Raw genomic sequence first — 115,343 nt, 5'->3', positions numbered from 1 at the left:
GCCTCGCCTCAACCGTCTGGAAAGGGTCAGCGCTTCGGCGGCCGGGGCTCGGTCGAGAGCCCGCGCCAGTGGGGTAACCGCCGAAGCGGCTGACCGGTGGGCGGAGCCTTGGTCGGCACATGGCTCCGTTGCCCGTGGCGACGCCCGGTGCGGCCGTCCGGCGGAACCGGACGGCCCCGCCGAGCGCGGTGGCCGTTACGGGGTGGCGCAGATGGCGTGCGACGTGTTGTCCCAGTCGCCAGCGAATGTGCTACGGTAGCCCAGTTGCAGTTTTGATTTCCGTAGACGTTTCTGGCGCCTGATGGGTATCTGAAACCCGTCCAGGCGCTTTTCGTTTTTCGTGTCGTTTCGACGCTGGTGATCAACGCGGCGGCGTAGGGGTCCGCACTGTGCGGTCTCTGACAGCCTGCGAAGGAGTAGACATGACTACAGGTACCGTGAAGTGGTTCAACGCCGACAAGGGCTTCGGCTTCATCAGCCCGGACGACGGCGGCGCCGACGTGTTCGCCCACTTCTCCGCGATCTCGGCGAGCGGCTTCCGCAGCCTCGACGAGAACCAGAAGGTGGAGTTCGACATCACCCAGGGCCAGAAGGGCCCGCAGGCGGAGAACATCCGCCCGCTCTGATGCACACTCGCCGAACGGCGGCCCGACTGGTTCAGCGGGCCGCCGTTCGGCGTTCCACGCGCTCGCGCCACAGCATCGCGAAAACGTCTGATCGGTTCGACCCGTATGCTGACGAGCCGGATTCCTCATCGCCGTCGCAGAAGCTTCCCGACGACGTCTTACACCCTGAAGGGTTGATGACTATGACGCCGGCCTACTCGGGTCCTGCGAGGCTGATCCTGGCCGACGGAGTATGCATATCCGGTATGGCGTCTCTCGCTACCAACCAGCGCGGAGGACTCAACGGCTGGGGCGGCACCTTCCGTCCGGACGAGATCACGACGGACCTTCGCAACGCAGTCGAAGGGCTGCAACTGGAACTGCCCTACGATCGGATAGGGGCAGTCGCCGTCACCGGCATACGCAAGCTCCTCGCCACGCAGGTGCTGGTGTCGTTGGCAGGCCGCGGACCCGCACCATTTTGATAGTGCGCCGCACGGCCGCCGCGACCCGATCTCTTGTAGCCTCGCAGCAGGACGGCAGTATCGGGACGGCCCGTCGGTCGATGAGCGTTTCCCTCGCCGGGTGAACCCGTTGGTGGGATCCGCATTTCCGACACAGCCCTGACGGGCTACCGACAGAGCCGTGCCGCGCTCGTCGAGGCGGGCCCACCATGAGGCATGGCCATCACGCCGTCCGAGGTCTTCACGTTCGTCGCCGTGCGCCCGATCCAGCTCGCGACCGAGCAGGAGGGCCGGGTCGTGGTGATCCGCGACCCGCGGGCGGCCGACGCCGCCGACCGCAAGAAGCTCGTCGCCTTCGCCAAGCAGTACTCGTCCCGCGACCTGGCGGTGCGGGGCTGGTCCCAGCTCGACCTGACGCCGTTCGCCGGGCTCGTCGACGGACGCCGTCGCCTCGTCCAGGCGTACACGTCGCTCCGGCCGGCCGAGCCGGTGCCGCCGGCGGCGCAGCTCGTCGGCGACGCCGGGCTCGCCGACGTCGACCCGAACGACCGGCGGCGGTCCGACCAGCTCTGGGACGCCCTCTACGTGGCACACGCCACCGGCCCGGGGGCCGGCGTCCGGCTGGACGCACCGACCGCGGCCCTGCGCGCGCTGCACTTCCTGCGACTCCTGGCCGACACCCCCAACCCCAGCCGGCGGCTGGCGTTGCGGGCGCTCGGAGCCACCCCGGCGATCGCGCCGGAGATCGACGAGATCCTGCGTCCGCCGAGGGCCAGCGGCCGGGTCGCGACGGCGACTCCGGAGACCCCGGCGAGCGGGGCCGACCGGTCCGCCGCGGAGGCCGCCGGTCGGATCGTGGACGAGGTACGGATGACCCGCGACCTGCTCGACCGGCTCGGCGGGGCGACGGCGGCCCACCCGCGGACGGCCAGCGGTCCGGTCACCTCGTTCGGGGAGCTGTCCCGGCAGAACCTGTCGATGAGCACCACCGTGTCGGCCGGGGAGGTCCTCGGCGCCGACCTGGCGCCCCGGGTCGCGACCTTCCTCGACCGGGTGGAGATCGGCACGGACACACCGGTCGTGGAGGCGCGCCACACCCTCGACCGCCACCTCGCGGGCCTGGGGGAGCGGGCGCTCAGCCGGGCCGGGGACCCGGCGTTCCAGGACGCGCTGGCCGACCTCGTCGAATCGGGGGAGCTCGTCTTCCCGTTCCCGCTGCCGACGCCGCCCGCTCCCACGCCGGCCCCAGTCGACCCGGGCACCGCCGCCGACGTGGACGTGCACGGGCGCATCCGTCCGCTGGGCATCGGCGACCTCAAGGTGGTCAAGCAGACGCTGCTGGCGTACCAGCCGGGCGAGGTGGCGTACATCGAGAACGTGCTGGCCCGGGAGTCGAAGTCGCGGGTGCACCGGACGCTGCACCGCACCCAGGTCACGCTGGTCTCCTCGGAGGAGGAGACCCGGGTGTCCGAGCGGGACACCCAGTCGACCGACCGGTACGAGTTGAAGCGGGAAGCCGGCAACACCATCAAGGAGGACATGAGCGTCCGCGCGGGGCTCCAGGTGACCGCCTCGTACGGGCCGGTGGTCGCCACCGCCTCCGGCGACTTCGCGTACTCCACCTCCAAGGAGGAGAGCCAGAAGGCGTCGAGCACCTTCGCGCGGGAGGTGATCGAGCGGTCGGTCACGAAGGTCCAGGTCAAGACGCTCCGGTCGCGGACGGCCACCACGACCGACGAGACGGAGGAGACGAGCACCCACGGCGTCGACAACACCGGCGGCGCCGAGCACGTCGTCGGGGTCTACCGCTGGGTGGACAAGCGGTACCGGGCCCAGGTCCACAACTACGGCTCCCGCCTGCTGCTGGAGTTCGTCGTTCCGGAGCCGGCCGCCTTCTACCGGGCGGCGCGGTCCGGCACCCCCGTCGAGGTGGACGCGCAGCCGCCGGCGCCGTTCCTCAACGACCTGACCCCCTTCCTGCCTCGGCGGTACTGGAGCCGGCTGGCCGCCGACGACCTGAGCGAGGACAACTACCGGCGGTACGCGGCCCGGTACGGTGCCACCGGACTGACGCCGCCGCCCCCGGCGACGACCTACATCAGCACCTCGCTGATGAAGGACGGCCTCGACGAGGGCAAGTCGATCGCCATGACGAGCAAGGACTTCGTGGTGCCCGAGGGCTATCGGCTGGAGTCGCACGAGATCGCCGTCTCGGTGCTCTGGACGAACTACCCGAAGCTCACGGTGCAGGTGGGCGGGCGGATCTACACCGTCGTCAACGACGGGAGCGGGGGCCACGCCCGACTCGTCACCCGCCCGGCGGTGGCCGCGGGTGGAGCCGGAGGCACGCTGCCCGGCACGGCCACCGGGTCGGTCGCGGTCGGCGTGGCCGCGTACGACGTGCGGGCGTTCGCGTTGAACGTGCAGGGCGTGTGCCGCCGGGACGACGCCGCGTACGCCAGGTGGCAGCACCAGACGTACGACAAGATCCAGGCCGCGTACCAGGCGCTCCAGACGGCGTACGACCAGAAGTTGGCCACGGCGAACCAGGCGGCGCGGGACGCGGCCGTGGTGGGTCAGAACCCGGCGCTCAACCGGCAGATCGAGCAGACGGAACTGAAGAAGCTCTGCATCACGATGATGACCGGCCAGCACTTCGGGCAGTTCGGGGCGGTCACCGATCCACCCGACGCACCGACCCACCACCCCGAGGTCGACGTGCTGGAGGCGCTGCGTGAGGGACCGGTCGTGCAGTTCTTCGAGCAGGCCTTCGAGTGGGAGCAGATGACCTACCTGTTCTACCCGTACTTCTGGGGCAGCAAGCGGAAGTGGGTGCAGCTCACCGGTGTCGCGGACCCGGACCCGCTGTTCCAGCGGTTCCTCACCGCCGGTTCCTGCCGCGTCGTGGTGCCGGTGCCGATCGCGTACGTCGACGCGGTGCTCTACCTGTTGCAGTCCCGGGCCACCGACCTCGCCGACAAGGTGTGGGGCGGCGGCGACCCGCCCACCCTCGACTCCGACCTCTACGTCTCGCTCGCCGAGGAGTTCCGCAACCAGACCGACGACCTGAACGGTGCCGTCCCGGAGGGCGAGCCCTGGGAGTTCACCCTGCCGACCACCCTCGTCTGGCTCCAGCCGGACGGCACCCTGCCCAGCTTCGTCTGAGCGGCTCGCCATGGTGCGCTCCGCCCACGTCCCGCCGGGCGACGACGACTACCTCGACGAGGAGGAACGCCACCGGCGCTCCCGCGAGAAGCAGGACGAGGCCCGCCGGCGAGGGCTGACGCCGGACTGGTTCCTCGAAGCCCGGGGACGGCTGTGCCTGCCCGACCGGGGCGTGCGGGTGGCGGTCGTCGGGGCCGGCTTCGCCGGGCTGATGGCGGCCTGGTACCTCGACCGGTGTGGGGTGCAGGTCACCGTCTTCGAGGCGTCGAACCGGGTCGGCGGCCGGGTGATCACCGACCGTGCGTTCGTCCGCCCCCACTACGTGGAGGCCGGAGCCGAGCTGATCGGGGAGAACCATCCGCTCTGGGTGCTGCTGGCCGACCGCTTCCGTCTGCCGCTGCAGAAGATCCGTGAGTACCCGGGCGCCCGGCTCCGGTTCCAGGGCCGGGACGTCACCCCCTCCCAGCGGCGGCGGATGGACACCGAGGTCGCCCTGCTCCAACGCCGACTCGGCGCGCTCGCCGTCACCGTCAGCGAGACCGAACCGTGGCTGGATCCATCCGCGCCCGCCTGGGACCGGCTCTCGGTCGACCAGGGGCTCGCGCTGGCGCTGGGCGGCCGGCAGCCCGGCCCGCTCGCCCGGCAGTGGTTCGCCTTCACCCTCGGCAACGACAACTGCGCCCCGACGGTCCAGCAGAGCTTCCTCGGGCTGATCGGCTCGATCAGCGCGGCCCGGATGGGCAGCGACCCGCCCGGCATGCTCGGGTACTGGCTCTCCACCGAGACGCACCGCTGCGTCGGCGGCAACGACCTTCTCGGGGCCGCCCTCGCCGCCGACCTGCACCGGCGCGGGTTGATCCGCCTCGACACGGCGGTCACCGCCGTCCACATCGAGCCGGCTCTCGTGCCACCGGTCGCCGTCACCTTCCGGCAACGCCGGCCGGGCGGGCAGGTGACGACCGGCGCCTCCCGGTACGACTACGTCGTGCTCACCGCGCCGCCCACGGTCTGGAACGGCCTGACCGTCACCCCACCGTTGCAGGCCGCCGGCCGGACGTTGACCCACGGACCGGCGGTCAAGTTCATCACCCGCTACCCGACCCGGTTCTGGGAGCAGCAGCAGGCTCCGGAGCGGTACCCGGGAGCGCGGTGGGACGAGATGGGATCGTTGTGGGAGGGCACCGACAACCAGGGACTGGTGTACACCGCGGCGCGGCCGGATCCGGCGCAGGGGCCGTACGCCCTGTCCGTCTTCTCCGGCGGGCAGTTCGTGCAGCGTCAGGCCGACTACCCGGGCAGGGTCGCCACGATGTTCCCGCACGGACAGCCCACCGGGACGCTCTTCGTCAACTGGCCGGCCGTTCCCCACATCATGACCGGTTACGCCGTCCCCACCGTCGGCCAGGCCGCCCGGATCTTCCCGGCGCAGCTCCAGCCGCACCACGGGCACCTCTACTTCGCCGGTGAGCAGACGTCGTCGGGCTTCTTCGGCTACATGGAGGGTGCGTTGCAGTCGGGCGGACGGGCCGCCCGGGACATCCTGCGCCGGGTCGCGGTGCCGTGCCCCACGCGCCTCGCGCGCGGCTCGGACTACCGCGGTGGCGGCGGCGCGTCCGGTGGAGGCGGCGCCACCGGGACGTGGTGAATGGCACGGCTACCAGCCCCGCACACCGACCGCCTGATCGGTCAGTCCTCGCCGGTCGAGGCGATCCCGCCGTCACCGGCGGCCACGGGGTGCGGCAGCGGCCGGATCCGATCGAGCATGGACTGCAGGGATGCGGCTGCCCGGCTCGCCCGGTCCGCTGCCACGTGGTGGCCGGTCCGGGCATGCACCTCGGCGAGCCGGCGCCAGGTGTCGGCACTGAGTTGCCGCTCGCCGAGGCTGCGGAACAGCTCGACCGCCTCCGCGTAGCGTGTCGTGGCCGTCGCGTACTCCCCGATGCCCACGTGGATGTAGCCCATGGTGTCCAGCACTTCTGCCTCCGCGTGCCGGTCGCCCAGTCTCCGCGACACGGTGAGGGCCGCTTCCGCGACCGGTAGCGCCGAGCGATGTCGCCCGAGTTCGGCCAGGCTCCAGGCGATGCTGTTCATGGTCACCGCCCGACCGGGCTCGTGCGCCGCCCGGGTGAACAGGCGTAGCGCCCTCCGGTGGTTCCACAGGGCCGACACATGGTTTCCCCGTTCTTGCGCCAGGTAGCCGAGGCTGTGCCGGGTACGCGCCTGGCCGACCACGTCGCCGTGTCGACCGGCCAGCTTCAGAGAGCGATCGAGGTGGGCCTCCGCTCGGTCCCGTTGCCCCAGCCGCAGCAGAGCACGGGCGAGCCCACGGTGGCAGAGCGCCTGTCCCGGCTCGTCGGCCAGTCGTATGGTTGCCGCGAGCGCCAGCCGCTGCGCGGCGACCTGGTCGTGCCAGTGGCCCTGCCGTTGCAGGAAGGTGGTGAACGCGGTCGCGAGCCGCCAGGCGTGCTGGTCGAAGCCGTTCTCGGTGGCGGACCGTATCAGGGCCAGGAGTCCACGTCGCTCCTCCCCGAACCAATCAGCCGCCCGAGCGCTGTCGGCCGGTGCCCGGCTGGAGCCGTCGCCGACCTGCTCCGGCGCCCCCGGCGCGGATCCGGGCGGAGGTTCCCGGTGCGGTTCGAGGTGTCCGGCGGCGACCGAGGCGCGGTGCAGGAGCGAGTCGAACATCCGCTGCCGCGCGGCACGTCGCAGCGCTGGCGGATCCGTCTGCTCCGCCAACTCGGTCGCGTAGGCACGGATGAGGTCGTGCTGGGCGTACCGGTTGGGCCCGCGGTGCTCCACCAGATGCCGGCGCGTCAGATCGGTCAGGAGGCGGTGCGCTTCGCGGGACGGGACGGCGTTCAGGCTGGCCGCCGTCTCGACGCTCAGGTCGGGACCCGGGTGCAGGGCGAGCAGCCGGAACATCCGCGCCGCCGGCACTGGCAGGGAACGGTAGGACCACGACAGGACGGTCCGTACGTCGATGAGCGGATCGTCGTCGGCGTACGCGTCCAGCGGGCCGAGTCTGCTGACGTCCTCGGCGATCGCTGCCAACCGGAGGGCCGGTCGGGTGGCCAGCCGGGCGGAGACGATGGCGAGGGCGAGCGGCAACTGGTGACAGTGTGCGAGCACGGTCGCCACCGCGGCCGGCTCCGCCCGTACCCGGTCCGCGCCGATCCGACTGGCGAGGATCAGCCGAGCGTCGGCCGGGCCGACCAGGTCGAGCGGCACGGGACAAGCGCCCTCACTCACCACCAGGCCGGTCAACAGATCACGGGACGTGACCACGACTCGGCAGTGCGACGAACCCGGCAGCAGCGGGCGCACCTGCGACTCGTCACGGGCGTTGTCGAGCAGGATCAGGACCCGGCGGGTGGCGAGCAGGCTGCGGTAGAGCGCTATCTGCTCGGTCAGATTCACCGGATGAAGCGGCGGCGGAACTCCCAGGGCGGTGAGGAAACCACGAAGCGCGTCAGCCGGCGCGACGGCGGTCTGTGCAGGTCCGAAACCGCCGAGGTTGGCATAGAGCTGCCCGTCCGCGAACTCCGCCGCGACCGACTGCGACCAGTGCGTGGCGAGCGTGGTCTTCCCGACCCCGGCCGGGCCGGTGACGACGCAGATGAGCGTGGCCGAAGGCCCCGACAGTGCGGCGTCGAGTTGCGCGAGGTGTTCGCTGCGCCCGGCGAAGCTCGGCAGAGCTGGCGGGAGCTGGGCGGGCACCGGACGCGCTGCCGCCGCAGACGACACCGGATCGTCCGGACCCGGGTCGGGGCCCGAGAAAGCGCAGGAAACCAGATGGTCGCGGCCCTGGGCGTCGAGCGGGAGGGCCGCCGCCAACCGGCGTACGGTGCTCGGGCGGGGTCCGAGTACTCGACCTGCTTCGATGTCACGGATGTTGCGGACACTCACCCCGGAGCGGTGCGCCAGCTCCTCCTGGGTGATGCCCGACCGCTGCCGATGAGAACGGATCAACTCACCGAACATTCCATTCGCCCTTCCGGCGCGCTCGACGACACCGACGACACCGACGACTGTGGCACACCGGCAGGTCGGACGACCATCGCCGCATCGGTCGAAATCGATGAGGTGCGGTGTCGAGGGGCACGCGCGGAAACGTCGCGTCGCACGCCGACCGACTGCCGGTCAACTGCCGGTCGACCGCCTGGCTCGGCGCCGCACCGCCTTCGAAGATGGTGATGTCGGGAGTGAGCAGGCACGTCTCCCAGACCTCTGTTCGAGATCACCCGAAGACCATCCGGAGGGAACCAGGTGCGAAAGACGGCTAGGTCTGTGATGAGGCTCGGCGCCGTGAGCGGCCTACTGGCGATGCTGACGGTGACGTTCGCTGCTCCCGTGCAGGCTGACACTCGGAACGGCTGCAACTACCCACGTGTCTGCTTCTACAAGACACTCGCCGACGCGAACGCGGAGCGGCCAACCGCCACCTTCCAGGACAAGGGCTCCTGGCAGCGGTTGGGATCGCGCAGCTATGGCGCCTACTCCGTCTACAACAGCCGGAACGACGACGGCGCCCTGATCCACTTCACCAACGGCACGACCTACTGCGTGTTCCCAGGCGAGTACGCCCATCTGGCCGGCAACATCGGGACCGCCGACATGATCATGATCATGGATGCGTACAACTGCGCTGCGCCGCGATGAATTGCGATGGAGAGGAGTGTGCGACGTGACATCGAAAAGACGCCTCGTCGGGAGGATCGCCGCGACGCTGACGTTACTCACCGCCTCGGTGGTCGTCGTCAGTAGCCCGGCCAGCGCGAAGACCTGCTCCGTCACACCCAGGTCGGGGACGGTGGCGGTACGGGGTGAGAAGTCCGTCGACGGCCCACCCGACTTCTACCTCTACCCCGGCGAGTGGCTCTCGTCGGCGTGTTCGAGCGAGAGCGGGGGTTACTACTCGGCCTGCGGCGGAAGTGATCGCTGGTTCTGGGTCAACGCCGGCTTGTTCCCGAGGTACGTGGCTGCCGCATGTGTGCGTCTTGTGGTGGACCGGGGGTGACCGTACCTGTGACGGCACGCCTCCGACGCTACGGCGGACGCTGCCGTTGCCCGGACCGTTGCCCCACCCGCTGACGCCGCGGCAGGATGCGGCGGTGGACCAGCGCCCCGGGTGGCGACAGGAAATCTCTGCTGAACGGACTAGACATCCTCGGCGGCATGGAATACTCTTGCTCAAGTCGAGAGCAAAGATCCGTCAAGACGCAGACGGACCGCCCGGCCGTGAGGTCACGACGGGCGGCGGAAGGCGAAAACGATCCTCATCGTTTTCGGATAGGCAGTGGAAGCACGTCGATCCCGACGGGATACGCGCCGGGACCGCAGGTGGGGCCAAGGCTCTTTCGGGGCTTCACCTGATGTTCGCCGTACGTGCAGGGGCCATGAAGTCGCGTGGGCTCCGGCACCGGCGGACCGTACGACAGCACAGGAAGAGGAAGCAGAGGAAAGGGAGGGCCGCAACACCGTTGGATCGCCCGCCGTCCGGCATTCGAGGCTCGGCGGACACCGCAGTTTCCATCGAACGAGAGGTGGTCTCCGGTCACGCTTATGCGATCCTCGCACCCGAAGCCGTCAATGGCGGCTGGTGCGGATATGACAAACCGACGTTCCTGTCGGCAGATGGTGTTCTGACCCGTAACCCTGGGCCCCGGCGCGAAAGCGCCGGGGCCCTCGACGTGGAGGTGACATGGGGCAAAACCCGGATGACATGTTCGGCGACGAAAACTACCCGGCCTACACCATCGGCCAGGCCGCGGAGATGCTCGGCACCACGCAGGACTTCCTGCGCCGCCTGGACGAGGCGAAACTGATCAACCCGCACCGCTCTGCCGGAGGGCACCGCCGCTACTCCCGCTACCAACTGCGCCTGGCCGCCCGGGCCCGCGAGATGGTCGACGAGGGCCTCGCCCTGGAGGCCGCCTGCCGGATCATCATCCTCGAAGACCAACTCGAGGAAGCCCTGCGACAGAACCAGAACCAGCAGCAGGAACGCGGAGACAAGACTGACCGGACCACGTCCGATTGAGGCGCACGCGGCGGCGCGGCAGGCCACACGTTGTTTGTCGGGATGGCACAACGGGCTCCACCGTCAGCGGCTGCTGTCGGCGGGTTCTCCGACAGGAGCCGCCATGCGGACCAGAACGATCATCTCGACCGTCACCGCGTTCGTCCTGACTCTCACGGTCATGCTTCTACCCGCCGGCCCGGCGGCGGCCGACACCGCTTTGGACAGCTGCTACGACTCGACCACGCCGCAGCACCAGGACCCGGCCGCCTGGCCCGCGCCGGGCAGCCAGCAGACGACGTGGTCGTCGCCCATCAGCGTCATCCACGGTGACGCCTTCCGGGTGCGGGCCCAGGGGAGCGTCCAGATCGACCGCTGGGGCACCACCAAGAGCATCGCCGGCGAGCTACCTGCCGCTCCCACCGCCGGCGGATGGCCGGCACCCGGTGCCCCCCGGTACGCCCTCATCGCCCGCGTCACCGGGGGCTCGATGTGGGTGGAGAAGACCAGCCGGATCTACGGATCCAGCTCGTGGTTCCCGGTCGGCACCGACAGCGGCTGCATGTTGTTCTCCAGCAACGGCGACCCGGCGCCGCACCTGGTCTTCACCTTCAACGACACCAACCTGGGCGACAACGGCGGCGGCGCGGGAGTCGTCGTACGGCAGTGGTTCTGAACAGACGGCGGCCCCTCGCCGCCGCCGACTGAGCGCCCGGGCCCCGGGCTCAACCGGCCCAACCCGGTACGCCAGCGTGCCCTCGTGCGAGCCCAACCGGTTCCTGGTTCCGTCGCCGGTCGGGCCCGCACTGGGGGTCGCGTTACGGAGTGGTGGGAACGTTGGTCAGCCCGTTCACCGCATTGGTGACGGTGTTGGACGAGTGCACGACGTTGGGGTTCGAGGAGCATCTCGACGTCGAGGTGATGTAGATGGCGTACCTGCCCACGCCGCCGAGATCCGACGTGTTGTTGCGCCAGATGTTGCCGCAGCCGTAGCCGTCGATCAGATTGTGCGTCTCGTAGCCGTTGGCGAACGTGCCGGGCGACCGGAAGGTGCCGGTGTTGCCTTCGATGAGGTAGCCGTTGCCCTTGGCGTCGACCCACGAGTCGGCGGAGTTGGATCCCGACATGCCCTGGCCGTTGAACCGGTTGCCCCGGATCACGCCGCCCACGGTGCCCTCCTTGGCGTCCACGTGCTCGGCGGCGACGTTGGGGCCGATGGTGTTGTTCAGCACCTGCACCCGGTCCGAGCGGTCCATCCCGCCGGAGTTGCCGTGGCAGCCGAAGTTGGACTGCGATGAGCCGATGTAGACGGCCTCGCCGTAGCCGGCCTGCACGAGGCCGGTGTCGGTGATCGTGGAGTTGCGGATGATGCCGTCCGCGGAGGAACGGCGGAAATGCACCGCTTCCTCGTCGGTGTGGTGCACGTACAACCCGTCGATGGTGACGTGGTGGGAGTTGTCCAGCACGATGCCCTTCTTCGACTGGGCCACCGTGAATCCGGTCAGGTTCCAGTACGGCGCGTTGGACAACCAGAGGCCGTAGCCGGAGTCCCAACCGGCGGTCGGTGCCGGGCAGGACGGGGCGGTGCCGGAAGGGCCGTCGTTGACGAGGATCGCGGTCCGGGGGCCGGTCAGTGTGATCTTGGCAGAGGCGGTGCCGGCCCGCTGGGTGAGGAACGCCCCCCGGTAGGTGCCGGCCGCGAGCCGGATGGTCTGGCCAGGCCGGGCGTTGGCCAGGGCGGACTGTAGCTGGGCCGCGGTGGCGACGTCGACGACCGACCCGCTGGGCGGCGGTGTAGTCGGTGGCGGTGTCGTGGGCGGCGGGGTGGTGGGCGGTGCGGAGGTGGGCGGCGGTGTCGTCGGGGCCGTACCGCCGCCGCAGGGCCTTCCGTTGACGGTGCAGTTGAGGGGGGTGCCGGTGCCGGAGACGTTGAAGCCGAAGTCCTCGGTGGCGCCGGGTGCGATGTCGCCGTTGTGGCTGGCGTTGGTGAAGCGGTAGTGCTGTCCGCTCTGGGTGCGTACGGAGCTCCACGAGTTGGTGATCGTGGTGCCGCTGGGCAGGTCGAACTCGACGGTCCAACTGGTGCTGGCGGCGTCACCGCGGTTGGTGATGAGGTAGTCCGCGCCGTAGCCGCCGTTCCAGGTGGAGGTCTTGACGAAGCGGGCGGTCAGGTCGGGCGCGGCGGCGTTCGCCGCGGGCGCGAACACCAGGGCCGCAGCGCCGAGGGCGGCGACGAGGCCGACCGCGGCAACTGCTCTGCCGGTACGTGGGCGGGGCATCAGCAGGGCCTTCCGTTGACGGTGCAGTTGAGGGGGGTGCCGGTGCCGGAGACGTTGAAGCCGAAGTCCTCGGTGGCGCCGGGTGCGATGTCGCCGTTGTGGCTGGCGTTGGTGAAGCGGTAGCGCTGTCCGTTCTGGGTGCGTACGGAGCTCCACGAGTTGGTGATCGTGGTGCCGCTGGGCAGGTCGAACTCGACGACCCAGCTGGTGGTCGCGGTGCTGCCGTTGTTGGTGATGAGGTAGTCCGCGCCGTAGCCGCCGTTCCAGGTGGAGGTCTTGACGAAGCGGGCGGTCAGGCCGTTGGACGGAGGCGCCGTGGTGGGTGGTGGCGTCGTGGGCGGTGCGGTGGTGGGCGGTGCGGTGGTCGGCGGTGCGGTGGTGGGCGGCGGGGTGGTGGGCGGCGGGGTGGCGCCGCCGACCCGGGTGAGGAACAGCGACGGCCCGGTGTCGGTGCGGGTGGCGTCGACGCCGTGCCCGCCGGTGTAGTCGCGCTGCTCGTTCTGCGCCCAGTCGGCGATCGGCGTACCACCGACGTCGAGGTGGCGGTAGCCGGTGCCGCTCCAGCCGAACTGGTAGATCCGGGTCCGGTCCGGGTAGTAGGCGGTGTAGGGCGCGGTGTTCGAGCCGAGCTGCTTGCTCATGGCGTTGTTGAAGAAGACGTTGCGGGGTCCGGTTGCGCCGGACCACTTGACGGCCTTCTTGCCGGCGCCCCACCAGATCGGGAACCAGTTCGAGGTGTCCGGTCCGCCGCCGCCCTCCTCGCCGCAGTTGGCCGAGCAGTTGGCCGAGCGGTGGGCGTACGGGACGGTCACCGTGTTCAGCTCGAAGAGGTTGTGGCGCTCCCAACCGCCGTGCAGGTTGAGATCGGAGTCGAAGTCGTTGCCGATGACCACGTTGCCGGACGCCGACCACTGGAACGTGAAGTGGCGCAGGTTGCGGGAGACGTTGCCGGCGTAGAGCGAGTCCCAGACCCGGGAGCCGCGGAAGTAGCCGTTGCCGCCCTTGCCCTTGTTCCACGCGCCGTCGAGGTGGTTGTCGACGATCTGGAGGTTCTTGGCCTCCTCGGTGACGATGGGATGTGAGCCGGTCATCTGGGTCCGGATGCCGCGCACCCAGGAGTCGGCGGCCCACTTGAAGACGATGCCGTGCATCTGCGCGGCCGGGTCCAGGTTGCCGTAGTTGTGCGTGGCGGCCGCCGGGGAGAGCCCGGGTATCTCCTGGGTGAGGGAGAGCGACTCGATGCCGACCCCCAGCACCGGGTCGACCAGCGGCGCCGCCTTCGACGCGTACACCGTGCCGTCGATCGGGGTCGATCCGTCGGAGGTGGAGTTGACGGGTACGTCGTACTCCAGCGGCTTTTCCAGCGTGATCGTGCGGTTGGCCGTGTCGGCGGCGGTGATCCTGAAGATCTGCTGGCGCATGTGGAGGTTGAGCAGTGGATGCGGGGTGGGCAGCGCCTGCTGCTGGGCGTAGAAGTTGACCGAGTTCGCGGCCCGGATGTTGACCAGGGCGCCGGGGGTCAGGTGGGTCATGGTGGCGTTGCTGGCCAGGTGGACGACGGTGTCGCCGGTGCGCGCGGCGTACGCGGTGTCACCGGTCTTGCCGCGCAGCGCGACACCGGCCTTCCAGTGCACGTTCACCGTGCCCTCGAAGATGTCCTTGCGGTTGGCCGGCGCGGCGGCGTGGTCGCTGGCGTAGCTGGTGTGCACACCGCGGGACTGCACCCGGAACAGGCCGCGACCCGGCCAGAGCCAGCCGCCCTTGCCCTGCCCGAAGGTCATGGCGTCCTCGTCCCAGTCCGATCCGTCCGGGGTGAGGGTGTCGTAGCGGGTGTTGGCGTCCGGCCGGTAAACGATCCGGGTGCCGGTGGCGGGGTCCGCGCCTGCGCCGCGGATCACCAGGTAGTCGGCGTCGACGTGCAGTTCCCGACTGACGTTGAGCACACCGGCGGGCAGGCTGATCAGGCTGAGTCGGGTGTGGCTGGCACTGCCCGAGCAGGTCGACCGGACCGCGTCGATGGCCGCCTGCAGGCCGGCGGAGTCGTCGGTCCCGTCACCGGGGCGTACCCCGAAGGTGCCGGCCAGTTCGGCGGGGGTCACCTGGCAGGCGGCGTCGGGGTTGATCTGGCCGCTGCCGGGCAGGGCGGCGCCGCCACGGTATCCGGCGCGGCGCCAGTCGTAGAGGCCGCTCAGGGGAGCCCGGCGGTTGCCGGAGGAGAGATCAAGCGCGAGCGCTGCGCTGGCCGACGCAGCGCTCGTCGAGAAGGACCGCTGGCCGGGCGCGGCGAGCGCGACCGGCATGGCGGCGAGGACCACGGCTGTGCCCGCCAGGGGCGCGAGCCAGGGTACGCGGAAACGGGGCACCAGGACCTCCGGGTGTCTGTCGCCGTCGGAGAATCGGCGGGCGGGGCGAAGGGTGGGTGGCATCGTCGGATATCGACGAAGGTTGCTAGCCAGTTAACTGAACAGCGACCAACGGGTCAATGGTTGTCCTGCCGGTAACATAACTTCCACATACGTGGACATGCCGGGGACGACGTCCACGTATGTGGAAGCCGTGCTTCTTCTAAGACGGAGTCCTCGTATCAGGACGGCCGGGGTTATGCTGTGGCACCCATTCCGCAACAGACCAACGGAAGGCAGTGGCATGGCGGAGGAACGCATCCTGATCACCGGAGGGGCCGGAAAGGTGGCGACCCTGCTCCGGCCTCGCCTGGCTCGCCCCGGCCGTACGCTTCGGCTGCTCGACGTCGTCGAACCCGACCAGGGCAGGGAGCCCATCGCCGGCAGCGAAGAGGTCGTGATCGCCTCGGTGGACGACCTCGACGCGATGGTGGAGGCCTGCCGCGACGTCGACGCGATCGTCCACCTCGGAGGGCAGAGCCGCGAGGCCGGCGTCGAGGAGGTGCTGCGGCTCAACGCGTACGGCACGTACTGCGTACTGGAGGCGGCTCGGCGCACCGGCGTACGCCGCGTGGTGCTCGCATCGTCGAACCACGCGGCCGGCTTCCACCGCCGGCACGGTGCGCCGGCGGGGGGCCTGCCGGCGGACGTCCCCGGGCGCCCCGACACGCTGTACGGGTGGAGCAAGGTCGCGGCCGAGGCGGCCGGGCAGCTCTACGCCGACCGCTTCGGCATGGACGTGATCTGCCTGCGGATCGGACTGTGGTTCCCCAGGCCGCCCGGGCTGCGCGGACTGGCCCTGTGGCTGTCCCCTGACGACGGGGCGCGACTGGTGGAGGCGTGCCTGACCGCCGACTCACCCGGCTACCGGATCGTCTGGGGGGTCAGCCGCAACACCCGCCGTTGGTGGTCCCTGGCCGAGGGCGAGGCGATCGGCTACCACCCGAAGGACGACGCCGAGACGTACGCCGAGGAGCTCATCGCCGCCCACGGGGAGCCCGACTTCGACGCCGACCCGGTGCTCGACCGGGCCGGCGGCCAGTGGTGCGACGTGCCTCTCGGCGAGCGCTACTAGCGGATCCCCTCCCGGCGGAGGGTGGCGGCGAGTCGCTGGGTGTGTGTCACCACCGCCTTGACCACCCGGTCCAGCTCCTCGCCGTCGGCCAGTCGGGCGGGCATCGAGCAGGAGATGGCGTCCGTGGCCGGAATCCGGTAGCCGACCGGCGCGGCCACGCACGCCACCTCCTCGGTGCCCTGCTCCCGTTCGAACGCCCAGCCGCGCTGCCGTACCGCGTCGAGTTCTGCGTACAGCGCCGCCCGGTCGGTCAGGGTGTGCGCGGTGGCCTTCTCCAGGTCGGCCGGCAGGATCTGCGCCACCTCGTCGGTGGTGAGTTCGGCGAGCAGCGCCTGGCCGAGGGCGGTCAGGTGGGCCGGCAGGCGCCGCCCGACCCGGGAGACGACGCGGACGGAGTCGCGTGACTCCCGGCTCGCCAGGTAGAGCACGTGCGCGTCGTCGCGCCGGGCGTAGTGAATCGTGTACCCGACCTCGGCGCGCAGATCCTCCAGCGTCTCGTGGGCGTACGGCAGGGCGCGGTCGCGGTCGAGGTAGGCGGTGCCGGAGAGCAGCGCGTGCGGCCCGACCCCGAACGCCATCCCGGTGTCGTCGGCCTCCACCCACTTCAGCTCCCGCAGCGTGCGGACCAGCGCGTGCAGGCTGGAGCGCGGGTAACCCATCCGCTCCTGCAGTTCGGACAGGGTCAGGCGGGTGGGCGACGCGGCCAGCGTCTCGAGGATCCGCACGGTGCGCTCGGCGGACTTGACGGGGGAGGACTCGGCCGCGGCGCCGGCAGAGCCGAGCCGTCCGTTTCCCTGGGCGCCGTCCGTGCGGTCAGCGTGGTCATTGCTGTCGGATCGTTCGATGCGCGAGCGAGTGCGGGGCATGGGCTCCACCCTGACGGTCATTTGTTTCCGGCCTGTTGACCGTCATGGTAGCGGAAGCTAACTTGTTGATGCCCGAGTGCCACAAACCAAGAAAGCTTCCACATATGTAGACAGGAGGCAGTCTCGTGGCTGTCCGTCCAGGTCCAACCAAACTTGTCAGCCTGTTCGTCGTCGCCGTCACCGCCTTGGGGGTGACCGCCTGCGGAAGTGGCGACTCCGACGTGGGGCAGGACGCCAAGGCGCCGTTGGAGATCTGGGTCCGCAAGCCCCAGGGACCGACCGAACAGACCGCCAAGGCGTTGGCCGCCAAGTTCACCGAGACCAGCGGCATCCCCACCAACGTCACCGCCCTCTTCGAGGACTTCGAGACGAAGCTGCAGCAGGCCGCCGCGCAGAAGCAGCTTCCCGACATCGTCATCAACGACACCGGCCAGCTCGGCACGCTGGTCAAGCAGGGCCTGGTCCGCGAGGTCGACCGCGCCGACGTCGCCGGTGAGCGGGATCTGACGCCGGTGGCCTGGGACGCCGCCAAGGCGGCGGACGGCAAGCACTACGCCGTGCCCTTCTCCGCCCAGTCGTTCGCCCTGTTCATTCGCAAGGACTGGCGGGAGAAGCTCGGCCTGCCCGTGCCCAAGAGCTGGGCCGACCTCGACACCCTCGCCGCCGCGTTCACCACCCGGGACCCGGACGGCAACGGCAAGGCCGACACGTACGGCTACGCCGTACCCGCCTCCACGAAGCGCGGCTACACCGCGTGGTACTTCTCCAGCTTCCTCTGGGCCGGCGGCGGAGATTTCCTCACCGGCAGCCCGGGCGCCTTCACGCCGGGTATCGCCAGCCCCGAGTCGGTCGCGGCGGTCGACTGGTTCAAGGCCCAGTTCTGCACCGCCAAGACCGTCGCGCCGGGCGCGGTCACCATGGAGACCACCCAGGCGCACCCGGTGTTCGAGACCGGCAAGGCCGGCCTCTACTTCACCGGGCCCTACAACATGGCCCGCTTCGACAAGAACCTCGGCAAGGACAAGTACGAGGTGGTCCCCGCGCCGCCCGGCCCGAGCGGCAAGACCGCCTCGCTCGCCGAGGGCGAGAACGTCTACCTGATGGCCGGCTCCGACAACCAGGCCGGTCAGAAGAAGTTCGCCGAGTTCGCCATCTCCGTGGAGGGGCAGACCATCGGGATGGCCGGTGACACCGCCGGCAACTTCGTCCGCCTGCCGGTGAACGCGACGGTCAAGCTCGCCGACGTCCGTACCGACACTCGGTGGCAGACCTTCGACGAGATCTACCGGACGGTCGGCCGGTACGTCCCGGCGGTGCCGGAGTGGACGCCGTTCCAGCAGAAGGCGGCCGAGACGCTCAACGCGCTCGTCGCCAACTGCGGTTCCGACACCAAGGGCGAACTCGAGAAGCTGGCCGGGACGTTCGACGAGGAGCTGACCAAGCAGGGAGTGAAGGCGTGAGTGCGACCCGGGCGGCGCCGGCCCGGCGGGGCGCGCTGGCGTCCGCCGTGGCCGGCCGCCCGGGCCGCTCGCCGGGTACGCCGGCCGGCCCGGTGCCCCCGGGTCGCCGTGGCGGGTTCCCGGTGCGGATGGTCGGCCCGGTCAGGCGGCACCTGGTGCCCTGGCTCTTCCTCGCCCCCGCGTTGCTCATCTTCGCGGCCTTCAAGTTCGTGCCGATGGCCCGGGCCGTGCAGATGAGCTTCCACGAGGTGCGCCCCTACCTCGGTGACCAGTGGGTCGGTCTGGACAACTACCGACAGGTGTTCACCGACGACGCCTTCCTCACCGCGATCTGGCACACGGTCGTGCTCGCCCTGGGCCAGACCGGCGGCTCGATCCTGCTCGGGCTGGCGCTGGCGCTGGTGCTGGAGGGCGCCACCCGAAACCTGTGGCTCGTGCGGACCGCGGTCTTCCTGCCCACGATCGCGGCGATGGCCGTGGTCGCCGAGGTCTGGCGCATCCTCTACTACCCCGCCCCGGACGGCATGGTCAACGGGTTGCTCGGCTGGGTCGGGCTGGGCCCGTCACAGTTCCTCAACGCCGAGGACACGTCCCTCTGGTCAGTCATGGCGGTCGGCATCTGGCGGGGCGCACCGTACGACATGATGATCTTCCTCGCTGGCCTCGCGGGCGTCGACCGTGCCCTGTACGAGGCCGCGGCCGCCGACGGCGCCGGGCCGTGGCGACGGCTCTGGCACGTCGCCTTCCCGGCGCTGCGCCCCGTCTTCGCGATCCTGATCACGCTGGCGGCCATCCGCGGATTGCGGGTGTTCACCGAGATCTTCCTGCTGACCAACGGCGGGCCCAACGGCTCCACGGAGGTCCTGATGACCCTGATCTACAAACTCGGCCTGGAACGCAACGAACTCGGCGTGGCCGCGGCCGGATCGATGGTGCTGCTCGCGGCGACCGTCGTGCTCACCCTCGCGGTCCAGGCGGCGCGGCGTGGCGACCGGGGAGCAGCCCGGTGACCGCCGGCACCGCCGCCCGGCGGGCCGCGTCCCGGATCGGTGCGCCACGTCGCCCCGGTACCAGGGCGAATCGACTCGACACGGCACTCGGGTTCGCCGCGATGCCCGGACCGGTCGCGCGGATCGTGCGCATCCTGCTCTACGCCGTACTCGTCGCCGTCTTCGCCGGCCCGCTGCTGGCTCTGCTGGTCAGCGCGTTCGCACCGGTGCCCGACCCGACCCGGTTGACGCTGCTGCCGACCAGCCTCACCCTGGACAACTTCACCGCCGCGATCGAACGCGACGTGCTGCTCTACCTGCTCAACTCGTTCATCGTGGTCGGCGCCGGGCTGCTGCTGCAGGTGATGGTGAGCATCTCGGCGGCGTACGCCTTGGCCCGCAAGCGTTTCCCCGGCATGCGGCTGGTCTTCCTGCTGATCCTCGCCACGATGATGCTGCCCGAGGAGATCCTGGCCATCCCGCTCTCCCTGGTGCTGGCCGACGTGCCGGTGATCCACGTGAACCTCGTCGGCAGCCTGCTCGGGATGATCGTGCCGGTCGCCGCCTGGGGCTTCTCCATCCTGGTCATGACCGAGTTCATGCGGGAGATCCCCGTGGAGTTGGAGGAGGCCGCCCGCATCGACGGCGCCGGCGATCTGCGGATCTTCTGGTCGGTGGTCCTGCCGCTGTGCCGACCGGCCCTCGGTGTCATCGGCATCTTCGGCTTCACCATGATCTGGGACCAGTACATGCTGCCCCTGCTGGTCGCCCAGGACGCCAGCCAGTTCACCCTGCCACTGGCGCTGCGCACCCTCCGCAACGACGAACAGGTCGGGGTCGGCGTCCTGCTCGCCGCGTCGCTGCTCGCCCTGCTGCCCTCGGTCCTCGTGTTCCTCGCCATGCAGCGGCAGTTCATGCGTGGCCTCACCTCCGGCGCGATCAAGGGCTGACCCCGAACGCCAGCCGGGCCGCCGGCATGACCGCCATCCCGCGTTACCCGTCGAGACCGCACAGACAAGGAATTCCCATGCGCCTGCACGGCCTGCTCTCCTTCCCGCTGACCCCGTTCACCTCCGACGACACCGTCGACCTCGCCGTGTTCGCGGAGCACGTCGCACAGCAGGTCGCCGCCGGCCCATCGGCGCTCTTCGTGGCCTGCGGCACCGGAGAGTTCACCGCCCTGCACCGCGACGAGTACCGCGAGGTCGTCCGCACGGCGGTGCGAGTGGCCGCGGGTCGGCTGCCGATCTTCGCCGGCACCGGTGGCGGACCGCGGTGCGCTCGAGAGTTCGCCGTGATCGCCGAGGAGTGCGGCGCGGACGGGTTGTTGCTGCTGCCGCCGTATCTGGTCACCTCCACGCCCACCGGCCTGGTGCGGCACGTCGCGTACGTCGCCGGCGGCACCCCGCTGCCGATCATGGTCTACCAACGGGCCAACGCGGTACTCGACCCGGCCGCCGCCGTCGCGCTGCTCGACATCCCCACCGTGACCGGGATCAAGGACGGCCGCGGGGACGTCGACGCGATGCTCCGGCTGGTCACCGCGGTACGGACCAGCGGGCATCCCCGCGCCGCCGAGTTCGGTTTCCTCAACGGGCTGCCCACCGCCGAGATGTCCGTGCAGGCGTACGGGGCGATCGGGGTGGAGAGCTACTCCTCGGCGGTGCTGTGCTTCGCGCCCGACATCGCCACCGCTTTCTACCGGGCGGTGCGGGCCGGCGAGGACGAGACGGTGACCGCCCTGCTGGCCGAGTTCTACCTGCCACTGGTGGCCCTTCGCGATCAGGTGCCCGGGTACGCGGTCGCCCTGGTCAAGGCCGGCGCCCGCCTCAACGGCCTGCCGATGGGCCCGGTGCGTCCACCGCTGGTCGACCCCAGCCCCGCGCACGTGGAGCAGCTGGCGGGGATCCTCGACCGTGGTCGTGCGGTGCTCGCCCGGCTCGGCCCGGTGGGTGCCCCGGAGGTCGTCCACGCCGCCCCGGGGCCGGTGGCGGCGTGACCGGGCCGCACGCGGGTGAGCCGGGGAGGCTGCCGTGTCCGACTCGGTGACGGTCACCGGCGTCACGGTCACCCCCGTGGCCTTCCCCGACCCGCCCCTGCTCAACTCGGCCGGCGTGCACCAACCGTGGGCGCTGCGCGCGATCGTCGAGGTGCGGGGCACCGACGGCCTGGTCGGTCTCGGTGAGACGTACGGCGACGCGCCGCACCTGGCCCTGCTGCACCGGGTCGCGGCCGGACTGTCCGGTCTGGACGTGTTCGACGTCGCCGCGCTGACCCGGCACGTCGAGGCTGCGGTGGGGGTGACCGACACCCCCGACCGACACGGCCTCACCGGTGGCTCCAGCACCGCCAAGACCCTGGCCCGGGTGCTGTCCCCGTTCGAGGTGGCCTTCCTGGACCTTCAGGCGCGGGCGATCGGCCGGCCGGTGTACGCGCTGCTCGGCGGCAAGGCCCGGGACGAGGTGCCGTTCGCCGCGTACCTGTTCTACAAGTGGGCGACCCATCCCGGGGCGGAACCGGACGAGTGGGGCGAGGCCGTCGACCCGGACGGCATCGTGGCCCAGGCTCGGAAGATGATCGACAGGTACGGTTTCCGGTCGATCAAGCTGAAGGGCGGGGTGCTGCCGCCGGAGGAGGAGATCGCGGCGATCCAGGCGCTGCGGGCCGCTTTTCCGGAGCATCCGTTGCGGCTGGACCCGAACTGCGCGTGGACCGTGGACACGTCCCTGCGGGTCGCCGAGCAGACCGCCGGCCTGTTGGAGTACCTCGAGGACCCGACCGCGGGCATTCCCGGGATGGCGCAGGTCGCCGCCCGCGCGCCGATGCCGCTGGCCACCAACATGTGCGTGGTGTGCTTCGCCGACCTGCCGCCGGCGGTGGCCGAGGGCGCAGTGGGAGTGGTCCTCGCCGACCACCACTACTGGGGTGGCCTCGCCGCCTCTGCGCGACTCGCCAGCATCTGCCAGACCTGGGGCATCGGCCTGTCGATGCACTCCAACAGCCACCTCGGCATCAGCCTGGCCGCGATGACACACCTCGCCGCGGCGACCTCGAACCTGGCGTACGCGGTCGACACCCACAGCCCGTGGCAGTGCGGCGCGGACGTGGTCGAAGCCCCCCTGTCCATCGTCGACGGAGCTGTCACGGTGCCGGACACCCCCGGCCTCGGGGTCACACTCGACCGCGACGCCCTCGCCCGGATGCACGAGGACTACCGGCGCTGCGGCATCCGGGAACGCGACGACACCGCGTACCTGCGACGGTTCCAGCCCGGTTACGAGAAGCGGAGGCCCCGATGGTGACCGTCGCCGGACACGCCTACCCCTGGGACGTCGTCGGCGACCCGGCCTTCGCCGACCGGGTGCACGGGCTCGGCCTGGCCGGCGTGACGCTCGCCGCCAGCTACCACTCCACCCGGGCGGCGACGCCGCTGCATCCACGGCACCAGCTCGTCGACGCCCGTTGGGCCGCGCTGTACCGGCCGGTCCGGGACAGCGCCTGGGCCCCGCACCGGCTACGCCCCGGAGCGGCCGAGTGGATGGCCGAGCCGGATCCGTTCGGCGCGGCGGCCGATGTGCTGCACCGGGCCGGGATACCGGTCACCGCCTGGGTCGTGCTCACCCACAGCACGCGGCTGGGCAGCGCGCATCCGGACCTCGCGGTCCGCAACTGCTTCGGAGAGCACTACCCGTACGCGCTGTGCCCGGCCAACCCCCAGGTGCGCGACTACGCGGCGACGCTCGCCGCCGAGGCGGTGCGCGACGCCCCGGTGGACGCGGTGTCCCTCGAGGCGTGCGGTCAACTCGGCCTGGCCCACCTCGGGCACCACGAGAAGACCGACGACGCGTGGACGCCGGAGGCCGCGCGGCTGCTCTCCGTCTGCTGCTGCCCGGCCTGCATGTCGGCCTGGCGGGAGCGCGGACTCGACCCGGGGGAGGTGGTGAACCGGCTGCGTGCGGGCGTACGGGCCGAAGCCGGGCGTGGCGCGGGCGGCCCCCCTCCGACCTCGTCCGAACCGTCGGGCCAGGCGCTCACCGAGCAGGTGGCGAACCTGCTCCTGGCCACCCGGCACGCGGCCACCGACGCGCTGCGGGCGCAGGTGCTCGCCGGGCTGCGGGAGGTGCTGCCGGAGGCGCCGGTGACCCTGCACGCCCACCCCGACCCGTGGACCACCGGCCCCTCACCCGGGCTCACCCCGAGTGCCGCCGCGGACGTCGACGCGCTTCTCGTGCCGGCCTGGCCCACCGTGCCGGCGACCGCCGAGACGGTGGCCCGTGCCGCCTCGATCGGCCGTCCGGTCGACGCGTACGTGACCGTGCTCCCGCCGGCCGCCCCGGACGCGATCGCCGACCACGTACGACGGCTGCGCGACGCCGGGGTTACCCGATTCAGCCTCTACCACCTGGGCCTCGCGCCGGCCTGGCGACAGCGGCACTTCCTCGAGATCATGAAGGTGGCCCGTGATGACTGACCCGCAGACGATCCACGAGTACACGACCCGCGCCGCCGACGCCGCCCGCGTACTCGCCACCTGGACCGGCGTCGAACGCCGCGACGTGCTGCACCGGTGCGCGGATACGCTCGCCGCCGCCGAGGACACGATCGTCGCGGTCGCCGCCGCGGAGACCGGACTGGCCCCGGCGCGTCTCGCCGGTGAGCTCGCGCGCACCACCGGCCAACTCCGGCTGCTCGGCGACTTCGTGGCCGCCGGCCGGCACCGGGAGGCACTCGCCTCGCGGGGTGCCGCGCCGGGTGGAGCCGACGTGGTCACGGTGCCGGTCCCGCTGGGGCCGGTAGCCGTCTTCGCGGCCTCCAACTTCCCGCTCGCCTTCGGGGTGCCCGGCGGGGACACCGCCTCCGCGCTCGCCGCCGGCTGCCCGGTGGTGGTCAAGGCGCACCCGGCCCAACCGCAGACCTCACGGCTGCTCGCCGAGCTGCTGACCGCCGCCCTCGACCCCGCCCCACCGGGCACCTTCGCCCTCGTCGAGGGCGGACCCGAGGTTTCCCTCGCGCTGGTCACCAGTCCACCGATCCGGGCGGTCGGGTTCACCGGATCGCTGCGCGGTGGCCGGGCGTTGATGGACGCGGCGGCCGGCCGCCCCGATCCCATTCCCGTCTACGCCGAGATGGGCTCACTCAATCCGGTGTTCGTGCTGCCCGGCGCGGCCTGCGACGAGACCTGGGCGGCGACCCTGGCGACGGCGGTCACCGCCTCGGCCGGACAACTCTGCACCAAACCCGGCCTGGTCCTGCTCCCGGCCGACCCGGCCGGCAAGGCACTGGCGACCGCGCTCGCCGCCGCGGTGGCCGCGGCGCCGTCGCACCCGATGCTCACCGCGGAGATGGCCGCCGCCCACGCCGGGTGGCGGGATCGGGCCACCGCCCTGCCCAACGTGCAGCTCACCAGCGCCTCGCCGCCGTCCGCCGCGGACCCGGACGAGGCACGGGTGCCGCGCCCGTTCGTCGTCCAGGTCGATCCCGACCAGCTCGTTGGGGAACTTCTGGAGGAGCACTTCGGGCCGGCGGTCGTCGTCTGCGCGGCGCCCGTCGAGGCGTACCCCGAGATCGTCGCGCGGCTGGCGGGCAGTCTCACCGCGACGCTGGTCGTCGACTACACCGACCCGGCCGACAACGACCTGGCCGTCGCCCTGCTGCCGGCACTCGCCGAACGCGCCGGGCGGATCGTCGTCAACGGCGTACCGACCGGAGTGGCGGTATGCGACGCGATGCATCACGGCGGGCCCTGGCCGGCCACCTCGGCGTCCTGGTCGACAAGTGTCGGCACCGCCGCCGTGCGCCGGTTCCTGCGTCCGGTGGCGCTGCAGGGCGTACCCGCCGACCTCGCCGCCGTGGTGTTCCCCGGGTGACCCTCCAGCCGGGGCTGGTGTCGGTGACCTTCCGCCACCTCGCGCCCACCCAGGTGGTGGCGCTCGCCCGGACGGCGGGCCTGGGCGGGATCGAGTGGGGCGGCGACGTCCACGTGCCGCACGGAAACGACGAGGCCGCCCGGCGGGTCGCCGACCTCACCGCCACCGCCGGGCTGGCGACCGTCGGATACGGGTCGTACTACCGGCTGGGCCACTCGGCAGCCGAGGGTCTGGCACCGGAGACGGTCGTGCGGACGGCCGAACTGCTCGGCGCACCCGTCGTCCGGGTCTGGGCCGGGCGCCGGCCCAGCAGCGAGGCCGACGCCCACTACCGCGCCGGTGTGGTCGACGACGCGCGGCGCATCGCCGACCTGGCCGGCGCCGTCGGGCTCACGATCGCCTTCGAGTACCACCGGAACACGCTGACCGACACCCGTGAGTCGGCGACATGGCTGCTGGAGACGTTGGCCGGCCTGCCGGTCCGGACGCTGTGGCAGCCAGAGCCGGAGCGTGACCGGGCCGAGAACCTCGCCGACCTGCACGCCGTCCTGCCGTACCTGGCCAACTTGCACGTCTTCGCCTGGACACCGGAACGTCGGCGGCTGCCGCTCCGCTGCCACTACTCCGACTGGGCGGCATACGTCGCGGTGGCGAGGACCGCGCCCGGACAGCGGTACGCCCTACTGGAGTTCGTCGCCGACGACGACCCCAGCCTGCTGGCCGCCGAGGCGGCCACGCTTCGACACGTGCTGGCCGGGGCCTGATCGCCAGCGGGTGCCGGCCGGCCAGTTCGAGGTTGGCGTCCGCGGCGCCGGGGGACGGCGCTGCACTGGACGGCCACGGCTGGCGTCTGTCGGTGCGTGGGCCGGCGACGGTGGTCACCACGAACGCGGGTGTAGTTTCGGCCCGTGCGGAATGTCTGCGTGGTCGGGGCCGGCGCGGTCGGCGGTGTGATCGGCGCCCGTCTGGCCCTGGCCGGGCTTGCCGTGTCGGCCCTGGCCCGGAACGACACGCTGGCGTCGCTGCGTACGCACGGCTGGTTGGTGAGCTCGGGCGACGGCGGGCCGCGGGCCGCTCCGGTGGCCGTGGCCACCGAGGACGCGGCGGCACTGGGCCCGCAGGACGTGGTGATCCTCGCGGTGAAGGCGCACCACCTGCCGGCGCTCGCCCCCGTGCTGGCGCCGCTGCTCACGCCGGAGACGGTGCTGGTCCCCGCGCTGAACGGGGTGCCGTGGTGGTTCTTCCACGACTTCGGCGGCCCGCTGGCCGGCACCGGCCTGGCCTCGGTGGATCCCGACGGTGTCGTGTCGAAGGCGCTGCCACCCGAGCAGGTGATCGGGTGCGTGGTCTACCTCGCCGCCCGTACCCTTCGCCCCGGGCACGCCGTGCACACCGGGGGTGACGAGCTGATCGTCGGCGAGCCGTCGGGCGCGGTGTCCCCGCGGGCGGCGGCGGTGGCCGCGCTGCTGCGTCGCGGCGGGTTCACCGTGACGGTCTCGGAGGCGATCCAGCGGGACGTCTGGTTCAAGCTCTGGGGCAACGTGACCATGAACCCGATCTCCGCGCTGACCGGCGCCACTGCTGACCGCATCCTCGACGACGCGCTGGTCGCCACGTTCGTCCAGCGGGTGATGACCGAGGCTGCCGAGATCGGTGTGCGGATGGGCTGCCCGATCACGCAGACCATCGCCGAGCGCACCGCGGCCACCCGCCGGCTCGGGGCCTTCAAGACCTCCATGCTCCAGGACGCCGAGGCCGGTCGCGCCATCGAGCTGGACGCCGTGGTCACCGCCGTCCGCGAGATCGGCGTGCTGACCGGCGTGCCCACCCCGCACCTGGACGCGCTACTCGGTCTGACCCGCCTCGCCGCCCGGGAGCGCGGTCTGTACTGATCGGGCCGGCAGCGCCGCGACCACTCGGTGCCGGGCGGCGTCGGTTGGTCGAGCAGCACCGTGATCGTCAGTAACGCGACGATGCTCATCGTCGCCGGTGTCGTGCGATGTCGCCAGCTGTGGCGATCGATTACGCAATGACCGCCTTCAACGCCTTATGGCCATTATGGGATGTGCGAATAGTTGAGCGGCATGCCCCTCCGTCGATGCTGTCGGTGCAGAACTGATAGCTTTCCGTCACTGGCATTTCGTATCCTCGAAGGATCCGATCGCCAGCAGCGAAAGGGGCGGCATGCCGCGCCGTTCGAACCTCAGCTATCGAGATGCGCTACGACTGCTGGCACCGGGCAGCGCGCGTATCACCGAGACGGACAAGGTCGTCAACGCGGCGATCCTGGGTGCCGGCGCGCTCTCCCACGGTGCGGCGCTCGCCCTGCTCGGTCCGAAGACCACGCTCGTGCAGCTCGTTCGCGAGGCCACCGGAAACCAGGCCGGCCGCATCCGGTCCTCCGGCGGGAGGTCGTACTACGAGCTGCTGGAGGCCAGCCACACGGTGCTCGCCCTCTCCGCGTTCTTCGACGGCTTCCGGGACGAGGTGGGGCCGGGCTTCGACCGGTTGGAACTGACCGATGCGGAGAAGACCGCCATGGTGCCGGTCGACCGGCGGCAGCGCACTTTGCCACAGGAGATCGACGGCGGCTACTTCCCCCTTCCGTCCTCGGTCCACGGCATGGACGACACCCGCCGTGACGTCGAGGCCGCCTACGTCACCCTCTACGACGCCACCATCGCCTTCTGCGAGGGCCTCGCCGCCTGGCCGGCGGTGCGGCGCGGACTCGACCTCACGTCGCTGCGGTCCCGCGTGGTCGCCCGCAGCCTGTGGCACTACGAGGACCGCTTCGATCGGCTCGCCACGGACCTTCCGGAGTTCGGCTTCCGGATGGTGCGGCAGGCCATCGAGCACAACCTGATCGACAACCGGAAGCTGACCATCGAGGTCACGGAACGGTTGGACGCGCTGGCGGAGCTGTCCCACAACCTGGCGGGGTTGGCCGGGACAGCCTCGGCCGACCGCCCCGACCTGCTCCGCGAGTCCCTCGACCGGCTTGCCGGGTCGCTCGCCGCGGTGTTCCGGCAGCCGCTGCTGAGGATCAAGGACATCGACTTCCATCTGCGGCTGCCGACCGTGGAACGTGGCTTCATCAGCCCCGATTTTCGGGTCGCCGAGTACGACAAGCACGCCGCGCCGGAGCGGGAGCGCTGGTGGGAGGACCAGCCACGTAGCGGCGACCTCGTCGGTTTTCTCTCCGACTACCTGACCGACCCGGCGAGCCTGCACCGTCCGCTGTTGGTCCTCGGGCAGCCGGGCGCCGGCAAGACACTGCTGACCAGGGTGATTGCGGCCCGGCTGCCGGCGAACCGGTTCACCGCGATCGTCGTGCCGCTGCGCCGGATGTCCGGTGACGCGTCACCGTCGGAACAGATCGAGTCCGCGATCGAGCAGTTGACGGACGAGCGCATCCGGTGGGCGGACCTACGCCGGGCCACGAACACCACCACCGTGGTGGTGATCTTCGATGGCTTCGACGAACTGGTCCAGGTCACCGGTACGGCCCACTCCCAGTACATCGACCGGGTGGCCGAGTTCCAGGAGACCCAGTGGGATCTCGGCTACTCGGTCATCCCGATCATCACCTCGCGGATGCTGGTGATGGACCGCGCCAGCGTTCCGCACGGCACGGTGCTGGTCCGCCTCGAGGACCTGACCGACGCCCAGGTGACCACCTGGGCGGCGGCCGTCAACAGCGCCAACGAGGACCGCTCCGGCTACCGCCGACTGTCGGCCCGGGACCTGCTGTCGCACGGCGAGCTGGCCCGCCAGCCGTTGCTGCTCACCCTGTTGGCGATCTACTACAACGAACACCGTGTCGACCGGCGACGCGACCTCGGCATCTCCCGGTCCGACCTGTTCACCGGCCTGCTCACCGCCTTCATCCGTCGGCAGATCGGCGAGAAGGCCCCCAACGCCCTCCCACAGCACGAGCGGGAGGCCCGCGAACACCGGCTGCGGCGTGACCTGGCCATCACCGCGTTCGCCATGTTCAACCGCAACCGGGAGCTGGTGAACCGGGCTGCGCTCCGCGCCGACATCGAGTGCTTCGGCTCCGGTGTCGGCGACGGCTCCCGGTTCGAGCTCGCCGACGTGCTCGGGCCCGAGCAGCTGGTCACCGCCGCCTTCTTCGTGGTGTACGGCCCGGACGATGTCCAGGGCGAGGACGCCCGCCGCACGTACGAGTTCCTGCACGCCACGATCGGCGACTTCCTGATCGCCGAGTACGTCATCGGGTCCCTCCGGCAGCTGGCCGACCTGCGCCGGCGTACGCGCACCCCCGCCGGCTTCGGCTACCAACTCGACACCGGCCATTTTCGCGCGCTGCTCTCCCATCAGCCCCTGGTCAAGCGGGAGGCGGTGGTCGGCTTCGCCAAGGAACTCAGCTCCCGGCATCCGGAGGAGCGCGGCGCCATCGTCGACACCATCGCCGACCTGCTGGCCGAGGCGCGGCAGCGGAGCAACCTCGCGGGGGTGGACGGCTACCGACCGTCCCCGTACGACCCGGTGCGGCTGCTCGCCGCCTACACCGCCAACCTGGTCGCGTTGGCCGCGCTCGTGTCCGCCGACGGCGTGCCGCACACCGACCTGATGGACGAGGAGACCTGGGTTTCCACCGTACGTCTGTGGCGGGCCGGTCTGGACGAGAAGGGGCAGCTGGCGATGATCAGCTGGCTGGGGCGGGACGCCGACGGCCGTATCACCGCCGAGCGGCGGCGCGAACGCCGGGGGGAGGCGGTGAGCGTGGCCGCCGAGGAGGCCCGGCTGCTCGGCGACATCGCCACGTACGGCCAGTTGCAGGCCGGTGCGAGGACGTGGCGCGGCCGGCAGCCGCACAGCTTCGAGGCCGGCCGGTTCCACGCCGACCTGGTGTCACTGGCCACCCGGCGCTGGCCGGTGCCGTCACTGCACCAGCTCATCCTGTACGACGAGCGGAGCTATCGACGGCTGTGGGAGCGTGCCGTCGAAAGTCCGGATGCGGTGTCCAGTACGAGTGCCACGGTGCTGCTGGAATGCCTCGCCGAGGACGGCGCGCAGTTGCCCCGCGAGGTGGTCGGCGGGCTCACCCGGGTGGCGCTGACCCGGCTGCCCAGGTCCGTGACCGCGCCGCCCGAACTGATCATCTCGTGCCCGTACCTGATGGACGAGTTCCCCGAGCTGCTGGACTCGATCGGCACGCCGGAGGACCATGCCGTACTGCACGCGCTCATCCTCCGGCACGGGCTCGGCCGGCTGCCGGAGCGGTACGTCCCCCGGGTGCGGGCGGTGCTCGCCACCATCGAGGAACGCCTCGCGGAGCTGCCCCTGGAGGACGGCGTGGTCTCGGCCGAGATGGCCGAGCAGTTCGCCGCCGCGCGGGTCGACAACCGCACCGCGCTGTGGCTGCTGATGGCGTTGAGCGAGTACGCCGACCTCGCCTGGCGGAAGATCCCGCCCAGGACGATGGCCGACCTGCTCGCACACCGACTGCCGGACGAGTTCCTCGACGAGACGAACCTCTGCCGACTGCTCCTCGACTATCTGCGGGCGCACGGCCCGGTGCCGGCGAAGGCCACGTTGACGGCCGCCCTCGACACGCTGCGCGTCCTCGCGGCGACCGGCCAGGACCCGGTCGCCGATGCGGTCTGACCGTGCGCTCCGCTGTGGGCGCCACCCGAGCCGTCACCACCCGTTCGGAGGCCCCGATTGTCACATCCGCCCACGCGCCGCGAGCACATCGTCCGAGCCGGAAGGAGGAGCCTGGCCGTCGACATCGCCGGCGCGGAGCGCGGCTGGCCGGTGTTCCTGATGCACGGCACGCCCGGCAGCCGGAACGGGCCGCGACCGCGGTCGAGTGTGCTCTACCGCCTCGGCGTCCGGCTGATCTCCTACGACCGGCCGGGCTACGGCGGTTCCAGCCGGCTGCAGGGTCGTCGGGTCGCCGACGCCGCCGCTGACGTCGCGGCCATCGCCGACGACCTGGGCATCGACGAGTTCTCGGTGGTCGGCCGCTCCGGTGGTGGCCCGCACACCCTGGCCTGCGCGGCCCTGCTACCGCAACGGGTACGACGCACCGCGGTCCTGGTCGGTCTCGCTCCGGCCGGCGCGGCCGGACTGGACTGGTTCGGCGGAATGACGGCGGCCAACGTCCGCGACTACGGCACCGCCGAGCACGAGCCGGTTCTCGCCGAACAGTTGCGCCTGCGGGCCGAGCGGACGATCGACGATCCCGGCTCGCTGCTTGCGTTGCTGGTCGAGCAGATGACCGAGGCCGACCGCCGGGTGGTGGCCGGTGTGCCGATCCGCCGGCAGTTGACCGACGCCTACGCCGAGGCGCTACGCCGAGGGCCGGACGGCTGGATCGACGACGTCCTCGCACTGCGCGCCGACTGGGGTATCACGCTGACGGGGATCCAGATGCCGGTACGGCTCTGGCACGGCGCCGACGACAACTTCGCCCCGGCCAGCCACACCCGGTGGCTGGCGGAGCAGATTCCCGGCGCACAGCTGCACGTGCAGCGACGCAGCGCGCACTTCGGCGCGGTCGAGGTGCTGCCGGAGATGCTCGCCTGGCTGACCCGCCCCTCGGAGCGGGCCGCGGTCAGATCGGATGCGGGTCGATGATGCGCCGTTGCAACCGGTTCTGGCGTACGGCCTCGACCGCGGGGTGGTTCTCGCCCAGCCGGTCGGCGAGGTCACGGGCGACCGCCTCCACCTCTGCTCGGCGGCCGGACACCGTACGCTCCTGCATCAGCACGAGGTTCGCCCGGCAGCGCAGCGCGTTGGGATGGTCCGGGCCGAGCACGTGCGCGAGACCGTCGTAGGCGCGCCGTACCAGGCTCAGCGCCTCCCGGTCCGCCACCTCCCGGCCTTCCGGCGGGTCCGGCTGCTCGGCGATGCAGATGCCCTGGTTCATCCAGCCGGAGAGCGGGTACGGGTGGTCGTCACCCAGTGCTGTGGCGAGCGCGTCCGCCGAGCTGCCGGCGAGCCGCCGGGCCTCGACGAAGTCTCCGGCCCGGCGGGCGACCATGGCCAGGTTGACCAGGCAGACCAGGGTCAACGGGTGTTCGGGCCCGAGATTGCGCTGGTAGACGCGGTGCACCTCGGTGAGCTCCCGGCTGGCGCGCTGGAAGAGGTCGACGGTGAGCAGGTTGATGGACAGGCTCAGCCGGCAGGTCAGCGTCTCGGGATTGTCCGGCCCGAACCGCTCGTTCAGCAGCTCGTAGGCGGCTTCCAGGAGCTTGCCCGCCTCCACCGCGTGCCCGGCCGCGCGTAGCGACACCGCCAGGTTCGTCTGCGTACGCAGGGTCATCAGGTGTTCGGCCCCCGCCGTGTGCAGCAGGTCCCGGTGGACGCTTCTCAGCCGGGCGATCGACTGCTCGTAGTCGCCGATGTCGCGCATGTCGATGCCGACGTAGGCGGAGGAGGCGAGCGTGTCCGGGTGGCTCTCTCCCAGGATGGCACGGCGCCCGGCCAGCACCATCTCGTCGTTCTTGCGGGCCTCCCGAAAGTCGCCCATCAGGCGTTGGGTGCTGGCGAGGTTGTTGAGAGCGGCGAGGGTACGCGGGTGCTCCTCGGTGAAGTTCCGCTTCCAGGCGTTGAAGGTGATTTCGTCGAGGCGCAACGCCTCGCTGTACATCCCCAGACCGCGCAGGTCACGCGCCAGCCCGCCCGCCGTCATCAGGGTGTGGGGGTGATCCTCGCCGAGCAGTTCCCGTTGAGCCGCGAGCACCTCCTCGTCGAGGGCCCGGGACCGCGTGAACTGCCCGAGGAAGGCGAGGATGTTGGCGAGATTGAACTGCAGGTGCAGCAACTGCCTGCGCAGGTCCTCTCGCGCCCGCACGTCGGTCTCCTCGCCCAGCATCTGTTCCCAGGTGCGGGCGACCTCCTGCCCGAGCCGCCGGCCGGTCTCCAGATCACCACGCAACTGCAGGTAGCGGACTCGGTCGATCATCAGGGCCCGCACCTCCACCCTCCGGCTGAGCGGCGCCTTCGACGCCTCCAGGTGAGGCCAGATGACCCGGAACCGCGGCCACCCGTCGGGGTCGTCGACCTCGCCCTCGGGCCGGGCGGCGGCCAGCACGAGGTGTACCTGCCGGCGTGCCTCGTCGATTTCCTCCGTCGTCATCCGGGACCGGACGGCGTGCTGTAGCAGGCGGTGCATGAGCACCAGTCCGCCCCGACCCCGTTCGCCACCGGACGGGTTCTCGGCCCGGAGGTCGACCCGGACCAGGGCGAGCCGGTTGGCCTGCTGCACCAACTGCTGGCGGACCAGTCGCTCCTTCGCCTGCGGATGGAACGGGACCAGGGCCTCGGCGAACTCGTCGCTGTAGACCAGGTCGGCCGAGATCTCCGGAGCGAACACCGAGCAGAGCTGCAGCACCCGGTAGGCCGCCGGGTTCCTGGTCCGGAGGTGGTTGAGGGACAGTTCCCAGGTCGCCTCGACGGAGACGTTGCTGTTGGGCTCCATCACCGCACCCGGACCGAAGCGGGCGATCTCGGCGAGGTAACTGTCGACCGAATGGCCGGTGTCGGCCAGCCAGGCCGCCGCGGCGGTGACCGCGATCGGCAGGTCACCCAGCAGAGAGGCGATCGTGTCGGCCTGGTCGGCCCGCATGGTCGGCACCCGCTCGGTGAGGTGCTGGATGCTCTCCGGCCGCTTGAACACGTCGACCTGCACGGTGGTGGCCCGCTCGACCCACTGCAGGTTCCGGGACGTGATCAGGACGTGGCCCTTGCCGTCCGGCACGTACGGCAGGACGCCCTCGACCTCGTCGGCGTTGTCCATGATGAGCAGCCACCGAAGATCGGTGTGGCGCAACGCCTGCAGCACCAGCCGGGCGTTCTCCCGGTTGGAGTCCGACGAGGCCACGCCCAGGTAGGGCGCCAGGTCACCGATCGCGGACTCGATGAAGGGCACCTGATCGGCGTCGATCCACCACACCATGTCGTAGGCGGCGCGGTAGCGGTGGGCGTACTCCAGCGCCAGTTGGCTCTTGCCGATGCCGCCCATGCCCTGCAACGCCACCGGACCGGTACCGGCCAGCACCACCTTCGGGCTGCTGCGCAGCAGCGTACGCAACTCCCGCAGGTCCTCCTCCCGGCCGGTGAAGCGCTTGTTGCGGCCCGGCACCTCGAAGACGGTGTTGTCGCGGCCGGGGAACCGGGGGCCGGTCGGCAGTTCGACGTCGGCCGTCACCCCCTCCCGCCCGACGAGGCGGAGGATCCGCGCGGCTGCCGTCCGGGCCTCCAACCCGGCCACCGAGGCGGTGTGCGCGGTCGGAACGTTGGCGAGCCGCCGGACGTCCGCGACGTAGACGACCAGCGGCACCTGGTCGGGCGACCGGTCCGGCGCGGCGAGCACGGCTTCCTCGGTGGCGTTGGCCTCCGAGACGATGATCAGTTCCCGGGCGGTACGGGGCGCCTCGTCGTCGGCGAACCACGGGTCGGTCACCCGTACGTCGGCCGAGACGAGCAGGTGGCCGATCCACTCCGCCCACACCCGGTCGTAGGGGGCGTGCCGGAGCAGGATCTCGTTCTCCACCGACGTGCGGGTGCGGGTGAACCGGGCGTTGACCCGGTCTCGTACAGCGCCGCTCATCGGGGGCAGCGACTCCACCTCGCCCCGGGTGATCTCACGGGTCAGGACCTCGTACGCCGACAGCAGCGAGCCGTTGACGCCGGGCTGGTCGGCGAAGGTGGCCAGCAGCTCCTCGTACGCGTAGAAGGCCTGGTAGGGAACCTGCGTCCGGGCCCAGTACCGGTCGCGGTCGGCCTCGCTCATCCCGCTCGGCAGGCCGCTGAAGCGCTGCCGGGCCACGGCCCGGCCGGTGTCCGCCTTGATCTTCTCCGCGGGGTCGATCCGCATCGGCACGGGCAGGACCCGGATCCGACGCGAGCCGTACCGGTGCTCGACCAACCGGGCCACCTTGGCCGCTCCGATGATGCCCTGCTCGCTGAGGGTGAAGCAGGTGACGAGCACGTCCGGCAGCTGGATGGTGCAGATGTCGGCGACATCGGAGAAGCCGGTGCGGCTGTCGATCAGGACGTAGTCGTAGTTCCGCTTCATGTCGGCGCGCAGGGCGTCGAAGAAGTGGCCGCCGCCCTGCCGCTCGTAGAACTCGTCCCAGTTCATCCCCGCCAGGGCGCCGGCGTAGTCGTTGTTCTGCTGGCCGGCGGACAGGAAGTCGAGGGCCCCGTCACCCGGAAAGGTGGACCAGTTCAGCGAGAACGAGTACTTGTGCACGCGGGCGTACTGCTCGTGCCAGCGGTCGTCGCCCTTGTCCTGCTTGGTGGTGGTCGCCCACTCGTACTCCCTGATCAGGTCGATCACCCCGCCGGTGCTCTCCAACGCGTCGCGGTCGATGAACGGCGCGAAGAAGCGCGACAGCCCGGGGGACTCCAGGTCCCAGTCGACAGCCAGGACCCGCTTGCCGTTGGCGGCGAGGATCCAGGCGACGTTGGCCAGCGCCATGGTCCGGCCGGTGCCGCCCTTGTAGGAGTAGAAGGTGACGACCTGTCCCTCGCGTCGGGTCATGTGTCCACTCCTTCGTCGGGCGGCGGCCCCTCCCAGAGCCGGGGTTTGCTGATCGGCCGCCCCGGCGGCGGGTAGGCCCGGTTCGCGTCCAGATAGCGACGTCGCATCCGTTCGACCAGGCCGTGGAGCCCGGCTCGCCAGTCGTCGTACGTCGTGATCGGCAGCGGCCGTGCCGTCGCGGGAAACATCGCCCCCGCCCGCTTGAGCAGCACCGTGCCGTGCGGGCGACCGCCGGGTACGGCGTCTTCGAGGATCATCACGACGCCCACCCAACTGCGGAGGCAGTCCACGGCCGCGCGGACGGCCTCTTCGCCGTCCTGGGTCTCGACCACCCGTGGATCGATCATGAGCAGGCCCGGACAGCCGCGGAACAGATCGGCGTCCGGCACGAAGTCCCGGACGTCGATCGGCATCCGCAGCCGCTGGACCGTGTCGGTCACATCGTCGGCCACCGGCGGCCGGTCGCGGAAGGGCCGCCACCGACCGGCATGCGTGTCGAACCGCCCGGTGAGCCGGCCGGGGCCCGGCGGCTGCTCGGGTGCGAGTACCACGGCCAGGAAGGGCACCTCGCTGGTCGGGGACAAAGGCATGTCGGTCGGCCCGGACGCCGGCTCAGCCGGTTGCAGCGGGGTCTGCTCGGCGGTGCCGACGATGTGCTGGGCCAGCCGGTCCAGGATCTCCTTGTAGGCGTTCTGGAATCTCTGCAACCGGCAGAGTGCGCTCATGCCGTTGGCGGCGTAGGCGTCCACGTCGGCGGCCATCGCCAGCGCCCGGGCCTGGTCGGACGCGTGGATGGTCGAGGGCAGCGGGGTCCACAGAACCGGAAGGATGTTGTCCCCGTCGACCGGACGACCGGCCCGCACCAGCCGCTGCCGGAACCACTCCCGCTCCCGAAGCGAGTCGTCCCTGTTGAGGTAGTCCGGGGAGTACAGCGGGACGAACACTTCCGCCTCGGCCAGCGCTACGCGTCTCTGCTCCGCCCGGTCCTCGTGCGGGCGCACGATGAAGTCGGCGAAACCCCGCCGGCGCAGCCGGGTGCCCGGGCGTCCGTCGATCGCCAGGTTGAGATCATGGTAGAAGCGACGGACCCAGTGGTCGCCGAGAGTGCGGTCGTTGTGCGTCGGTGGAGGGACGTAGCTGAGGAAGAAATATCGTGCGCCGGCAAGGACAGGCCCCTCATGACTCACGTCGGCACGACCCGCTCAGCGCGGTAAGAGCGTCCGACCGCCATCCGGCAATGATCACGGGCTGCTCTCCAGTCGACACGATGGGGAGTGTATCGATCAGAGTAGAGACGTTGTCTGCCGGTGACCAGGCCCTCACCGTACGGCTTGGTGATCCATCCAGGTGATTGCGGTTCGCACCGCCGCGGGTATCGGCAGCAGACGCGCGACAGCGGCCCCGACCGTTCCGCTGCGGGTGAAGTCGGCCCGGTCGAGTTCCTCACCGATCGCGGCGAACGGCGTCGCGTCCAGGTGCGGGGCGCGGAAGTCCAGCCTTTCCCGCCGACCGTCCCGGAGCACGTAGCAGCGGTAGGGACGGTACGCCGGCGGGTGGCGCAACCGGTACTCCGCCAGGTGCAACGCGGTGCACGCCGAATACCCGACGCCGAGCAGGAGGGTCCAGGCGCCGACGCCGTCCAGGGCTGCCAGCGGTGACCGGTCACCGAGGTGGGAGTCGAGATCGTGGACGCTCATCAGCGCCTCCGCACGGGGCCCCCACGCGCTGAACGACGTCTGCGGATGCCGGCTCCGCACCGCCCCGGGCAGCCGGCGTACGTGTTCGGCGAACGCGCCCACCCCGAACGACGGCGTGCTGGCCGGATCGAAGCCGGGCATCTGGTCTTCGTAGGCACGGCGCTCGTCGTCGGTCATCCCGGCGGTCGCCGCGCGGTACGCCGCGCTACTGACCGAGTTGTTGGGGGTCTGCGCCGGCACCACGACGGTGCCCGTCGGCCCGACGGCCGTACGGAGCGCCGTGGCCAGGGTGCCCGCGCCACCGACGACCGGCCCCACGGCACGCATCGCGCAGTGCACGAGTACGACGTCGCCGGGCTTGAGCCCCAGGCGGCGCAGCTCGGCGGTGACGGCGCCCAGCCGGTGTCCCACCCGGTCGGCGGCGGTCACGTCGGCCACGTCGCCATCGAGTGAGCGACCAGCCGGAGCAACCGCGAGCCCGCCGGGGTGAGCACGTCCGCCCGGTCGAGGGCGCCGATCGCCTCGGCCGTCCAGTCGCGGTACCGCCGGTAGACGGCCTGCGCCCCGTCGATCTCACGCTCGGTGCGGATCCGCCAGATGTCGGCCACCGCCGCGTGGGCGTAGATGCCGTGCAGCACGGCCTCCGCGGGACGCGGGTCGGGCCGCCAACCGACGACGATGCCGGTCGGCCGGGTGCCCTCGACGAGGTCGCAGATGTCGAGCAGGGCGTTCATCTTGCTGTGCTGGAACTCGTGCACGAGCAGCACCGCCAGGGACCCGGCATCGGTCTCCGTCGCCGCGACACCGCCGAAGGCCTGCCGCGCGGTCGACGCCTCGCTCACGCCGTCGCCGCTGCGCCGCAACGGCACCAGGGCCCGCAGGCCGGCACGCAGTTCGTCGGCATGGCCGGGGACCTCGTCGGTGATGATCTTCCAAGCAGCGTCGAAGGCGGTGGCCCAGCGGGCGGCGCCCGCGTCGTCGAGCCGCCCGACGGCGGGCAGCCGGTGGCAGTCGCGATGCGGGTCCCCGTCCTCGAGCAGAACCGTCACGCCGTCCGCGACCAGTGCTCGGGTCGGCTGCCACCGGGGTATGTCCTCGTCCGCGCCGGTGGGGACCACCACCGTCACGTCCCCGGCGGTCACCCGCAGCGAGCCCGGTCCGACCTGGACCTCCGCCGTGCCGTCACCGACCTCCGGCAGCAGTACGGTGCCGATGGTCGGCAGGTGCAGGCGACCGGCCCGTACCGGCACCACCAGGCTCACCGACGTGCCGGCGTCGCTCGCGGCGGCCGCGGCGATCGCGCCCAGGTAGCCCGGCCCGTGCCGGGCGCCGGTGCCGGTTCCGGCCAGGCAGTCGACCGCCCACGCGCGCACGTACGGGTGGACCGCGACGCGGGCGACGGAGTCCGGTGCCTGCCGGTCGAGCTCGGTCAGCGCCGCCCAGCCGTCCGCTCCGGCCCCGCCGTCGGGCAGGCCGTCGGCCACCCCGCGAAGCAGTGCACGGACGATGGCGGTCTGCGCCTCGACGAGCTGACGGATCGCGACCCGGTCGCCGGCCGACGCCGCGAGGCGGTCGATGAGGTCCTCGGGTAGGTCGCCGTCGAGCCGGACCGGCGTGGGCGCCGGCGGATTGTCGTTCACGTGCACGATCAGCTCTTTCAGATCGGCGCAGTAGACGCTCGGATGGTCGAAGTGCCCGGCACCGTACCGGTGGGCGAACAGACCGCCGCCACACTGGTCGACCACCGGGCAGCGCCGGCACTCACCGCTGAGCCCGGTGCGGCCCGAGCGGCGGCGCGCCAGTTCCGGGCTGGCGGCGACGTCGTCAGCCGGGTGGGAGAAGACGGTCATGCCGGTGGCCGGCGCGCCGTCGTACGCTGTCTTGAGCGAGTCCGCCTGCTCCCACTCGCCGTCCGTCTCGACCACGGCCAGGTCGACCGGGTCGAGGCCGAGCCACTCCGTGCCGCTAGGTCCGCCTCCGGCAGTGGACAGGAGTGAGTCGAAGAGGCGGACGGGGACCGGGCGTCCGTCGGCGCGCCAGCGGTCGTAGACGGCACGAAGCCAGCCGGCGTACGCGGTCCCTCCAGTCGCCGGCCGCCACGGTGGGGTCTCCCAGGTGGCGTGGGGGAGCAGGAAGTCGATCCGGGGAGGCTCCTGGGCGAGCAGCGACTCGTACACCTCGACCGGGTCGTTGCGGACGTCCACGGTGCACAGCAGGCCGGACCAGAGCCGCCGGTAGGTGGGGCGGCGGAGCAGGGCGAGGGCCCGCACCACCTGATCGTGGCTGCTGGCCCCGTTCCGGAACCGTCGATGCAGGTCGTTGGCGGCGCGACCGCCGTCGAGCGAGACGCCGACCGCGACGTCGTATTCGGCGAGCAGGTCGCAGAACCGTTCGGAGAGCAGGACTCCGTTGGTCTGCATGCCGATCCGGAGTCGGGTGACCGGACCGATCACGCGGCGGAGATCGGCGAGTGCCCGGCGCATCCGCTGGGCACCCAACAGCAGCGGTTCCCCGCCGTGCAGGATGACCGAGACGCTCGACAGGCGGTGCGTGGCGGCGTGTTCGGCGATCCGGTCGGCCGCCGCCCGGAGCACCTCGGGCGTCATCCAGGGTGGGCGTCGGCGCCAGCTCTGATCGGCGTGTTCATAGACGTAGCAGTGGTCGCACGCCAGATCGCACCGGGAATGCACCTTGAGCACGAACTCGGTCAGCGCCGCGCGGGCCGGTCCGGGGGACATCGTCGGTCAGATGAACGACGAGAACTTCGCCGCGGGGACCCGGGTCTGATCGAGGTGCGCCGCCATCACCCGGCGCACGATCGGGGAGACGTCCTCCGCGGAGAGCCGGTCCAGCGGCTCCGCGCGAACCCTGCCCAGCGACACCGGGGGCTCATCCTGGCGCATCGATGCGGTTGTCATGAGTCTTCCTTAGGTATCCGTGTGCGCGCCAGGCGAACACATGAAGCGACGGCCTACCGTAGTGCGTCCGTGTGTTGATCACCATCGACTCACCGGTGCGACACGGTGCTCATAAGACTGAATGCATGACGGGCGTCGACTGTCATGTCGTACGAGCGGCCACGGGTTCAATATTATGCCCCTTTCTGGGTATCCGGCATGATTCGAAAGTCCATATTTTTGCAGAAATAGTCCACATGACGGTGGCAGGTATGTCTCCGGTGCGGGCGTCCGATCCCCCGAGCCAGGAGGCGACCACCGCGTCTCGATCATGGCCGCCTGACGCGGGTGTGAGCGGCGCAGCAGGTGCCGGGACCAGCCTCCCAGCCGTCGCCTTACGGGTTTCCATCGATGGCACGTCGGGTGGTCCCGCTGCGACGATGTCGAGGTGGCCCTCAGCGCTCGGCCTTCGCGGCCCGCGTCGCGCCGTCTCCGATCACGGCTGAGCCGTCGCTGGGTGATCGTGGTGGCGGTCCTGCTCACCGTCTTGTTGGTCGCGGCAGCGGTCGGTTGGGCGTCGCTGCGCTTCGACGCCCCTATCCGGCCGGTCGAGGGCACCCCGTTCCGGTTGCGTGCTCAGGACGGGGTGCCGACGCAGCAGTCCGCTGGGATCGTGGCAGGGCTTCGGGCGCACCAGGAGTACATGCGTACCGTCGTGGGGTCGGCGATCGAGCAACCGGTCGAGGTGCGCGTGTCGTGGTCGCGGGGCTGCGAGCTGGGACTGGGTCCGGCGTCGGTGTCGACGGCGTGGGCGAAGCGGGGTCTGCTGTGCCTCAACGCCGCTCATCCTCGGTGGAAGACCGAGGCCGTCCGGTTCCGCTGGTTCCCGGCCTATGTGTCCGCTCACGAGGCGGTACACGCGTGGCAGGCCGAGGTCGGTTGTCACCACTCCGCCGATGGCCAGCGGTGGCAGTGGTTGTTCGAAGGTATGTCCGACGAGATCGCCTTCGCCGCGCTGGTGCGGGCGGGGCTGATCACCGACACGGAGGCCGTGGACCGCATCCGTCACCTGGGCGGCGTGGATGCCGGGCTGGGCAGCCTACGCCAGTATGAGACACCCAACTCCCGTACCGGTGCGGCCTATCCACTGTTCCACCTCGGGGCGCGGGTGCTGGTGCGGGCCGGTGCCGGCCCCGGAAGTTTCGCCGAGTTCTGTCGCGCCGAGGCGAGCGGCCGCGACTGGCGGCAGGCGTTCGCCGATGCCTTCGGCCTGACACCGGACGAGCTGTACGCCCGGGTCGAGCAGGAACGGGTCCAACTGGCCGGTTGAGTTGGTCGTCATCCGCCTGCTGTGTGGCCTCTTCGACTAGGTCGAGTGGCAGTGGGCGTTCATGTCGCCGTTCGGCGCGGCCGCGGCACAGGTCAGGAGGTGGCTCGACGTGAGGTCGCCCGGTGCGGGGTGGGCGGCGGATCGGACCGCCCACCCCTGGCCATCAGGTCAGTAGCGACGCAGAACGCGCTTGTCCGCGTCCAGGCCGCGGTCCAGCCTGATTACGATGAACTCGTTGTCGTCGGGCCGTCCGGCCGTCCGGCCCGCGGAGAACGGGAAGTTGTTGTCGTTGAGGACGGCGAGCGTGCGGTCGTCGAGGATCACCACGTCCTCGATCGTCTGGAACGGGAACGTGAAGGTGTCACCGAACCCCCCGACGTGCCGCGGGTTGGCGATGTTCATCAGGTCGGCGACCAGCGTCTTGTCGAGGCGGCCGTCCCGGTTCCGGTCGCGCTTGTCGGCGAGGTAGATCTTCTTGACCTTTGCCGTCTCCCCTTGGCCGTTGTCCCGCTCGATGATCAGGAAGCGGTTGCGGTCGACCACGATCGCGTCACCGATCGCGTGGCCGGGAGCGTCGAGCGCGTAGGTCCAGCGCCGACCGGTGTACGTGTTCGCCTTGATGTCGAATTCGTGGAGCTGAAGGGTGCCCTCCGGGTCTCCCTTCACCGTGCCCTCGAGCAGCGGGTAGAGCATGGCACCGTCGGGCGACTGCGCCATGCCCTCGAAGCCCTTGCTGCTGGCGAGGTTGGCCGGCGTCGCACCGCGGGTCGGATTCTCGGGAGCGAACACGCCCGGCAGCGGAACCGGCGCCTGCAGTAGGCGGCCCGCTCGATCGAAGTGCAGCAGGTACGGGCCGAACTCGTCACCGATCCAGTACGTGCCGTCGGCCGTCCGAGTGATCGACTCGACGTCGAAGTCGGCGCCGGTCAGCACGCGATCGGCGCGGGTGAGCGCGAACGGCACCTTGCCGTACGGGTCCGTCAGGTTGACGCCACCGACCACGTCGACAGCGCCGCGGGCGAAGTCCGGCGCGACCCGCTGGACACGCAGCAGGAAGTCGGCACTGTTGGCCTTGTTGCCGAAGCCGTTGTCGGACAGCACATCGAAGGTGCCGTCGGTGTTGCGCAGGACGCCGCTGAACCCCTGGATCGGTTGGTCGGCGAACGGCGGGACGATGCCGTTGACGGGTGCAGTGCCGAGGGAGGAGCCGGACGGTTCACTGCCGGGAACGAAGGTCGCTGCCGGCAGTGCGGCGAACCTCAGCAGCTCGGCCCGGTCCCAGGTGCTTCGCTCGGTTGCCGACGCGGCCCCCGGCAGGGTCAGGGTCAGGGCGGCCACCGCGGCAACCAGGCCCACCCGCTTGCTTGTCGCCATCGGTTCCTCATCTCTTCAAAATCGACCAGGTGCATCTCGGTCGTGATCCGAGAGCAAGGTAGAGGGGCGCAGTGAATTCGGATTGACCACGAGGGGGACGTTTCGCTTGCCGCCGACCCGGCCACGCCGTTCACGCGGGTCTTCGACCGCGCAGGCGGCCAGCGGATCAGGGAGCGGTTACGACTGTCTGCTGGTGGGGCGTGGTGGGGGAGCCAGCAGCCGCATCGGCGCCACGGCGGCCAGTGGGGGAGCGTCCGGGGTGGCTACCGTACGGGGAAGCAGCGCGGCGAGCCCGGCGCGCGTGGCCACGACGATGAGCCGGTCGGTGCGTACCAGTGGCCGGCGCTCCGGCAGCGACCAGATCGTCTGTCCGGCCCGGCCGGTCCGCATGGCGATCACACGCACCGCACCGGGTTGCGCGACCTCGTGGCAGTACCGACCCTCGAGGTCGGAGCCGGCGCCTACCGGAAGGTCGGCGACCAACAGCACCCGGCGGCCCACCGAGATGGTGTCGATGACCTCACGACCCATCATGGCGGCCGCGAACGCGGGCGCCGCGAGGTAGGACACGCTGCGCGACTGGTTGATGCCGAAGGTGCGTTCTATCCGTTCTGCGAAGCCGTCGTCGAACAGTCGTAACACCACCCGCAGCGGCGTCACGGTCGCCGCCGACGCCGCGTGGTGTGCCTCGTGCGCGGAGCGCCCCGACAGAGCGGTCTCCAGGTTCGTGACGTCGTCGGAGGTCAGCACGACCAACGCCCGGCAGGTGTGCACCGAGGCGGCGCGCAGCGTCTCCGGACGGGTCGCGTCCCCGACGATCACGGGCAGGCCCAGCCCGCGGGCGACCGCCATGCCGCGGGCGCTGTCGGTACGGTCGACCGCGACCACCGGGATCCCGAACGAGTGCAGTTCCTCCAACACCCTGGTGCCGATGTTGCCCAGTCCGACGAGAACCACGTGGTTGTCGATCGGGTCGGTGAGCCCTCCGGCAGCCACCGCCAGACGGGCATGTACCAGCGAGTCCACCATCAGAGCGGTGACCGTGGGCAGCAGCGCCAGCCCGGAGATCACCAGCACCACAGCGGTCACCTTCTCCGCCAGCGGGGCGCTCGGATCGGCCTCGGCGCTGCCCAGTGCGGTGAGCAGCGTCAGGTAGCCGGCCTCCACGGGAGCAAGGCCCCGGGTGTACGCGAGCGACGCACTGGCGACGGCGAACAGTCCGACCGTCGCGGCCAGCGCCAGCCGCAGGTTGCGGCTGAACACCAACGCGACGGCCCGCAGAACCCGGGGCCGCCGGCGCGGCGGAGTCGTCCGCCGCCGGCCGTAGGTACGGACGAGGACCAGGTCAGCGGCCGCCTCGTCCGCCGGGAGGACGACCGGTTCCGGACCGTCGGTGTCGGCCAGGCCGCAGACGATGTCCGCGCCGGTCGGATCGAGGGCTGACCGCACCGCGGTACGCACCAGTTCGTCGTCGGGCAGCCGCAGGTACGTCGGCGTCTCATCGCCGAGCGCTGCGGCGACGAAGGCCGGCGCGGCAATCTCCGAGCCGGACAGCACCGCGCAGTCCCCGAGCATCGCGGCCACGCCCTGACCGAGCACCGGATTGAACAGGCGCACCACGAGCCGTACCTCCGGAGCCAGTTCCCGGACGACCATGGCGGCGTCCACGTTGGTCACGTCGTAGCCGTTGACGAGCGCCACAGCGGCGGCGTCCCGGACGCCGGCCCGGTCGAGCACCTCACCGGTCAGGCGACGCGCCACGATGACCTCCGGGCGTAGTGCCACCGCTCCGGTCTCCGGTGCGAGTTCAGCGATGTCGGGCGCGTGGTTGTCGGTCAACGAGGACAGAACCACCGTGACGGCGACACCGTAGCGGTCCACCAGTTCGGCGACCAGGCGGCGGGCCAGCGCGCCGTCCCCGCAGACCACGAACCGCTGGCATGTCGGGTCCGCCTCGGGTCCTTGCCTGGTGTCATCGGACACGTCCGCATGGTAACCAGCCACCGCTCCTCCGTGCGGGCACCACCGACCCCCGTTCACCAGCGACGAAGTCATCGATGTCGATCGCGGGGAAGGCCCGACGGCACCCTCGTCATCCGCCCTCACCGTGTCCTCGACTGCGCCGCACGCTGGTCCGGGCCATCCGGCACACGCGGCCCTTGCGTCTGGTCATGGATCTTGCCGACGTCCGGGACGTCGACCTGACTCCCGCACGCGCAGCCTCACGCATCACCGCGCCAGGACGGCAACGCACCAGGTGATCAGTCCGGTCAGCACCACCAGTGCGGTCACGGCGGCAACCCGTGCCATGTGCAGGACGGCGGTCGCATGGGCGGACACCCGTTGGCTGGTGACGCCATAGACGGCGACAGCCGCGGCGAGCAGTGCTGTCAACCAGGCCAGGAACACCATGGTCTCGTTCAGAGGTGGATTCACCGGTCGCCTCCCGCAGCAGGGTTGCTGCCAGTCAGTGAACGCCGGCCGCGCCGTGATCAGACGGCCTGGCCGTGAACATCGAGTGGCCAGTCGGGGCGATCGCCAGCAGGTCGAACAGGCGTCGACCGGAGCCGGACGTGCGGAGGTGGACCGACCTGTCAGCGGATCGGAGCGAGGACCCGGTCGGATCCGGCCTCGCCCATGTACCCGGCGTCGATGTCGCCTGCCGCGTCGATGCCGGCCGGGCCCTGCGGGAGGATCCGGTCCAGCCACCCCGGCAGCCACCAGTTGGCTCGGCCGAGGAGCGTCATGGTCGCCGGTACCAGCACCATGCGCACGACCGTGGCGTCGATCAGGATCGCTGTGGCCAGACCGAGCCCGAACATCTTGGTCGACGGGTCCTCGGCGACGGCGAAGGACAGGAACACCGCCACCATGATGAGGGCGGCGGACGTGATGACCCGGGCGGTACCCGAGATTCCCTCCACGATCGCGGTTCCGTTGTCCCCGGTGCGCAGGTACTCCTCACGTACGCGCGACAGGAGGAACACCTCGTAGTCCATCGACAGACCGAAGAGGATCGCGAACAGGAACATCGGTAGGAACGACACGATCGGTACCGTGGCCTCCAGCCCGATCAGGGCACCACCCCAGCCCCACTGAAACACCGCCACCATGGTGCCGTAGGCCGCGCCGATGCTCAGCAGGTTCAGGAGCACCGCTTTCAGCGGTACGAGCACCGACCGGAACACCAGCAGCAGCAGGACGAATGACAGCGCCAGCACGGCGGCGACGAAGATCGGCAGACGCTGGCTGGTGCGCTGGCCCACATCGGACAGGCTCGCCGCGGCGCCGCCGACATGGGCCCTCGCCGGACCCGGTCCGATCACGCCGGGTAGAACGTCGGCGCGCAGCCGGGCGACGGTATCGGCCGTGGCCTGCTCCTGCGGGCCGGTGGTCGGAAACACCACGAGGGTCGCGATCCCCGTGGCCTCGTCGACCCGCGCGGGCGCGACGGACGCAACGCCCGGATCGGCCCCGACCGCTGCGACGAGCCGGTCCACCACAGCGGGAGCACCGGCAGGATCTACGGCAAGGACGAGCGGACCATTGGTGCCCGGGCCGAAGCCGTCGGCGACGAGGTCGTAAGCGCGGCGCTCGGTGCGGTTCTGCGGCAGCGTGCCGTCGTCGGGCAGGCCGACGCGAAGGCCGAGTACCGGCAGCGTCGCGGCCAGCAGCAGCCCGGCAGCGCCGACCGCGTACGGCACCGGGTGCCGGTTGACATGGCCGATCCAGCGCCGCCACCCGTGTGCGGGAACGGCGCTCGCCCCCGTGACCCGCCACCGTCCGAGCCGGACCGGTCTCCCGAGCCGGGCGACCCGGCTGAACCGACCGACCCGGGCGAGGCGTGGGCCGGCGGCACCGAGGAAGGCCGGCAGCAGCGTCACCGACGCGACCACCATGATCAGGACGACGAGCGAGACGGCGAGCCCGCCCACCGTCATGAACGGCACGTTGGCGACCGCCATGCCGAGGATCGACACGACGACGGTGCCGCCGGCGAAGACCACCGGTCGCCCGGCAGTGGCGACCGCTCGCCCGGCCGCCTCCCGGGGCTCGACCCCGCGCGCGAGATACTCGCGGTGCCGGGAGAGCACGAAGAGCGCGTAGTCGATACCCACCCCGAGACCGACCATGCTGCCGAGGACCGGTGCGAAGGTGGGGATCTCCGTCATCCCGGCGAGGACCGTCATCGTGGCGACCCCGACGGTCAGACCGAAGACCGCCATGCCGATCGGCAGCGCGGCAGCGAGGAGCGACCCGAAGGCCAGGAACAGGATCGCGGCAGCGGCGAGAATGCCGATCAGCTCACTGGCGCCGCCGTCGGCATCGGAGAAGACGTAGAAAAGGTCCCCGCCCATCTCGATGCGCAGTGGCATCTCGCCGCGCAACCGCTCGCCGAGACCGACGAGAGCGTCGAGGTCGCTGGTCGCCAGCTGGCTCTGGTCGGGGTACTGCACGCGAATGACGGCGATGCGCCCGTCAGCCGAGACCAGGCCGCCGCGGACAGCGGCGTTCCCGCCCAGGTCGAGCGCCCCCGCCGGGTCGCTCGTACCGAGCACGTGCGGGAGTCGCGTCACCTCGGCCTGCACGTGGGCGAGGGCGGTGCGCGCGGTGCCGTGGTCGAAGAACGTCGCTCCGCTGTCGAGCGGAGTGACGACCACCTGGGCGGTCATCCCTGCCTGACCGGTGCCGGCCCGCGCGATCAGCTCCGCGGCTCGTTGAGAATCCAGTCCCGGAACGGTCATCGAGTCCGCGGTCCGCCCGCCGACCGCGACCGCGGCGACGACCGCTAGCGCGGCGACGAGCAGCCACGCCGCGATCACCCGCCACGGATGGCGGGCGGCACTCCCGCCCAGACGGAGAAGGGCTTTCGTGAGCATCGGGGCCTCCAACGATCTCGTCGGCCGCGTTCGCGCGGCCACCGATCACCAGGTTCGTCGTGACAACCCCGCCGGACATCGGCTCGCGAGCCGCGGATCTGCCCGTCCCCGGACGGAGCACGCTCCGTTCTTTCGGCCGATGCGCGCCACGGCGAGCTCCCTAGGCTGAAGACCGTGCTGCGAGACGACCTGCGAACCCTGTGGACCGAACCACGGCCGCCCGACGCGCCGGGCCGGGTGTGGCGGGACTGGGCGCTGCTCGCCGGGGGCCTGGGCGCTGTGATGCTGGAGGCCATACTGCGGGAGGACGCCGTGTGGCGGCCGGTGGCTGTGGTGTTCGCCGTCTGGCTGTGCGTGCTGCCCCTGTGGCGCCGGACCCGTCCGCTGGCGATGGTTGCCCTCGGGTTCGGCGCGATGGTTGTGCTCCAGGTGGCCTCGCTGGTGGCCGCCCCACGGGAGCCCGTCGGCCTGTACACCAGCGGCCTCTTCGTGCTCGTGCTGGTGTACGCGCTGCCCCGGTGGGGATCGGGACGGGAGGTCGTGCAGGGAACCGTGGTGATTCTCTCGGTCTTCGCGCTGTCGGTCGTCACGGACGACACCCCGGCCGTCGACCAGGTCGTGGGCTTGGCGTTCCTGCTCCTGCCCGCGGTGATCGGGGCGTCCGTGCGGTTCCGGTCGACCGCTCGGCAGCGGCAGCTGGAGCGGGTGCGCTCCCGCGAGCGGGAGCGACTTGCCCGGGAACTGCACGACACGGTGGCCCACCACGTCTCGGCCATGGTGATCCGCGCCCAGGCCGGCCGGGTGGTCGCCGGCGCGGACCCGGCCGCTGCCGTCGAGGCGCTGGAGGGCGTCGAGGAGGAGGGCGCGCGCACGCTGGAGGAGATGCGTGCCATCGTCGCCGCACTGCGGGAGGGCGGGACCGGACCGGAGCTCGCGCCGCCCGCCGGTGTCGCCGACCTGGAGCGCCTGGTGCGCTCCCCGGGGGGTCGTCTCCGCGTCGACCTGGAACTCGACGGCGAGCTGGACGCGCTGCCCCCGGCCGTGGACGCGGCGATCTACCGCATCGTGCAGGAGTCGGTGACCAACGCCATGCGGCACGCGGTCGACGCGACCGAGGTCGTCGTCCGGGTCAGCGGTGAACCGCACCGGGTACGGGTGACGATCCGGGACGACGGCGCGCGTGCCGGCCGTGGTCGCGACGGGTACGGCCTTGCCGGGCTGCGGGAGCGGGCTGCCCTGCTCGGCGGGCAGCTACGGGCCGGTCCGGGTGCCGACCAGGGCTGGCGGGTCGAGGCCGAGCTGCCACGAGGGAGGTCGAGTGCCCATCCGCGTGCTCATCGCTGACGATCAGGCGATCATCCGTACCGGGCTGCGGATCATGCTGGACGCCCAGCCCGATGTCGAGGTGATCGGCGAGGCGGCCGACGGGCGGCAGGCGGTGCGCATGGCGCGCGATCTGCGACCCGACGTCTGCCTGTTCGACATCCGGATGCCCCTGCTCGACGGCCTGGAAGCCACCCGGCTGGTCGCCGGTCCGGGCGTGGCCGATCCGATGGTCGTGGTCGTCATTACCACCTTCGATCTCGACGAGTACGTCTACGGCGCCCTGCGCGCGGGGGCCCGCGGATTCCTCCTCAAGGACGCCGGACCCGAGCTGCTGGTGCAGGCCGTGCGGTCAGCTGCGGACGGGGAGGCCCTCATCGCGCCGAGCGTCACCGTGCGCCTGCTGCGGGCGTTCGCGGACGTGCCGACCGGTCGGCCCGCTACGCAGCCGATCTCCGCGGTAACTGCACGCGAGGAGGAGGTGCTGCTCGCCGTCGCCCGGGGCCTGACCAACATCGAAATCGCCGACGCCCTGCACATCAGCCTCAGCACCGTGAAGACGCACCTGGCGAGCCTGATGGCAAAGCTCGGGGCCCGCAATCGGGTGGAGATCGCGATGTGGGCCTACGAGACTCGCCGGATCATCCCGGGAACCTGAGCCGGACCGCTTGGAAGCGGTGCCAGCTCGCCAATGGTCGCGCTCGCATCAGGTGAGCGCACATCCGAGCCCTCGCTGACGGCCTGCCCCTGCCGGAGACCACACGTCGGCTCGTCCACGCCATCCTGCTCATGCTGCGATGGAACGGCCCATCCCCTGACGTCGGGCGGGCAGCGACCCGGACGTCAGCGTCGACCTGACGGGAACAATCTGCCACCCACTGCGGGCGGGTCGGTAGGTGACCGAGGGGCGACAGTTGTGCTCACGGGTGCGGTGCCGCCTCGGTGATTGCCGACCACAGGTCGGTGTCGAAGCTGGTACGCCCGCCGGCGGGGGTATCGCCGAGGCGCACGACGACCAGGCCGCGCGACGGCACCACGTACAGCTTCTGGCCTCCGGCACCGAGCCCGACGGCCAGGTCGGCCGGAGCGGTGGGGATCAGCGACCCGGCGCGGGGGCTGGTGTCGCCGGGCAGCAGGTGGTTGTCCTGGCCGTTGAGCCACCACAGCGTGCCGTAGGCGTGGTTGAGGTCCTGGCTACGGGTCAGCATGGTCTCGCACCACCTGGTCGGCACCACCTCACGCCGCTCCCAGTGACCGCCGGCCAGCACGAGCAGGCCGAAACGGGCGAGGTCGCGTGCGGAGGCCACCAAGCCCTGCTCGGCGTTGCCTGCGGGCTTACGCCGCGCACGCCACACGGCCGCCGCCCCGGTGGGGCCGAACAGGGCAGCGTCGGAGAACTCCTGCAGGCTGCGTCCGGTCGCGGCGAGCAGTACCTGATGCAGCTTGGCGTAGGCGACGGTGTTGTACGACCACACACTGCCGGGTGCGGCGAGCGGGCGCAGGCTCTCGTCCAGGCCGCTGGTCATCGTGAGCAGGTGTCGGCAGGTGATGCCGGATTCGGCCGTACCGGCCCGACTCCATCCCGCGCCCAGCCACGACGAGACCGGATCCGAGGGCCGTAGCCGGGTGGCTGCCACCGCAGCGCCGAACAGCATCGCCACCACGCTCTTCTGCACCGAGGCGACGTCCCGCGCCGTCGAGGCGTCCGTGCCGTTCCAGTACCGCTCGGCAAGGATCCGGCCGTGCTCGACCACGACCAGCGCCGTACTGTCGCGCTGCCCTGCCAGCTGCAGCACACGGTCGAGGGCTGGCTGATTCCAACCGCGCGCACCCGGATCGGCGTCAGCCCACTCCGCGTCGGCGGGCGGGAAGTACATGCGGGGCACGGCGCGTTCCCTCGCCGGGTCCGGGCTGGTCCCAGCATCTGCTGGGTCCGTTGCGGCGCAAGCGGCGGCAACCATCGCCAAAGCGCCCCCGGCGGCCGAGACGAGGGCGAGGGCGCGTCGACGGGACAGGCCCGTGCCGGCTGCGTCTGGTCGTCCGGTGGTACTCGAACCCATGTCGTCTCCTGTCGCCGTTGTCCGCCACCGACGAGCGGCCGTCAGTGCCGTTCAAGCGTCGGAGCTGGCAGCTTCTGTCAGGACAGCTTCAGGCCCGTGGGTCAGAGATGGGCAAGTGGCGGGTCAGCAGTCGGTAAAGGAACCGACGTCTGGCGGACGACGGCCGGCTGGCCTCGGATCGATCGGTCCGTAGCCCCTGGTCGGATCCTGACTCCGTGCGGATGCCCGGATCGCGGGGCCGGTCGTGGTGACCTGCTCACCTGCTCGCCGGGTTCCACCAGCCGGTGCTGCAGGGCGCTTGAAGATGCTGGTCCAGAGCCAACAGCGCGTGCGCCCTCTCGGCCGTCCAACCGGTCCGCGTGACGACCGGCTCGACCGACTCCGTCGCCCGGCGGCGCAGGTCCGTCGCGGGGACAGGCGGCGATGCCAGGAGGCACGCGGCCTGTACCCGGGCGAGCGTGCCGTCGACATCGTCGGTGTCCCGGGCGGGCAGAAGAGCGGCCAGGGTACGCCGGTCCCGGTCGCGTACCGTCATGTCGCATCGCTGTGCGGCATGGACAACGGCCGCGCGGTCCCGCACCGCGGTCGCGGTGCGGTCCGTCATCGCCGCACGGATCCTGCCGCCGAGCAGGGACGTGATCGTCGTCGAGCAGCGCTTCGTCATGGCTGCGGCGAGGCCCAGCGCCGCGATCCGGACGTCACCGGCGTCACGCGACCCGACAGCGATGGGGTCCAGGTCGATCGCCGACAGGAGGTCGGGCGCGGTCGCGACGGCGAGCAGCACGCGGTCGCCGGGAGCGAGGTCCGGGTCGGACCAGTCGACGAGCTCCTCCACCGGGACACCGGAGGCGGTGAGGGTGTGTACGACGGGCAGTGCGGCTCCAAGGTCACCGGCTTCCGTCGTGTCCGGTAGTCGCCCCTGCCACCGCACCACTCCGCGGAGCCACCGCACGAGCCCGGGCGCGGCGGGCAGGGGGACGCCCGCGGTGTGGGCCGAGTCGATGATGTTGACGATGCCGCTCTGCCCCAGCGTGGTCGCGGTGCCCGCCGGGTCCTTCTCGGCCACGGCCAGGGCGGCGCGGAGCGCGGAGCGGACCGCCTCGTGGGAACCGGCGACGTTGAGCAGGGCAGACAGCGTAACGGCTGCGGTGATGTCGATCGTCGCGCTACGGGTGATCTCCGCCGACACCGCTGCCGCGAGGTCCGGAACCCGTCGGGCCACCGCCGGCGGCGTCGGGCACCGCCGGCCACCGGCCTGGGCCACGAGCGTCGCCTCGGCCAGCCGGGGCAGGGCCGCCTGCACGGCCGGGGTTTCGCCGGTCGACGCCGCGGTGGGTGCGGGCGGGCACGCGGACGACCGGGCCGCCCGGTCGCGCAGCGCCGTCCACCGCAAGTGCGGAGCCCGCGCGAGCACCTCGGCGGTGAGTCGCAGCCCGTGGACCGTTGTGGACGGGTCGGCCGGCCCTCCGGGCTGCTGTGCGAAACCCCCTGACTCCGTCGTCCGTGCCTCCAGGGCCGCCAGCGTGTCCGGCAACACCGGACCGGTTCCGGTCGGCGCGGTGACTCCGGTTCGCAGGCCCAGCCACGACAGGTAGGGATCGAACGGGGGCCCGTCGCCCTGCTCCACCGGTTGCCCGTCCAGTCCCGTCGGCAGACCCCGCAGAGCCGCGGCCGGGACCGGCTCGCCGAGCGCCCGCAGCCCGGCCAGTGCCTGGAGGGTGACCGTCGCGCTGCCGACCGCGGTGGGGTCGATGACGATCGGGCCCCCGCGCCCTGGTCGCACGACGTCGCGCAACAGCGTCTGCAGGCTCGCCCGCTGGTCGGGCGTCAGGACCGGCGGTGCGGGTGCGGATGTGGCGTCCGCCGGAGGAGAGGGGTCCGGGGTGCACGCGGTAGCGACGAGGAGCGCGACGGCCGAGGCCACAGCCCCACACCGGCGCCGGAAACCGTGATGCGGAATGAGGAGCGGAGTGGCCACGTCGTCCACCGTCCAGGCAGCACGACGTCGAGGTCGTGCATCAGCAGTGACGGCATCATCAGATCGCACGCAGCGCTCATCGACCACTGTGCGATCGCCCAACGGGCTCGGCGCCGGCTTTGCCGTCGTGCACAACGGCCGGTGCCGCCGCACACATTCCTCCGCACCGACGCTGGGCATCTGCCCAGTAGCAGCGGCTCCGGTCGGTCGATCTACTGGTGGACGTCGAAGCTCTGCCGCCGGTCCCGGATGTCATGCCGACACGGGGACCCGACCATACGGATCGCCATGGTGAGAAGACTTCCTGTCGGTGCACCGCTGTCCCTGCTGGCCGCCGGTGTGGTGGTCGCCCTGTCCCTCGGCTCGTGCTCCGCGCCCCCCGACCAGGCAGAGCCGCTGATGGACCCGAGCTGGCGTCGGAACGCGGCTCAACTCCTGAGCGACCTGGTGGTCCTGTCACCGGCGGCGGCGTCGTTCACCGAGCCCGTCGAGCGCGACGCCACCGACATCGTCGCGGCGGCGGCGGCCACCCTCACCCACCCCGCCCTGACCGGACCCGACCACCCCACCGACCTCGACCCACGGCTCCGGCAGCGCACCGTGGCGACGCTGGAGGCCGGTGACACCGGACTGCGGACGATCGTTTCCACGAACGCGGACGACGCACTCAGCTCCGCGGCGCTGCGAGCCCGCGCGGCGGAATCGATGTCCGCGCCGGGGATCGTGTCCGACGCCACCGTCAGCGTGCTGACTTCCGCGGTCCCCCCGCGCGATCCCGACGCCGTCGTCCGCTGGCGTTTGCAGGCAGCCCGTTTCCTGGCCCGAATCGCCCGCGTCGACCCCGATGCGCAGACCGCCCGGTTGCGGTCGGCGCTGGGCACCCCGCACCCGTGCGCCGCCGTCGCCGACGTCCACGCACTCGGTGCCGTCGCCGAGACGTACACGCTGACCGGCGGCACCTGCGCCACCAGCGCCGAACAACAGGCGCGGCTGCGCACGGTCCTGACCGAGCTACGCGATCGGCTGGGCGACGACACCCGGTGGAATCCGCTGGACCCACCACTGCTGGTGGGCCTGGCGCACCTGGCGCACCACGGACAGGTCGAGCGCACCGCTGCGGGCCAGGCGGTCGACGCTGCCGTGGCCGCGCTGCGGCAGAACCCGCGGGGGGTCGTCGCCGTCACCGGGCAGTCCGGGCCGCTGCAGGTGTTGGACGCCGCCGCCGTCCTGGGCGTCACGGTCGATCCGGGACCGGCCCTACCCGCCCAGCTGCGCCAGGTGCTGCGCTGGCAGGGCGCCTTACCCGAGATCCCGTCGCGGCTCGATGCCGAGGAGACCGTACTCGGCCTGCGTGCCGCCGCCGACCTGCTGGGGGAGCGGTTCGACACCCACCGCTACCTCGACCTGAACCGTCCTGAGCTGACCCGCCAGCAGCGCTTCATCCTGGCCCGTGCCTTTCAGCCCGCCCGGGCCGCCGAGTGGTCCGACCCCGCTGGTCAGGAGCCCCTGGCGCGGGTCCTGGCGATGACCGGCGCCGAGGACCCGTGCCGGACCGGCCTGGCGGACCTGGTCCGCCGGACCGGTGTGGCGACCAGCCACCCGGCCGTCACGACGCGTGACCTGCTCGTCGCCGCGATCGCCGTCGAGGCCGCCCGGCCGTGCGTGAACGGCACGGAACGGGAGTCGGCGCGCACCGCGGTACGCGACGGCCTGCGGCGTGCCGAACGCGACCAGCACCGCTACGGACTGCAGGGACAGCCCCCGGACCCGCTCTCCACCTGGTGGGCGTGGGAGACAAGCTGCCTGCTCGACGGCCATCTCGACACCGACCGGACCGAGGTGCGCCGGTGGCTGGAGCGGACCGTGGCGGTCGATCCACCCTCGGTCAACACGACGGCCACCGCGATCTACGCCGCCGTACGCCTGGACGCCCTCGCCACCGCCGGCTGCTCCCCACCCTGGTGGGACCTCGGCTAGCCGCCCCCTACTCCCGCCCGATCGGCCCCCACCCTCCTGACGCCGACCGGTGGGCTCACCGTCACCACCCCGAAGTTCTCCCTCCAGGCCCCCAGGGGCCCGACGAAAGGACACCTCCATGTCAACCCGTAGATTCGCTACCGCGCTGGCCGGTGGAACCCTCGCCGCGCTCGCACTCGTCGCCACCGCCGCGACCCCGGCGATGGCCGACCGCTACCGGAATCTCGACTGCACCGAGCCGTCGGCGAGAACGGCCTCCTGCACCATCGCGTTCGGAGACCAGGCCTACGCGCCGCTGGCGAACGGATCCCCCCAGGGCTACATCGCCGCCTTCGACGACGAGGTCTACATCGCCGACTGCGTCGTCGACGTGTTCGGCTACTGCCACCCGGGCACCAACGAGATCAGCCACACCGGTCTGTCGTCGGCGCACTACAACGTCGTCAACGCGCCGGTCGCCACCCTGCCGACGATCATCGTGGACGACAAGATCGAGGCGAAGAGTGCCGTCAACGGGACGGTCCAGATCGACGCGTTCGGCCTCCAGGCCGGCTTCATCCTCGACAACGGGGTCCTCACCCGCAAGGTCACCTCACGGCCGTCGACCAGGTCGATGCGGCTTCCGTTCACCTTCGAGTACGTCGCTGGGGCGCTCGCGTCGAAGATCGTGCGCAACACGACGGCGACGTTCCAGGCTCCCGGGACCGAGGGCGGCGTTCCGGTGGGCGCCCGGGGCGAGATTCCCCTCCGGATGCCGGTCTAGCGGGATGACCCCCGCGACCTCCACCTCGTCTGGGAAGGATCACCAGTGACGTCACCGGGCACCAACCCGCTCGTCCGCGTCAACCGACGCTGCACCCGCCTCGCGAGCGCCGTGAGCGTGGCGGTCCTCGCTGTCGCGCTGCCGCTCGCGCCGGCCCTCGCCGCCGGCCAGGCCACGGTCACGATGAGCGGGCTGCACACACTCACCCCCGGCGCCCTGCCCGACGGCACGGTCGTCCCCCTGAGCGCCTCGTTCCGGGAACAGGTCCGCTACCCGATCAGCGCGCCCGGCCGAGGCACCATCCAGGGCGAGATGAACGGTACGTGCGGAGGAACCACCACCGTCAACCGCCCAACGGCCACCATGGCGGCCACCTTCACCCTGACCGGCCCCAGCACCGCCGACTTCAGCCTGCTCACCGACCGTGGGGGCGTCAGCATGACCAACCAGTCGGCCCGGCAGATGACGGTGAACGTCGGACCCGGCGCAACACCCCTCGCCATCGACTTCGATGACTACGCCGTGGGATTCAACTGGGTACCCGGCACCGTCCTGACCCGGCACGTCCGCCAGATCTGCCGGTACGCGAGCGTGTCCCATCCCTTCGTCGCCACCGCCTACGACCGCCACACCCTCAACTAGCCCCGACGGAGCCCACCCATGCGCTATCGCCCATCCGCGTCGGCGGCTCTCGTCGCCGTGTCGATCACCGCTGCGGTCCTGACGCCCTCGGCCGCCTCCGCCGCGACGGTCCAACTCACCGACCGGGACACCGTCACCGTTCCCATCACCGGGGGGCCCGGTGAGATCTCGCTGTCCTCGATCTCCAAGCTGTCCAGCAACGCGGGATCGCTGACCACCCAGGCGGACAGCCAGCCATATCTGGCTCAGGTCCTGTGGCAGAGCGTCCGTTACCACCGGACCACCATGACGCTGACGGTCGAGGGAACCACCGCCCCCGGCTGGCTGGCGCGGGTGCCGCACGCGGCACTCGACGTCGTGGACGGCAACACCCTGACCGTCTACTGCCGGAGCACCGGCTCCAGCAGCCCCGAGGGCTGCCCCGTCAAGGCGACCGCCCGCTACCAGCCCGGGTCGACCTACCGCCACAACACCACGCACACGGTCGACCTCGGCCTCACCGGGGTCTACACCCTGTCCACCACCATCGGAGCACCACTGTGAACCGCGACAAGCGTCGGCGGACGCCGGCCCGTACCCTCGCGGCGCTCGCGGCCGCGACCGTCGTCGCGGCCGGCACCCAGGTCGTCACCCAGAACGCCGCCGCGGCCGCGGACAGCCCCACCTGCACCGCGACCACCTGCACCGTGCTCCCGCACCGCTGGGCCCGCAAGGTGCTGGACCCGGAGACCTGCATGGGTGTCCAGGTCCGCGAGCGCATCCAGTACCCCGCCTCCATGACCGGCCGGGGCACCATCCGTCCCCTCGCCGGCGGCGAATTCGGCTACGGCTACACCGGTCCGGGCACCAGACCCACGAGCGTGTCGCTGGCCGGCACCATCCGGGCCCAGAAGTACGAGGCGTGCGGCTCCGAGCCCGAATTCGCCCTGCTCGCGCAGAGGATCGAGCAGTTCGACACGATCCTGCTCACCGACATGGGCAGCGTGTCGGCCAACTGGACCGGGACCACCCTCGGAGCTCGGCAGACGATCAGTGGCAACCAGGTCAGCCTGTACAAGGCCAGCGGCTTCTACGCCGAGAAGGTCGCGTTCACCTCACAGCTCGACTTCACCGTCGTCGCGGGCAGCACCCTGATCCACGACGTCTTCACCCGGTTCACCTACGACGGGCTCGGCGTCTACACCGTCAACGTCCACAACGAGCAACCGATCCGGCGGTAGATCCGCCCACGTGCCGGCTCCACCTGCCCGCCACGGGTAGGTGGGGCCGGCACGGACATCTCGCAGGGCGGTGGCCGGCGGCGATCGCGGGTCTCCAGCGGGGCTACTGGCTGTCTGGGGCCAGTCGGTGCAGGGTCAGCGCGCTGGCCAGCAGCTGGATACCCCGCACGGAGGTCGGACTCACGCCGGTCAGCCGCTCGATCTGGCGCAGCCGGTAGTCGAGGGTGTTGCGGTGCACGTGCAGGGTGCGGGCGGTGGCCTGTTTGTCGATGTTCGACTGGTACAGCATTTCGAGGGTGCGGCGCAGCTCCGGACCCAGGCGGTCCAGGACCGACGTCAGCGCGACCCGCTGCGCTGATCCCGCCAGCATCCGTTCCAGCGCCACGTCCGCGGCGGTCACGACGGCCCGGGGATCGCGGGCGGCGACGGCGAGATCGCGGATCACGGTGGCCTCCTGCCAGGCCGCGCTCACCCCACCGGGCGTCGTGGCCAGGGCCACGCCGCAGACGGCCTCCCCGGCCGGATCGTCGGGACCCAGGGTGGCGAGCACGTCACGGCCGCCCCCCGCCGGATCGCCGCCGTCGTACGGGGCCACCAGCACGAAGCATTCGCCGTGGAGCACGCCGAGAACATGACGAGCGGACCGCAGGACCCGGTGCAGCATCGCCGTGGCCGCCGGCGCCCCACCGTGACCGTGCTCCCGCACCAGGACCAGCCACGGGGTCGTGGTCGGTAGCCCGAGGCCCTGCGCTCCGGCGACAGATAAGCGGCCGTCGAGCCAGGATCGACACACCGCGGTCTTCAGGTCCGCGAGGTGCCCGTGTTCGGCCAGGCCCTGCTCGTAACCGGACAGGAGCAGGTCCGCCAGACGTGGGCCCTGATCGCGCATCACTCCGGCCACCGCCCGCAGGGTGGGAACGTCCCGCACGTCCGTACGAGCCCACAGCACGTGCGACATCGCCTTCTCCAGCGCACCGACCGACTCGAGAAGCTGAGCGCGGGGGAGTCGGTGCCGCCCCTTTCGCCGGCCCGGCTCGACGAGCAGGCGCATCGCGTCGTCCTCGGGTTCGACGTCTCCACCTGCCCAGGCGAGCATCCGGTGGAAAGTCTCGCCGACCGCGTCACGGGTGAGGTTCCAATCCGGCCCTTGGCCGGCGTAGACGGCGGGAGCCACCTCGGTCAGCGCGGCCATGGCGGCATCCAGGAGCACCCCGCTGCTGGCGGCGAGCCGTGCCAGGGCAGCGGTGTCGACCTCGGTGCAGCCAATATGCGATGTCACAGGCATGGGAACCCCCGGAGGATCAGGCCGCAACAGGTACGTGGAGCGTCCCGCCAGCCGCTCACCTTCCGCTCACGATCCTGGTTTGTCGGCTTCGCCGGCAGATAGAGCCCGCGACGCGTCAGCCTGCGACCTGTTCCGTTGCCGCAGGAAAGCACCCACGAGAGGGAAGTGACAGGCCCACGTTCTTCAATCGGGGTCGGGCGCCGTGGCCGCGTGCGCGTCCGGCACCGACCCGATCGCGACGTAGTGGGTGCGTGCGCGGATGCGCTGGTTGTCCACGAAGGCCTGAGCGGCGCGGAGCCAGAGGGTCGGGGCGAAGTCGAATCGTGCCAGGGCCTGCGGCTCACCTGCGGCGGCCAGGATGCTGGCGAGCAGGACGCCGGTCTCCGCGGGATGGATGCGGGGGCGCGGCAGACGCAGCAGCTCTCGTACGACGGCGACGGTGGGTCGGGGCTCCAGCGACCAGCGGCAGCAGTGCGCGGAAAAGATCTTGAGTACGGCTCCACTGCGTTCCGCGACGTCGACGGCGGCTTCCGCGTCGCGCAGTGCCTCCCGGTGTCGGCCGTACCGAGCGTGCAACAGGGCACGCACGCGCAGCACGTCGGAGTCCAGTTGGTGGCCACCCGGCACGAAGGAGGCGAGCTCGGGCTCACGATCGTGCAGGTCCCCGGACCAGAACCGGTGGACCAGGCCGACAGTGCGCAGCCACGTCCGCTCGGTGTCGGTGAGCCGGTGGGAGGGGAGGGCGGCGGCCTCGGCGAAGGACCGCGACGCGGCGGTCAGGTCACCGAAGGCCCAGTGGTGGGTGATGATGTTGGCCCGCGACGGAAATCGCACCGGCAACCCGTGTCGCTGCGCCAGCGCCTCGCCGGCCCGTAGATCGTCGATCGCGTGCGGGTCGCCGCCGTGCATTCGGACGACGGCCCGGTTGTTGAGCACACTGGGCTGCGGGTCGACCTGTGGATCGTGCAGAAGCGCCGCGCGGTCCGCCGCCCGGCCGGCCGCCTCCTGGTCTCCGGCGAGAGCCAGCAGGGCCGCCCCGACGGAGAGCACCCGGACGGCCGCCGGTGACGGCGCGCTCGACATCGCGCTCCGGACCGCACGGCGTATCCCCGCCGTGGCCGCCTGCCCATCGCCACACGCCCACGCAATCCAGCCGAGCACCAGGTCCGCCTTCGCCACCTCTTCCGGGCCACCGTGGCGGAGCAGCAGGTCGCAGGCCTGTCGTAGCTCGTCGATTCCGCCCACGCACTGGTGGTACAGCGCCTCGCCCAGATTCAACAGCACGTGGGCGCGGACCAGGTCATCCTCCGTGGCGAGGGAGAGTGCGGTCCGGAGCCGACCGACGGCGGTGGAATAGTCACCGCGGGCCAGAGCGAAGGAGCCGGCGGCCCGGATCGCCGCAAGCGCGCGAGCGCGGAACGGGTCGTCCATCCGCCCGCCCGGTGCGACTATGGCCTGCTCGTAGTGGTGCGCGACGGCGTCGATCGTGGTGGCACCTCGGTTGGGCAGTGCCTCCCACCACTCGGCCGCCCGGCGGTGCCCCAGCGCCTTGCAGGAACCATCGATCTCCTGGTAGCCGACGGTACGCAGCGCGCCGTGCGTGAAGGTGAACTCCGCCTCGTCGTCGATTCGCGAGTCCGCGGCGCGGCGCAGGAAACCGAGGCGGCACAGCCTCCGGGTCGCCGCGGTGACCTCGGGCGGCGGTTGGTCGGCGGCCCCGATCGCGTCTGCCACCGCCTGGATCGCGCTCGTCCACGCCGTGTCACCGATGATCGCCGCCGCCCGGAGGACCGTGACGTCGGCCGGTGGCAGGGTGGCCCATCGGTCGCGGATGACGGCCTCGAGCCGGGTGGGCATCGGCGTGGGTTCCGCGAGGGCGCCATCGGCGCCGGCATGGTGGGCACCTGTCGAGCGGACCAGTTGCTCGCAGAAGAGCGGGTTCCCGCCGGCCCGCTTCGCGATGTCGGACACCGTCTGCTCCGGGGCGGCGGGCAGCAGCCGACTGACCAGCTCGCGGCAGGCGTCCAGGTCCAGAGGAGCCAGCGCCAGCGCGGTGCCGTCGGTGCCGCCGGCGGTCCAGGTCGGACGGGTGGTGATCAGGTCCAGTCTGCTCGTGCACACCACCAGCAACGGCCGATCACCCAGGGTGAAGATCACATTCGCCAGGAAGTCGAGGAAGGCGGGCAGCGCCCACTGGATGTCCTCCACGACCAGGGCCAGGGGCTGCTGGGTGCGCGCCCGAAGCACCTGTTCCCAGGCGTGGCTCGCGTCGATCGTGTCCACGCCGTCGTGCTGGCCGCTGATACCCAGCGCCGCGGCCAGCATCCTCGAGGTGCCGGGCAACCCCGGCCCGAGATGTCGGCCGACCGCTCCGACAGCCCGTTCGGTGCTGTCGGTGACCCGCACACCGGCCTGGGCGGCCAGCATCTCCGTCAGCGGCGAGAACGCGCCGGCGGAGGGCTCGGGACGACACCGCGCCGTCCAGACGGTCACTCCCTCGAGCGCGGGCGTGGTGAGCAGCTCGCCCACCAGGCGGGACTTGCCGATGCCCGGTTCACCGAAGACCGTCACCAGATGCGCGACCCGCGACTGGAACACCCGCCCAGCGACCTGCTGGAGCAGGGCGAGCTCACCGTGCCGGCCGACGAAGTCCCGTGTCCGCTGAATCCACAGCGGCGTGAGCGCTGGTGACGTACCCACGTGGCCCGGCAGTGTCTTGTTTTCCAGTATCGACTGGTGGATGGCGCGGACCCACTCGCCCGGCTCGGCGCCGAGCTCACGCCGAACGTTCGCGCGCAGGCGGGCGTAGTACGTGAGCGCCTCCGCATCTCGACCGCAGGCGCGCAGGGCCAGCAGCAGCAGGCCGGCCGTTCGCTCGCGCAGCGGATCCGCGGCGGCCGCCACCTCGATCTCGGCCACCACCTCCCGGTGCCGTCCGAGCCGCAGTTGCCACTCCCACCGAAGCTCCTCGGCGGACCGCCGCTCGGCCTCCAACCGCACGGCGTTCGGCAGGTCGCGCAGCGCGGGAACGCCGTCCAGGACCGGTCCGCGCCACAGTTCGGTGGCCCGCCGCATGGTGGTCACCGCCTGCTCGACGGCGCCGCGACCGGCTTGACCCCGGGCCAGGGACACCAGCTCCCGGAACTGGCAGGCGTCGAGGAGGTCGGGCGCGATGATCAGCCGGTAGCCGCCGGTTGCCGGCTCCCAGCACACGTCGATCCCGCAGGTGCCGTCCTCGAGGGCGGAGGCGCCGGTGAGACGTCGGCGCAACTCATGGACGCGTTGGTGCAGCGAGTGTCGCGCTCGTGCGGGAGCGGTGTCCGGCCAGACCGTCTCGATGAGCCGTTCGGCGGAGACCGGACCTGCGCTGTGCAGGGCCAGATAGCCCAGCACGGCCCGCTGACGCGCACCACCGACAGCCACTGTCTCCCGGCTACGCACGAGCCGCAGCGAGCCGAGGATCTCCAGCCGGGTCGTCACCACCGGCCACCGGCGAGGTCCCGGAGGGTCGCGCCACGCACGCAAGACAGTATGCCCCGGCCATGCCGATCTCGACCAAGTCCCTGACCGCGCGTTGAGGCTGTCCCAACGGTGCGCGGCAAGGTCGACACAAGTCAGCGCCGCTGGTGTCTCGGGTCCGCCCGAGATCGGCCGTCCGCGGCGCGCTGCCGGTCCGCCGACCGCCCGGCCCAACGGCGATGGGTGACACCGGTGGCGCCGTCACCGACCACCCCCACGGCGTACGACCCTCGCAGCTAGGCGATGTAGACCAACAGGGGTGGACCGAATTCGCCCTTGCATTCCAGAGCCACCGTTCCGGGCTCGGTGAACGTCATGCTCAGCGACCCGCGCGGCTTGACGATGCCGGGCGCCTTGACCGTCGCGGGCAGCCTGCCCTGCACCAACCGGAAGGTGCACGCCTTGCCTCTGGTGTTGGTCCACACCACCGTGTCGCCCCGGGCGATCTGGAGACTGCCGGGGGAGAACTCGACGTCGAAGTTCCCGGCACCGATCTCCACGGTGTGTCGGGTCGGGGACGGCGGTGGTCCCTCCGGGACGGGCGCCCCGGCAAGCGGTGAGCCGAAGTTGTCGACGATGCCCTTACCGACGGAGAAGAACCCGGCGATGCCCGTCCCGACGAGGAGGAAGATGCCCACGACCCACGCGACGGCGAAGCCGAGGGCGATCTTCTGCCACAGCGGTCGACCCGGTGTGCTCACCCGGGAGCGTGTGGTGGCGTTGGTGATCGAGCGGGCCTGCACCGTTCCTCCCCGCACCACCCCGACCACGGTCACCTGTTCGCCGTCGGAGAGCCGGCCACGAACGTCGTATCCCCGCATCTCCACCGACACGGACTGCCGGATCTCACCGCCGGCACCGGCGACATCGACGCGGAAGGTCAGGATCTGGGTGGGATCGCTGGGCATGCCGGAGGGCCGTTGCTGCACGTGCCGGGCGACACCATGGACGGTGACCCGGCGACCCTCCAGCAGCGGCACCGGCCCGTGCCCCGGCCCGCCCACACCGCTCGACTCGCCACGGTACTCCCAGGCCTCCCCGTGGCGGTCGTTCCCCGCCCGCCGGCTGGCGACGGGAGCGACGTCCTCGTCCGGCTCGTATGGACTGTGACTCATCTCGTGACCCGCCGTTCCCTGACCGTTGTCCGTCGAGCTGACCGCGTCGGGTCCCCGCGCCCGTGTCGCACGGGTGCCAGAACCGATGTTCGACGGTACGAGGGGCTGGGCTGCTCCGTCGTGAGTAGCGCACTACTCACGACGCCACGCCCCATGACGTGGCGGTCCGTGAGCATCGTGACGGGGCTACCTCATGACGTGGACCGCCTGACAAGTCGCCACCGACCCGCCTTACTTGCGGCGGCGACGCGGCTCAGTGGCGGCGACCGTCAGATGGTGAGTGCGTTTGTAGTCGCTCTGCTGGGTGGGAGGCTGCTCGGGCTTGCTGCTTCTCGGTCACGCGGGTGCTGGTTGGGTCGTTGGCGTTGTGGGGTGGGCGGGGGCCGAGTCCCTGCTCGTACTGGCTGCGGGGTGTGGCCTGCGTTCCTTCTCCGGGACGGGGGGAGGGGCGAGTCTCGGACGGCGTTTGTAGTCGCTCTGCAGGGTGGGAGGCTGCTCGGGCTTGCTGCTTCTCGGTCGGGCGGGTGCTGGTTGGGTCGTTGGCGTTGTGGGGTGGGCGGGGGCCGAGTCCCCGCGCGTGCTCGGCGCGGGATGTGGCCTGCGACCCTTCCTCGGGACGCGCCGGTGGGGTGGCGTTCGTCCTCTCCCCGCCCGGCTTGCGACTGCCGTCCGACTGGGTACCGAAGCCGGTGGGTGGGACCGTGTTGGGCTCCAGGAGCCGTCCGTTGACGGTGCCGTCGGTCGCGGTGGTGACCTTCTGCAGCTTCCCGTTCCCGTCGGTGCCCGTGGCGGCCGTGAGCCGGCCGTCGTCGCGGACCTGGTAGTGCTGCGGAGTGCCACCCGGTTGGGCAGGACCGCCGAGGAGTTCCCCGCCGTGCACCATGAATGTGCTGCTGTGGGGCACCGTTTGCATGGGCCGCTGCTGAGCGTCGTAGATGCTGACCGGCATACCGGTCACCGAACCGCTGAGCTGACTGTTGCGGAGGTCGAGCGGGACCCCGCTGGGCTGCGTGCGGTTGTGCGGGTCGGCTCCCTGCACGGTCGCGACCCCTTGGTATCCGCGCCTGAGGGTGTTGCCGTTGGCATCCTTCTCGTCGAAGCGGAGGGTATGACCCCTGCCGTCCTTCACCGGTTCCAGCCGGTGGTTGGAGCCTGAGACCAGGAACAGATCCGATTCGGCCTTGGTGGGCGCGGGCCCGCCGGTGGTGACCGGGTGGTTCTTCCGGTCGACCAGCACGTCGCGGTCCCGGGGGATGTTCAGGGGGATACCAAGCGGATCATGGCGTGGTTTCGGAGTCATCGGATCGTCCCTTCCTCGGTTGGCTCACCACGGCTGTGGCCCGCCCCGTCCGGGCTATGAACTGGTGGTCGTTCGGGTCCGCGCCGGATCACCGATGCCGTCACGGGTTCGCCGCCGCTTCATGGTGGCCGGGTCCGTCCACCTCGTCGGGCGATGACGGCTGGATCCGGTCCTCCGCGGCCCGCAGCCGAAGCAGGTTCGCCCGGATGAACGCCGGGCGCTGCCCGGAACCGTGCATCGCATGCTGGGCGTAGCAGAACGTCGCGCGTCGGTGCGCCGCAGACAACCGCTCGGTGGCGAGTCGATCGGCGGTGCCCGCGTACGCGTCTATCAACGTGTCGGCCATGTCCTGGGCGAGGCGGAACGCCGATTCCGCCGTCGAGTCGTCGAGTTTGGCCGGCCAGTAGTGCTGGGTGTCCGGGTCGAGGACCGCGCGCACCGGGTGGCGGAACCGGCACGGCCCCGGTGCGGCACCACAGACGGTCGTGCAGGACGGCAGCGGGTCACCGTCCCGGGTCAGCATCCGCGCGGTGAGCTCCTCGATGATCGGTTCCCCGTTGCTCGCGGACCGTTCGTCACCCACCGCGACGGCGGCCAGCACGTCACCGAGGGCGGCGGTGAGCGTGCCGGTCACCGCGTAGGTCCAGCCCGCGGTACGGCCGTCCCGGCCGATGAACCAGTCGGCCGCGTGGCGAGCCAGGCTCTGCATGCTGTCGGGCACCGACAGGTGCGACGGAAACGTCGGTCGCACCGCCGCGACCACGTCCTGCCACACCGTCATGACCACGGCCGGTGCCTCCAGCGTGGTGTAGACCGTTGTGCGGCACGCCGCCAGGACGTGGGGGTCGAGCAGCGCCCGCCGGGCCCAGGCGCAGCCCTCCGGGTGCGCGGCGCACGAGGCCCCACAGGCGCCCGTCGGCAGCGGTTCCCGCACGTCCAGCCGTCGGCGCACGCCGTTCATGTGCGAGGCCACCTGCTGCCCGCCCGGCATGGGCAGGTCACCCTGCCCCTTACGCTTCGGCACGTGGACCAGCACCGGAGCGTCATCGCCGGCGCTGAACACGGCTGCGTCGCCGCGGTCGAGCGTCGTCAGCGCGGTCGCCTGGGCCTTGGTCATCGCCATCGCCCCGGCCACCGCCTCCCGGTCGTCCCGGGCCACCAGGCGGTGGATGATCTTCAGTTCGGTGTTCTTCACCACGTCGGGCGCCAACCGCACCGGAACCTGGTCGGCGATGAGGAATCCCTGTCCGTACGCCCGCATCTCCGACAGCATCTGACTGAACGCCTCGACGAACTTGCCCTTGGGGTTGGCGGTGTAGGCATCGGTCTGCGGCGGGGCGGCGGTGAGCAGTCGGTGTGCCTCCTCCACCACGATGAGGTGCCGCACGTCGTCGGTGAGCGCCTGCTGGCGGCGGTGTTCGTAGAGGTGGACGAGCAGGCTGCCCATCACGAACGCCTTGTCGTCGTCGTCGCCGAGTCCTTCCAGCTCCAGCACGGTCGGTCCGGCCAGCAGGTCGGTCAGCGGCGTGGAGCGCTGCACGTCCAACATCCGCCCCCGCGCGCCGGAGCGCAGGCTGTTGATCCGGGTCAGGAGCGCGGCCTGGATCTCGTCGCGGCTCTCCGGCTTGTAGCCCAGCGTGGGCACCACCTCGGTGACCTTCGACGCGAGGTCGCCCAGCGTCGGCGCCGGGACGCTGTCCGGGTCGCCGCCGTCCCGTACGTTGCGCCCGGAGCCCAGGTCCCAGCCGCGATCGGCGTAGACCTCGACGAGGCAGCGCTCGAAGACCTGCGGCAGCGGGGCCCACATGGCGAAGCTCGACGTGAACACCGAGCGCATCAGGTCGATGTGCGCGCTGACGTTGGTGCCCGGGCCCAGCTCGAACGGGTTGAAGCGCAGCGGCGCGACCGACTCGATGCCCGGTGTGTAGACCCGCAGGTCACCGCGGAACGTCGGGTCGCCCAACAGCGCCCGGTACTCGGTCTTGGCCGGCTCCAGAACCAGGAACGGGATGCCGGCCGTGTGAATCTGCCGGAGCAGTTGGAACACGGTGTTGGTCTTGCCGGCGCCGGTGACGCCGGCGACGAAGCAGTGCCGGGTGAGTTGGGACACCGCGACCCGGTACTCGTCGTTGCCCGGCAGCCCACGGTGCAGGACCGCGCCGATCGACAACGCCGGCCCGGTCGGCCGGGTGAGCACGCTGTCGAAGTCGGCCACGGTGTCGATGGCGAAGCCGGGGGCCTCCTGCGTCGGGAGACTGACGTACCGGGCGAGCTCCACACTGGACAACAGGCTCTGCGCCGCCCACGGTCGGTGCAGAGCGGAAGGGCCCGCGCGGCCGAGAGCGTCGGGCAGGGACCACCGGTACGCGGCCTGGACCGCCTGCGGGTCCTCGAAGACGGTGACGCTGTGGGGCTCGTTGTCCTGGCCGCTGAAGTGTCCCTGCCACAACGCCGTCAACAGCGGATACGACTCCGGGGTGCCCAGCAGGTAGACACCCACGCGCCACACGCCGGTGGACGCGGCACCGGCCAGCGCACCGAGGTGCGCGGACAGCAGGTCGGTGTAGTGCTCCGCGAGCGGTCGTACGGCGTCGTCGTTGGCGACGATCTCCGCAACGCTGCGCTGCTCGGCCAGCGTGTCGTTGCGGGCGTTGATCCGCTGCTCGTCGGCCGCCGGTTGGGCCAGGACGAGCGCGAGCCAGCGGTGACCCGCCATGCCCACGCTCAGGCGATCCAGCGGCGACAGGTGGTCGTCCGGCCGGGTGCGCCGTGGCGGCGTGCCCGTCTTGCCGGCCGGTGCGACGTCTGACGCCGCCGGGGTGCCCAGCACGTACCCGCCCCGGGTCAATCCGGAGAGCAGCCCCGGCCCGGTCTCGTGCACGACGGTCGGGTAACTGGCCCGCAGCAACCCGGCCACCACGTTGCCCCGGGATCGCTGATCGTTGACGTCGAGCTGCGGTCGGGTGGACCAGGAGCCGACCTGTACCGACAGATCCCGCCCGTCGCTGCCGATCGCCAGTGCGACGGGCATCCGACGGCTCTGCAGGCCGACCAGCAGCTCGAAGAGTCCCCGCCGGTCCGCGGCCGGGTCCGACGACTGGTCGAGGGTCTGCTCCTTCGCCTTGCGGCGACTGCCGACCCGGGTCACCCGCAACAGCGCGACCGAACGAGCGACCGTACCCGGACCCGTCCACGTCGCGGCATCGGCCGGCCCCGGCCGCTGCAGGTCGTCGATTCGAGCGGTCAGTGGGGCGCCGTGCCCGCGGTGCGCAGACATCACCGCCTCCGCGGCACGGGACGGTCAGCCGTTGGATGCTGATACGGGAAGTTGTTCTCGTCTCCCGCAGGATGAGCCACGAGCGACCTCCTGGTGTCAACCGCTGATGGCGCCGACGGCTACTGGATGATGCCCCGCACGGCGTTGCTACCGCGAAGGGTGAAGACGAGGTTCAGAAGACGGGGGTGGAGTTCCCGCATCTCGGTGAGGCTGGCGAAGCCGACGAGCTTGACGCTCGGAATGGGGTGTCCGGCCTCGAAGGCGGCGAACACGAACGTCCCGTCGTTGGTGATGCGTTGCAGTAGCGACCGCCGGATCGTGATGTTCGTGACCCGATACAGTTCGAGGTTGTGGTCGTGGCGAATGACGATGCCACGTCGGGTCTGGATCCGGCCCTTCGCCAAGGTGTAGCGAGTGGTGAGAATGATGGCTGCCTGGACCGCGACGACGGAGGCGCCCACGGCGAAACAGCAGAGCACCAGCAACCACGAAGGCGCGAGTGGACGACGGCTGAAATCCTGTTGCCAGGACAGCGTGTAGTAACCCTGTACGAGGACGTACCCGCTGAGGACGGCCCACCAGAGTGCTGCGGCGAGCTGCCCGATGTAGGCGGAGATCCGGGGTGGCGACGCGGTCCGGACGAGGTTCTCGAGCAGGGTCAGGGGAGCCCGGACAAGCGGGTCCGTGGATGCTTGGAGAGCCTCGTAGGCGCCGAGAGCGCTTCTACCGTACTCGCCGTCGACGCGACCTGCGGCGACGGCTTCGGCTTCGGTCACCTCCGCCATGCCGTCAGCCGCGCCGGCATGGTCGGGTTTACCCTCCAACGCCAGCGAGTACCACGCCCGAGCCGCGCTCATCTCGCCCCGCTCGAAGCTCATCCTGCCCAGGTAGTAGGCCGCGTTCTCGACGTCACCACCGAGGGCGTACGCCTTGCGGAACAGATCCTCCGCCGCCGGTCGATCCTCCTGGGCCAGTTTCACGGCGGCGAGCCCGTACACCGCCTGGGGCACGTCCTCGCCGTCGGCGAGCGCCTCGTTGAATGCTTCCTCCGCGTCGGCGAGCCGGCCGTCACGAAAGGCGACGCGCCCGCGGGCCACGGCGCTCGCGGTGGTGGTCACCGTCCCAGATCCGGGGTCTGATGGGCCGCGCCGCCGTGGTCGACGTGCACCAGGCCGTCCTTTCCGGTCTTCTGCCCTTTGTTGGCATCCTGGCTGCTGTGCCCGGCGGCCGGGGACCCATGGGCGGTGGGAACCTGTTGGTGGGGGTCGAGCGCCACCCCGGACGAAGGTTGCGCGCCGGGATCCAGCGTGACACCGGTGGCGGGTGTCTCGGTCTTGCCCGTCGTGGCCTCTGCCTTGCTGCTTCCGAACTCGGTCTTGACCGCCTCCTTGATCTCCTGCTTCACCTGCCCGGGCACGTCCTTGAAGGGCCCGAGCTGGTCGGACACCTTCTCCTTGACGGCCTCCTTGACCGGTTTGAGGGCACCGTCCTTGGCGCCTTTCGCCGCGGAGGTCGCGACGTGTTTCATGATGGCGTCGGCCTGGTGGGGGATCTGCTTCTGGACGACGCCCTTACCGGCCTCCACTGTCACCTCGGCCATGGCCTTGCCCTCGAAGACCGCTCCCTTGACCATCGCGCCGATGCCGGCGCCGGTTCCGGTGACCTCGGCGCCGACGATCTTCTGCGCGATCGCCAGTGAGATGTCCTTACTGGTCTGACCGGCAGCGGCTTCGAGCACGCCCTTGCCAAGTCCCCCCCACCCCGCCGGCGATCACCCCTTCCGCCATGTCCGTGACCAGGTTCTTCTCGAGGGGCTTGGTGGATTTGACGATCCGATCGTGCTGGGCGAACGAGCTCAGGTCGGCACCCATCGCCGTGTGCTGGTCCGCCGTCAGAGCCCCGAGTTGGCTGTGGCTGAGGGCCTGGATGTGTTGGGGCGTGAGGTGCGCCATCTGTTGGGCAGGAACGAGCTGCAGTTCGCGCGGAGAGAGTTCGGCCAGTTTCTGGGGACTTATGTCCTTGACGACAAGGTGTTTCGCCATCTCCTGGCGCGCCTGGAGGTGTTCGACGGTCTGCTTGCCGGCCGCCAGGGTGCCCTCCTTCGGGGGCACCGACTGGCCCATGTTGTTCACCGCCTTCTGCAGGGCGGCGACGAAGTCCGCGTTCGAGTGCGGAGTGCCCGAGGCGGGTGGTGTCGGAGCGGGCGAAGCGGGGGCGTTGGCGCTGTTCGTGGGTTCGGGCATCGCTCCTCCAGACAGTTACCGGTGTATCTCGATGGACCTGCAAGCTGGGGCGTCGGCGGCGAGAGTGTCAGATCACCCTCATTGGCCGGCGTTGACGGTGAAGACCGCGTCAGGCCGATCGGCGCAGGAGAAGGTGTACCGGCCGCGTGCGGCGATGCCGATCTCGACCAGGCCACCCCGGTCGATGTTTTGGGAGATGTTGAGGGGATCTCCGCCCCGTAGGGCACAGACCCGGTCCGACGTGTTGCGGATGACCACCACCGAGGGGCCGCTGGGCGTGACCTCCGCCGGTTCGAAGCCGGCGCCGGTGAACCTGGTGCTCGGCGATCGCTGCTCGACGTGGTCCGGATACCACTGGGAGTACCACACCAGTGCGACGACTGCTGCCGGCAGCAGGACTCGCCACAGCCCTGCCAGCTCTCGAAGCCTCGCCATCATGTCCGGCGGAACCTGCCGTGCGTGGACAGGGCTGAGCGTCGTCGCGACGTGCCGGCGGCATGGTCCTGTCCTCCGAACACGCCGCTGTTCGACCTGCTGATCCGGGCCGAGGCGTCGTGCGTCCGTGCCGCACCATCGGTACGGCACGGCGTCGCGGTCGCGCTGTCGTGCCACGCGCCGGCGGGGTAAACCACGGATCCACTCCTCTGTAGCTGGTGATGTGCCTGCGCTCGTTCGAAGCGCCGGCCGGCTCTGTCAGTGGCGGCTACGCGACCGGCTGGTGGGTGTCTCAGCCACCTCCACCAGGAGGGGCGGTAGAGACGGGTTCGTCGCCTGCGGTCACGGTGACGACGATCGTGACGGTGGTTCCGCGTACGCGTGCGGTGCCCGCCGTTGGTCGCTGTTGCTCCACCAGGCCGGCCTCACTACCCAGGGCCACCATGGAGCCTTCTTCGACCCGAACGCGGAAGTCGGCGTCTCGGAGGATGTCGACGGCGTACGGCTGGGCCATGCCGACGATGTTGGGCACCTCGACCAGATCCGGCGACGGCGACGGCGATTTGCTCCTGGTGGGCGAGGGCTTCGACCGGGTCCGCGAGGGGCTGCTCGCCGGGGATGGCGCGGCCGTGGGAGATGTTCCTGCCGAGGTGCCGGGTGTACCGGTCGGCGAGGGTGTGGGCGTGGCCTCGGCCGAGGCGGTGACGTCGGGGGCGGCGATCAACGGCTCCGGCTCCGCAGCGCAGCCGGTCACGGCCGTGAGGAGCAGTCCGAGGCACATCGTCGTGACCCGTCGCCGCGTTCCTGCTACTTCCATGAGCTCCACCATCGATTCCTCTGCTCAGTGCGTCGACGCGGCAGGGACGGCTCGGTCGACAGCGCGGAGCTGCCCGCGCGGCAACGCCGGGACGGGTCACCTCGGAGGTCACCTGTTCCGCGAAGGTACCGGCGGCCGGCACGGGATGTCGTGAGTAGCGCGTTACTCAGTGCGGGGGAGGTGCGGGCGGGTGAATCTCCGCCGACGGGGCACCGCTGCACTCCGACTCGCCGGCGCGCCCTGCGGCATGGTCGACGGCGTCGAGCCGGGAGATCACCGGAGTGCGTCGCCGTCCGGGGCGGGGTCTTCGGGGATGGCGAGGGCAGCCGGCAGCTCGCTGCGGCCGCGGATGTCGAGCTTGCGGTACACGCGGTGCAGGTGGTTGTCGACGGTGCGGACCGCGACACCGAGGCGCTGCGCGATCTGTTGGCTGCTGTGGCCGGCGGCGGCCAGGCGGGCGATGTCACGCTCGCGGGCGGTCAGAGTCGGGGTACGACAGGCAAGGACGGCAGGTGTGACGGCACCTTGGCATCGCTGCGCGAGTTGCCGGCAGCGGTCCGCGGCCCGGTGGGCGCGTGCTGTCCGGCCGAGGTGCCGCCATGCCTCGGCCGCGTGCGCGGCGGCTTCGGCGGCGTGCAGTGTCATGCCGATGGCCTCGAAGTCCGTGCAGACACGGTCGAGGGCCGCGCCGTCGTGGGCCATCAGTGCGGCCGCGTGGTCGGCGTAGAGCGCGACATGGGGGGCGTCACTTGCCGTCCTGAGTTCGGCGAGTCGGTCGAGGACCGTCGCCGGTTGACCGAGTCGTACCGGCACGTGCAGCAGATCCACCTCCCACAGCCGCGCCTGCTGCTGTCGAGCGTCGTCCGCCGCGCGCACCGCGCAGGTGACGGCTTCGGCGATCCGACCCTCGGCGGCCAGGATCCACGGCTGGGCCATCTGGAACGCCAGCATGTGGAAGATCCGGTACCCCTCCACCCGCGCCAGGTGCGCCTGGTCGAGCAGCGTCTGCGCCCGGGTGACGTCGCCGAGCAGTGCCTCGACCGTTGCCCACTCGCCCAGCAGCATCGCGGGAGGTCCCCACGGGCTGCCGTCCCGGGTGAGGTCGATCGCCTCCCGGAAACACCGACGTGCCGACCGCAGTCGTCCCTGTCGCGCGGTCGCCCGGGCGAGGAAGAGCAGCCAGGACAACTGGTCCGCCAGCCAACCCGAGCGCTGCGCCTGCTCGTACCCGGCCCTCGCCTGGACCTCCGCCTCGGCCAGGCGCCCGGCGAACGCCCGGGTGGTGCACTGCCAGGACAGCAGCCCCGGCCGCAACCAACCCAGGTCGTCGTCATCGGGCAGCACTGCCAGGGCCTGCTCGCTGAGCCGCAGTGCGGCGTCGGGCTGGCCGTGGTGGAACCGCTGCACGCAGTCGGCGTACAGCACCATGGCGGTCGTGTGCGGGCTCGGCGTGCTCGGCTGGCCGGCGCGGGAGGTCGCCTGGGCGTAGGCGGACCAGTCGCCCTGGATCGCGTGGAGGATCGCTTGCACGGCGGCCAACTCCGCGCGTACCACCGGCTCGGTCGTGGCCTGCTCGGTGCGGGCCAGCAGATCCAACGCGTCGGTGGGCCGGTCCAGCCCCATGAACATGTTGAGCGCCCGCAGTTGCACCGAGCGCAACTCGTCCAAACTGGAAACGCCGGCCTGGGGCACGACGCTGAGGAGCCGCTCCGACTCGGCGGTGCGGCCGCTGTACCCCAGCGTGGCTGCCAGGACGCGTCGCGCGGGTGCCCCGCCCCCGCTGTCACAGGCGGCGCGGGCCAGCCGTGCCGCCAGGGTGAAGTCGATGGCCGAGAGAGCCCGCCCCGCAGCCGCGAGCAGGAAGTCGGGATCCTTGAGATCACCGGAGTCGAGACGCCAGCTGCTGACTCGCAGGATGTCCTCGCGGCGACGCATGCCGGTCGCCTCGACGGCGGTGGCCAGGTCCCGGCAGTGCTGCCGCCGGACGCGCGGGGACGTCTGCTGGCGCAACACCTCTGCATAGATGGGATGCGCCAGTCGCACGTGCACGCGCTGGTCGTCGACGTCCCACCGGACCAGGTCCCGGCTCTCGAGATCGTCCAGCGCGATCGGATCGACCAGTTTCTCGAGGATCGCCAGCCCGAGTGGCTCGCCGTGGGCCAGTAACTCAGCCGCTCGTTGCGCCGCCGGTGACAGTTGTCCGATCCGATGCCGTACGAGATCGGCCAACGGTGCGCTGATCTGCAACGGCCCCTGCCATCGCCATATGTCGTCGATGACGACCAGGGTGCCCGACGCCAGACCCGCTTCGACGAGCTGTTGGAGCCAGAGGACGTTGCCGCCGCTGTGCTGCCAGAGCCAGCGGACGGTGGCCGTCTGCACCGGTCGGCCCAGCGCCGTCTCCAACAACGAACGAACCGCCTCCCGGGTCAACGGGCTGAGGTTGATGCGGCTGGCGTAGTCGCCGCGGGTCAGCGCCGCGACGGCGTCCGGAAGTTCGACGCCCGACCGCGCCGTCAGGACGATTCGAGCAGTGGCGCGAACGGCCAGATGCAGCAGCAGGGCAGCGGAATTGCCATCGAGCAGATGCACGTCGTCGACGAGAAGCACCCTGTCTCCACCACGACCCGTGGTGAGCAGGCCGTCGGCGAGCACGCGCAACAGATTGTGCCTACCCTCAGCCGTCGGCAGCTCCGCAGGAAGCAGGTGCGCCAGCGCTCCGAACGGGATACGCACGGCACTGGCCGTGGCCACCGCCACCAGAACCTGCTCGTGCGGAATCTGGAGCCTGCTCAGTACCTCACGCGCCAGCCGGGTCTTGCCGACACCCGCGGGGCCGACGATCAGGACGGTGTGCGGCGTGGGATGGGTCATCAACGCGGCGATCTCTGCCACCTCGGCATCTCGACCCGTCAACGGCCAGGTGGGACCGGACGCCAGGGACACCTCATACCTCCTGTGCGCACCCTACGGCTGACATCCGTACCCTCGGGTTGGTCTATTCATATATATCCTGCCCCAACACCCCCAGTGACGCTTCGCGATCTTCACTGCCCCAGCGGTCCTGCTCACGCCACTACCCTGGGAAACAAGCCCACAGCAGGTAACGGTCGCAACATCGGCATTGACGTGATCCTGAGGGGCTTCCATCGATGGCACGTCGGGTGGTCCCGCTGCGACGATGTCGAGGTGGCCCTCAGCGCTCGGCCTTCGCGGCCCGCGTCGCGCCGTCTCCGATCACGGCTGAGCCGTCGCTGGGTGATCGTGGTGGCGGTCCTGCTCACCGTCTTGTTGGTCGCGGCAGCGGTCGGTTGGGCGTCGCTGCGCTTCGACGCCCCTATCCGGCCGGTCGAGGGCACCCCGTTCCGGTTGCGTGCTCAGGACGGGGTGCCGACGCAGCAGTCCGCTGGGATCGTGGCAGGGCTTCGGGCGCACCAGGAGTACATGCGTACCGTCGTGGGGTCGGCGATCGAGCAACCGGTCGAGGTGCGCGTGTCGTGGTCGCGGGGCTGCGAGCTGGGACTGGGTCCGGCGTCGGTGTCGACGGCGTGGGCGAAGCGGGGTCTGCTGTGCCTCAACGCCGCTCATCCTCGGTGGAAGACCGAGGCCGCCCGGTTCTGCTGGTTCCCGGCCTATGTGTCCGCTTGTGCGCGCCAGTTGTCAGGATGGGCGATGTAGCGGCGTTCGGTGCCCAAGGATGATCGGTGCGGCCACAGCCGCCAGCGCCGCGCCGAGCATGGGAAAGACGATGAACACCCATAGCTGCCGCAGCGCCTCGCCGCCCTCGAACACGGCCGGCCCGAGTGATCGTGCCGGGTTGACCGACGTGCCGTCGAGAGCGACGCCTACCAGGTGTACTGCCGCCAGGGCGATACCAATGGGAAGGCCGGCGACGGCGGCGTGCTCAGCGCGACTGGTCACCACGAGCACCACCAGCACGAACAGGAACGTCAGCAGGGTCTCCAACAGCATGGCGCCACCGAGGTCGATGTGCTGGCCGTATCTGTTGGTGCCCAGCGTCTCCGTCTGATCTGCCACGCCACCCCAGCGGGTGAGTCCGAACAGCAGAAAGCCCGCGACGGTCGCGCCCGCAAGCTGGGCGATCCAGTACGCCACGGCACCGAAGACCGATATCTTCCGCGACAGCAGTACCCCGAGGGTGACCGCCGGATTGACGTGGCTGCCCGACAGTGGACCAATGGTGTAGACCAGCGCCAGGATAACGAAGCCGAAGGCCAGCGCGACGACGACCACTCCGCCTTCCACCCTGGCGGCGATGGCGCTGCCCACACCGATGAAGACCAGCAGCAGCGTACCCAGGAACTCGGCGCTGAAGCGGCGGGCATCGTCCATGCCGTCAGCCTAGGCACGGCAGTCCCGGCGGGTGGGCAGCTTGTGAAACACCATGGCGACGGCTGACGAATACGTCCGCGACGAACCGGGTTGGCCGCCGCAGCAGTCACCTCGGTCTGCCACCGGCTACGTGGCAGTGCCAGCGGAGCGGGATTGCCCGGGCACGATCGGAGCGCCGGCCGAGTTGCGCTGGTGACACCGACGCGCCAGCGTCATCGGCCGCGATATCGCGATCGGTGGCGTCGGTAGGCCACGATCGCGAGGGTGGCTGCGGTGCCTGCTGCGGCCAGGGCCGGTGCCGATCTCGCACGCATGAAGCTGCCGACTCTGGTCGCCGAGGTCTGGGTGGAGGTCACCAGGGCTGACGTGGCCTTACCGGTGGTCTGGGTGCCAGCTTGCGCTGAGCCCCGTACCGCGGCGAGGGCTTGTCGGGCTTTCTGTTTGACGGCCTCTCCGCGGGGGGAGACTTTTTGGCTCGCCGTGCGGGTCAGGTGGGTCGCCGTGGTCTTCGCTGATTCGCTGGCCTGGGTGAGGCGGTGTCGAAGCTGACCGGCGGCGGTGGTGGCCTTGGCGCGTGCGTGGGTCTTGAGGTCGGTCTTGGCGGCGAGCGCGGCGACGGTCTCGCCCAGTTCCGCGCGGGTGTGTTCAATGTCGCGTCGGGTCTGTTCCGGGTCGTTGCTTGCCGCTGGCAGGCTCATGGCTTCCTCCGGCTCGCTGCGCCGCGGATCGTCTCGGCGTCCGCGCGCACGCTGTCCCTGGTCGCCGTCGGGGTGGCGGGCATGGCTTCGGCGACCTGCTTCTTGCCGCGTAGCGCCGCGACGGCGGCAGCGGCGGCCAGGATCAGGGTGACGATCAGCGCGGCCAGCGCGTCTGGCATGACCGCGGCCAAGGCCAGCACGATCGTGGCGACGGCGGTGCCACCGGCGTAGAAGCCGAGCGCGGCCCCGCCTCCGAGTAACCCGGCGCCGACGCCGACGTGCTTGCCCTTCGCGGTCATTTCCGCCCGTACCATCGCCAACTCGTCGCGCACCAGCCTGGTGATCTGCTCGGTCGCGCGCTGCACCAACTCCGCGACCGGCGTGTCAGCAGACGCGGCACCCGACGTGCGGCTTGGAGGTTCTTCCATGAGTGCCCTCAGCTCTCGAGCCGGGATGGACCAGGTCAGCCGTGCTGCGCCGAGGGCATGCGGCGCATCGAGCCCTGCGGCGGGCCGTCGGAGCCTCCGCTCGTCGGCGGTACGGGCGTCTCGGCCGGCCGCCTGGTGGGATCGCCGCCCAGTAAGCCGGCCTCCTCCGCCTGTTGTCGCCGCCGCAGCGTCAAGGCCCCCGCCGATCCGGCCAATGCCCCGGCCGCGAAGGCAAGAATGAGCGCCTGCGGAGAGATCGAGCTCTTCTTGCGTGTCATGACTGCCTTTCCCACGCCAACGTCATTGCCTGTTCTGATTGTCGGGCTCGGTCACCCACCTGCGGGGCTTAATCGGCGCACGTGATGAGTGCGAGTTCCCTTGCAGGCCCGAGAAGGCTCTGTTGCCGGCTCGTCAGACAGCGCCGCCGCGCGGGCTGGTCGGTCAGACCGGATCTCCGCCTGCTCAGGGCTCGCGGTCCTCAGGTTGGCCCGTGACATGATGACGACCATGGGGAAACAGCAGGACGTGGGCGGGCCCGACCGTCACAGTGGGTCAGGTGTCGCCGCGGACGGCGCGACGGAGGGCGGCGTCGATGCGCGGCTGGCCGTCGCGCAGGACCCCGCAACGTCACAGATGACCCTCATCGACCTGGCGGCTGACCCGTCGCCCGTGGTCCGCAAGGCGGTCGCGACCCGCACCGACGCGCCCGCGCAGGCGCTGCGACCACTGACCCGGGACCATGACCGGGACGTCCGGGAGGCCGTGGCGAGGAACCCTTCGACCTCGGTCGCCAATCTCCTGCGGCTGGTGAAAGACGCCGACCGGTGGGTCCGCTGGGCGGTTGCCGGCAACCCGGCCTGCGACGAGTCGATTCGCCGGGTGATGGCGGAGGCTCCCGACAAGGAGCTTCGCGGTCTCCTTGCGGAGACCCGCGACCTGGAGCCCGAGGTGGCCGCGCGGCTGGTCGACGACGTCTCACCGGAGGTACGGGAACGACTCGCCACCCACACGCACGACCCCGACGTGATCACCGCCCTGATGGCCGATCGCACCGCACGGGTACGCAAGGGGCTGGCCCGCAACCCGCGAACCACCACCGCCCAGCGCAGCGCACTTGCCCAGGATCCCGTGGTGGACGTCCGCGTCGCGTTGGTGCTCGCCCTCGAGCTGGACGAGGCCGATCTGCGACGCCTGGTCGACGACCGCTCGGTGCAGGTTCGGATGGCGATGGCGACGTCGGAGGTGGTCCCGCCGCACATCCGCCAGGCGCTCGGACGCGATCCCGACGAGATGGTCGCCGACGCGGCGCGGAACTTCCGCCCCGGGTCGGCCAACGCCTCGGTGGTACGGGCGCCGCGCATCGGTCACCGGACCTCGGGACCCGGCCGAGGCCGACCGGGCGGCGCCCGGCGCTGACCCGACGTCCGGGACGTCGAGTCGACCACCCGCCGGGTGAGCCGGCCGGACACCGGCACTGTCAGGTGACCCGGCCGGTCACAGGTCGCGGGCCTGGAAGGACAACCCGGCAAGCGCGAGGACGAGGGCGATCCAGAGACCGGTCCAGCCCAGGTACGCGGCGCTGGGCGAGGCCATGCTCAGAAACGGCGACTCCTCGATGCCCGAGCCGACCTGCAGAAGCAGCGACGGATCCTGGAACGCGTTCATGGCCCCGCGCCAGAGGCCGTCGGTCGGCAACAGCATCCGGGAGACGGTGCCGACCCGGGCCACCCCTTCGTTGTCGAGGGCCTCGCCGACCGAGCCGACCACACCGGCGATCCAGGTGGCACCGAAGAGTCCGACGGCCACGATGCCCGACGCCATCGGCGAGATCGCGGTGGACAGCAGCATGCCGAGGGTGAGCAGCACCGTCGTCTGTGCCGCGAGCAGCGCCAGACCGGTGACCGGGTGCGGCGGCCAGTAGTCGACGGTGATCCGGACGATGAGCAACTGGGCCAGCCCCGCTACGGCGACGAAGCCGCTGCCGAAGGCCACGAGGCCCAGCCACTTGCCCACCAGCACCGCCGCCCGGCGGACCGGACGCGCCAGGACCGCCAGGGCGGTCCCCGACTCCATCTCACCGGCCACCGTGGGGCCGGCGAGGAACGCGGTGCCGAGCGCGGCGATCAGGCTCAGACCGAACATCACCAGGTTCAGCACGGTCGAACCGACCGCCCTGGCCTCGCCGGTGGTGAGACCGCCGAACTCCGCGTCGAGGCGGGCGAACCCCCAGGCGCTGAGCGCGAGCAGGACGACGGTCATCACGACCAGCGAGCGCAGCACCCGTCGTCGTGCGGCTTCCTGCAGCGTGAGGGCGGCGACGGTCAGCACGGTACGGACGATCATCGGTGCTCCTCGGTCGGACCGGTCCGGAGGATGTCGAGCAGGCGCTCCTCGAGGCTGATCCGGGTCGGCTCAACCGCGTGAACGCGTACGCCCAGGCCGACGAGATCGGCCACCAGGTCCGGCACGGTGGTGGTGTCCGGGTCGGTGGACAGCGCCACGGTGAAAAGGTCACCGCTGCGGGTCAACCGGCCGGCAGCGGCCAGCCGGGCTTCGGCGGGCGCGTCCACCCGTCGAGCCGCAGGCGCAGCTCGCGCTGGCCGAGCAGCTCCGGCAGCGTGCCGGAGGCGGCGACCCGGCCCTTGTCGAGGATCACCACGCGGTCGCACACCCGCTCCACCTCCCCGATGAGGTGGGAGTTGAGCAGGACGGCGACCCCGCGCGTCTTGAGGGAGAGCAGCAGGTCCCGGACGTCGGCCCGGCCGATCGGGTCCAGCGCGCTGGTCGGCTCGTCGAGGATGACGAGCTCCGGGCGCGCCACCAGCGCGACGGCCAGACCGAGACGCTGCTGCATGCCCTTGGAGAAGCCACCCACCCGGTCGTCGGCGCGGTCGGCCAGGCCGACGAGGGCCAGGCACTCACGACGTTCCGCATCCGACACGGCGATGCCGGCGAGCCGCACGTGCAGGTTCAGCACCTCGGCGGCGCTGAGCCAGGGCTGGTAGCGGAAGAGCTCCGGTAGGTAGCCGACGCGGGCCCGGGCCTGCGGGTCCCGCGCCGGCCGCCCGAGCAGCAGCACCTCCCCGGCGTCGGGCCGGACGAGACCGAGCAGGATCTTGATGACGGTGGTCTTGCCGGCACCGTTCGGGCCGAGCAGACCCAGCACCTCGCCGCGCCCGACGGTGAAGGACACGCCGTCGACCGCCGTCTGCCGCCGGTAGCGCTTGCGGAGACCGGAGCACCAGGCCGCCGCGGCGGGAGGAAGCTCGGCGAGCAGGCGCTCGGCCCCGTCGAGGGAGGCGCTCGATCGGGCGCCGGTACCCGCGGTCACCGTCCGTCCAGCCCGCGTGCCACCGACAGCACCTCGTCGGCGCTCAGTGAGCCGGCCACCGCGGTGACGACGCCGTCGTCGACCCAGACCACGCCCGCCAGCAGGCCGTCGCGGGAGGTGAGCACCGTGGCCGGCATGCCGTCGACGTCGGCGGTCGCGCTGGTCAGGTACCGGGCGTTCACCGGCAGGGGGAGCGTCGTTCCGGCACCGGAGAAGGCGCGCAGCTGCGACGCGACGGGCTCGGGCAGGCCGGGCAGGGACAGCAGGTATGCGGCGGCCGTGTCGAACGGGACGCCCTCGGAGTAGGCGGTGGGGGCGACCGCGCGGGCCACGACCAGGGCCGGTACGCCCCGGGCCTCCGACCACACCGCGGCGACACCCGGACCGGCGGTCAACCGGAACCGGCTGCCGTCGAGGCCCGGCGGCGGCGTCGGCAGGGTCTCGCCGACGCCCGCGGCGGTCCGCGCCGCCTTGTCGGCCGAGAAGGTGAACACCGCGCTCACCCGGTCGCCGACCCGGAACGCCGGTTGTCCCGTCACGCCACGCGGCAGCGTACCCACCCGTGGCGCGGGAAGTCCGGTGGCCTTCTCGGCGGCGGCGGCGTCGGAGACCGCGCGGACGTCCACCTCCTCGGTGATCTCGACCTCGCCGTAGGCCGAGAGGTCGGGCAGTGCGACCAGGTCCGCCTGGGTGAACGTGACCGGGGCGACCTGCTCGGTCCGGAAGATCGGTAGCCAGTTCGCGGCGGCGGCGGCCCCGGCTCCCGCCAGGAGGGCCACGACGGCGAGGCCGGCGACCACCGGGCTGCGCAGCGCTGCCCGCCACCGGCGGGCGGGGGCGGTCGCGGTCGTGGGCCGCCCGTGGCGCCCGTCCGCGGCGACCGTGTGCGACAGCCGGGACCACCCGGCCTCGACGTCGAGGTCGAGTTTGACGTCCAGCGCGGCGCCGGTCAGCGCCGCGTCCTCACCGGCCGCGGCCAGCTCGGAGCGGCACACCGGACAGTCGGCGACGTGCCGGCGCTCGGCATCGGGGACGCCGGCCGGCTCGTCCACCAGCCGGCGCAGCGTGCCGTCACTGGGATGACGCATGACGAATCAACTCCTCGCGAAGGGCGGACTCGGCGCGCCGCACGGTGGTGCCCACGCTGCCGGGGGAGAGGTCGAGAGCGGCAGCAACCTCGGCGTAGCTGAGGCCGCTGTGTCGCAGGACGAGCGCTACGGCCTGCTTACGGGGTAGCCGCGCCAGCGCCGCCCGCACGCGTCGGCGCTCGTCGAGCGTCACGACCGTGTCGGCGACATCCGGCAGTACGGCGCCACCGTTGTCGGCGGCCTCCTCACGAGCGGCGCGGCGGCGGCCGGATCGCAGGTGGTTCAGCGCGGTGTGGGCGGCGGCGACCGACAACCAGCCGATCGCCTCCCCGGCCGGGACGGAGGAGCGCCCGAACGTCAGGTACACCTCCTGGGCGACGTCCTCGGCCTCGTCCCGCGATCCGAGGACGCGGGCGGCCACCGCGACGACCCGGGGATAGGTGGAGCGGAAGACCTGTTCGAGGTCGGCGCGTACGGCCCCTCGTCCGGGAGTCGACACGGCTACGCCGTCCTTCCGTTCGGCTCGCCGGACCGCCCAGCCACGACCGCCACGGGCCAGGAACGCCGGCCGGACCGCGGCCGCCGCGCTTCCACCGTGACCTGGCAGCAGCTCCACTTTCTCGTCCACATACTGACAGCACCGCCGACGGCCGGCATGTGACATCTGGCGTCGAAGCGCGACGCCCATCCGACCGAAAAGGCATGAAAGACGGTTTCGGGATCCTACGGTGGGTTATCGACCGAGTACGCGTACGACGATCCGGAGGAGCCGATCATGCAGATGACCGCGACCGACAACCATGCCGTCGCCCAGGCGGTCCACGACGTCGGGTCGGCGTTGTGGTTCGGAGGCACCGTCATGGGTGTGGCGGGGGTGAACAAGTCCGGCAGCGACCTGACCCAGGGCATCGACCGGATCCGAGTCGCTGAGTCCGCGTGGGCCCGGTTCAGTCCGGTGCAGTGGGTGGGCATCGGCGCGACCCTGCTCGCCGGGTTCCAGCTCACCCGCGTCGGCGGGCGGCGGATCGCGTTGCAGAAGGGCTTCGCCTCGGTGGGTGCGCTGAAGGCCGGCACGGCGGTGCTCGGGGCGGCAGCCACCGCGTACGCCGCCTACTGCGGCAACCGCATCGGCCAACTGGCCGAGGAGGCCCAGCGGCGCGGTGAACAGCTCGAGGTCAAGGACGCCACCCTGCCGACTCCGAAGACCCCGGACGAGATCGCCCGGTGGCAGCGGCGGCAGCGGCTGACCCAGTACGCCGTGCCCGCGCTGGCCGGCGCGAACATCGTGCTCGGCTCGTACCTGGTCCAGTCCTACCGCACCGTCGCCACCGCCAAGGGCGTCCTGCGCCGCCTGCTGCCGGACTGACCGGACCGCCGGCGGCGACAGCACCCCGACCGGCGCGGCGGACGCCGAGGCCGACCGGGACCGCGCCGCCGGCGACGCGTGACCTGACGAGACACCAGCGGCACGCCCCGTCGCCCGTCCGGAGGCGGGGCGGGTCGCGTCCTGCCCGGCCGGCGTCAGCGGGACTCGACCCGGTCGGTCAGGCCGGCGGCCGTCAGCCGGGCGAACTCCTCCGGGTTGTCGAGCATGACGTCGTGCCCGGCGGCCGGCACGGTCACCACCCGCACCCCGGCGGCGGCGAGTCCGTCCGGGTCCCGTACCGGCGAGCCCTGCCCGCCCTGGATGAACGTTCGCGGGATCGCGAGGCGCACCAGCATGTGGCGCATGGTGGGTCGGGTCGCCGCGACCAGGTGCACCGCGCTGCGGTGCAGGCCGACCGGGTCGGCGAGGCGCATGGTGGCGGCCCAGAGCGGTCCGACCTGGTCGAGGGTCTCGCCGAGACCGCCGGCCAGGAACTCGGCCTCGGTGTACGTGTCGATGCCGCTGCCGCCCACCTTCGGGGCCGGGCTCGGCTCCAGGTTGGCCTCCACCAGCACCAGCCGGCCGACGAGGTCGGGCCGGCGGTGGGCCAGCACGATCGCCACCGCCCCACCCATGCTGTGTGCCACCACGTCCGCCGCCCGGACCGCGGCGGAGTCCAGCGCGGTGGCGAGGGTGGCGGCGTGCTCCTCCAGCGTGTAACCGAAGTCCGGTGGTCGATCGCTGAGCCCGTGGCCGAGCAGGTCGACGAAGAGCGACCGGTGCCCGGCCAGAGCGGGATGGGTGGCTGTCGGGACGAAGTACGGCGCGGCCATGGCCCCCAGACCGTGCAGGTACACCCGGACCGGCTCGTCTCCGGGCACCTCCACCCACCGCATCCGGGCCCCGTCCGGGCCCACCGTCGCGTCACGCATCCGCCGTCCGGCACCTCCCTGCCCAGGTAGCTCGGTCTGGCGACCAACGGCAAGGGCTCTACCCGGCGGGGGCCGCGTCGAACGTGCCGGCGAGACGAGTGCCGGTGGGCCGAGGGGCCCACCGGCACTCAGAAGTCTGGCGTGGGTCACGGAGCCCACGGGGCGGCGACGGCCCAGGTGCTGTCGGTCGCCCAGAGGTTCGGAGTGTTGTACGCGGCGCCGCCGGCACCGTTGCTGAGCCACACCTCCGAGTCGTAGTGGCGCAGGTACGAGCCGCGGAAGTTGTACGACTCCAGTGCCACTCCCGTACCGGTCAGCCCGGTCCGGGCGCACCAGGTGGCGTCGGCGCGCAGCAGCGCCGAGCCGTCGTCGGGTGAGATGCGTACCCGGGAGAACGCGTGGCGGAGGTACTGGCCGGGGACGTTGACCGACTCGAAGGAGTAGCAACCGGCGTCGGCGAGACCGCGCCGCACGGTGTAGGTGGCGTCGTTCCTGAGCAGGGCGGGACTCCCCGCCGTCACGACCTCCGTGTACGCGAGGCTGTCCCGGTGCCGCAGGTACCGGTCGGTGTGGCCGGGCGTGGTGACCCGCAGCGACACGCGGGTGTCGACCGGCAGCGTGACCGGCGCGGAGTTGTTGAGGGCCTTCGACGCCTGGATCAGGGCCTGGTTGGCCGCCCGGACCCGGGCCTGGTCCATCTTGACGACCTGGCGGTCGTAGGTGAGGAAGCCGTTCAGTTCGCCCTCCACGTCGGTGATCTCGGTGTACACCGACGCGCTGAGGCCCTTGCCGATCATCAGGTTCCGACTGCCCTCGACCAGTCCCACGTACCGGTCGGTGAGGGCGGTGGAGTTGGGCTGCCACTCGTACGCCAGGAAGTTGCCGTTGGGGCTGTACTCGTGGCCGGGTGAGCGCAGTCCCAGGCCGCCGAACTCACCCAGCACCGCGATGCGGGTGCTCGACGGCGCGGGGGAGTCCGGACCGACGTAGACGTGCCAGTCGTTGATGTCACCGTTGCCCGGGTCGCCCAGGGACTGGCAGCAGTTGTGGCCGCTGTGGGTGTTGACCAGCCGGGTCGGGTCCTGGTTCTTGACGTTCTGGCCCACCCGCCGGGTGTCGGCCAGGGCGCGCTCGCCCCAGCCCTCGTTGTAGACCGTGTAGGCGACCACCGCCGGTGAGCTGCGGTGCTCGTCGACGATCTCCCGGGCTTCGGCTTCGAGCTGTGCCTGCTGGGCGTCGGTCGGGTTGATGTCCTGGGCGGTCAGCGACGGCACGTCCTGCCAGACGAGCAGGCCGAGGCGGTCGGCGTGGTAGAACCAGCGTTGGGGCTCGACCTTGATGTGCTTGCGGACCATGTTGAAGCCCAGGTCCTTGTGCTTCTGCAGGTCGAAGGCGAGGGCGGTGTCGGTGGGTGCCGTGTAGAGACCGTCGGGCCAGTACCCCTGGTCGAGGGTTCCCACCTGGAAGACGAACTGGCCGTTGAGCTTGGGACGGAGCACCCCGTTGACCAGGCCGGTGCTGATCTCGCGCATGCCGAAGTAGTGCACGGTCTGGTCGACCTGCGTCCCGGCGGCGTTGCGGAGTGTGACCCGCAGGTTGTAGAGGAACGGGTCGTCCGGTGACCACCGGCGGGCGTTGGGCACGGGGACGGAGAACTCGGCGAACCCGCCGGTGGCGGAGCCGACGACGGTGCCGCCGTCGAGAGCCTGGGCGAGGACGCTGTGCCCGGTGGTGTCGCCGCGGGTGAAGACCCGGATCCGCAGGCTGTTGGTGGCGAGGTTCGGGTAGAGGTCGACGCTGCTGATCGAGGTGGTGGGGGTGGGCTCCAGCCAGACGGTCTGCCAGATGCCGGAGGTGGGGGTGTAGAAGATCCCGCCGGGGGTCTTGGTCTGCTTGCCGATGGGCGGCAGGCTGCCGGCCTGTCGACTGTCGCTGGGGTCCCACACCTTGACCAGCAGTTCGTTGCTGCCGCCGTTCAGGTACGGGGTGACGTCGAAGGTGAAGGCGTCGTAGCCGCCGGTGTGCGCACCGACCCGGGTGCCGTTGACCCAGACCGTGGCCTGCCAGTCGACCGCTCCGAAGTGGAGCTGCACCCGCCGACCGTTCCACCCGGCCGGGACGGTGAAGGTCCGCCGGTAGAACAGGTAGTGGCGGTCGTCGCCGGCCGACCGGCCGATCCCGGACAGCGCGGACTCGACCGGGAATGGAACGTTGACCCGCTCCGGGAGGGTGACGCCGAACGAGGGTGCGTCGTCGGTGGTCGACTGGCGTAGCTGCCACTCGCCGTTGAGGTTGAGCCAGTCGGGCCGGGTCATCTGTGGCCGCGGGTACTCGGGCAGGGGAGTGCCGGCGAGGGCCTGGCTGGTCCACGGCGTGGTCAGCGGTGGTGGCTTGGCGGGCGCGGCCTCGGCGGCCGGCGCCGGGACCAGGAGGCCGGCGGCGATGACCGCGGCGGCGAGGGCGGACAGGCGGGTACGGACGGGCTGTCTCATGGCGGTTCCGTCTCAGAGGGGGCCGGTGCGGCGGCGGCGGACGGTGGACGGTGCCCGGGCGGCAGGACGGATGTCGGATCGATCAACATTGATGGTGCTCGAGTGATCTTATTGACATTCGTCGTTGCGTGTATAACGTTATAGGCGTCCCGCGGGCAACACGTCAATGCCCCTTCGTCAATGTCTCCGGTCGCGGTCGTCGGCGAGACCGCGTCCCGTCCCCGGGTGGACCTCCCGCGCCGACGCGCCGTGTCGACGCCGGCTCACCTGCCACCACCGCGCACGAGGAGCACCGGAATGACCATGAGGATCCGCCGTCTGGCGAGCGCGACCGCCGTCCTGGTGGCCGGCGCCGCCCTGCTCGCCGGCTGCACGAAGAGCGAGAGCGAGGGGACCCCCGCCCCGCAGGGCACTGCGGGCCAGCAGGTCGTCGCCAGCAGCACCCCGGGCGGTGCGGGCTGCACCCTGCAGCAGTACGGGGCCGAGAAGCTCGATCTCACTAACGCCGTCGTCGGCTTCTCCCAGTCGGAGAAGGAGGCCAACCCCTTCCGGATCGCCGAGACGCAGTCGATCCGTGACGAGGCTGCGAAGATCGGCGTCAAGAAGCTGCTGGTCACCAACGCCCAGTCTCAACTGTCCAAGCAGATCAGCGACATCCAGGACATGCTCGCCCAGGGCGCGCAGTTCCTGATCGTCGCCCCGCTCAACAGCGACGGCCTCGAGCCGGCGTTGCAGGCGGCCGCGGCGAAGAAGGTGCCGGTCCTGACCATCGACCGGAAGATCAACGCGCAGCCGTGCCGCGACTACCTGGCCTTCCTCGGTTCGAACTTCGTCGAGCAGGGCAAGCGGGCGGCCGACGCGATGATCAAGGTCACCGGCGGGTCGGGGAAGGTCGCCATCCTCCTCGGTTCCTCCGGCAACAACGTCACCACCGACCGCACCAACGGCTTCGTGGACCAGGTCAAGGCGAAGGCGCCCGGGCTCCAGATCGTCGCGCAGCAGACCGGCGAGTTCGCCCGCGACAAGGGCCAGGCCGTGATGGAGCAGCTCATCTCGAGCAACCCCGACATCACCGCGGTCTATGCCGAGAACGACGAGATGGCCCTCGGCGCCGTCACCGCCCTGCGCTCGGCCGGCAAGAACCCCGGCAAGGACGTCAAGATCGTCTCCATCGACGGCACACGCAACGCCGTCCAGGCCATCGTGGACGGCACCATCAACGCCGTCATCGAATCCAACCCGCGGTTCGGCCCGCTGGCGTTCAAGACCGCGCAGGACTTCTACGCCGGCACCCCCATCGGGGAGAACGTCATCATCAGCGACCGCGAGTACGACTCGGGCAACGCCCGGGAGTCCCTGGCCAGTGCCTACTGACGTTCCGCCCGGTCCGGTCCGATCAGGCCGGACCGGGCGGCCCTCCGTCGTCCCAGCCGAGGGGGCAGCACCATGACCGACAGCGCCGAGCCCGTGCTCGAGGTGCGCGACCTGTCCAAACGCTTCCCGGGCGTACGCGCCCTGGAGGCGGTGACCTTCACGGTGGCACCGGGCGAGGTCCACGCCCTCGTCGGTGAGAACGGCGCGGGCAAGTCCACCCTGATCAAGGTGCTCACCGGTGTACACCGTGCGGACGCCGGTGAGGTCCGCTACCAGGGCCGGCCCGTCACGTTCCGCCGCCCGCTCGACGCCCAGCGCGCCGGCATCTCCACCATCTACCAGGAGGTGAACCTCATACCTCTGCTGAGCGTCGCCCGGAACCTCTTCCTCGGGCGGGAGCCCCGGCGCTTCGGGCTGGTCGACGTGCGGCGGATGAACCGCGAGGCGGCACAGACGCTCCGCCGGTACGGCGTCGACGTCGACGTGACCCGACCGCTGCGCTCGCTGAGCCTCGGCGCCCAGCAGATGGTCGCGCTCGCCCGTGCCGTCGCGGTCGACGCGCGGGTGCTGATCATGGACGAGCCGACCTCGTCCCTGGAGCCGCGCGAGGTGGAGACGCTGTTCCGGCTGGTTCGTCAGCTCAACGCCGACGGTGTCGCGGTCGTCTACGTCAGTCACCGCCTCGACGAGCTCTACCAGCTCTGCGACCGGGTGACCGTGTTGCGCGACGGTCGGGTCGTGCACACCGGGCCGTTGGCCGACCTGGACCGGCTCCGCCTCGTCTCGACCATGCTCGGCCGGGACCTGGCCGAGGTGCGGCAGGAGGGTCTCACCCGGTTCAAGGCAGCGCATCCTCTGCGGGACGCCCCGCCGGTGCTCACCGTCGATCGCCTCCGCAAGCGGCACGTCCTGCGCGACGTCTCCTTCACGGTGCGCCCGGGCGAGGTCACCGGGCTGGGCGGCCTCCTCGGCTCGGGTCGGTCGGAGACCGCCAAGGCGATCGTCGGGGCGCTCCCGCTCGACGGCGGTGAGATCACCGTCGCCGGGCGTCGCCTGCGCCGTCCCACGCCCCGCCGGGCCATCCGCGCCGGAGTCGCCCTGCTTCCCGAGGACCGCAAGGCGGAGGGCATCGTCCCCGACCTCTCGGTCCGGGAGAACATCGTGCTGGCCGCCATGCCCCGGCTGGCCCGCGCCGGGATCGTGACCCGCAAGCAGCAGGACCGCCTGGTCGAGACCTTCATGACGCGCCTACGGATCCGCGCCTCCAGCCCGGAGCAACGGGCCGGTGACCTCTCCGGGGGCAACCAGCAGAAGCTGCTGCTGGCCCGCTGGCTGTGCCTGAACCCGAAGCTGCTCCTGCTCGACGAGCCGACCCGCGGCATCGACGTCGGCGCCAAGGCGGAGGTGCAGGAGCTGATCGGGGAACTGGCCCGCGACGGCCTGGGCGTGGTGCTGATCTCGTCCGACCTGGAGGAACTCGTCGAAGGGGCCGAACGGGTCGTCGTGCTCCGGGCCGGCGCGGTGGTCGGGGAGCTGGCGGGCGACGACGTGTCCGAGCACGCCATCATGTCCGCCCTCGCCACGGGGGAGGGACCCGTCGATGACCGTTGAGCCCGCGACCCTCACCCCGGCCGGTCCCGACCGTGCCGCACTCACCCGTCACCTCCAGCACTACGGGGTGTACGCGGCGGTGCTCGCGCTCCTGGTCTTCAACGCCCTGTTCACCGACAACTTCCTCGACCTGGCGAACCTGCGTACCCAACTGGTCCAGGTGGCGCCGGTCGTGATCGTCGCCCTCGGCATGGCCCTGGTGATCGGCACCGAGGGAGTGGACCTGTCGGTGGGGTCGGTGATGGCCCTCGCCGCCGCCGTTCTCCCGCTCTACCTGGGATTCGGAGCGTGGCCGGCGGTCGCGATGGCGCTGCTGGCCGGCGTGGCGGCGGGCGCGGTCAACGGAACGTTGGTGGCCGTCGTCGGTCTGCAACCGATCGTCGCCACCCTGGCCCTCCTGGTCGCCGGGCGGGGGATCGCCCTGGTGCTCGCCGACGGCCAGCTCAAACAGATCAACAACCCGCAGGTGCTCGGGTGGGGCACCGGCGACGTGCTCGGCGTGCCGGTGGTCGTCGCCGTCGCCGTGGTGCTCGCCGGCCTCGTGGGCTTCGCCGTGCACCGCACCACCTACGGCCGGCAGCTCGTCGCGATCGGCGGCAACCGCCCCGCGGCCCAACTGGCCGGCCTGCCGGTCCGTCGGGTCCTGGTCGTGACGTACGTCCTCAGCGGGTTGTTCGCCGCGCTGGCCGGTGTGCTGGCCACGGCCCGGCTCACCGCGAGCGACCCCTCGGCCATCGGGAACCTGATCGAACTCTCCGCGATCACGGCGGTCGTGGTCGGTGGCACCCCGCTCACCGGCGGCCGGGTCCGGGTGCTCGGCACCGTCGCGGGAGCGCTGCTCATCCAGTTGCTGCGCGCCACCCTGATCAAGCACGACGTGCCCGACTCCACGGCGCAGATGGCGCAGGCCGTCATCATCCTGGTTGCCGTGTACCTGGCCCGTGAACGGAGGTCGCGATGAGCGCCGACACCACCGCCCACGTCGCGGCGGCGGGCGACACGCCGCAGCTGCCCGTGTCGCGCGTCGCCGGTAGGGAACGCTTCGCCGTGGCGGCGCAGCGGCACGGTGCGCTGGCCGTCCTGCTGCTCGGCAGCGCCGTCGCGGCCATGACCTTTCCACCGTTCGCCACCGCCGACAACCTCGCCGGCATCGCGATCCAGTCGTCCACGCTGATGATCGTCGCGGTCGGGATGACCTTCGTCATCGTCACCGGCGGCATCGACCTGTCGGTCGGCTCCGTGTTCGCCCTGGGCGGTGTGCTCGCCGCCTGGGCCAGCCAGTGGGGAGTACTGCCGGCCGTGCTCCTGCCACTGGTCGTGTGCGGCGGGATCGGCCTGCTGAACGGGCTGGTCATCGCGTACGCCGGGCTGGCCCCGTTCATCGTCACCCTGGCCAGCCTGCTCGGCGCCCGGGGTCTGCTGCTGGCCGTGACGGACGAGGGTGCGGCGACCTATCTCGTGCCCGCCGGTTCGGTCCTGCTGGACCTCGGGCGGGGAACCCTGTTCGGGCTCGGCTGGCCGGTCTACGTGGCCGTGCTGCTCGGCGTGGGTGGCGTCCTGCTGTTGCAGCGGAGCCGCTACGGGCAGGCGGTGTTCGCCATCGGCGGCAACGAGGAGGCCGCCGCCCTGATGGGCCTGCCGGTTGCGCGCGTGAAGGTCGCCACGTACCTGATCAGCGGTCTCCTCGCCGGCCTCGCCGGAGTGCTGAACGCGGCCCGGCTGGGCTCCGGGGTCACCATCCTCGGTGTCGGCATGGAGTTGGACGCCATCGCCGCGGTCGTCATCGGCGGCACCCTGCTGACCGGAGGCGCCGGCAGTATCGGCGGCACGTACTGCGGCGTGCTCCTGCTGGGGGTCATCCAGAACGTCATCAACCAGATTGGGAACCTCACCTCGTCCGTACAGTCCGTGGTCAGCGGGGCGTTCCTGGCGGTCGTGGTGGTCACGCAGACCTACCTCAGCCGGGCACGGCGACTACGGTGACGGAGATCGACGGCCTCCGGGAGGGTGCGATGTGGGCGTCAGTCTGAAGGACATCGCCAGCCGCGCCGGCGTGTCCCTGGCCACCGTCTCCAACGTGGTGAACGGCTACCGCCCGGTCGGCGAGCAGACCCGGCGACGCGTGCAGCAGGCCATCGACGAACTCGGCTACACCCCGAACCTCAGCGCCCGTCACCTGCGTCGAGGTCGCACCGGTCTCATCGCGCTCGCCATCCCGGAGCTGAACAACCCGTACTTCGCCGAACTGGCCGACGCCGCGATCCGGGAGGCCGCCGGTCTCGGGTACACGCTGGTGATGGAGAGCACCGCGGCGGACCGCGAGACCGAACTCATGCTGCTGGGATCGCGTCGCCACATCATCGACGGGTTGATCCTCAGTCCGGTCCGGGTCACCCGCGACGACGTCCTGGCCCGCACCGACACGACCCCGCTGGTGCTGATCGGTGAGGGCGTCTACGACGTACCGCACGACCACATCGCCATCGACAACGTCGCCGCCGCCCGTACGGCGGTGCGCCACCTGCTCGACCTGGGCCGCCGTCGCATCGCGTTCATCGGATCCGGCGACGGCCAGGACCGGCAGTCGGCGCACCTGCGCCTGCGCGGCTACCGCGAGGCGCTGGCCGCGGCGGGGCTCGTGGTGCAGCCGCAGCTCGTGGCCCCGACCGACCAGTTCGGCCGCCGCGACGGGCTGACCGCCATGCGGCAGCTGCTGGCCCTCGACGAGCCGCCGGACGCGGTGTTCGGCTACAACGACCTGGTCGCGATCGGGGCGATGCGGGCGGTCCGGGAGGCCGGCCTCCGCCTCCCGGAGGACATCGCCGTCGTCGGCATCGACGACATCGAGGAGGGGCAGTTCAGCCAGCCCGGCCTGACCAGCGTGTCCCCCGACAAGGAGCACATCGGGCGGCTCGCCGTGCGGCGGCTCGTCGCCCTGATCGGAGGTCAACCCCTGGCTCCGCCGGCCGACCTCGACCTGCCCTTCCACCTCGTCGCCCGGGGCAGCACGACCGGCGAGCCGTGACGATGCCCGCGGCGCGCGCCGACGGGGCGTCCCGCTCGCCGCCACCACGGCGAGCGGGACGCCCCCGGTGCGGATCAGCCGCGCGACCACCGCTGGTTGGCGGCACCGTGGCAGGTCCAGAGCAGCACCCGGGCGGTGTTGGTCGTCGCCGCGCCGGCGACGTCGAGGCAGAGCCCGGACTGTTCACCGACCACCGTGCCGTCGGCCCGCCAGGTCCACCGCTGGTTGCGCTGCCCGTTGCACGGCCAGATGATGACCGCCGTGCCCGGGCTGACACCCTGGTCGTACGCGTCGAGGCACTTGTCGCCGTAGACCCGCAGCTCCCCGGCGGGCGTGCTGGTCCAGAGCTGGTTGGCCGAGCGCTGGCAGTCGTAGATGATCGTGGCGGTGCCGTTGGTCCGCGCGGCGCCGTTGACGTCGAGGCAGCGTGCCGAGCCGGCCCCGACGATGGTCGAGGTGGTCAGGGTGGCCGGGGTGCCACCGCTGACCCGGAAGACCGCCACGCCGTGCGCGGGCACGTCGGCGGCGAGCGTGCCGGTGCTCGACGACGTCGCGCCGGTCCACAGGTTCCGGACGGTGAACGGGCCGGCGCCGAGCAGGCCGACCTCGGTGGTCGTGGTGGTGATCCGGGCGGTCGCACCGCCCCGGTTGAACAGGGCCACCGCGACCGAGCCGTCGGCCAGGGCCTTGGCGATCACCTCCGTGGCGCCGTCGTCGCGGACCCGACGGCCGCCGTTGCCGGCCGGGTCCTGGTTGACGGCGATCAGGTCGGCGTTGCGCAGGACCGCGCTGACGTCGGCCGACATCGACCGGATGTCGTTGCCGGCCATCAGTGGCGCGGCCATGAGCGCCCAGAGCGCGAAGTGTGACCGGTACTCGGTGGGAGTCAGGTCACCGACGCCGACCTCGAGCATGTCCGGGTCGTTCCAGTGGCCGGGGCCGACCTGGCTGGCCAGCGGCAGCGTCTCGTCGACGATGTTGACGACGCCCATCGGGTACGAGTTGACGTTCCCGGTGTCCCAGTACGGCTTGATGTCCTCCGTCGTGCGCCACAGGTCGGCGACCGTACCCCAGTTGTAGGTGGTGCCGGTCACCGCGTGGTAGCTGTTGGGGTTGATGCTGTAGACGATGTCGCGCCCGGTGGCCCGCAGCGCGTCCCGCATCAGGGTGAAGGCGGCCACCTGTTCGTCGCGGCTGCCCTCCGGGGAACACCAGTCGTACTTCAGGTAGTCGACGCCCCACGACGCGAACGTGGCGGCGTCCTGCCGCTCGTGCCCGAGGCTGCCCGTGGAGCCGGGGTAGCCGCCGCCGCGCTGGGCGCAGGTCCGGGCGGTGGGCACCTGGTAGATGCCGAACTTCAGGCCCTTGCCGTGCAGGTAGTCACCCATCGCCTTCATCCCGCTGGGGAAACGGTCGGGGTTAGCGCGGAGGTTGCCCTGCGCGTCGCGCTGCGGGTCGAACCAGCAGTCGTCGATCACCACGTACGAGTAGCCGGCGTCGCGCATGCCGGACGAGACGATGGCGTCGGCCATGCCGCGGATCAGGCCCTCGTCGATGTCGCAGCCGAAGGTGTTCCAGGAGTTCCAGCCCATGGGCGGGGTCTGGGCGGGGCTGCCGGGCGCCGCCGTGGCGGGCGTGGCGGGCAGGGCGACGGCGAGCGCCGCGGTGGTCAGGAGGGTCAGCGTGGACGCGAGCACGCGCCGCCAGCGGGGTCGATGCATTGCCATCTCCTACGGGAGAGGGGCAGCACCTCGGACGCCGACCGGGGAGTTCTGCCACACGGATGAACATGTTCTATCAGAAGCGCACATTGGCAGTCAACAATGCTCATCGGTCGACCGGGCGACCCCGGCCGGCGGGGCATCGGCCGGCCGTTGCCTTAACATTTAAGTATCTTTATAGTTCGATTCCTACGCGGGGCCACCATCCCCGCGTCGGCACGCGGACGCGCCGTTCGGGCGACGTCTCCCATCGGAGGACCCATGAAGCTGAGCGGTAGGAAACTCATCCTGGCCGGCGCCGTCGCGGTCATGACGGCGGTGCCGCTGGCCGTCACGACCACCGCTGCCGCGGCGGCCGCACCGACCGCGACCTTCGTCAAGACCTCCGACTGGGGATCCGGGTGGGAGGGCCGGTACACCGTCACCAACGCAGGCGGCAGCACCCTCACCTCATGGCGCGTCGAGTTCGACCTGCCGGCGGGTACCAGCGTGGGCTCGTACTGGGATGCGCTGATGACCCGCGACGGGCAGCGCTACAGCTTCACCAACCGGTCCTGGAACGGCACGGTCGCCCCCGGCGCCTCGGTGACGTTCGGCTTCCTCGGCAACGGGACCGGCAGTCCCAGCGGGTGTCGGCTCAACGGCCAGCCCTGTGGCGCCACGGCTCCGCCGCCGACGAGCCCACCCCCGCCTCCACCGACCACCGCACCTCCGACCACCGCACCTCCGGCCAGCACGCCGGTGGCGGCGAACGGACAGCTGCAGGTCTGCGGGCGCCAACTGTGCAACCGGAACGGCAAGCCGATCCAACTGCGGGGCATGAGCACGCACGGCCTCCAGTGGTACGCCAACTGCGTGACCCCCGCCTCCCTCGACGTCCTCGCGCAGGAGTGGCGGGCGGACGTCCTGCGGCTCTCGATGTACATCCAGGAGGGCGGCTACGAGACCGACCCGCGCCGCTTCACCGACCTGGTCCACCAGTACATCGAGCTGGCCACGGCCCGCGGGCTCTACGCGATCGTCGACTGGCACATGCTCACGCCCGGGGACCCGAACCACAACCTGTCCCGGGCCCGTACCTTCTTCGCCGAGATCGCCGACCGCCACCGGGACAAGACGAACATCCTCTACGAGATCGCCAACGAGCCGAACGGTGTCAGCTGGAGTGCCGTCAAGAGCTATGCCGACCAGGTCATCCCCGTCATCCGCCAGCGCGACCCGGAAGCCGTGGTGCTCGTCGGGACCCCGGACTGGTCGTCGCTCGGCGTCTCCGGCACCGGCGGGGGCGTCGACACCATCGCCGCGAACCCGGTTGCCGGGAGCAATCTCCTGTACGTCTTCCACTTCTACGCCGCCTCGCACGGCGACCTGTACCACGACACGTTGGCCCGCGCGGCGGACCGGCTCCCGATCTTCGTGACCGAGTTCGGGACCCAGGAGGCGTCCGGCGACGGTCCGAACAACTTCACGATGGCCCAGCGCTACCTCGACCTCATGGCGGCCAGGAAGATCAGTTGGGTGAACTGGAACTACTCCGACGACGTCCGCACCGGCGCGGTCTTCACCGGCGGGACCTGTGGCAGCGGGGAGTTCAGCGGTACGGGCCGGCTCAAGCCGGCCGGCACCTGGGTACGTGACCGCTTGCGTACGGCCGACGACTTCTGACGTCGCCGCCTCACCGCGGCACCACGGCGATGACGTCGATCTCGATCAGCATCCCGTCCAGCGCCAGAGCGGGCACGGGAATCAGAGTCCAGGCCGGCTTCCGGTCGCCCCACACGCGATCGAACTCCTGTTTGACCACCCCGAACTTCTCCGCGTTGTGGTCGACGACGAGGAGGTTGAACTTCGCCACGTCCGACATCCTGGCGCCGGCGGCTGCGAGCACGGTTTCCGTGTTCGTCAGCGCTTGTCTGAGCTGCGTCGGGAAGTCCTCCGCCAGGATGCCGTCCTCGGTCTCGCCGCCCTGTCCGGCCGGGAGGATCATTCGCCAGCCGGCCGGGAACACCGCGAGATGCGAGTAGGCGTTCGGCCGAGGATCGTAGAGCCCCGGTGGGTTGATGAACGTCAGTTCGTCGACCTCTCCCGCGCGAACGTCGTCGGCCATGTCGTTCTCCGTCCTCGACGCCCGCGGTGAGGGCGTCCAGTCGTAGGGACTGCATGCACAGCTCAGCGTATTCGTGTCATGACTGTCCGTGTTCGTGATCGCGACTTGGCGATGCGGGGCGTGGGTCGGCCTCGTCGTCATCGAACTCGTCACCCCGCCACCCGTACGACAGCGATGACCCGACTCTGGGCCGTGATCTGGGGGTGACTGGCGACGAGGAGCCGTTGACGGGGAACGCGACGACCGGGGTGGTACGTGTCGGCGACACCGTTCGTCGTCCGGTCGGTCCCTGGACCGGTTCGGTGGACGCCGTGCTGGAGTACCTGTGGGCGGTGGGGTTCGCCGGGGTCCCCCGGCCGTTGGGACGCGATGAGCAGGGCCGGCAGGTCGTGGAGTACGTGCCCGGCGAGGTGGGTGCGGAATCTGGCACGTACTCAATGACGGAGCTGTTCTCGATCGGTCGGATGCTGGCGGACCTGCACACCGCGCTGGCGGGGTTCGTGCCGCCGCCCGGTGCGGTGTGGAACCGTCTCATTCCTCCCGACCGGGAGGAGATGATCTGCCACAACGACGTGGCCCCCTGGAACCTGGTCCGGTCAGGGCGAGGCTGGGTGTTGATCGACTGGGACGCGGCGGCACCGGGCTCGCGGCTGTGGGACCTCGCCTATGCCGCGCAGAGCATGGCCGGTCTGCGGGCGGACCGTCCGGTGGGGGAGCCCGCGGCGCGGTTGCGGGCGTTCGTCGACGCTCCGTTCGGCCCCACCAGCGCGGCGATCCGTCCCGCCGGCAGGTGCAGTGAACAGTCCCGTAGTGCCCAGTTCTTCCCGTACCGCTTGCCCAACCGGTCGGCCTCCACGACCACGTCCATGCTCTGTCCTCTCCTATCCCTCATGCGCGTTCCTTCTGCCCGGCGTCGTCGGTGAGGGTGGCCCGCATGGTGGTCTCCACCAGGGCGACGACGTCCTCGGCCGTGAGACCGGCGTCCTGCGCCCGATGCAGCCAGGCCACCAGGGCCTCGCGCAGCTCGGCCTGGTTGGGCAGGGACGCGCCGGCCAGGGTGCGCTGGACGAACGTGCCCACCCCCGGTCGGCCGCCGACCAGACCCTCGATCTCCAGTTCGCGGTACGCCTTCAACACCGTGTTCGGATTGATCGCCAGCGACTGCGCGACGTCCCGAACCTTCGGCAACTGATCGCCCGGCGCCAGCAGCCCCACCCGCAGCGCCTGCTTCACCTGCTGCACGAGCTGCATGTAGGTGTTCACCTTGGACCGACTGTCCAGCACGAACTCGATCACCCGAGACGATCCTTCCTGTTGTCCTACGACAGTATGACTAACAGACAGCATCATGGTGGCCGGGAGCTCTGTCAAGGACGCTGGGCATCAGAAGGTTTGGTCCGCGTGGCCCGAACTTCTGCCATCAGAACAAAAAGCTGAAGACGTATCGACTGAAGTGGCTTCGATCGTGACCATGGTCTGATGCGTCGTCTCAGCCCGCCGCCGTCGCGGCCGCTCTCGAGCCTGCTGGCGGTGGTGCTCGTCACGATCGTGGCCCTGCTGCCCGCACAACCGGCCGCGGCCCACGGGACCCTGGCGATGTCCGCACCCGCCTCCGGGACCACGGTGTCCGAGCCGTTGACCGCCGTGGAGCTCTACTTCACCGAGAAGGTCCCCTTCAACGCGTACTTCACGATCACCGCTCCCGGCGGGGGACGGGTGGACAGCGGCTGGAGTTACGGGCAGCCGAAGCCGTTGGCCAAGCCGGTCCGCGAGTACGTCCTGGTCGACGGCGTGTTCGAGCCGCGCGAGTACGCCACGGGTTTCCCCGCGGTGGTGACGATGACGCACCTGCCTGCGGTCGGCCAGTACTCGGTGAGCTACCTGTCGGTGGCCTCGGACGGCGAGCCGGTCCAGGGCACCATGAGCTTCCGCTACGCGGGTCGCGTCACGGCGGCGCCGGCCGGGTGGAGCCCGCCGACCAACCCGCCGGACCCCGCTCTCGTGGCGGCCGTCGCCCAGCAGGAGACCGCCGGACACGGGCCGTCGGCCCAGACGACGTCGGCCGCGCCTCCGGTGCCGGCGGCGTCTCCGGTGACCGGCGCCGGCCCGGCCGACGGTGACGACGGTGGTTCCGGCCTCCTGGCCTGGGCCGGCGCGGCGGTGGGTCTGGTCGCGTTGGTGGTGGGACTGGGGGTGTGGCGGAGCCGGCGTCTTCCGGCGGACCGGCCGTCCGGCCGCCTCCGGCTGCCGACGGCGGCACCTCGGCGGCGGGATGCCCGCTCCTCGACCACCGGCGACCGTGGACGGAAGGCCGTGATGCCGGCGGCGAAGCGGGGTGCCGGTGCCGTCGTCGCGCGTGTCTCCACCGGATCCACGGCCGGCCGGTCCCCCTCGGCGGGCCCGGCAGCCGAGGGGGGCCGGCCGGCCGTACCCGTCGACAGCTCACCGTCGTCCCGATCGGCTCCGCCGTTCGGAGCCGTGCCGGGCACCCCGCGTCTCGCGCTGCTCGTCGGTGCTCTGGTGCTGTCCCTGGTGACCGGGTTCGGGCTGGGGCGGACCGGTAGCGGGGAGCGGACGGCCGCCGCGCAGGCGGGCCCGGCCGCCGTCGGCGAGGCGGGTGCCACGGAGCCGACGGTCTCGGCGGGAGACGGGCATCAGCACACCAAGGGTGCCGGGGCGCACACGCACCCGGGCGACGGCGGTGCGGGTCAGCCTGCGGCCGGGACGACGGTCAGTGCCGTCGGGTACACGTTGCAGCCGCTGCGGCGGTCCCAGCCGGTGGGCGCGAGCGTGGACTACCGGTTCCGGATCGTCGGGACCGACGGGCAGCCGGTGACGCGGTTCATGGTCGTGCACGACAAGCCGTTGCACCTCGTGGTGGTGGGTCGCGACCTGGGCGGCTACCAGCATCTGCATCCGACGATGGCAGCGGACGGCACCTGGAGCGTCCCGCTGCGACTGGCCCGGGCCGGCACCTACCGGATCTACGCCGACTTCTCCGTCGCCGCCGGCGACGCCACACCGCTGCCGCTGGTTCTCGGTGTGGACCACCACGTGCCGGGCGCGTACGCCCCGGTCGAACTGCCCGCGGCGCAACCACAGGCGGAGGCCGGGCCGTTCACGGTCGCGATGACGGGCACCCCCACGGCGGGGGTGACCGTGCCGATGGCTTTCGGTGTCGGGCGCGACGGTACGGCGGGCCCGGTGCCCGTGCAGCGGTACCTGGGCGCGTACGGGCACCTGGTGGTGATCCGGGAGGGCGACCTCGGTTACGTGCACGTGCACCCGGAGCCGGACCTGGTGGACGGGGCAATCACGTTCTGGTTGACCGCGCCGAGCGCCGGCCGGTACCGGGCCTTCCTCGACTTCCAGGTCGACGGCACGGTGCACACCGCCGCGTACACGATCGACGTGGGCTGAACGCCGGGGTGGCGAGGGCGGGGCGGGTCATTCGCAGCGGTCTTCGGCACCTCGGCCGTACGGCTCGCAGCAGTCGGGGCGGTGCCGGTAGATGCGCAGGTCGCGGCCGTGCCGGCGGTCGTAGTCGGCCGTGATCTCGTACAGGCAGGCCCTCCACAGCACGGTCTCCCCGCCGCCGGACAGCACCTGTCCGTCGCCCGGCCCGCCGCGCAGCAGCACGTCCACCTTGCGACGGTACGTGCGCCGCGTCCGCGCGACGCCGCGTTCGAGACCCTGCCCCCCGAGTGGGCGGGCGGGTCAGTCCGCCGGGCCGGTGCAGGCGGTGCCGTCGATGCTGCACGCCGTGGGATCCGAGCCGACCGCCGCCCCGTTGACGCGGAACGTCACCCGGACCGATCCGCCGCCGGGCACCGGCCCGGCGGTCCCGTCCGGCACGAACGTCCAGACCGCGCCATCCCGACTGGCCTGCGCGCCGTCGACCGAACTGACGCTCAGCGACTCCCTCGGCAGGGTGATGACCAGCGTCCACCGGGACACCGGCAGTTGTCCGGGATTGCTGATCGTCACGGCGGCGCCGTAGCTGAGCAGCGTCCTCTCCCCGATGGCGAGGTCGGCGCTCAGGGCAGGCGGGGGAGCGGCCGGTGACGGCGCGACGGTCGACGGCGCGAAGGCCGACGGCTCGGTGGTGGGCGAGGGCGTGGTGGCCGGCGCGGCTGGCGCGGGTGCGATCGTCGTCGGGGCGGTGGCCGCCGGTCGTGCCTGTCCGCGAGAGGCGCCGACCGACGGAGTGCCCACCTCGTCGACGGGTGTCGGCGTGGCCAGGGTCACCGGTGCCCGCCCCTCCGACGTACGCAGCGTCCCGATGACGAAGAAGGCCGCCGCGACGAGCACCCCGGTCGCGGCGATCAGGGCCAGCCAGGTGGCCCACGAGCCGCGCCCCCGGCCGGGGAGCGCACGCCGTACGGTCCGGGCGATGGCCACGATCCCGTCCAGCACGATGACCGCCACGGTACGCCGTGGCTGGGGAGGTGTAGCCGGCACTGCCTTCCTTCCCTTCAGGTCCTTACCCGGACACGAGGCTGCGGTCGTCACCGCCGGGTCACGGCGGGCGAGGCCCGAGCAGTACCCCGACGGTATCCAGGGGCAGGTCCAGCTCCCGCGGCGGCCTCAGCCACCGACACTGGATGGTGACACAGGTCGAGGATCGGCGCCCGTCATCGAACAGCGGAAACGCGTCTCGCGGCGCGCCGTTCGCCCGGATCGGCCGGCGGCTCCGGGTTGACAGTGCGGCCGGACATCGAAAGACTTCATCGCATCAAGGTGCGGCGGCGCGCATCCGATCCCCATCGTGGAAAGGGCCGCGCCGATGCGCCGACTTGTCGCCACCATGACCGCCGTTCTGCTGGCGGTCGTGTTCCCCGCCTTCACCCCGCCGGCGGTCGCCGCCGTCGAGACCGGGTACACCGCACTGTTCGACGGGACCCGGGCGAGCCTGGACCGCTGGCGGCAGGCGGGCCCGGGAGGCTTCAGCCTCGAACCCGACGGCTCCCTGAAGTCGTACGGCGGCATGGGGCTGCTCTGGTTCCCGGAACGGCAGTTCCGCGACTACTCGCTCAAGCTGGACTGGATGATGCCCGGCGACGACAACGGCGGTGTCTTCATCGGTTTCCCCGACCCGCAGGGGGATCCGTGGAAGCCGGTCAGCCAGGGCCACGAGATCCAGATCGACGCCTCCGACTCGTCCACCGCCCGGACCACGGGCGCGGTCTACAGCTTCCAGGCCCCGGACGTCGCGGCCCGGGACGCGGTGCTCAACCCGCCCGGGCAGTGGAACTCCTACGAGATCCGCGTGCAGGGCACCCGCATCAAGGTCCTGCTCAACGGCGTCCTGGTCAACGACTACGTCAGCTCCCGTGACGTGGCCAGCGGTCACGTGGGCGTGCAGAACGACGGTGCCGGGCTGGACATCTCCTACCGCAACATCCGGATCAAGGAGGAGGGCCTCGCCTACGGCCGGCCGGTGGCGGTCTCCAGCGTCGAGCAGGGCAACGTGCTGGTGGGGGCGCACGCCGTGGACGGCGACCCGGCGACGCGGTGGGGCAGCGCGTACGCCGACCCACAGTGGATCAGCGTCGACCTCGGCGCGGTGCGATCGCTGGCCCGCGTGCGGCTGCGCTGGGAGGTGGCCTACGCCCGCGCCTACCGGGTCGAGACCTCCAACGACGGCACGTCGTGGACCACGGTGTGGTCGACCACCGCCGGAGACGGCGGCGTCGACGAGCTGACGCTGTCCGGGGTGACGGGACGGCACCTGCGGATCTACGGCACGCAACGGGGGACCGGCTGGGGCTACTCGCTCTGGGAGTTGCAGGTCTGGTGACGCTCTGCTCGACGGCGACCCGGCCAGCGGAGCCACCGTTCCCGCGGACCCGGCACCGGCGCATCTGCCCCACCGCCGCTCGGAAGCGGGGGCCGGTCGGCGGTCAGCCGCCGGGCGCGGACGGTCAGCGATCCCGGCCGGCGTTGAGCCGGGCGGCCTGGCGGGTCAGGTGGTCGCGCTCGGCGAGGTTGGAGGCCCTGCGGGCCGCCTCGGCGTACAGGCGGGCGGCCGTCGCCAGATCGCCGTCGCGTTCGTGCAGGTACGCCGCGACCGCCGTGTGACGGGGGAGTGCGTCGTCCAGCACCGCGAGCGCCGCCAGCCCGGCGCGCGGTCCGTCGGCCTCGCCGACGGCCACCGCGCGGTTGAGCCGGACGACCGGGCTGTCGGTCAGGTGGGTGAGCTCGTCGTACCACTCGACGATCTGCACCCAGTCGGTCTCCTCGGCGGTGGGCGCGTCGGCGTGCAGTGCCGCGATGGCGGCCTGCGCCTGGAACTCGCCCAGCCGGTTGCGGGCCAGGGCCGCCTGCAGGATCTCGACGCCCTCGGCGATCGACGTGGTGTCCCATCGCCGACGGTCCTGCCGCGCGAGCGGCACCAGGCTGCCGTCGGGCGCGGTCCGGGTGGCCCGGCGGGCGTGGTGCAGCAGCATGAGCGCGAGCAGCCCCGCCACCTCGGGATGGTCGATCGCGGCCGCGAGCTGCCGGGTGAGCCGGATGGCCTCGGCGGCCAGGTCGACGTCGCCGGAGTAGCCCTCGTTGAAGACCAGGTAGAGCACGCGCAGCACCGTGGCGACGTCGCCGGGCTGGTCGAGGCGCACGCCGGAGACGGTGCGCTTGGCCCGGCTGATCCGCTGCGCCATGGTCGCCTCGGGCACCAGGTAGGCCTGCGCGATCTGGCGCGTGGTCAGTCCGCCGACAGCGCGCAGCGTGAGTGCGACCGCGGACGACGGCGTCAGCGAGGGGTGGGCGCACAGGAAGTAGAGCTGGAGGGTGTCGTCGACCGCGGGAACCGGGCCGGGTGCCAGCTCCTCGTCGACGAGCTCCTCACGGCGGCGGCGGGAGGCGTCGGCCCGCGTGGCGTCGAGGAACCGGCGCCAGGCCACGGTGACCAGCCAGCCCTTCGCATCGCGCGGCGGGTCGGCCGGCCAGACGCGGATCGCCTCGACCAGGGCGTCCTGCACAGCGTCCTCGGCCGCCGCGAAGTCGGCTCCGCGGCGGACGAGGACGCCGAGCACGCTCGGCGTGAGGCTCCGGAGCAGGGCCTCGTCCATCAGGTCACTCCGTGATGCTGGGCGGCGCGGTCAGGAACGGACGCACCTCGAGCCACTCGTGCAGCGGCTTGCCTCCCGCCCCGGGGGCGGCCGACAGGTCCCCGGCCAGTTCGAGGGCGCGCTCGTAGCTGTCGACATCGATCACCATCCAGCCGGCGATGAGATCCTTGGTCTCGGCGAACGGGCCGTCGGTGACCGGCGGTCGCCCCTCACCGTCGTACCGGACGAACGTCCCCTCGGGGGCGAGGGCCTGACCGTCGACGAACTCGCCGGTCCCCTCGAGCCGGGCCGCGAAGTCGTGCATGTACTGCATGTGCGCCGAAATCTCCTCCGGCGTCCACCGGTCCATGGGCACGTCGTAGACCGGAGTCGGACCGCCACGGTAGTGCTTGAGCAGCAGGTACTTGGCCATTGTGGTTCTCCTCCTTGCGGTACGACCCGTTGTGGTCGCGTTCACCCCGGGGACGGAGCCCGCCACGGATTCTCGACATCACCGGCCGATATTTTTCGTTCTCGGTGGCGACGCGAGGCCATGGGGCTGGCAGACCCCGGTCCTAGTATCGGGTCATGGGAAGGACCGACCGCGCGAGCCGGGTGGTCGCGGCACCGCCGGCGACCGTCTACCACGCCCTCCTCGACCGGCGGTCGCTCGAGGCGTGGCTGCCGCCGGACGGCATGCGCGGACGGGTCGAGCACTGGGATCCCCGGCCCGGGGGCGGGTTCCGGATGGTCCTCACCTACCTCGACCCGGCCGCCGGTACCGGGAAGACGTCGGATGCGACGGACGTCGTCGACGTGGCGTTCGCCGCTCTGGTACCACCGGAGCGTGTGGTGCAGCGGGCCGTGTTCGAGTCCGACGACCCGGCGTACGCGGGCGTCATGACGATGGCCTGGCACCTGGCTGCCACCGATGCGGGGACCGAGGTGACCGTGACCGCCACGGACGTCCCACCCGGCATCGACCGGACGGTCCACGAGGCCGGAATCGCCTCCTCGTTGGCCAACCTGGCGTCGTACGTCGAAACGTCCGACTGAACCGCCGGGATGCGCCTCCCCGGTCCGGGACGAGGGGTTACTTCGGGTCGCGGTTGAACGTCGCTGTCGACCAGAGATAGCCGAGCACCGCGAGACCCAGGCACCAGGCGACCGCGAGCCACCCGTTGTGGCCGATCCCGCTGCCGAGCAGCAGACCGCGCAGGGTCTCGATGGCGGGCGTGAACGGCTGGTACTCCGCGATCGGCTGGAGCCAGCCGGGCATGGCGTCGACCGGGACGAAGGCGCTGGAGAGCAGCGGCAGCAGGATCAGCGGCATCGCGTTGTTGCTGGCGGCCTCCGCGTTCGGGCTGACCAGGCCCATGCCGACCGCGATCCAGGTCAGCGCCATGGCGAAGAGCACGAGCAGCCCGAACGCCGCGAGCCACTCCAGGACGCCGGCATCTGTGGAGCGGAAGCCGATGGCGACGGCGACGGCGCCCACGAGGACCACGCTCATGATCGACTGCAGCACGCTGCCGACGACGTGCCCGACGAGCACCGAACCACGGTGGATGGCCATCGTCCGGAAGCGGGCGATGATGCCCTCGGTCATGTCGGTGGACACGGACACCGCGGTGCCGATCACCGTGCTGCCGATGGTCATCAGCAGGAGGCCCGGGACGATGTACGCGATGTACTCGGCGCGGTCCGGACCGCCGCCGCCGATTCCCGCGCTCATCGTGTCTCCGAAGACGTAGACGAACAGGAGCAGCAGCATGACCGGGGTGAGCAGCAGGTTCAGGGTGAGGGACGGGTAGCGCCGCGCGTGCAGAAGATTCCGGCGCAGCATCGTGGACGAGTCGCGTGCGGCGAGGGAGAGGGAGCTCATCGGACGGCCTCCTTGGCCTGGCGGGGGACGCCGGCACCGCCGGTCAGGGCGAAGAACACGTCGTCGAGGTCGGGGGTGTGCACGGTGAGGGTGTCGGCGTGCACGTCGGCGGCGTCCAGCCGGTCGAGGATCGCGCGCAGCTCGCGCTGGGTGCCGCCGCTGGGGACCTGCAGGGCCAACGCCTGGTCGTCGCGTACGGTCTCGCGCAGCGCGCCGGCGGCCCGCTCGTACGCCGCGGGGTCCTCGAAGCGCAGCCGGACGTGTCCGCCGGGGATGAGCCGCTTCAACTCCTCCGCGGTGCCCTCGGCGGCGATCGTTCCGTCGTTGAGGACGGCGATACGGTCGGCGAGCTGGTCGGCCTCCTCCAGGTACTGGGTGGTGAGGAAGACGGTGACGCCGTCGGCGACGAGCTCGCGGATGATCTGCCACATGGTGTGGCGGCTGCGGGGGTCGAGGCCGGTGGTCGGTTCGTCGAGGAAGATGATCCGCGGGCTGCCGACCAGGGTCATGGCGAGGTCGAGGCGGCGCTTCATGCCGCCGGAGTAGGTGGCGGCGGGCTTCTTCGCGGCGTCGGTCAGGTCGAAGCGTTCCAGCAGCTCGGCGGCGGCGCGGTGGCCCTCGCGCCGGGGAAGGTGGTGCAGGTCGGCCATGAGGAGCATGTTCTCCTCGCCGGTGATCAGGCCGTCGACGGCGGAGAACTGCCCGGTGACGCCGATCGCCGCCCGTACCGCCTGCGGGTCGGTGACGAGGTCGTGGCCGCCGACGCGGATGTCGCCGGTGGCAGGGTCGGGGGAGACGAGCGTGGAGAGGACCTTGACCGCGGTGGTCTTGCCGGCCCCGTTCGGACCGAGCAGGGAGAAGATCGTTCCTTCGGGCACGGCCAGGTCGACGCCGTCGAGCACGACCTTGTCGCCGTAGGACTTCCGCAGTCCGTTCGCCGCGATGGCCAGGTTGGTCATGACAGGTGCTCCTTCTAGAGGCTGCGGGCGGTGATGTCGCCGTGAGCGGTGGTCGCGTGGATGGTCAGGCCGGCGGTGCCTTCGGTGTTCATGAGCGTGTTGCGGATCCGACCGAGGGTGGTGCCGGCGTCCAGCGAGGCGGACACTCCGCGGGCGGCCCCGACCGACACGTCGCCGGCCTGGGTGCGCAGCACGACCGTGCCGCGCACGGCCTCGGCGATCCGGATGTCACCCTGGGCGGTGCTGATCTCGGCGGAGCCGTTGAGGCGACCGACCGAGACGTCACCGGCGAGGCAGGTGAGGCGGACGCTCTCGGCCTCGTCGAGCGTGACCGCGCCGTGCGCGCCGTCGAAGGCGACGTCGCCGAACCGTCCGACGGCCCGGAACTCGGCGCTCGCCGCCTTCACCGTGACCCGGGACCCGGCCGGTAGTTGGACCGTCACCTCGACGGAGCCGGAGCCTCCGAAGATCTGGTTCTTCGCCGGGGCGCCGATCCGCAGGACTCCGTCGCCGTAGCCGACCGTGGTCTGCGCCGCCGCCTTCACGTCGCGGCCCTTCGAGGCGTCTGCCGGCAGGACCTCGACCGTGGTGTCGGCCCGGTCGGCGGCGATGAACTGGACGCGTCCCGCGGGGATGTCGAGGACGGCGGAGATCGGGGCGGGGGTGTCGAACGTCTGCATCGTGCTCTCCTCGTGCGCTCGTTTCTGCTACGAGAAACGCTACGTTGCATTCGATAAATAGGCAACGAACTCGTTGCGCCGTCCCAGCATATTCCCTGCTCAGGACTCAATTATCGTTGCAACGAGCAGCGGTCTAATGCAACGGCTGGGCCGGTGCGGCGTTGCATTGAGCTGGAGTGAAGGCTATGCTCGGCGGGTCGCGGGAGGCGGTGGAGGGAGATCGCGATGCCGGGAGGCAGGCTCAACCAGCAGGAGCGTCACCAGATCGCGTCGGGGCTGGCCGACGGGCTCGCCTACGCGGAGATCGCCAGACGCCTCGACCGTCCCACCTCGACGATCACGCGGGAGGTGCTGCGGAACGGTGGCCCCACCGCCTACCGTGCCGACCTGGCTCACCGCGCCACGGAACGCCGCGCACACCGGCGCCGGCAGGCCACTCCCCGAGGGCCGCAGGTGCCCCCGCAGGCCCACGGACGCGACGCCGAGGCCGTGCGCGAGTACGAGGAGGCGTTCACCACGCTCCTCATGCAACAGGGGCTGCCGAAGATGATGTCCCGGGTGTTGACCTGCCTCTACACCACGGACGCGGGCAGCCTCACCGCGTCCGAACTGGTCCAGCGCCTTCAGGTCAGCCCGGCGTCCATCTCCAAGGCGGTCACGTTCCTGCAGAGCCAGGGCCTCATCCGCCGGGAACGCGACGAGCGCCGCCGCGAGCGCTACGTCGCCGACGACGACGTCTTCTACCAGGGCATGGTCGCCGCCGCCCGATCCCACGCCCAGCTCGCCGAGACCGCACGGCAGGGCGTCAGCATCCTCGGCCCGGACACCCCGGCCGCCGCCCGCCTCGAGAACATCGCCCGCTTCGTCGACTTCGTCGGCGAGCGCATGATGCGCGCCGCCGAGCAGGCCCGTGACATCCTCTCCACGACACCCGAGACGACCTCCGGTGGCACCGCCACGTCACGTTCCGATGGTGGCTAGGCAGCCGTCGGTCTGCCGACGGCCGCCGCTCGACAGGAGCAGACCCACGGCGGTCACGGCGGCTCCGGCGACCGCGGCGTACACCGGCAGGTTGGCCGGGATGCCCAGGTGGACGGTGAGGCCGAGGATGCGGGACAGGCCCCACGGCAGCAGCGCCATCTGGTCGTTCCACACCGTGAGCGCGCGCTCCAGGCCGACCAGGGCGACCAGGCCGGACACCAATCCCAGCGGCACGCCCGCGGCGGTCAGGGTGAGGCCGGCGGCCCGGCGGCGGCGCAGACCGTACCCGTCCCGCAGCACCACGGTGGTGGCCACGAACAGCCAGCAGAACGCCGCGAACGCGACGGTCACGTAGACCGCGCGCAGGGTCGGCGCGGTCCAGAAGGCGAACCAGTACCCACCCGGTCCACGCCCGGCGAGCGCGGCCAGCAGCAGGACGCTCCGCAGCAGCGCGACGCCGCCGACCACGGCCCACAGGTGGAACGGGTCCCGCCGGCCGGCGACGAGGCGTACGACCAGGGCGAACAGCGCCCACCCGCCGAGGGTGACCAGCAGGTGCGCGGGCGCGGCGAACCAGGTGAACACGAGCCGGCTCGCCACCAGCACCACCAGCGGAACCAGGCACACCAGCACCCGGTCCGCCCGGGACGCCGGTGCCGGCAGCCCGGCGACCCGCCACGGCCGTACCGCGCCGAGCAGCAGCCCTCGCGCGGCGCCGCCGCCGAACCCACGGCCACGCAGGCCGAGCAGCACGACCACCAGGACCAGCGCGAGCAGGGACCGCGCCGCCCAGGCCATGACCGGGTCCCGGTCCGCGCGCTCCGCGCCGAGGTCGGCGGCGGTGAAGTTGTACGCCGGCAGGTCCAGGTCGGTGCCGTACCGCTGCCGGTGCGCGTCGCGGGCGTCGCGGTACGCGGCCTCGGCCAGTCGCCAGCCCTCGTAGGCGGTACCGGAGCCGGTGTCCAGCCACTGCACGTGCCGCAGCACCATGGTGCGGTAGGCGCCCAGCGTCTCGAGCAGATTCACCTGGTAGTCGAGCGTGCGGGTGAAGCGCTCGCGCAGCCCGGCGTCACGCCAGGTCGCCGGGTCGGTCGCGGCGACCAGGTCGCGCATGCGCCGGGCCAGCACCACGGCCTGCTCGCCCTCGTCGATCGCGGCGTCCACGCGTCCGCCGGTCACGGCGTAGATGCTGTCGAGCGCGGCGGAGTCGCCGGTCGGGATGTCCCACTCGAAGATCCACATCATGGGCGGCGGCTCCAGTCCGAGCGCCCGCACCGATCTGTCGGCGTACGGCCCGATGTAGAGGCCCTTGGTGACCGCCTGCCGGGACAGTGCCATGGCCTGCCCGATCGCGGCGACGGTGGCCGGGTCGGCGGAGAACGTGCGGTAGGCCCAGTCCGCCGTGACCTGCGCCGGGTCGGCGTCCGGATTCCAGGCCAGCCGCCCGACGGCGTACGTGTTGAGCTCGTAGAGCTGCCAGAAGCCGGCGCGAAGGTGGAGCGACATCGGCCCGGCGCGCAGTGGACCGCCGTCCTGGGTCCAGTTCCAGACGCCCTCGATCTTCGGATTGGCCGCGAGGAACGCGCGCAGCGCCTGGCGGTGCAGCGTGCCGAGGTCGTTGGGCAGCGAGCCGAACGCCTCGAATTCGCGCCGGGCCTGGAACTCCACGATGCGCCGGTGCCCACCGGCCAGCAGCGTGGTGTTCAGCGGCAGGTGACTGTAGAAGTCGCCGAGGGTGTACTTGGTGGACACGATGAGGTGCGGGTCGTCGAACCCGCCCAGTACCTGGGCGTAGGACGCCGGGTTGGTGTGCAGGTCACCGACGGCGCCGACGCCGACGGTCCAGGTGCGGAAGACGACGTCCTTGTCGGCCGCCCCCGCGGTGTCCAGCAACGCGCGCAGCATTGCGCGCACGGACGCCTCGGTGGTGACCGCGAGCTTCGACGAGTAGTCCCAGCCGTCCTGGGCGTACACCTCGCCGCCCTCGCCGATGCGGACCATCAGGCCGTCGACGAACGGCATGGTCTCGAACAGTTCCGCCAGGCCGGCCTGGTAGACCGCCCACAGTCGCGGGTCGGCCACGTCGAGCCCGCCGACGGTCCTCGTCAGGTACGCCTCCAGCGGCGGCGACACCGCGAGCATGTCCGTGAGCAGGAAGACCTTCACGCCCATCTCCTCGGCGTACCGGAAGACCGGGCCGAACGCCGCGACCATCGCCTTCGCGCGGTCGACGTGCGTGTCACCGGGCGGGTAGACCGCCTGCCCGTCGCCGACCTTGGAGAAGGTGACGTACTCCAGGAAGCCGGGCACGACGACGCCGTTGTAGCCCTGCGCCACCGAGTGGTCGACGAGCTGCCGGAACTGCGCGCCGATGCGGGCCACCGCAGCCGCGTCCACCCACGGTGCCTGCGGCAGCAGCGCCTGCCCGACCACGTCGGTGTTCAGGTTGTAGTCGTCGCCCGCCGCGAAGGCGGCCGGGTCGGGCTCGCGGCCCACCGAGCCGGCGTCGGTCAGCCGGAGGCCCAGCCGGGGCGTGACCACGCGGCCCGCGTCGGCGGCGGGCAGCACGTCGGTACCGGAGCGGATCCGGTCCGCGAGCCGGTACAGCCCGGCCGCGGCGCCCGCGACGTCGCTTCCCTCGACGGCCAGTTCGGTGCTGCCGGCGGTGAGCCGGTACGACTCCGGCGCCGTGGCGACGGTGGCGAGCACGGCCGCCCGCAGCGTGGTCACCGCCGAGAGGTCCGGGGCCGTCGTGCCCGCCGGCGCCGTGCCGGTCCGCGTCCCGCCCGGCACCACGGGGGTGACGACCGGGCGGGCCAGGCCACGGGAGGCGATCGCGTCGGCGACGGCGGACGCCGCCGTGATGGTGCGCCGTTCGTCCGGCACGACGATGGACGTCAACGGTGGCGCCGGTGCGACCACGCGTTGCGGCGCGGGGGCGACGTCCTCGCGCGGCACGGCGGCAGCGGTGTGACTCACCCTGAGCGTGTCGCCCACGCCCCAGGCCAGACCAGCGCCGAGCAGCAGCAGGGCGATCACCGCAGCGAGCAGCGTGTACGGCCTCCGTGCAGGAGCAACGCGAGTCACGCTCGCATCGTAGTGGTGAGGGGCGCGTTCCCTCGATCGCCGCAGCACGTTCGCGGTGTTGACACGTCCACCCACCGGAAGCAGCTTCCTGGGTGGACCCGGTCGGTCACGGCCGGGACGTCAGCACCCGGATCAACCTCTTCGCCTACCGATCGGCTCTGCTCAGATCCGCGCTCGACGAGTCGGTGCCGTCGTGGTCGCCGACGAGCGGGTCGGGGGCACGCATACGCCATGCGTCGGTGACGAGCTCGCTGAGGCGATCGACACTCACCCGCGCCAACCGCAGCATGACCAGGGGAAGACCGTCATACGCGGGCGTGGTGAAGAAGAGTTCGGGCTCGCCGAGGAGCAGCGCCTGTTTCTCGGCCTCGTCGCCGACGTACAGCACCGCGACGTCGGTACGGATGACGCGTGGCGCGCCGGGCCGGCGCTCCGGGTAGGACCAGACGAACCCCTGGTTGGCGACGCGAAAGTCGAAGCCCTCGCTGTCGATCTCGACCACGTGCGGCAGCGCGAGAGCCAGCTGACGGACATCGTCGGCGTCAGCCATCGAGATCGTTCCAGGGCTCTGCCCGTCGCATCCGCACAGCCTAGCCACCACGCCGCGCCGCCGGCCAGCAGTCGTGGACATCGAGGCGGTGCCCATTCCAGCTCGGGTCGTGACGACGCCTCGCCGAACTCACCCGTGCTCGCCCAGCAGGGCGGGTTCGAGGTATTCGGCCGGTTGGCTGCCGCCGGAGCCTTCCGCCGGCCGGTACCGGTGGGTACGGCTGGACCAGTCGACGTTGCCGCGCATCCAACTGCGCATCCCCGCCGTGTACGGCCGTATCGCCCTGGCGTGCTCCGGGTAGGCGGCCAACAGGGCCCGCTCGGCGTCGAGGAAGCGCCGCGACGGGCGCGCCCGGCCATGACGTCGAGAAGCGTCTATGTGGTGAGCGTGAACTGCGTCACATCGAGTCGATGAATATCACACTGATGGACTAGCCGAATGGGTATGCCCGGCTATTCGGCCCGGCGACTGTGGACCTCCGGGTCGGTGGTCGCGTCGGCCAGGGTGGCGCCGAGGGGCGTACGCCAGTAGAGCACCTCGCGTCCCGACCGCCGCTTGCTCACCACCCCCGCGTCGAGCAGCACCCGGAGGTGGTCGCCGACCGATCCGAGGGACAGGCCCGTGAGTGCGGCCAGGTGCGAGGTGCTCAGTGGGGTAACCAGCCGGCGCAGGATGGCGGCCCGGTTCGGGCCGATCAGCCGGTCCAGCCCGTCCGGTGCCGGCGAGGTGGCGTCGGCCAGGATGCCGCGGGCCGGATAGACGATGCCGAAGCGCGTGGGTTGGTCCCACACCACCCAGCCACGGCCGCAGTGCGCCGGAACGAAGATCAGCTGCTCGGCCCGGTCGAGCCGCAGGGGCGCGCCGGGAAGGTCGTTGACGCGGAGGCGACCCTCGCCCAGCCACTGCATCGTGCCCGCCAGGTCCGGGAAGACGCCCGCCCAGCCCTCGGCGCCGAGCCGGGAGGTGCGTGCCACCACGTCGGCCCGCAGCCTCTGCTCCCGCGCCGGCCACTCCGGCCGGACCGTGTGCGTCCAGACCCAGTCGAGCAGGTACCCCGCCTCCTGGGCCAGCCCGTCGGCGGACAACACGTCGTCGAGTGGTCGTGGGCTGGTCACCCGCAGGTCGGCGCGGATCTGCTCGTCGGAGCGCGCGGCGACGGCCATCAGCTCGTCGGCGAACGTCGGAGCGGCCTTTGCGGGGGCCAGGGTGAGGAAGTCGGCGGTCCACCGCGGTGCGAACGCCGCCGCCAGCAACGCGCGCACGACCGGTCGGCGGGCCAGCATCCCCTGCCAGGCGGCCAGGTGCGGACGCCGCCAGGCGTACTGCCACGGGCGGCGCGGGCTGTGCAGCGCCCGCAGCGCGGCGACCGTGTCGGTCATCGGCGAGATGGTGAACCGGCTGTGCACGAGCAGATCGACCGGCACCTGCCAGACAGACATGTTTCGCCTCCAGCCGTAACTCTACGGGCCCGTGCCGCGAGGTCGGAGGATCATCGACGTGCAGACGTACTCGGAACTGTTCGCCGTCGGTGAGTTCCGCAACCTCTTCCTGGCCAACTGTGCCGGCATCGCCGCACACACCAGCTCCGCACTGGCCCTCGGCTCGCTGACCTACGCCGTGACCGGTTCGGCGACGCTGACCGCGCTGAGCATGTTCGGGGCGCCGCTGGCCGGTGTGCTGGGCAGTGTCACCCTGCTCTCCGCCGCGGACAGCCTGCCGCCGCGTCGGGCGTTGACGCTCGCCGGGCTGGTCGCGCTCGCCGGCACGGCGATCCAGGCCGTACCGGGGCTGCCGATCGGGCTTCGGCTCGCCGTCATCCTGCTGGTCGCCTACGTCGGCTCGATCACCGGCGGTGCCCGCTGGTCGCTGCTGAACGACATCCTGCCGTCCGGCGCGTACGTGCTGGCCCGATCGACGATGAACGTCAGCGTGGGCGTGATGCAGATCGCCGGCTTCGGGGCGGGCGGGCTGCTGCTGGTCTGGCTCGACGCGTACCAGGTGTTCCTGATCGCGACCGCGCTGCGGGCGCTCGCGGTGGCGATGACGTGGTTCGGCCTGCGGGAGCGTCCGGCCCGGACCGGCGCGCGGGCCTCGACGGCCCGGACCATGCGGGTCAACCGGGAGCTGTGGGCAGACCGCGGCCGCCGGGCGCTCTACCTCAACCTGTGGCTGCCCGGCGGGTTGGTCGTCGGCTGCGAGGCGCTGTTCCTGCCGTACGCGGGGGACCAGGCCGGATTCCTCTTCGCCGCCGGCGCGCTCGGCATGCTGACCGGGGACGTGGTGGTCGGGCGGTTCCTGTCGCCGGTTTCGCGACGGCGGTGCGTCCTGCCGCTGCGGCTCCTGCTGCCGCTGCCGTACCTCGCCTTCCTGCTGCATCCGGACCTGCCGCTGGCGATGCTGCTCGCGCTGGTCGCCTCGGTCGGCTTCGCGGCCACCCTGCCGTTGCAGGAGTGGCTGATCGACCGGTCCCCGCCGGAGGCGCACGGCCAGGCGCTCGGCCTGCACCAGAACGGGATGATGACCGGGCAGGCGGTGTTCGCGGCGCTCGCCGGAGCCGTCGCCGACGTGCTGCCGGCGCACCGGGCGATGGCGTTGCTCGCCTGCCTGTCGCTGACCGCGACGCTGCTCCTCACTCGAGGTCTGCGGTACGCCCGACCGGCACCGCCGCCGCCCGCGGCTGCGGTGCCCGCACCCCTCGCCGGCACGTGAGCCAGGACCGGGCCGCACCGAATCCCGTGCGGGCGGTCGGCACATCGTGCGCCACCGGTCGGTCGATGCGTCTCGATATGCCTGTGGCTCGTGCCCGCCGGCACCATTCGCATCGATTTTGTGGGCCGCTGTCCGATCCCGCTCACGGGACTCCCTTTATCCGGAGCCCGTTTCTGCCGAAGCGTGTCCGCTAACGGTTACCTGCCGTCGGGCGCCCCCGGAAAATTGCTGGCGGTTCGGTTTCTGACCAGCGCTCGGGGTACTTGAACTGCACCGACAGAAGGGAGCGCCAGCACATGATTGGCCAGGAGCAGGCGAGTGGCGTCATCGGGCGCGAGGTGTACGACAACGACGGCGACAAGATCGGTACGGTGGGGCAGGTGTGGGCCGACGCCGCTGGCCAGCCGGCGTGGGCGAGCGTACGGACCGGACTGTTCGGCATGAACGAGTCCCTGATTCCGTTGCAGGTCGCGGAGGTGCGGGGCGACCGGGTGACGGTGCCGTTCGAGAAGGCTGTGGTGAAGGACGCGCCGAACGTGGACGTGGACGTCGACGAGCCGTTGAGCGGCGCCGAGGTGGCCGATCTGTACCGGCACTACGGGCTGAACTGGGAAGACTCCGGTGGCGCCTACCAGGGCGCCCACACCGATCCGTCCTTTGTCGGCGCTTCCGCCGACTCGGGCGTCGGACACGACACCTCCGGCCCGAACACCGACGACGCGATGACGCGCTCGGAGGAGCGGCTGAGTGTCGGTACGGAGCGTCAGCAGGCGGGTACGGCGCGGCTGCGCAAGTACGTCGTGACCGAGCACGAGCAGGTCACGGTGCCGGTGCGACGCGAGGAGGTGCGCCTGGAGCGGGAGCCGATCACCGACGCCAACGTCGGTAAGGCCCTCGACGGGCCGGCGATCAGCGAGGAGGAGCACGAGGTCACCCTGCACGCCGAACGGCCGGTGGTCGACACCGAGGCCGTCCCGGTGGAGCGGGTGCGCCTGGGCAAGGAGACCGTCACCGACACCGAGACCGTCGGCGGGGCGGTCCGCAAGGAGCGGATCGAGGCGGACCTGCCCGATCA

The 115,343-nt window shown here is 71.3% G+C and carries 95 protein-coding genes (2 of these 95 cut by a window edge); 44 read left to right on the top strand and 51 right to left on the bottom strand.

All coding sequences use genetic code 11. From position 1 onward, the window contains the following. From ACTMSW_RS08945 to ACTMSW_RS08925, 5 genes are all read left to right on the top strand, one after another. On the top strand, positions 1 to 93 hold the 3' end of the coding sequence (locus ACTMSW_RS08945) for a hypothetical protein (protein WP_441180047.1). The gene continues 165 nt to the left of window position 1, outside the view; only the last 93 of its 258 coding nucleotides appear in the window; its start codon lies off the left edge, out of view; the stop codon is at positions 91 to 93. A gap of 329 nt (positions 94 to 422) precedes the next feature. Then, the gene (cspE, locus tag ACTMSW_RS08940) at positions 423 to 626 is read left to right on the top strand and encodes a transcription antiterminator/RNA stability regulator CspE (protein WP_013283833.1); all 204 of its coding nucleotides are present in this window, start codon (positions 423 to 425) and stop codon (positions 624 to 626) included. A 182-nt stretch (positions 627 to 808) separates the two neighbouring features. After that, a complete protein-coding gene (locus ACTMSW_RS08935) occupies positions 809 to 1,090 on the top strand; it encodes a hypothetical protein (protein ID WP_441180046.1) in 282 nt (93 codons plus the stop codon). 195 nt (positions 1,091 to 1,285) lie between these two features. Continuing rightward, positions 1,286 to 4,234, top strand: a complete 2,949-nt coding sequence (locus ACTMSW_RS08930) for a hypothetical protein (RefSeq protein WP_441180045.1) — start codon at positions 1,286 to 1,288, stop codon at positions 4,232 to 4,234. Between the two features lie 10 nt (positions 4,235 to 4,244). Next, complete coding sequence (locus tag ACTMSW_RS08925) at positions 4,245 to 5,879, top strand: flavin monoamine oxidase family protein (RefSeq protein ID WP_441180044.1); 1,635 nt, start codon at positions 4,245 to 4,247, stop codon at positions 5,877 to 5,879. Between the two features lie 41 nt (positions 5,880 to 5,920). On the opposite strand, the gene ACTMSW_RS08920 is transcribed toward ACTMSW_RS08925, so the two are convergent. Beyond that, the gene (locus ACTMSW_RS08920; protein WP_441180043.1) at positions 5,921 to 8,203 is read right to left on the bottom strand and encodes an ATP-binding protein; all 2,283 of its coding nucleotides are present in this window, start codon (positions 8,201 to 8,203) and stop codon (positions 5,921 to 5,923) included. 336 nt (positions 8,204 to 8,539) lie between these two features. On the opposite strand from ACTMSW_RS08920, the gene ACTMSW_RS08915 reads away from it, so the two are divergent. The 3 genes from ACTMSW_RS08915 to ACTMSW_RS08905 all read left to right on the top strand — a co-directional run bounded on the left by ACTMSW_RS08915 (position 8,540) and on the right by ACTMSW_RS08905 (position 10,929). Further along, a complete protein-coding gene (locus ACTMSW_RS08915) occupies positions 8,540 to 8,893 on the top strand; it encodes a hypothetical protein (protein ID WP_441180042.1) in 354 nt (117 codons plus the stop codon). A gap of 1,042 nt (positions 8,894 to 9,935) precedes the next feature. After that, positions 9,936 to 10,274, top strand: coding sequence for a helix-turn-helix domain-containing protein (locus ACTMSW_RS08910; protein ID WP_441180041.1), 339 nt, complete (start codon positions 9,936 to 9,938; stop codon positions 10,272 to 10,274). 103 nt (positions 10,275 to 10,377) lie between these two features. Beyond that, positions 10,378 to 10,929: a hypothetical protein gene (locus ACTMSW_RS08905; protein ID WP_441180040.1), complete on the top strand. Its 552-nt coding sequence runs from the start codon at positions 10,378 to 10,380 to the stop codon at positions 10,927 to 10,929. 142 nt (positions 10,930 to 11,071) lie between these two features. On the opposite strand, the gene ACTMSW_RS08900 is transcribed toward ACTMSW_RS08905, so the two are convergent. Both ACTMSW_RS08900 and ACTMSW_RS08895 read right to left on the bottom strand, forming a co-directional pair. Further along, positions 11,072 to 12,532, bottom strand: a complete 1,461-nt coding sequence (locus ACTMSW_RS08900; protein WP_441180039.1) for a cellulose binding domain-containing protein — start codon at positions 12,530 to 12,532, stop codon at positions 11,072 to 11,074. Beyond that, complete coding sequence (locus ACTMSW_RS08895; protein ID WP_441180038.1) at positions 12,532 to 14,895, bottom strand: cellulose binding domain-containing protein; 2,364 nt, start codon at positions 14,893 to 14,895, stop codon at positions 12,532 to 12,534. Before ACTMSW_RS08895 ends, ACTMSW_RS08900 begins: the two co-directional genes overlap by 1 nt. Before the next feature lie 283 nt (positions 14,896 to 15,178). On the opposite strand from ACTMSW_RS08895, the gene ACTMSW_RS08890 reads away from it, so the two are divergent. After that, positions 15,179 to 16,009 carry an NAD-dependent epimerase/dehydratase family protein gene (locus tag ACTMSW_RS08890; protein WP_441180037.1) on the top strand — a complete coding sequence of 277 codons (831 nt, stop codon included), beginning with the start codon at positions 15,179 to 15,181 and terminating at the stop codon, positions 16,007 to 16,009. On the opposite strand, the gene ACTMSW_RS08885 is transcribed toward ACTMSW_RS08890, so the two are convergent. Beyond that, positions 16,006 to 16,875, bottom strand: coding sequence for an IclR family transcriptional regulator (locus tag ACTMSW_RS08885; RefSeq protein WP_441180036.1), 870 nt, complete (start codon positions 16,873 to 16,875; stop codon positions 16,006 to 16,008). The genes ACTMSW_RS08890 and ACTMSW_RS08885 overlap by 4 nt on opposite strands. Before the next feature lie 125 nt (positions 16,876 to 17,000). Between ACTMSW_RS08885 and ACTMSW_RS08880 the strand changes: the two genes are divergently transcribed. The 11 genes from ACTMSW_RS08880 to ACTMSW_RS08830 all read left to right on the top strand — a co-directional run bounded on the left by ACTMSW_RS08880 (position 17,001) and on the right by ACTMSW_RS08830 (position 31,797). Then, positions 17,001 to 18,335, top strand: a complete 1,335-nt coding sequence (locus ACTMSW_RS08880; RefSeq protein ID WP_441180035.1) for a sugar ABC transporter substrate-binding protein — start codon at positions 17,001 to 17,003, stop codon at positions 18,333 to 18,335. Beyond that, a complete protein-coding gene (locus tag ACTMSW_RS08875) occupies positions 18,332 to 19,345 on the top strand; it encodes a carbohydrate ABC transporter permease (RefSeq protein ID WP_441180034.1) in 1,014 nt (337 codons plus the stop codon). The genes ACTMSW_RS08880 and ACTMSW_RS08875 overlap by 4 nt, the downstream gene beginning before the upstream one ends. Continuing rightward, on the top strand, positions 19,342 to 20,274 hold the full coding sequence (locus ACTMSW_RS08870; protein WP_441180033.1) for a carbohydrate ABC transporter permease: 933 nt from the start codon (positions 19,342 to 19,344) through the stop codon (positions 20,272 to 20,274). Before ACTMSW_RS08875 ends, ACTMSW_RS08870 begins: the two co-directional genes overlap by 4 nt. 77 nt (positions 20,275 to 20,351) lie before the next feature. Then, the gene (locus ACTMSW_RS08865) at positions 20,352 to 21,323 is read left to right on the top strand and encodes a 5-dehydro-4-deoxyglucarate dehydratase (protein ID WP_441180032.1); all 972 of its coding nucleotides are present in this window, start codon (positions 20,352 to 20,354) and stop codon (positions 21,321 to 21,323) included. Between the two features lie 34 nt (positions 21,324 to 21,357). Next, positions 21,358 to 22,626, top strand: a complete 1,269-nt coding sequence (locus tag ACTMSW_RS08860) for a glucarate dehydratase family protein (RefSeq protein ID WP_441180031.1) — start codon at positions 21,358 to 21,360, stop codon at positions 22,624 to 22,626. Beyond that, complete coding sequence (locus ACTMSW_RS08855) at positions 22,620 to 23,795, top strand: hypothetical protein (RefSeq protein WP_441180030.1); 1,176 nt, start codon at positions 22,620 to 22,622, stop codon at positions 23,793 to 23,795. Before ACTMSW_RS08860 ends, ACTMSW_RS08855 begins: the two co-directional genes overlap by 7 nt. Beyond that, on the top strand, positions 23,788 to 25,191 hold the full coding sequence (locus ACTMSW_RS08850; protein ID WP_441180029.1) for an aldehyde dehydrogenase family protein: 1,404 nt from the start codon (positions 23,788 to 23,790) through the stop codon (positions 25,189 to 25,191). The genes ACTMSW_RS08855 and ACTMSW_RS08850 overlap by 8 nt, the downstream gene beginning before the upstream one ends. Beyond that, positions 25,188 to 25,955 carry a sugar phosphate isomerase/epimerase family protein gene (locus ACTMSW_RS08845; protein ID WP_441180028.1) on the top strand — a complete coding sequence of 256 codons (768 nt, stop codon included), beginning with the start codon at positions 25,188 to 25,190 and terminating at the stop codon, positions 25,953 to 25,955. Before ACTMSW_RS08850 ends, ACTMSW_RS08845 begins: the two co-directional genes overlap by 4 nt. 144 nt (positions 25,956 to 26,099) lie before the next feature. Then, on the top strand, positions 26,100 to 27,083 hold the full coding sequence (locus ACTMSW_RS08840; protein WP_441180027.1) for a 2-dehydropantoate 2-reductase: 984 nt from the start codon (positions 26,100 to 26,102) through the stop codon (positions 27,081 to 27,083). A gap of 292 nt (positions 27,084 to 27,375) precedes the next feature. Next, positions 27,376 to 30,822, top strand: coding sequence for an NACHT domain-containing protein (locus tag ACTMSW_RS08835; RefSeq protein ID WP_441180026.1), 3,447 nt, complete (start codon positions 27,376 to 27,378; stop codon positions 30,820 to 30,822). A 57-nt stretch (positions 30,823 to 30,879) separates the two neighbouring features. After that, positions 30,880 to 31,797, top strand: coding sequence for an alpha/beta fold hydrolase (locus ACTMSW_RS08830; protein ID WP_441180025.1), 918 nt, complete (start codon positions 30,880 to 30,882; stop codon positions 31,795 to 31,797). Here the strand turns inward: ACTMSW_RS08830 and fxsT are convergent. The 5 genes from fxsT to ACTMSW_RS08805 form a co-directional block, all read right to left on the bottom strand. After that, positions 31,775 to 35,710, bottom strand: coding sequence for an FxSxx-COOH system tetratricopeptide repeat protein (gene fxsT, locus ACTMSW_RS08825; protein WP_441180024.1), 3,936 nt, complete (start codon positions 35,708 to 35,710; stop codon positions 31,775 to 31,777). The genes ACTMSW_RS08830 and fxsT overlap by 23 nt on opposite strands. Beyond that, a complete protein-coding gene (locus ACTMSW_RS08820) occupies positions 35,707 to 36,897 on the bottom strand; it encodes a TIR-like protein FxsC (RefSeq protein ID WP_441180023.1) in 1,191 nt (396 codons plus the stop codon). Before ACTMSW_RS08820 ends, fxsT begins: the two co-directional genes overlap by 4 nt. Before the next feature lie 132 nt (positions 36,898 to 37,029). Continuing rightward, complete coding sequence (locus ACTMSW_RS08815) at positions 37,030 to 37,845, bottom strand: aminoglycoside N(3)-acetyltransferase (RefSeq protein ID WP_441180022.1); 816 nt, start codon at positions 37,843 to 37,845, stop codon at positions 37,030 to 37,032. After that, positions 37,833 to 40,145, bottom strand: coding sequence for an FxsB family cyclophane-forming radical SAM/SPASM peptide maturase (locus ACTMSW_RS08810; protein WP_441180021.1), 2,313 nt, complete (start codon positions 40,143 to 40,145; stop codon positions 37,833 to 37,835). The genes ACTMSW_RS08815 and ACTMSW_RS08810 overlap by 13 nt, the downstream gene beginning before the upstream one ends. Positions 40,146 to 40,151: 6 nt before the next feature. Further along, on the bottom strand, positions 40,152 to 40,325 hold the full coding sequence (locus ACTMSW_RS08805) for a hypothetical protein (RefSeq protein ID WP_441180020.1): 174 nt from the start codon (positions 40,323 to 40,325) through the stop codon (positions 40,152 to 40,154). Positions 40,326 to 40,830: 505 nt separating this feature from the next. Between ACTMSW_RS08805 and ACTMSW_RS08800 the strand changes: the two genes are divergently transcribed. Then, on the top strand, positions 40,831 to 41,634 hold the full coding sequence (locus ACTMSW_RS08800) for a hypothetical protein (protein WP_441180019.1): 804 nt from the start codon (positions 40,831 to 40,833) through the stop codon (positions 41,632 to 41,634). Positions 41,635 to 41,802: 168 nt separating this feature from the next. Here the strand turns inward: ACTMSW_RS08800 and ACTMSW_RS08795 are convergent, their stop codons facing one another. From ACTMSW_RS08795 to ACTMSW_RS08780, 4 genes are all read right to left on the bottom strand, one after another. After that, positions 41,803 to 43,008: an esterase-like activity of phytase family protein gene (locus ACTMSW_RS08795; RefSeq protein WP_441180018.1), complete on the bottom strand. Its 1,206-nt coding sequence runs from the start codon at positions 43,006 to 43,008 to the stop codon at positions 41,803 to 41,805. 177 nt (positions 43,009 to 43,185) lie between these two features. Further along, a complete protein-coding gene (locus ACTMSW_RS08790; RefSeq protein ID WP_441180017.1) occupies positions 43,186 to 44,991 on the bottom strand; it encodes an NAD-binding protein in 1,806 nt (601 codons plus the stop codon). Between the two features lie 246 nt (positions 44,992 to 45,237). After that, positions 45,238 to 45,444 carry a hypothetical protein gene (locus ACTMSW_RS08785; protein ID WP_441180016.1) on the bottom strand — a complete coding sequence of 69 codons (207 nt, stop codon included), beginning with the start codon at positions 45,442 to 45,444 and terminating at the stop codon, positions 45,238 to 45,240. A 158-nt stretch (positions 45,445 to 45,602) separates the two neighbouring features. After that, complete coding sequence (locus ACTMSW_RS08780) at positions 45,603 to 47,888, bottom strand: MMPL family transporter (RefSeq protein WP_441180015.1); 2,286 nt, start codon at positions 47,886 to 47,888, stop codon at positions 45,603 to 45,605. Between the two features lie 174 nt (positions 47,889 to 48,062). On the opposite strand from ACTMSW_RS08780, the gene ACTMSW_RS08775 reads away from it, so the two are divergent. Then, positions 48,063 to 49,232: a sensor histidine kinase gene (locus tag ACTMSW_RS08775; RefSeq protein ID WP_441180014.1), complete on the top strand. Its 1,170-nt coding sequence runs from the start codon at positions 48,063 to 48,065 to the stop codon at positions 49,230 to 49,232. Next, positions 49,207 to 49,869, top strand: a complete 663-nt coding sequence (locus ACTMSW_RS08770) for a response regulator (protein WP_441180013.1) — start codon at positions 49,207 to 49,209, stop codon at positions 49,867 to 49,869. The genes ACTMSW_RS08775 and ACTMSW_RS08770 overlap by 26 nt, the downstream gene beginning before the upstream one ends. 262 nt (positions 49,870 to 50,131) lie before the next feature. Here the strand turns inward: ACTMSW_RS08770 and ACTMSW_RS08765 are convergent, their stop codons facing one another. Together ACTMSW_RS08765 and ACTMSW_RS08760 are read right to left on the bottom strand one after the other, a co-directional pair. Beyond that, positions 50,132 to 51,088: a serine hydrolase domain-containing protein gene (locus tag ACTMSW_RS08765; RefSeq protein WP_441180196.1), complete on the bottom strand. Its 957-nt coding sequence runs from the start codon at positions 51,086 to 51,088 to the stop codon at positions 50,132 to 50,134. Between the two features lie 439 nt (positions 51,089 to 51,527). Next, positions 51,528 to 53,054, bottom strand: a complete 1,527-nt coding sequence (locus tag ACTMSW_RS08760) for a hypothetical protein (RefSeq protein WP_441180012.1) — start codon at positions 53,052 to 53,054, stop codon at positions 51,528 to 51,530. Between the two features lie 486 nt (positions 53,055 to 53,540). Between ACTMSW_RS08760 and ACTMSW_RS08755 the strand changes: the two genes are divergently transcribed. The 5 genes from ACTMSW_RS08755 (at position 53,541) to ACTMSW_RS08735 (ending at position 57,851) form a co-directional block, all read left to right on the top strand. Then, positions 53,541 to 55,226: a hypothetical protein gene (locus tag ACTMSW_RS08755; protein ID WP_441180011.1), complete on the top strand. Its 1,686-nt coding sequence runs from the start codon at positions 53,541 to 53,543 to the stop codon at positions 55,224 to 55,226. Positions 55,227 to 55,344: 118 nt separating this feature from the next. Next, positions 55,345 to 55,989, top strand: coding sequence for a hypothetical protein (locus tag ACTMSW_RS08750; protein WP_441180010.1), 645 nt, complete (start codon positions 55,345 to 55,347; stop codon positions 55,987 to 55,989). A gap of 45 nt (positions 55,990 to 56,034) precedes the next feature. Next, positions 56,035 to 56,631, top strand: a complete 597-nt coding sequence (locus ACTMSW_RS08745; RefSeq protein WP_441180009.1) for a hypothetical protein — start codon at positions 56,035 to 56,037, stop codon at positions 56,629 to 56,631. An 18-nt stretch (positions 56,632 to 56,649) separates the two neighbouring features. Further along, complete coding sequence (locus ACTMSW_RS08740; protein ID WP_441180008.1) at positions 56,650 to 57,174, top strand: hypothetical protein; 525 nt, start codon at positions 56,650 to 56,652, stop codon at positions 57,172 to 57,174. Next, a complete protein-coding gene (locus ACTMSW_RS08735) occupies positions 57,171 to 57,851 on the top strand; it encodes a hypothetical protein (protein WP_441180007.1) in 681 nt (226 codons plus the stop codon). The genes ACTMSW_RS08740 and ACTMSW_RS08735 overlap by 4 nt, the downstream gene beginning before the upstream one ends. Before the next feature lie 103 nt (positions 57,852 to 57,954). Here the strand turns inward: ACTMSW_RS08735 and ACTMSW_RS08730 are convergent, their stop codons facing one another. The 11 genes from ACTMSW_RS08730 to ACTMSW_RS08680 all read right to left on the bottom strand — a co-directional run bounded on the left by ACTMSW_RS08730 (position 57,955) and on the right by ACTMSW_RS08680 (position 74,788). After that, entirely contained in the window at positions 57,955 to 59,136 is a 1,182-nt protein-coding gene (locus tag ACTMSW_RS08730) for a PucR family transcriptional regulator (RefSeq protein ID WP_441180006.1), read from the bottom strand. A gap of 183 nt (positions 59,137 to 59,319) precedes the next feature. Beyond that, positions 59,320 to 62,616, bottom strand: coding sequence for a BTAD domain-containing putative transcriptional regulator (locus ACTMSW_RS08725; protein ID WP_441180005.1), 3,297 nt, complete (start codon positions 62,614 to 62,616; stop codon positions 59,320 to 59,322). A gap of 275 nt (positions 62,617 to 62,891) precedes the next feature. Beyond that, positions 62,892 to 63,770: a cupredoxin domain-containing protein gene (locus ACTMSW_RS08720; RefSeq protein ID WP_441180004.1), complete on the bottom strand. Its 879-nt coding sequence runs from the start codon at positions 63,768 to 63,770 to the stop codon at positions 62,892 to 62,894. Between the two features lie 253 nt (positions 63,771 to 64,023). Next, positions 64,024 to 65,070: a hypothetical protein gene (locus ACTMSW_RS08715; protein ID WP_441180003.1), complete on the bottom strand. Its 1,047-nt coding sequence runs from the start codon at positions 65,068 to 65,070 to the stop codon at positions 64,024 to 64,026. 100 nt (positions 65,071 to 65,170) lie between these two features. Continuing rightward, positions 65,171 to 68,347: an ATP-binding protein gene (locus tag ACTMSW_RS08710; protein WP_441180002.1), complete on the bottom strand. Its 3,177-nt coding sequence runs from the start codon at positions 68,345 to 68,347 to the stop codon at positions 65,171 to 65,173. Positions 68,348 to 68,466: 119 nt separating this feature from the next. Further along, a complete protein-coding gene (locus ACTMSW_RS08705; RefSeq protein ID WP_441180001.1) occupies positions 68,467 to 69,465 on the bottom strand; it encodes a tetratricopeptide repeat protein in 999 nt (332 codons plus the stop codon). Continuing rightward, positions 69,462 to 70,085 (bottom strand): hypothetical protein, encoded by a 624-nt coding sequence (locus ACTMSW_RS08700; RefSeq protein ID WP_441180000.1) that lies wholly within the window; start codon positions 70,083 to 70,085, stop codon positions 69,462 to 69,464. Before ACTMSW_RS08700 ends, ACTMSW_RS08705 begins: the two co-directional genes overlap by 4 nt. Beyond that, complete coding sequence (locus tag ACTMSW_RS08695; RefSeq protein ID WP_441179999.1) at positions 70,054 to 70,590, bottom strand: hypothetical protein; 537 nt, start codon at positions 70,588 to 70,590, stop codon at positions 70,054 to 70,056. The genes ACTMSW_RS08700 and ACTMSW_RS08695 overlap by 32 nt, the downstream gene beginning before the upstream one ends. A 78-nt stretch (positions 70,591 to 70,668) precedes the next feature. Continuing rightward, a complete protein-coding gene (locus tag ACTMSW_RS08690) occupies positions 70,669 to 71,028 on the bottom strand; it encodes a hypothetical protein (protein WP_441179998.1) in 360 nt (119 codons plus the stop codon). A 289-nt stretch (positions 71,029 to 71,317) separates the two neighbouring features. Continuing rightward, positions 71,318 to 71,806 carry a PASTA domain-containing protein gene (locus ACTMSW_RS08685; RefSeq protein WP_441180195.1) on the bottom strand — a complete coding sequence of 163 codons (489 nt, stop codon included), beginning with the start codon at positions 71,804 to 71,806 and terminating at the stop codon, positions 71,318 to 71,320. A gap of 309 nt (positions 71,807 to 72,115) precedes the next feature. Beyond that, positions 72,116 to 74,788, bottom strand: a complete 2,673-nt coding sequence (locus ACTMSW_RS08680; RefSeq protein ID WP_441179997.1) for a LuxR C-terminal-related transcriptional regulator — start codon at positions 74,786 to 74,788, stop codon at positions 72,116 to 72,118. Between the two features lie 321 nt (positions 74,789 to 75,109). On the opposite strand from ACTMSW_RS08680, the gene ACTMSW_RS08675 reads away from it, so the two are divergent. Then, positions 75,110 to 75,520, top strand: coding sequence for a hypothetical protein (locus ACTMSW_RS08675; RefSeq protein WP_441179996.1), 411 nt, complete (start codon positions 75,110 to 75,112; stop codon positions 75,518 to 75,520). On the opposite strand, the gene ACTMSW_RS08670 is transcribed toward ACTMSW_RS08675, so the two are convergent. The 4 genes from ACTMSW_RS08670 to ACTMSW_RS08655 all read right to left on the bottom strand — a co-directional run bounded on the left by ACTMSW_RS08670 (position 75,503) and on the right by ACTMSW_RS08655 (position 77,599). Beyond that, the gene (locus tag ACTMSW_RS08670) at positions 75,503 to 76,195 is read right to left on the bottom strand and encodes an MIP/aquaporin family protein (protein WP_441179995.1); all 693 of its coding nucleotides are present in this window, start codon (positions 76,193 to 76,195) and stop codon (positions 75,503 to 75,505) included. The two genes, ACTMSW_RS08675 and ACTMSW_RS08670, sit on opposite strands and share 18 nt — an antisense overlap. A gap of 212 nt (positions 76,196 to 76,407) precedes the next feature. After that, the gene (locus ACTMSW_RS08665; protein ID WP_441179994.1) at positions 76,408 to 76,893 is read right to left on the bottom strand and encodes a DUF3618 domain-containing protein; all 486 of its coding nucleotides are present in this window, start codon (positions 76,891 to 76,893) and stop codon (positions 76,408 to 76,410) included. After that, positions 76,890 to 77,321 (bottom strand): phage holin family protein, encoded by a 432-nt coding sequence (locus ACTMSW_RS08660; RefSeq protein ID WP_441179993.1) that lies wholly within the window; start codon positions 77,319 to 77,321, stop codon positions 76,890 to 76,892. The genes ACTMSW_RS08665 and ACTMSW_RS08660 overlap by 4 nt, the downstream gene beginning before the upstream one ends. Positions 77,322 to 77,356: 35 nt before the next feature. Further along, on the bottom strand, positions 77,357 to 77,599 hold the full coding sequence (locus ACTMSW_RS08655; protein ID WP_441179992.1) for a hypothetical protein: 243 nt from the start codon (positions 77,597 to 77,599) through the stop codon (positions 77,357 to 77,359). Positions 77,600 to 77,828: 229 nt separating this feature from the next. Between ACTMSW_RS08655 and ACTMSW_RS08650 the strand changes: the two genes are divergently transcribed. Further along, positions 77,829 to 78,737, top strand: a complete 909-nt coding sequence (locus tag ACTMSW_RS08650) for a hypothetical protein (protein ID WP_441179991.1) — start codon at positions 77,829 to 77,831, stop codon at positions 78,735 to 78,737. A 78-nt stretch (positions 78,738 to 78,815) separates the two neighbouring features. Here ACTMSW_RS08650 and ACTMSW_RS08645 read toward each other — a convergent pair whose 3' ends face one another. From ACTMSW_RS08645 to ACTMSW_RS08625, 5 genes are read right to left on the bottom strand one after another with little or no spacing between them, the layout of a single operon-like run. Next, positions 78,816 to 79,664: an ABC transporter permease gene (locus ACTMSW_RS08645; RefSeq protein ID WP_441179990.1), complete on the bottom strand. Its 849-nt coding sequence runs from the start codon at positions 79,662 to 79,664 to the stop codon at positions 78,816 to 78,818. Beyond that, positions 79,661 to 79,822, bottom strand: coding sequence for a hypothetical protein (locus ACTMSW_RS08640; protein WP_441179989.1), 162 nt, complete (start codon positions 79,820 to 79,822; stop codon positions 79,661 to 79,663). Before ACTMSW_RS08640 ends, ACTMSW_RS08645 begins: the two co-directional genes overlap by 4 nt. 23 nt (positions 79,823 to 79,845) lie before the next feature. Beyond that, a complete protein-coding gene (locus tag ACTMSW_RS08635) occupies positions 79,846 to 80,652 on the bottom strand; it encodes an ABC transporter ATP-binding protein (RefSeq protein WP_441179988.1) in 807 nt (268 codons plus the stop codon). Further along, positions 80,649 to 81,740 (bottom strand): hypothetical protein, encoded by a 1,092-nt coding sequence (locus ACTMSW_RS08630; protein ID WP_441179987.1) that lies wholly within the window; start codon positions 81,738 to 81,740, stop codon positions 80,649 to 80,651. Before ACTMSW_RS08630 ends, ACTMSW_RS08635 begins: the two co-directional genes overlap by 4 nt. Continuing rightward, a complete protein-coding gene (locus ACTMSW_RS08625) occupies positions 81,724 to 82,239 on the bottom strand; it encodes a sigma-70 family RNA polymerase sigma factor (protein WP_441179986.1) in 516 nt (171 codons plus the stop codon). The genes ACTMSW_RS08630 and ACTMSW_RS08625 overlap by 17 nt, the downstream gene beginning before the upstream one ends. A gap of 276 nt (positions 82,240 to 82,515) precedes the next feature. Here ACTMSW_RS08625 and ACTMSW_RS08620 point away from each other — a divergent pair, with 276 nt between their 5' ends. Further along, the gene (locus ACTMSW_RS08620; RefSeq protein ID WP_441179985.1) at positions 82,516 to 83,106 is read left to right on the top strand and encodes a hypothetical protein; all 591 of its coding nucleotides are present in this window, start codon (positions 82,516 to 82,518) and stop codon (positions 83,104 to 83,106) included. A 155-nt stretch (positions 83,107 to 83,261) separates the two neighbouring features. On the opposite strand, the gene ACTMSW_RS08615 is transcribed toward ACTMSW_RS08620, so the two are convergent. Both ACTMSW_RS08615 and ACTMSW_RS08610 read right to left on the bottom strand, forming a co-directional pair. After that, a complete protein-coding gene (locus ACTMSW_RS08615) occupies positions 83,262 to 84,038 on the bottom strand; it encodes an alpha/beta fold hydrolase (protein ID WP_441179984.1) in 777 nt (258 codons plus the stop codon). Between the two features lie 146 nt (positions 84,039 to 84,184). Further along, the gene (locus ACTMSW_RS08610) at positions 84,185 to 86,530 is read right to left on the bottom strand and encodes an AbfB domain-containing protein (RefSeq protein WP_441179983.1); all 2,346 of its coding nucleotides are present in this window, start codon (positions 86,528 to 86,530) and stop codon (positions 84,185 to 84,187) included. A 297-nt stretch (positions 86,531 to 86,827) separates the two neighbouring features. Here ACTMSW_RS08610 and ACTMSW_RS08605 point away from each other — a divergent pair, with 297 nt between their 5' ends. From ACTMSW_RS08605 to ACTMSW_RS08585, 5 genes are all read left to right on the top strand, one after another. Next, positions 86,828 to 87,904, top strand: a complete 1,077-nt coding sequence (locus ACTMSW_RS08605) for an ABC transporter substrate-binding protein (protein ID WP_441179982.1) — start codon at positions 86,828 to 86,830, stop codon at positions 87,902 to 87,904. Positions 87,905 to 87,976: 72 nt separating this feature from the next. Next, a complete protein-coding gene (locus ACTMSW_RS08600) occupies positions 87,977 to 89,515 on the top strand; it encodes a sugar ABC transporter ATP-binding protein (RefSeq protein ID WP_441179981.1) in 1,539 nt (512 codons plus the stop codon). Next, the gene (locus tag ACTMSW_RS08595; RefSeq protein ID WP_441179980.1) at positions 89,505 to 90,476 is read left to right on the top strand and encodes an ABC transporter permease; all 972 of its coding nucleotides are present in this window, start codon (positions 89,505 to 89,507) and stop codon (positions 90,474 to 90,476) included. The genes ACTMSW_RS08600 and ACTMSW_RS08595 overlap by 11 nt, the downstream gene beginning before the upstream one ends. Next, complete coding sequence (locus tag ACTMSW_RS08590) at positions 90,473 to 91,498, top strand: ABC transporter permease (protein WP_441179979.1); 1,026 nt, start codon at positions 90,473 to 90,475, stop codon at positions 91,496 to 91,498. Before ACTMSW_RS08595 ends, ACTMSW_RS08590 begins: the two co-directional genes overlap by 4 nt. A gap of 31 nt (positions 91,499 to 91,529) precedes the next feature. Continuing rightward, positions 91,530 to 92,540 carry a LacI family DNA-binding transcriptional regulator gene (locus tag ACTMSW_RS08585; protein WP_441179978.1) on the top strand — a complete coding sequence of 337 codons (1,011 nt, stop codon included), beginning with the start codon at positions 91,530 to 91,532 and terminating at the stop codon, positions 92,538 to 92,540. 74 nt (positions 92,541 to 92,614) lie between these two features. On the opposite strand, the gene ACTMSW_RS08580 is transcribed toward ACTMSW_RS08585, so the two are convergent. Beyond that, entirely contained in the window at positions 92,615 to 94,261 is a 1,647-nt protein-coding gene (locus tag ACTMSW_RS08580) for a glycoside hydrolase family 27 protein (RefSeq protein WP_441179977.1), read from the bottom strand. 261 nt (positions 94,262 to 94,522) lie between these two features. Between ACTMSW_RS08580 and ACTMSW_RS08575 the strand changes: the two genes are divergently transcribed. Then, positions 94,523 to 95,926 (top strand): cellulase family glycosylhydrolase, encoded by a 1,404-nt coding sequence (locus tag ACTMSW_RS08575; protein ID WP_441179976.1) that lies wholly within the window; start codon positions 94,523 to 94,525, stop codon positions 95,924 to 95,926. 10 nt (positions 95,927 to 95,936) lie between these two features. On the opposite strand, the gene ACTMSW_RS08570 is transcribed toward ACTMSW_RS08575, so the two are convergent. Next, the gene (locus ACTMSW_RS08570; RefSeq protein WP_441179975.1) at positions 95,937 to 96,368 is read right to left on the bottom strand and encodes a RidA family protein; all 432 of its coding nucleotides are present in this window, start codon (positions 96,366 to 96,368) and stop codon (positions 95,937 to 95,939) included. A 203-nt stretch (positions 96,369 to 96,571) separates the two neighbouring features. Here ACTMSW_RS08570 and ACTMSW_RS08565 point away from each other — a divergent pair, with 203 nt between their 5' ends. Next, positions 96,572 to 97,291 (top strand): phosphotransferase enzyme family protein, encoded by a 720-nt coding sequence (locus ACTMSW_RS08565; protein ID WP_441179974.1) that lies wholly within the window; start codon positions 96,572 to 96,574, stop codon positions 97,289 to 97,291. Here the strand turns inward: ACTMSW_RS08565 and ACTMSW_RS08560 are convergent. Continuing rightward, positions 97,257 to 97,664: a GntR family transcriptional regulator gene (locus ACTMSW_RS08560; protein WP_441179973.1), complete on the bottom strand. Its 408-nt coding sequence runs from the start codon at positions 97,662 to 97,664 to the stop codon at positions 97,257 to 97,259. The two genes, ACTMSW_RS08565 and ACTMSW_RS08560, sit on opposite strands and share 35 nt — an antisense overlap. 183 nt (positions 97,665 to 97,847) lie before the next feature. On the opposite strand from ACTMSW_RS08560, the gene ACTMSW_RS08555 reads away from it, so the two are divergent. Further along, positions 97,848 to 99,788, top strand: a complete 1,941-nt coding sequence (locus ACTMSW_RS08555; protein WP_441179972.1) for a copper resistance protein CopC — start codon at positions 97,848 to 97,850, stop codon at positions 99,786 to 99,788. Between the two features lie 27 nt (positions 99,789 to 99,815). Here ACTMSW_RS08555 and ACTMSW_RS08550 read toward each other — a convergent pair whose 3' ends face one another. Then, entirely contained in the window at positions 99,816 to 100,013 is a 198-nt protein-coding gene (locus ACTMSW_RS08550) for a hypothetical protein (RefSeq protein ID WP_441179971.1), read from the bottom strand. A gap of 72 nt (positions 100,014 to 100,085) precedes the next feature. Continuing rightward, positions 100,086 to 100,784: a cellulose binding domain-containing protein gene (locus ACTMSW_RS08545; protein ID WP_441179970.1), complete on the bottom strand. Its 699-nt coding sequence runs from the start codon at positions 100,782 to 100,784 to the stop codon at positions 100,086 to 100,088. A gap of 370 nt (positions 100,785 to 101,154) precedes the next feature. Between ACTMSW_RS08545 and ACTMSW_RS08540 the strand changes: the two genes are divergently transcribed. Continuing rightward, complete coding sequence (locus ACTMSW_RS08540) at positions 101,155 to 102,168, top strand: family 16 glycoside hydrolase (RefSeq protein ID WP_441179969.1); 1,014 nt, start codon at positions 101,155 to 101,157, stop codon at positions 102,166 to 102,168. A gap of 124 nt (positions 102,169 to 102,292) precedes the next feature. Here ACTMSW_RS08540 and ACTMSW_RS08535 read toward each other — a convergent pair whose 3' ends face one another. Together ACTMSW_RS08535 and ACTMSW_RS08530 are read right to left on the bottom strand one after the other, a co-directional pair. Beyond that, positions 102,293 to 103,438 (bottom strand): RNA polymerase sigma factor, encoded by a 1,146-nt coding sequence (locus ACTMSW_RS08535; protein WP_441179968.1) that lies wholly within the window; start codon positions 103,436 to 103,438, stop codon positions 102,293 to 102,295. 4 nt (positions 103,439 to 103,442) lie between these two features. Continuing rightward, positions 103,443 to 103,850 (bottom strand): YciI family protein, encoded by a 408-nt coding sequence (locus tag ACTMSW_RS08530; RefSeq protein ID WP_441179967.1) that lies wholly within the window; start codon positions 103,848 to 103,850, stop codon positions 103,443 to 103,445. Positions 103,851 to 104,005: 155 nt separating this feature from the next. On the opposite strand from ACTMSW_RS08530, the gene ACTMSW_RS08525 reads away from it, so the two are divergent. Next, complete coding sequence (locus ACTMSW_RS08525) at positions 104,006 to 104,473, top strand: SRPBCC family protein (protein ID WP_441179966.1); 468 nt, start codon at positions 104,006 to 104,008, stop codon at positions 104,471 to 104,473. Between the two features lie 37 nt (positions 104,474 to 104,510). Here the strand turns inward: ACTMSW_RS08525 and ACTMSW_RS08520 are convergent, their stop codons facing one another. Genes ACTMSW_RS08520 through ACTMSW_RS08510 form a run of 3 tightly spaced genes read right to left on the bottom strand, consistent with a single transcriptional unit; the run spans position 104,511 to position 106,941 of the window. Then, positions 104,511 to 105,302 carry an ABC transporter permease gene (locus ACTMSW_RS08520; protein ID WP_441179965.1) on the bottom strand — a complete coding sequence of 264 codons (792 nt, stop codon included), beginning with the start codon at positions 105,300 to 105,302 and terminating at the stop codon, positions 104,511 to 104,513. Next, on the bottom strand, positions 105,299 to 106,261 hold the full coding sequence (locus tag ACTMSW_RS08515; RefSeq protein WP_441179964.1) for an ATP-binding cassette domain-containing protein: 963 nt from the start codon (positions 106,259 to 106,261) through the stop codon (positions 105,299 to 105,301). Before ACTMSW_RS08515 ends, ACTMSW_RS08520 begins: the two co-directional genes overlap by 4 nt. 14 nt (positions 106,262 to 106,275) lie before the next feature. Continuing rightward, positions 106,276 to 106,941 (bottom strand): DUF4097 family beta strand repeat-containing protein, encoded by a 666-nt coding sequence (locus tag ACTMSW_RS08510; RefSeq protein WP_441179963.1) that lies wholly within the window; start codon positions 106,939 to 106,941, stop codon positions 106,276 to 106,278. 225 nt (positions 106,942 to 107,166) lie between these two features. On the opposite strand from ACTMSW_RS08510, the gene ACTMSW_RS08505 reads away from it, so the two are divergent. Continuing rightward, the gene (locus ACTMSW_RS08505) at positions 107,167 to 107,922 is read left to right on the top strand and encodes a helix-turn-helix domain-containing protein (protein ID WP_441179962.1); all 756 of its coding nucleotides are present in this window, start codon (positions 107,167 to 107,169) and stop codon (positions 107,920 to 107,922) included. Here ACTMSW_RS08505 and ACTMSW_RS08500 read toward each other — a convergent pair. The 4 genes from ACTMSW_RS08500 to ACTMSW_RS08485 all read right to left on the bottom strand — a co-directional run bounded on the left by ACTMSW_RS08500 (position 107,902) and on the right by ACTMSW_RS08485 (position 112,998). Then, positions 107,902 to 111,009, bottom strand: a complete 3,108-nt coding sequence (locus ACTMSW_RS08500; RefSeq protein ID WP_441179961.1) for a hypothetical protein — start codon at positions 111,007 to 111,009, stop codon at positions 107,902 to 107,904. The two genes, ACTMSW_RS08505 and ACTMSW_RS08500, sit on opposite strands and share 21 nt — an antisense overlap. A gap of 145 nt (positions 111,010 to 111,154) precedes the next feature. After that, positions 111,155 to 111,559 carry an MmcQ/YjbR family DNA-binding protein gene (locus tag ACTMSW_RS08495; RefSeq protein ID WP_441179960.1) on the bottom strand — a complete coding sequence of 135 codons (405 nt, stop codon included), beginning with the start codon at positions 111,557 to 111,559 and terminating at the stop codon, positions 111,155 to 111,157. A 129-nt stretch (positions 111,560 to 111,688) separates the two neighbouring features. After that, positions 111,689 to 111,817 carry a hypothetical protein gene (locus ACTMSW_RS08490; protein ID WP_441179959.1) on the bottom strand — a complete coding sequence of 43 codons (129 nt, stop codon included), beginning with the start codon at positions 111,815 to 111,817 and terminating at the stop codon, positions 111,689 to 111,691. A 194-nt stretch (positions 111,818 to 112,011) separates the two neighbouring features. Next, positions 112,012 to 112,998 (bottom strand): ArsR/SmtB family transcription factor, encoded by a 987-nt coding sequence (locus ACTMSW_RS08485; protein ID WP_441179958.1) that lies wholly within the window; start codon positions 112,996 to 112,998, stop codon positions 112,012 to 112,014. A gap of 58 nt (positions 112,999 to 113,056) precedes the next feature. Here ACTMSW_RS08485 and ACTMSW_RS08480 point away from each other — a divergent pair, with 58 nt between their 5' ends. Together ACTMSW_RS08480 and ACTMSW_RS08475 are read left to right on the top strand one after the other, a co-directional pair. Beyond that, positions 113,057 to 114,268: an MFS transporter gene (locus ACTMSW_RS08480; RefSeq protein ID WP_441179957.1), complete on the top strand. Its 1,212-nt coding sequence runs from the start codon at positions 113,057 to 113,059 to the stop codon at positions 114,266 to 114,268. A 296-nt stretch (positions 114,269 to 114,564) separates the two neighbouring features. Next, positions 114,565 to 115,343: the 5' portion of a DUF2382 domain-containing protein gene (locus ACTMSW_RS08475; protein WP_441179956.1), read on the top strand. 22 nt of this gene lie beyond the right edge of the window; 779 of the gene's 801 nt are visible here — the first part of the coding sequence; the start codon lies at positions 114,565 to 114,567; its stop codon lies beyond the right edge, outside the window.

This window comes from Micromonospora sp. BQ11, assembly GCF_052068135.1.
Classification (GTDB): Bacteria; Actinomycetota; Actinomycetes; order Mycobacteriales; family Micromonosporaceae; genus Micromonospora.
This window is presented reverse-complemented; position numbering and strand designations above follow the sequence as displayed.

Coding starts and splice junctions, on each gene's coding strand:
- cspE (WP_013283833.1), top strand. CDS start 423: ATGACTACAGGTACCGTGAAGTGGTTCAACGCCGACAAGGGCTTCGGC.
- ACTMSW_RS08935 (WP_441180046.1), top strand. CDS start 809: ATGACGCCGGCCTACTCGGGTCCTGCGAGGCTGATCCTGGCCGACGGA.
- ACTMSW_RS08930 (WP_441180045.1), top strand. CDS start 1,286: ATGGCCATCACGCCGTCCGAGGTCTTCACGTTCGTCGCCGTGCGCCCG.
- ACTMSW_RS08925 (WP_441180044.1), top strand. CDS start 4,245: ATGGTGCGCTCCGCCCACGTCCCGCCGGGCGACGACGACTACCTCGAC.
- ACTMSW_RS08910 (WP_441180041.1), top strand. CDS start 9,936: ATGGGGCAAAACCCGGATGACATGTTCGGCGACGAAAACTACCCGGCC.
- ACTMSW_RS08905 (WP_441180040.1), top strand. CDS start 10,378: ATGCGGACCAGAACGATCATCTCGACCGTCACCGCGTTCGTCCTGACT.
- ACTMSW_RS08900 (WP_441180039.1), bottom strand. CDS start 12,532: ATGCCCCGCCCACGTACCGGCAGAGCAGTTGCCGCGGTCGGCCTCGTC.
- ACTMSW_RS08890 (WP_441180037.1), top strand. CDS start 15,179: ATGGCGGAGGAACGCATCCTGATCACCGGAGGGGCCGGAAAGGTGGCG.
- ACTMSW_RS08885 (WP_441180036.1), bottom strand. CDS start 16,875: ATGCCCCGCACTCGCTCGCGCATCGAACGATCCGACAGCAATGACCAC.
- ACTMSW_RS08865 (WP_441180032.1), top strand. CDS start 20,352: ATGCGCCTGCACGGCCTGCTCTCCTTCCCGCTGACCCCGTTCACCTCC.
- ACTMSW_RS08855 (WP_441180030.1), top strand. CDS start 22,620: ATGGTGACCGTCGCCGGACACGCCTACCCCTGGGACGTCGTCGGCGAC.
- ACTMSW_RS08850 (WP_441180029.1), top strand. CDS start 23,788: ATGACTGACCCGCAGACGATCCACGAGTACACGACCCGCGCCGCCGAC.
- ACTMSW_RS08835 (WP_441180026.1), top strand. CDS start 27,376: ATGCCGCGCCGTTCGAACCTCAGCTATCGAGATGCGCTACGACTGCTG.
- fxsT (WP_441180024.1), bottom strand. CDS start 35,710: ATGACCCGACGCGAGGGACAGGTCGTCACCTTCTACTCCTACAAGGGC.
- ACTMSW_RS08810 (WP_441180021.1), bottom strand. CDS start 40,145: ATGTCCCCCGGACCGGCCCGCGCGGCGCTGACCGAGTTCGTGCTCAAG.
- ACTMSW_RS08805 (WP_441180020.1), bottom strand. CDS start 40,325: ATGACAACCGCATCGATGCGCCAGGATGAGCCCCCGGTGTCGCTGGGC.
- ACTMSW_RS08795 (WP_441180018.1), bottom strand. CDS start 43,008: ATGGCGACAAGCAAGCGGGTGGGCCTGGTTGCCGCGGTGGCCGCCCTG.
- ACTMSW_RS08780 (WP_441180015.1), bottom strand. CDS start 47,888: ATGCTCACGAAAGCCCTTCTCCGTCTGGGCGGGAGTGCCGCCCGCCAT.
- ACTMSW_RS08765 (WP_441180196.1), bottom strand. CDS start 51,088: ATGTACTTCCCGCCCGCCGACGCGGAGTGGGCTGACGCCGATCCGGGT.
- ACTMSW_RS08750 (WP_441180010.1), top strand. CDS start 55,345: ATGTCAACCCGTAGATTCGCTACCGCGCTGGCCGGTGGAACCCTCGCC.
- ACTMSW_RS08740 (WP_441180008.1), top strand. CDS start 56,650: ATGCGCTATCGCCCATCCGCGTCGGCGGCTCTCGTCGCCGTGTCGATC.
- ACTMSW_RS08730 (WP_441180006.1), bottom strand. CDS start 59,136: ATGCCTGTGACATCGCATATTGGCTGCACCGAGGTCGACACCGCTGCC.
- ACTMSW_RS08720 (WP_441180004.1), bottom strand. CDS start 63,770: ATGAGTCACAGTCCATACGAGCCGGACGAGGACGTCGCTCCCGTCGCC.
- ACTMSW_RS08715 (WP_441180003.1), bottom strand. CDS start 65,070: ATGACTCCGAAACCACGCCATGATCCGCTTGGTATCCCCCTGAACATC.
- ACTMSW_RS08710 (WP_441180002.1), bottom strand. CDS start 68,347: ATGTCTGCGCACCGCGGGCACGGCGCCCCACTGACCGCTCGAATCGAC.
- ACTMSW_RS08695 (WP_441179999.1), bottom strand. CDS start 70,590: ATGCCCGAACCCACGAACAGCGCCAACGCCCCCGCTTCGCCCGCTCCG.
- ACTMSW_RS08690 (WP_441179998.1), bottom strand. CDS start 71,028: ATGATGGCGAGGCTTCGAGAGCTGGCAGGGCTGTGGCGAGTCCTGCTG.
- ACTMSW_RS08685 (WP_441180195.1), bottom strand. CDS start 71,806: ATGTGCCTCGGACTGCTCCTCACGGCCGTGACCGGCTGCGCTGCGGAG.
- ACTMSW_RS08670 (WP_441179995.1), bottom strand. CDS start 76,195: ATGGACGATGCCCGCCGCTTCAGCGCCGAGTTCCTGGGTACGCTGCTG.
- ACTMSW_RS08665 (WP_441179994.1), bottom strand. CDS start 76,893: ATGAGCCTGCCAGCGGCAAGCAACGACCCGGAACAGACCCGACGCGAC.
- ACTMSW_RS08660 (WP_441179993.1), bottom strand. CDS start 77,321: ATGGAAGAACCTCCAAGCCGCACGTCGGGTGCCGCGTCTGCTGACACG.
- ACTMSW_RS08655 (WP_441179992.1), bottom strand. CDS start 77,599: ATGACACGCAAGAAGAGCTCGATCTCTCCGCAGGCGCTCATTCTTGCC.
- ACTMSW_RS08650 (WP_441179991.1), top strand. CDS start 77,829: ATGGGGAAACAGCAGGACGTGGGCGGGCCCGACCGTCACAGTGGGTCA.
- ACTMSW_RS08645 (WP_441179990.1), bottom strand. CDS start 79,664: ATGATCGTCCGTACCGTGCTGACCGTCGCCGCCCTCACGCTGCAGGAA.
- ACTMSW_RS08630 (WP_441179987.1), bottom strand. CDS start 81,740: ATGCGTCATCCCAGTGACGGCACGCTGCGCCGGCTGGTGGACGAGCCG.
- ACTMSW_RS08620 (WP_441179985.1), top strand. CDS start 82,516: ATGCAGATGACCGCGACCGACAACCATGCCGTCGCCCAGGCGGTCCAC.
- ACTMSW_RS08615 (WP_441179984.1), bottom strand. CDS start 84,038: ATGCGTGACGCGACGGTGGGCCCGGACGGGGCCCGGATGCGGTGGGTG.
- ACTMSW_RS08610 (WP_441179983.1), bottom strand. CDS start 86,530: ATGAGACAGCCCGTCCGTACCCGCCTGTCCGCCCTCGCCGCCGCGGTC.
- ACTMSW_RS08605 (WP_441179982.1), top strand. CDS start 86,828: ATGACCATGAGGATCCGCCGTCTGGCGAGCGCGACCGCCGTCCTGGTG.
- ACTMSW_RS08600 (WP_441179981.1), top strand. CDS start 87,977: ATGACCGACAGCGCCGAGCCCGTGCTCGAGGTGCGCGACCTGTCCAAA.
- ACTMSW_RS08595 (WP_441179980.1), top strand. CDS start 89,505: ATGACCGTTGAGCCCGCGACCCTCACCCCGGCCGGTCCCGACCGTGCC.
- ACTMSW_RS08590 (WP_441179979.1), top strand. CDS start 90,473: ATGAGCGCCGACACCACCGCCCACGTCGCGGCGGCGGGCGACACGCCG.
- ACTMSW_RS08580 (WP_441179977.1), bottom strand. CDS start 94,261: ATGCATCGACCCCGCTGGCGGCGCGTGCTCGCGTCCACGCTGACCCTC.
- ACTMSW_RS08575 (WP_441179976.1), top strand. CDS start 94,523: ATGAAGCTGAGCGGTAGGAAACTCATCCTGGCCGGCGCCGTCGCGGTC.
- ACTMSW_RS08570 (WP_441179975.1), bottom strand. CDS start 96,368: ATGGCCGACGACGTTCGCGCGGGAGAGGTCGACGAACTGACGTTCATC.
- ACTMSW_RS08555 (WP_441179972.1), top strand. CDS start 97,848: ATGCGTCGTCTCAGCCCGCCGCCGTCGCGGCCGCTCTCGAGCCTGCTG.
- ACTMSW_RS08540 (WP_441179969.1), top strand. CDS start 101,155: ATGCGCCGACTTGTCGCCACCATGACCGCCGTTCTGCTGGCGGTCGTG.
- ACTMSW_RS08535 (WP_441179968.1), bottom strand. CDS start 103,438: ATGGACGAGGCCCTGCTCCGGAGCCTCACGCCGAGCGTGCTCGGCGTC.
- ACTMSW_RS08530 (WP_441179967.1), bottom strand. CDS start 103,850: ATGGCCAAGTACCTGCTGCTCAAGCACTACCGTGGCGGTCCGACTCCG.
- ACTMSW_RS08525 (WP_441179966.1), top strand. CDS start 104,006: ATGGGAAGGACCGACCGCGCGAGCCGGGTGGTCGCGGCACCGCCGGCG.
- ACTMSW_RS08520 (WP_441179965.1), bottom strand. CDS start 105,302: ATGAGCTCCCTCTCCCTCGCCGCACGCGACTCGTCCACGATGCTGCGC.
- ACTMSW_RS08515 (WP_441179964.1), bottom strand. CDS start 106,261: ATGACCAACCTGGCCATCGCGGCGAACGGACTGCGGAAGTCCTACGGC.
- ACTMSW_RS08510 (WP_441179963.1), bottom strand. CDS start 106,941: ATGCAGACGTTCGACACCCCCGCCCCGATCTCCGCCGTCCTCGACATC.
- ACTMSW_RS08505 (WP_441179962.1), top strand. CDS start 107,167: ATGCCGGGAGGCAGGCTCAACCAGCAGGAGCGTCACCAGATCGCGTCG.
- ACTMSW_RS08495 (WP_441179960.1), bottom strand. CDS start 111,559: ATGGCTGACGCCGACGATGTCCGTCAGCTGGCTCTCGCGCTGCCGCAC.
- ACTMSW_RS08490 (WP_441179959.1), bottom strand. CDS start 111,817: ATGCGCAGTTGGATGCGCGGCAACGTCGACTGGTCCAGCCGTACCCAC.
- ACTMSW_RS08485 (WP_441179958.1), bottom strand. CDS start 112,998: ATGTCTGTCTGGCAGGTGCCGGTCGATCTGCTCGTGCACAGCCGGTTC.